The sequence below is a fragment of the Thermoactinomyces sp. DSM 45891 genome (assembly GCF_900119485.1).
GTDB lineage: Bacteria > Bacillota > Bacilli > Thermoactinomycetales > Thermoactinomycetaceae > Baia.
This window is the reverse complement of record NZ_FPJZ01000001.1, coordinates 188,267-287,098: the sequence shown is the minus strand read 5'-3', so window position 1 is coordinate 287,098 and position 98,832 is coordinate 188,267. Positions and strand designations below refer to the sequence as shown.

Sequence of the window (98,832 nt, the reverse complement as noted above, 5' to 3'; positions counted from 1 at the left end):
TCAGCCGCAAATACCGGAGCCACCGGAGTAACGGGCCCACAAGGAGCAACGGGTCCACAAGGAGCAACCGGCCCACAAGGAGCAACCGGCCCACAAGGAGATACGGGCCCGACTGGTCCTAATCTTGCAATCGAAGGATTCTCTGTTTTCCGTCCTACGGGTACGAGTACCGCCGCGAGCACAATATTGGCTGGTTGGACAGCGCCAGCAAATACTCCTTACTATACAGGAAGTAATTTCAATCCAGTCACCGGAGTGTATACAGTTCCAACAGATGGAAGGTATTCAATGAAGGCAGTGATTAGTTATACGACAACAGCCACTATCACTGCCCAAATTGGTGCAAATGTTAATCCTGCTTTTGCTATTCAAAGAACGACACCTACAGCGACAACTTTGGTTTCGGGTTTGTTCCCTGTATTGGATGTTAACATTTTATTGATTCTCACGGTAAGGGTGATTCTAGGGAATGCCTCCATTACATTAGTAGGTGACTTTGATCTGGACGCAGGAGATCAGGTTTCCATTTTTTATAACGCAGATGGATTAGTTATTAGTTTAGATATAGGTGGAGATCCTTCCTTGCCTTCAGGCACAGTTTGGTCGGTGCATCGATTGACATAGTATCGCTTCATTCTCATACAGAACTAGCTTGTAAAATCGACTCTCGATTTACAGGCTAGTTTCAATTTTTTTATGACAAATGGGTTATACTCTCTTACTAAGACGATGAAATCATGAATCAAAGAGAGGTGTTATATACAAATGAAAACAACCAAATCTAGAGGAGCATGGAAAAAAAGAATGATCATCACTTTCATCACCCTTATAGGACTAGCCATTGCCGGAATTAGTTATTGGAACCTTTCCCCCGTTCCAAAATCACTTTTGATTAAAAGAGCATTTGAAGGTGGGGTATTCGCTCCATCTGCTGTGCATGGAGAAGCTGAAAATAAAACAACAATCGTGAAAGATATCGATTATCAGTCCAAATTTCCAGATGGGAAATTAGATATCATCTATCCGAAAAGTCGTACAGAGGAAACTCCTACTATTTTTTGGGTACACGGTGGTGGGTTTGTGGGAGGGGATAAATCAAATATCACTGGATATGCGATAGAGTTGGCTTCCCATGGTTATACTGTGGTAAATATTAACTATGCTCTTGCTCCGAAAAGAAGATATCCTACACCTGTCCTTCAACTAGGCGAAGCATATGAGTACATGAAGAAAAATGATAAAAAATATGGCATAAACCTAAATAGAGTCTATTTTGCCGGAGACTCTGCGGGAGCACAGATATCAAGTCAATTCGCTAACATTCAGACATCGAAAGAGTATGCCAAATTAAACAAAATGGATGCGATTGTAGATCCGACTACAATGAAAGGCATGTTGCTATTTTGTGGCCCGTATAATATGCCAAATCTGGCTAAGATGGAAACAAATAAAAACATACAAGACTTTTTACGTACTACTGGATGGGCGTACTTGGGTAGAAAAGATTGGGAAGGGTTACCGGAAGTAAAAATAGCGGCTGTGTTAAACCATGTCACCGAAAAATTCCCACCCTCCTTTATTACCGATGGGAACACGAAATCATTTGAAGATCAAGGAAGAGAACTAGCCACCGCATTACAAAGCAAAGGGGTGTATGTAGATGCTCTTTTCTTTGATAAAAAAGAGTTTGGTGAGTTAGCACATGAATTTCAATTTAAAATGAATACGCCAGCAGGACAAAAAACCTTTAACCAGGTTCTAGAATTTTTAAGCAAAAAGAGATGAACCCTTCTGTATTAATGCGAAAACGGTGTTACAATATACGCATACCCTTGACGAGGAGAGGAAGTCCATTATGATTAACCAACAAAGAATACTTGATGAATTTATTGAACTTGTACAAGTGGACAGCGAAACAGGGGACGAGCGTGCGATTTGTGACCTGTTGAAACAAAAGCTAACCGACCTAGGCTTGGATGTAGTCGAAGATGGATCAGCAGTTGTGACAAAGTATGGTGCGGGGAATCTGATTGCGACCCTAAACGGGACTGTGGGAGATACTCCTACGATTTATTTTACTTGCCACATGGATACCGTTACTCCAGGCAAAGGGATTAAGCCGATTATCAAGGATGACCACATCTATTCCGATGGAACGACCATTCTGGGTAGTGATGATAAAGCCGGATTGGCAGCCATCTTAGAAGGGATTCGTGTACTTCAAGAACAGAAAGTGCCACACGGTACGATTCAATTGGTGCTTACGATCGGAGAAGAGTCTGGATTAGTAGGTGCTCGCCACTTAGAAAGACAATACATAAAAGCCGATTTCGGATTTGCCTTAGATTCCAATGGACCTGTAGGGGAGATCATCGTGAGTGCACCATCGCAAGTGAAGATCCTTGCTCGCATCCATGGTCGTGCGGCTCATGCGGGGGTGAATCCAGAAGCGGGAATTAGTGCCATTCAAGTGGCCAGCCGTGCCATTTCTCGTATGCCACTTGGGCGAATTGATGAAGAAACGACAGCTAACATCGGTAGCTTTCACGGAGGTACTGCAACCAACATCGTGACAGAATACGTGGAAATCCTAGCAGAGGCTCGGAGCCGTAATGCAGAAAAACTCCAGCAACAAGTAGAGAAAATGGTACAAGGGTTCCAGTCTGCGGCCGCTGACTTCGGTGCAATAGCTGATGTGGAAGCCAATGTCCTTTATCCAGGGTTCTCTTTTACAGAAAAAGACCTAGTGGTTCAAAAAGCAGTTGCTGCCGTGAAACGGATTGGTCGTACCCCAGCAATTGGTGGAAGCGGCGGTGGTAGTGACGCCAATGTGATAGCTGGATACGGTATCCCAACTGTTAACTTTGGAATAGGATATAAGAAAATACATACTACCGAGGAGCATATGCCGATAGAAGAGCTTAACAAAGCCGCTGAGTTGTTTGTAGCAGTTGCACAGGAATGTGCTAAGTAAGAAAAGATGTTCCGCTTTATTCAAAAGCCCTGATGATGCAGGGTTTTTTCTTTTTGTCCCAAAAACGGAAGAATTAGCGTATGAACCAACCCTTTCTTTGGAAAAATAACGCTAATTACAACGAAACAGGAGACAGAAAATATGAATGTGGTCTTTTTCCTTACAGGTCTACTTTTGGTGTTTGTATTAGGCTATATAGCCAGTCATAATCGGAAAGATATTAAGCTGAAGCCTATTATCGTGATGCTAGTCGTAGAAGCAATTCTCACCTTTTTTATGCTAAGTACAGAAGTGGGGATTACCATAGTGTCCGGTGTTTCAAAAGCATTTCACAAGTTAGTCGTGCTTGGAATCAGTGGGGTCGATTTTGTTTTTGGCGGGTTAGAGAACAATGGGGCATCTACTTTTTTTCTTGATGTGCTATTGCCGATTGTCTTTATCTCGGTATTAATCGGGATTTTAAGTCACTACCACATACTGCCGTTTATCATTCGGGTGATCGGACTGGGATTAAGTAAGTTAAATGGTATGGGGAAGCTTGAGAACTATGTAGCTGTCTCTGCAGCGATCTTGGGACAATCCGAAGTGTTTCTTACCACTAAGAAGCAACTCGGGTTAGTATCTAAGCGGCGTCTTTATACGTTATGTACATCGGCGATGAGTGCGGTTAGCATTGCAATCGTAGGGGCATATATGACGATGTTGGAGCCCAAATATGTGGTTGTGGCTATTATCATCAATATCTTTTCGGCTCTTATCATCGCCAATCTCATTAATCCTTACGATCTTGGAGATGAGGACGATTTAGCGATTGAGCAATCAGCAGAGAAGGTTAATCTCTTTCAAGCCATTAGCGAGAGCATTATGGATGGTTTTAAGGTGGCGATTATCGTGGCCGCGATGTTGCTTGGGTACATTGCTTTAATCAACTTCATTAACTACTTGTTTACATTTATCTTCCATATTTCGTTCCAAACCCTACTTGGTTATATCTTCGCACCGATTGCCTTCTTGATGGGAGTTCCTTTCGATGAGGCCGTGAGAGCAGGTAGTGTAATGGCAACGAAACTGGTGACAAATGAGTTTGTAGCTATGCTTGACTTCCAAAATGTATCGAAGCAGCTTTCCGCTAAAACCGTCGGGATCGTTTCTGTTTTCCTAGTCAGTTTCGCTAACTTTAGCTCGATCGGAATTATTACCGGTGCGATTAAGGCATTGAATGAGAAAAAGGGAGATGAGGTTGCGAAGTTTGGTTTGAAATTGTTGTATGGCTCTACCTTAGCGTCGATCTTATCGGGTACGATTGTTGGATTGTTTTTGTAAGGGAAACGAAGAGCATTCTGTCTAGATAGGATGCTCTTTTAAGTAGAGAATAGATGATTCATAAAGAAAAACCTTATTGTAAGCGTTAATATGAGCAATAGGGGATATAATGTGCCTATTTTTCGTCTTAAATGAATCTTTACATAGATTTGCTGTGGGAGTAAGATTAGTTCAATTTCATATAAACATCTTTTCCCTATAATCGCTGAATTCCAATGGGAACGGGGGAACCAACTGTGGTTGATTGCGAACCACATGGGGTGAATCTTATTCAAATGATATGGATTTGAATAAGTAGGGTGACTCTCAGCACCCGAATCCGTCAGCTAACCTCGTAAGCGTAGTGAGAGGGGGGTTATTTGTTGTGGGTATATTAGAGCCAACAGGATAACCACCTGTTGGTTTTTTGCGTGCAAAAAAACTATTTCAATGGTGCTAAAGATTCTGGTGTTGGTACGAAAGCTATCGACATATGAAATGACTGAGAGAATACACGGATTAGAAGGCTGGGGAAATTTAGGAAGATAGATAGTTTAGCTTATGTATACAAGGAGGAGTATCCGTGTTAGATATTGCGATGATCGGGTTGCTTGCGATTTCGTTTGCCTTATTTTACGGATTTATCAACTGGTGTCACCTGATAGAGAGTGGAGGAGAAAAATAGTGATCTGGCTGATGGGTGCTGTTACGCTCGCGATTTTTGTGTATCTGGTCTATGCATTCCTTTATCCAGAGAAATTTTAAACATAACCAATGAGAGGATTTTTGCACAATGGGAAATGCTATTTTGCAGTTTCTGCTTATCTTAATGTTACTATTTGTGGTTGCAGTGCCATTAGCTAAATATTTACATCTCGCTTTTTCGAGGGAAAACACCAAGCTAGATCGATTCTTCTTCCCTTTTGAAAAATTCATCTATCGAGTGGCAGGGATTAAGAATCTGGAAGAAACGGGTTGGAAAAAGTATTCACTTGCCTTACTCTTTGCGAATGCTGCTCTATTAGTGATTTCCTATCTGATATTACGAGTACAAACTTTCTTACCGCTGAATCCGGGTAAGATTGCCAATATGGAGCCGATGCTCTCCTTTAATACAGCAGTTAGTTTCATGACGAATACCAACTTGCAACATTATAGCGGAGAGACAGGTCTTACGATCTTAACGCAAATGATTTTCGTAACGATGATGATGTTTACCTCTGCTTCAACGGGCTTAGCTGTAGCGATTGCCGTGATTAGGGCCTTATCAAGTAAAGGGAAAACCATCGGTAATTTTTATCAAGACTACATTAGGGCCAATGTTCGTGTGCTACTTCCGCTTGCCGTGATCGTGACGTTGTTTCTCGTCGCATTCGGTGTACCACAAACATTGGATGCAAGTACATCGGTTACGACACTTGAAGGAAAAGTGCAGATCATTGCCATGGGGCCCGTAGCTTCTCTGGAATCGATCAAGCATATTGGGACCAATGGTGGAGGATTTTTTGGAGTTAATGCGGCTCATCCGTTTGAGAATCCAAATGCCGTTACCAACATTCTTCACATCTTGGCCATGTGGTGTATTCCTGCCGCTCTACCTATTACCTATGGCTTGATGGTGAAGAACCGGAAGCAGGGTTGGGTATTATTTGGAACCATGTTAGCCATCTTTCTCGTTATGCTTACTGTGATTTATTGTGCTGAACAAGCAGGGAACCCTGCACTGAATAATGAAGGATTTTCCTCGACTCAAGGGAGTATGGAAGGAAAAGAAGTACGGTTTGGGATACCGCTTTCCAGCTTCTTTACTGCATTAACCACTGCGGCCACCACAGGTACGGTTAATAATATGCATGATACGCTTACGCCTATAGGTAGCCTCGTTCCATTTGGATTGATGATGCTAAACAATGTGTTTGGCGGAGAAGGTGTTGGCTTTGTTAATCTGTTGATGTACGCGATTCTGGCGGTTTTCCTAGCGGGACTCATGGTAGGTCGTACACCCGAATTTTTAGGACGAAAAATCGAACCACGTGAAATGAAGTTGATTGTGATTGCACTACTCATTCATCCACTGATTATCTTAGGTCCATCTGCCATTGCCTTTATGACTCATTTAGGCACAGATGCGATCAGTAACGCAGGCTTCCATGGGATTTCGCAAGTGATATATGAGTTTACATCAGCGGGAGCGAATAACGGTTCAGGGTTTGAAGGATTGGGAGATAATACACCTTTTTGGAATATCTCTACCGGGGTTGTGATGCTACTCGGACGTTATATTTCGATCATTGCCCTGTTAGCTGTAGCTGGTTCATTAACACAAAAACAACCAGTACCTGAGACGATCGGTACATTCCGTACCGACAATGCAACATTCGGGATTATTTTGATCGGTACGGTACTTATCATAGGGGCTCTTACCTTTTTCCCCGTCCTCGTTCTAGGTCCGATTGCAGAGTTTTTGTCTATTCGTTAAAAGGGAGAGAAATTACAAAATGAATTCGCAAACGAAAAATCAATCGATGTTTCAAGGACCGATTGTTCGTCAAGCGTTACGAGATAGCTTTAAAAAATTGAATCCATTTATCATGATGCGAAATCCCGTTATGTTTGTGGTAGAAGTAGGGACATTCATTACTCTGTTGATGCTACTGATGCCCGATTATTTTGGAGTACAAAATCAGATGGGCTACACCATTGCGGTGTTTGTCATTCTATTCTTCACGATTTTATTTGCCAACTTTGCAGAAGCACTTGCTGAAGGTAGAGGGAAAGCACAAGCAGATTCCCTGAAAAAAACCAAGGCAGATACTGTAGCGAAACGGCTGAATGAGAAAGGTGAAGTCGAGAAGGTTTCATCTACTGTATTACGAAAAGGCGATGTGGTAGTAGTTGAAACAGGGGATTTGGTTCCCGGAGATGGGGAGATCATGGAGGGGTTAGCTTCGATTGATGAATCCGCGATTACAGGCGAATCAGCCCCTGTAATTAAAGAAGCAGGTGGTGACTTTAGCTCTGTCACAGGCGGAACCAAGGTAGTGAGTGACTCCATCACGGTACGAATTACAGCTGATCCAGGCGAATCATTCCTTGATAAGATGATTTCCTTAGTCGAAGGGGCGTCTCGTCAAAAAACACCAAATGAACTCGCCTTGAACACGTTGTTGATTACCTTGACGTTAATCTTTCTCATAGTCGTCGTTACCTTATTACCGATTGCTGGTTATGTAGGTGTTACCTTACAGGTTGCCACATTGATTGCCTTGCTCGTCTGTTTGATCCCCACCACGATTGGTGGGCTTCTCTCAGCGATTGGGATTGCGGGAATGGATCGTGTAACTCGATTTAACGTTCTCGCTATGTCAGGAAAAGCGGTCGAGGCGGCGGGTGATATTAACACCATGATTCTCGATAAAACAGGAACCATCACCTTCGGAAACCGGATGGCCGCGCAGTTTACTCCAGTTGGCTCTGCTACAGAGTCAGAAGCAAGAGGAGCGGCGGTACTCTCCTCCTTAAAGGATGAGACTCCAGAGGGACGTTCTGTCCTTGAATTAGCTAAAAATCAAGGTTTCGCAGTAGATCCTGCTCCTTACGAGCAAGCAGAATTTATTCCATTCACGGCGGAAACCCGAATGAGTGGGATGGATGTAAATGGTGCTATATACCGCAAAGGTGCCGTTGATTCAATCCAGAAATATGTTCAGGAATTAGGCGGAGAAGTTCCAGCTGATCTAAAAGAAAAAAGCGATCAGATTGCTGGACTGGGTGGTACCCCCCTTGCCGTTTCGGTCGGGAGCAATATTGTTGGGCTTATCTACTTGAAAGATACCGTGAAACCGGGGATGAAAGAGCGATTTGACGAGTTACGCAAGATGGGGATTAAAACCATCATGTGTACAGGGGACAACCCATTAACTGCGGCAACGATTGCCAAAGAAGCAGGGGTAGACGACTTTATTGCAGAAAGTACACCGGAAGATAAAATTCGAGTGATTCGTGATGAACAAGCACAAGGGAAATTGGTAGCCATGACAGGTGACGGTACGAACGATGCACCTGCTCTAGCACAGGCAGATGTAGGATTAGCGATGAATAGTGGAACCATTGCGGCGAAAGAAGCGGCCAATATGGTAGATTTGGACTCTGATCCTACGAAAATTATCGAAGTCGTTTCTATTGGTAAACAGCTATTGATGACCCGTGGAGCGTTAACAACGTTCAGTATTGCCAACGATATTGCCAAATACTTTGCGATATTACCTGCTATGTTTACCGTGGCGATTCCACAGATGGAAGCATTAAACTTCATGAATCTGAATTCGCCTACGAGTGCCATTTTATCTGCCTTGATTTTTAATGCGATTATCATTCCCTTGCTTATCCCTCTAGCGATGAAGGGAATTGCGTATAAACCGATGCCTGCTGCTGCGCTGTTACGTCGTAATTTACTCATATACGGCTTAGGTGGCGTGATCGCCCCATTTATCGGGATTAAGCTGATCGACCTTGCTGTCGGATTGATTGTATAACACACAGGAGGAATCTGAGATGAAAGTGTTTCGTTTAGCCGTGGTCATGATAGTCATTCTAGGTCTGGGTTATCCTCTTGCTATGACGGGGATTTCTCAGCTTATTTTCCCTAGTCGAGCCAATGGGAGTATCGTTTATAACGATCAAAAACAAGCAATAGGCTCCGAGCTAATCGGGCAATCGTTCGAAAGTCCACAGTATTTCCATGGACGTATTTCTTCTATCAAATATGACGGGGCTGCATCAGGCACCCCGAACTACGCCCCCTCGAATGAGGAAATGATCAAAAGAACAAAGAAAGAAGCAGAGAAGTGGTTAGCACAAAACCCCGGGAAGTCCGTAGGCGATGTTCCGCTAGATTTAATTACGAACTCTGGATCTGGATTAGATCCACATATTAGCCCAGATGCTGCTCGTTTTCAAATCCCGGCTGTGGCTAAAGCAACGGGGTTGTCCAATCAACAATTAGAGGACCTAGTGGAGAAGCACGTGGAAGGCAGAACTCTCGGTGTGTTTGGTGAGTCGCGAGTCAATGTATTCAAGTTAAATCTGGATCTTCATAAATTGATCCAAGCTAAGGCGTGATTGAATGCAGAATGATAGAGAATATAAGCGTTTAAGCCCAGAAGAAATTCTACAAAAGATCGAGAAAATGAAGAAGGGTCGCCTCAAGATTTATATTGGGGCGGCACCCGGTGTTGGAAAGACGTTTCACATGCTACGAGACGCGCATGACCATAGGGCTAAAGGTGTAGATATCATAGTTGGGCTAATCGAAGCCCATGGACGTAAGACCACCACCGCTGAAGTAAAGGACCTCGAAATCATCGCGAAACAAACCATTCTTTACAAAGGAAAAGAGCTTAAAGAATTAGATGTGGCAGCGATTATCAAGCGTAATCCAGATGTGGTTATTGTTGATGAACTAGCGCATACGAATGTGCCCGGATCGAAAAACAAGAAGCGGTATGAAGATATACACGAGATATTAGAAGCAGGCATTCACGTATGGACTGCTATGAATATCCAGCATTTAGAAAGTGTTCGAGATATTGTTGGGCAAATTACAGGGGTGCGAGTGAACGAACGAGTCCCTGACTCTATGTTGCGTGAAGCAGATGAAGTAGAAGTTGTGGATGTGAGTCCAGAAACCTTGCGAGCTCGGATTCAGGAAGGAAACGTATACAACAAAGATAAAATCGAACAATCTCTTAACAACTTCTTCCGTAGGGGGAATCTAGTCGCACTACGGGAGTTATCTTTACGAGAAGTAGCAGATGACATTGATTTACGATTAGAAAAAGAGAGAACGGAGCTTGGAATTGAAGAACCATCTGGTGTACACGAGAAAATTTTAGTTTGTATCCAATATGGCCCTAAGGCGGAAAAATTGATTCGCAGGGGGGCTCGTATTGCCAATCGTTTAAATGCAGAACTCTACATTCTACATATCAGCTCGCATGAATCAGACCCAAAATCGATTGAAGAATGGAAGCAACTCGCTGAGCAGTTTGGTGCTACGTTTATCCTCCAAAAAGCAAGATCAAGAAAAGTAGCTCAACAAATGGTAGAGGTTTGCCGTCAGTATAAAATTACCCAGATTATTATGGGGATGTCCGCACGCACTCGGTGGGAAGAGATCTGGAAAGGCTCGATTATTAATGTGATTATGCAACAACTGCAATATGTGGATGTGTTGATTGTGTCGGATCGCTAGTTGTTCGTTATTGATCCGAGGAGTCCCGACGATATCTTCCCTCAGCTAGCTTCATATCGATAAAATTAACGACTTGTTGCAATGAGGATATCTGGCTAATGATCGTTTCTCTATGCCTCTTTAAGCTTTCCACCAACTCAGGAAATTCTGCTGGGTCCATATCGGTTGGGACTGCTAAGAACGGTCGCATCTCCTCTAGTGACATCCCTGTTTTTTTCATGCAGGTAATCAAATGGATTGTATCAATGTCCTTTTGCCGATAGATACGATGTCCGTTATCTTTTCGATCTGCACGAGGTAGCAATGAGATCTTTTCGTAATAACGGATTGTATCCTTAGAAATGCCAGTTTGATCAGCAGTTTGTTTAATTGTAAAAATAGACTCTGTCACGTGAACGAATTCCTCCCAAGACAATACTTTTTGTGAATTATACATCTTGGAGTTAGCTCCAAGTCAATCTCTTTACTCATTGGAAAAAATGTATGTTTTCGCATCTTGACTTGAAGTCGACTCCAAGTTATACACTGTGCACAGTCTATTACGAGGGGGAGCTATGATGAAAACAAGTCAACGTGAAAATATCGCACTCATTACGGGCGCAAATGCCGGAATTGGATTGGAATTGACTCGGAAATTACTGTCGGAGGGCTGGCAGGTGGTAGCATTAAACCGTTCTGAGTTCCCGGAAGAGGATATGGAAATCCAAAAAGCGACTAAGAATGGATCACTTCGCCTTTATAAAACGACAGATCTCACAGATTATGACAGCTTAAGAAGGACCCTAGAAGCGATTAAAGGGAAGGAACAGAGAATCGATATTTTGTTCAACAACGCGGGTAGGACTTTCCACGAACTCAGCTACACCAAACAAGGGCGCGAGAGCCATTATGAACTGATGACCGTGGTTCCGTACATCATCTTGATGGAATTAAAGGAACTTTTACAAAACGGTCATCTCAAAACCGTGATTAATACCTCCTCTGCCATCATACAATTTGCGAAAGAGTTTACGATCGAAACCCTAGAACGTCCTAAAACTTTTCGAAAACTGCTAGGCCCTTACGCCACATCCAAACTGGCTCTCTCTCTGTGGACTGAAGCGATCGCCCTGCAACTTGCCAAAGAGGGTATTCAGATTCGTAGTGTGGATCCGGGCGGTAACAATACACTACGAAAAGGAAGAAAATCAGGACTGCCCATATGGATCGAACCATTTATGAAATTCTTTTACGCACCGCCTACTCACGGTGCGAATCAACTATATGAAGGAGCTTTCGGAAAGCATCGAGATGATACAGGTGTGTTTCTACTTAAAGGTCGGATTACGGGATTAAAATATAGTGTCCAAGCAAAGAGTGTTCTGGAAAGAGTTCATGCAATTTATGTAGAAGATTTTCTTGAAACTAAGTCTTGATTTCAATCTTAAATCAGGCTTTTATCTTTGTGTAAATGAAGGGAGCATTTCAGAAAAAGGCACATACGATGAATTTAACAGAAAGATTTTATTACATGATGGGCTTTCGATCCGTAGGTAATAGTTGGTTTGTAATTTGGGCTAACTGAAATCACCGCACAGTTACTGTTTCTTCCTATAAGTACAAGATTTTCACCGAATAGATGGGTATTTTCGTAACAAAATCTCTGTGCACTAAATAAGCTGGACTAAAATATATTGAAAAGGGAGCAGATTTCGTCAGGAGGTGAGTAATATGTCTTATCCCAATATACCAAATGTAAGTCCTAATATTTCTGTGACTCGAGACGATGCGATTAATTTACTTTTATCTTCGATTGCTCTAGAAGAACTAGGATTGAGTCATATTATTAATGCAGAAGGAGAGAAATTGCAGTACGTGCTCGGAACACTCCCAGGGATTTCGTCAGCGCTTAATCCTACTCTTACTGATCTTTTGGCGATCAACCAAAGTGTTCAAGATACCATTAACGTGATAGCTAAGAAAGAATGGATCTTAAATGAGAAGCTAGAGAATGTCTTGGATTCGGCAGGTGGTTCGCTGAATGCAGGCCCACAAGGCCCTGCTGGTCCACCGGGTGCTCCAGGTCCACAAGGTTTCCAAGGCCCTATTGGCCCATCAGGTCCACAAGGTGATACGGGCCCACAAGGTGTTACAGGTCCACAAGGTCCCACTGGTCCTACTGGCTCTGTGTCTTCAGGATTTGCGAACGGGCTTAGTAGTATATCTGATTATCCAGCTAATTCGAATACTGGAGTTACGTGGGATGTAGTATCTTTTGGTGGATCTGGTATTACTATTACACCTGGTGTTGCAGGAATTACCCTAGAAGGGGGTCATAATTATTTAATTAATTCTTCGTTTTCTGGACGTTCTCTGGCTGGAACCGATGATAGTGGAAGGTTTGAGTTGTACTTGGATGGAGTCTTAATCCCGACTGCACAGTCAATTGTATATGGTCCTAGCCAAAATGCAGATGGCTCTGTTCATGTAGTGACTCCTATTTCCCTGCCGAGTCAAGTTCTTACTGCACAAATAAATCTTATTGGTGTAACAGGTCAAACTCTTACTATAGAGGATGGTTTAGTAAATATAGCGGTATTGAAAGTAACATAAGGGTCCCCCTTCAAAAGAAGGGGGTTTTTTTTCGCTGTTTTCCTCTATTTAAGAAGGATTACATAGTACATAGATAGAATAAATGAAAATGTAAAAATATTTAAAATATATTTATTTGAGGAGGAATTATATTGAAGATGGCGGTCCCCAAGACAGCGATGGGGCTCATGCTCTCGATCCCGTTGGTCTTTACAACTGCGTTTGCTTCAGGAGTTCCTGTGCAAGAAAAAAGGCATGCTAAACCTCGTGTTTCTGAGGAGCGAATTTATCGTGATATTGCTTGGATGGCAAGTAAGGATGATGCTCGTATGGCAGGGACTCCAGGTGAGCATCAAGCAGCGAAGGTGATCGCACAACGCTTTAAAAAATTAGGCTTTGATGTAAAGATGCAGAGATTTCCGTTTACCCGCTTTGAGAGTCGTGGAGCAGCATTAACGGTTAGTCAACCTGAGAATAAATCGTTTGAGACAACTCCCCTAACCTATTCTCCGAGTACACCAGCTAAAGGGCTTACTGCAGATTTAGTATATGCTGGGTTGGGAGCAGAGAGTGACTTTGCTTCTGTAGATGTCAAAGGAAAGATCGCTCTGATCAAGCGTGGAAACCTTACTTTCTACGATAAAACACAAAATGCGGCGAAAGCAGGAGCGATTGGGGTTGTGATCTTTAATAACACCACGGGTAAGTTAGGTGGAACACTCGGACAGCAAACAAGCATCCCTGCAATTGGTCTTACGGATACAGATGGTGCTCTTTTGACCAATTTGCTAAGTAGTGGCCAAAAGGTAACGACGACAATGAAGGCGGACACCAAAGTGATCAATACGTACTCACAAAATGTGATCGGTACTTACAAGGCGAAAAATACCAGAAAGGCGAAGACCCTTGTAGTGGGCGCACATTATGATGGAGTTGACTCAGCAGCGGCTAATGATAATGCTTCTGGAACAGCTACGATGTTAGAAGTAGCACGTCTAGCTTCTCAGAAGAAGTTAGACATGAATGTAAGATTTATCGCGTTTGGTGCGGAAGAAGCTGGATTGATTGGATCTGAGTTTTATGCACAGTCGCTAAAACCAGAAGAAACTGCGAATATTTCGGGAATGATCAACATGGATATGGTTGGTGTTGGCGATAAGGTGAATGTGTTGACTGCTTCTGCGAATGCGCAATCCTTTGTAGCAGACTTGGCAGTCGAGAAAGCAGAAGAATTACAGATTACCCCAATTAGAGGATTTTCTACTAGAAGCGACCATGCTTCTTTTGAACCACTGGGCATCCCTGTAGCCTTCTTGCATGTAAGTGAAGATCCATACTACCACAGTGACCAAGACACGTTAGATAAAATCCAGAAGCCCAACCTGAAAAATGTGGGAACACTTGTCACGAACTTAGTTCTCGATATCGCGAATAACAATTCGGGAGCACCAGCGAAGGGACAAATGCAGTCTCTAAATGAAATCCAGGTGAAACAAACTCATCACGATCACGGTGTGAACTTGGTAACAAAATAAGGTAAGTTGGGAAAGCATCAGACTCTGGATGGATCTGGTGCTTTTTCTTTTATGTAAATATAAATTTTTATATATAAAACTAAGATAATTAATTGTTCCGTGAAGCATCTTTTGATAAAATGAGGTTGAAGAAAGGTAATACCTTTAGATGATTTACTATTTATGCTTGTGGGGTTGAGAAGAAGATGCAATTTGATACAGATATTGGCGATCGGCATCCATTTTTTTCGGAAGTTCGTCCAGGGCGTGGCTTTGAAGATATCGCGATGCAGATTAAGGAAGCGATTTTGCAAGGGCATTTAAAGGATGGGGATCGTTTGCCAAATGAGAGGGAATTGGGTAGTCTCTTTGGAGTGAGCCGTCCTACTGTACGAGAAGCCATTCGTTCATTAGAAGCGATTGGAGTAGTAGAGGTGCGTCGAGGGGTTTATGGCGGTATTTTTGTGGCGGAGCCTAAGCCGGATCATGTAGGGAAGGCACTCGCTGCATTGCTACGCTTTCGTGGTGCTACGATTAGCGAGTTAGTAGAGTTTCGGCAAACATTTGAAGCAGAAATGGCGTATTGGGCTGCACAACGAGCCACGACGAAACAAGTAGAGCAATTAGTGTCAATTGCAAACAAAATAAAGGAAGTGGCGCATTCAAGTGAGGTGCCATGGGAGAAGTTTATAGAACTAGATTTGGCCTTTCATGAAGAAGTAGCTCAGGCTTCTCGTAATCAGATTCGGGTGGCGATCATGTTGGCGATTCATGGCGTGCTCCGTAAAACTTCTTTAATGCTAGAGAAAATTGATGATGTTGCTTGGCGTGAACAGCAGGCATCAGATTTGATGGGGATTGCCGAAGCGATTGGTGAGGGGAACGCCGAATTAGCACAAAAGCGGATGGCGAATCATATTGAACGGAATATTAGCAAATTTAATTAATGGGCAAACGGGTAACAGTGGGGTGAGCATGTGAAGGAAGAGTTCATTGTTTGCAGATGTGAGGAAGTAACAGTAGAACAATTAGAGGATGCCTATGTCTCAGGTGCGATCACGTCTCGTCAGTTGAAGATGAAAACGAGAGCTACGATGGGAGCTTGTCAGGGAAGAGTGTGTCGTCAGTTGGTAAATCTGTGGCTTAGTAAGAAAGATCCTTGTGCTGATAAAGGAGTCGAACCATTATCTTATCGAGCCCCGATAAGGCTTGTTACTTTTGGAGAATTGGCAGGTGGAGAATAAGTGGGAAAACCTCTTCGCATTAGTCATCACCCTCTTTTGGGAGAGATGAATAAGAAAGTGATCTCATTTACTTATAATGGTGAGATGTTACAAGGGCTAGAAGGGGAGCCGATTGCCGTAGCATTGCTTGCAAATCACATTCGGGTTTTACGTAGACATGAGGAATCAGGATCGGCTCGTGGACTTTATTGTGGGATTGGTCACTGTATGGAGTGTCGTGTTCAGTTGATTGGAAAAGGGCAAGTACGGGCATGTCTTACCCCTTTGCAAGAAGGAATGGAGATTCGAGAAGGAAGCAGGCTTCCCAATGAGATTACCGGGAGGGTGGATTCATGAATGGAATACAGCAAATCGATCTACTGATTGTGGGTGCGGGTCCGGCAGGATTGTCAGCCGCGGCTACGATCTCGGCGGATCGTGATTTTCGGGTTATGATCATCGATGAATTCCCTGAGCCTGGTGGACGCTTGTTAGGGCAGTTTCATGAAGAAAGAGACCGTTCGTGGTGGGTTGGCAAAACAGTCGCCGCTGATCTCATTGCACAAAATGTCTTAGCAGGGGTTACAATTCAGAGCGGTGTTTCGGTGTATGGACTAGAGTTACTTCCTGGAGGTTGGAAGGTACTTACTTCTAAGGGAGACATCCATACGAAATACTTACTACTGGCAACGGGTGCGGCTGAGATTCCCGTTCCTGTCTCGGGCTGGACACTTCCAGGAGTAATGTCGATCGGGGCAGCCCAAGTGATGGCAAATGTCCATCAAGTCAAGCCGGGCGAGAAGGGGTATATCGTGGGTGTAAATGTGTTGTCCCTTGCAATTGCTAGAGAATTAGCGGTAGCAGGCATTGAGATAGAGGGGATCGCGTTACCACCTAGTGATTTATTTGTGACGGAGGAGACGACTCCCGTTGCCGCGATTGAACTTTTAACAAGGATATCGGATGCGGCGCCAGCTCTGTGGATGCGGTTAGGTGGAAAGCTGGCACAGAAAATGAAGTTGAGTCGATTGCTAGCCTCTTGTTTTCCTAAAAAGGGGATCAAAGTGTGGGATCTGCCTCTACAGTTGCGAACGGCACTTGTTTCCATTCAAGGAGTAGACCAAGTAGAGTCGGTTGTCGTAGCCGATGTGACGAGTAGTGGAGAAATCATAGAAGATAGCCAGAGGGAGATCAAGGTTGATTTCGTTGCGATAGCAGGAGGTCTGTATCCGTTAGCTGAGCTGGCGGCGTTGGCAGGTTGTCCTTTTCTCTATGTACCGGAATTAGGCGGTAATATCCCTATTCATAATGAAAGAATGAAAACAACCTTGCCCAATCTCTATGTAGCAGGAAATATAACAGGGGTAGAGGGAGCGCAAGTAGCCATGGCTCAGGGGCGTTTGGCAGCACACTCTATCTCGTATGATGATGGATGGTTTGCTTGTGAAGAGGAACCGAAATTGCTAGATGCGATTGACGAGGTAAAAGAGGTACGGAATTCTGCGATGATCCAATTCCATCCGGAGATAGATGGCGCTAGGAAGCGGATCTACGAGCTATTTGATCATTGGATGTAAGTGGAGGTGAGACTTGGATGAAAACGGAGAATGCGGATGTCGTAATTATTGGTGGTGGCATTATAGGGATGGCTACTGCTTACTATCTAGCGAAACTTGGGTCTGATGTCGTGGTCTTAGAAAAAGGAGAGATCGCAGGAGGAACTTCTTCGAAATGCGATGGTAATATTTTAGCGATCGACAAGGAACCCGGTTTTGATAGCCAAATGTCGCTGGAGTCACAAAAATTAGTATCTCAATTGGTGTTTGAGTTAGATGAGGAGTTTGAATATCGGGCACCTGGTAGTATTTTGGTTTGTGAGTCGGAAGAAGAGATGGAAGCGGCGGAAATGTGGGTAAATCGGCAAAAGGAGGCAGGACTACCCTTTCGGATGCTCGATCGAGGTGAGATTCGAAGCGAATGGAAGCACATGGCGGACGATATCCACGGTGGATTAGAGTGTGCTACTGATTCTACGGTAAACCCGGTGTTATTTACGTATTCATTAGCTGTTACTGCTCAGCGGCTAGGCGCTAGATTGAAAACGCATACATGGGTGACAGGGATTCGTTTAGATTCATATGGAGCTGTGGCAGGGGTGGAAACATCAAATGGATTGATTAGAACCAAGCATGTTGTGAATGCCGCGGGTGTGTGGTCCAAGCCCATTGCTCAGATGGTAGGGATTGAGATCCCGGTGGAGCCGCGAAAAGGGCATATTTTAGTCTCTTCTCGAACAGAGAGTATTGGGACGAGAAAAGTGATGGAATTTAGTTATCTGATGAGCAAGTTTGGCAAAGAGAGAAAAGTAGATAAACGAACGGAGCAATATGGTGTTGCCCTGGTATTTGAACCGACAGCCTCTCAGAATTTTCTGATCGGAAGTAGTCGCGAATTTGTGGGATTTGATATGAAAATTAACGTAGATGTAATTCGTTGTATCGCAAGAAGGGCGATTCGATTCTTTCCTGCGATGAAGGATATCCCTGTCCTGCGGAGCTACTGTGGGCTTCGTCCGTGGACTCCTGATCATTTGCCGATTGTGTCGCCAGTGGAAGAGGTTCCTGGATTTTATATCGCCGCTGGCCATGAAGGGGATGGGATTAGTCTCGCTGCGATTACTGGCAAAGTGATGAGTGAATGTATTACAGGTCAAGAGACAACGATTTCAATAGAGCCGCTACACTATAATCGATTTAAAAAGGAAGCTGGAAAAAGATGAGGATTTCAAAATTAATTTCGACGATTGATACACATACGGGCGGAAATCCAACTCGTACTGTTACGAGCGGCGCACCTAAGTTAATAGGCAATACGATGACAGAAAAAATGGTTTATATGAAAGAGAATTACGATGATTTCAGGCGTCTTCTCATGTATGAACCACGTGGACATAGTGTGATGTCAGGGTGTATCTTGACAGAACCTTGTGATCCTACAGCGGATATTGGCGTTGTATTTATTGAGACGGGTGGATATCTTCCGATGTGTGGTCATGACACGATTGGTGTATGTACGGCGTTAGTGGAAGCGGGAATCTTTCCAGCGGATCAAACTACCTTGCGTTTGGACACACCTGCTGGGTTAGTAGAAGCAAAGCTTTTAATAGAAGACGGAAAAGTAAAGCGGGTTACATTTACGAATATCCCTTCTTTCCTATACAAACGAGAGGTCTGTGTTTCGGTGGATGGTTTAGGAGAAGTAACGTGTGACATTGCATACGGTGGCAATTTTTATGCTTTGGTAGATGCACAGCAAGTCGGATTAGAGCTTGTGACCGAATATGCGGCTGATATTGTCCAGAAAGCGATTCGAATTCGGGATGCGATAAATGAACAGATTGAGGTCGTTCATCCTGAGATTCCCGTGATTCGTGGGCTTACACACGTGGAGTTCTATGCTGATCCTGTATCTCCAGAGGCTGATTGCCGAAATACGGTGGTGATTCCGCCGGGTGGAATTGATCGTTCGCCATGTGGAACAGGGACTTCTGCGAAGGTTGCAACGTTATTTGCCAAAGGAGAACTGGCACTGGATCAAGAGTTCGTACATGAGAGCATCGTGGGTTCTCTCTTTTATGCCGAAGTGCTTGCTGAAACGACAGTAGGTGATCTTCCAGCGGTGATCCCGCAGATTTCTGGATCTGCATGGGTTACGGGTTTTCATCAGTTTGTGATTGATCCGAGTGATCCGCTTTTGGATGGTTTTTTGATCCTTTGATTATGAGAGGTAGGAAAGGGGGTGAGGCATTTCTAGGCTATAGGAAGCTGTCGGATTTGCCATCATGTTCACATACTAAATACAGGGGGAAAGTGTAATGAAACGATTTTACGGCATCTATGTGGCGATTGTGACCCCTTTTACAGATTCGATGAAGGTGGACTACGATCGATTGAGAGAGCATGCTGACTGGTTAATTCAAAATGGTGTTCATGGATTGGTACCAGTTGGATCAGTAGGAGAGTATGCTGCTTTGGATGATGAAGAGCGAGCCAAGGTAGTGGAGACGGTTGTTGAGATGGCCGCGGGTCGTGTTCCTGTAGTGGTGGGCACAGGTGCTCCGTCTACGCAAAAAGCAGTTGGCTGGGCAGAACATGCGAAGAGGATAGGCGCAAGCGGAATCATGGCTTTGCCGCCGATCAACTATAATCCAACTCGGTCGGAAGTGATTTCCTTTTATCGCTCTCTGTCGGACGTAGGTCTACCGATTATTGCCTACAATAACCCATTTGATACAAAAGTCGATTTAACCCCTGATTTATTGGCAGAGCTTTGTAAGCTTGAACATGTTGTCGCTGTGAAAGAATTCTCCGGGGATATACGCCGGATTCATGAGATATATGAGAAGACCGATTTGGAGGTTTTGGCAGGCGCTGATGATTTGGCTTTAGAAGGCTTGTTGGCAGGCGCCACCGGTTGGATTGCTGGCTTTACTAATTCACATCCGAAAGAAAGCGTTGAATTGTTTGATTTTGCAATTAACGGAAAAGTTGCGGAAGCCACACAATTATATCGTCGTTTGCTACCTCTTTTTCGGTATGACTCCACTCCGCGCTTAGTTCAATCGATCAAATATGCGCTGGAATTGGTAGGAAGACCAGTGGGTAAGGCTCGTGCTCCGCGCCTAGATCTAACGAGTGAAGAGAAGGAAAGTATCGAAAAGGCGAGTCAATGTATTTGAGTGAATGTTAGCTGATGTGTATTAGGTGCTGATTATCCAGATATAGGATGTGCCGGGGCATGTGTATGACTACAGATCGCTAACATCGCAGTGGTCATACACACTACCCCTAGTCTATCTTGAATGCAAGCTATACCTTAAGTAGAAGTGCTTCTTTATTCTTGTGAAAATGCCGCTACGGTTTACAGGAGGAGATAAGGTGGAGAGTCGAAATTGGATTGGTGGGGAATGGATTGAGCCGGTGGGGGAGAAGGTGGTTGTGAAAAATCCTTCGCATACGGAGATAGAAGTGGGGACGATAACCTTCTCTGATGGATCACATGTGTTACAAGCAGGGGAAGCGGCGAGGAGAGCTTCGAAAGGATGGGCAAAGTTAACGGGTTCTGCTAGGGGAGAGTTCCTGTATAAAATGGCAGGCCTGTTGCAGAGTCATTCGGAAGAAGTTGCTCAATTAGCCAGTCAGGAGATGGGGAAGCCGATCACGGAGATGAAGATGGAAGTGATGCGGGGTGTGCATTTACTTAGGTACTACGCCGGGGAGGGAGTAAGGACCCATGGGCAGTTAATTCCGTCAATACAAACAGATGTGGTGCAGTATTCGAAACGGGTTCCACTTGGAATAGTTGGAATTATTACACCGTGGAATTTCCCTGTAGCGATTCCGATTTGGAAGATTGCTCCTGCATTAATCTGTGGGAATACGGTGGTCTGGAAACCCGCGGAATATGCTTCTTTAACGGCAGTTCGCTTAACCGAAATTTTTGCTCAAGCCGGACTACCCGAAGGTGTTTTTAATCTAGTGATTGGAAAAGGTAGTGTAATCGGGAATCAGATGATTGAGAAGATGGATGTAGATGCTATCAGCTTTACGGGATCTTCTATGGTGGGAAGTCATATTGCGGCTACTTGCGCTAAGCGCCATATTAAGTATCAGACGGAGATGGGAGGTAAAAATGCTGCTATTATTTTACATGATGCAGATATCGAAAAAACAATCCCAATGATTTTAAGCGGAGCTTTTCGTTCAGCAGGCCAGAAATGTACGGCAACAAGTCGAGTCATTGTTGAAAAGGGGATTATGAATTCATTTATCGATGCACTCCGGCAAGGAGTATCGAATGTAAAGTTGAGCGATGCCCTCGATCCAAATGCGTATTTAGGACCAGTCGCATCAAGAGAACAGTATCAAACGGTTAACTCGTATGTTGAATTGGCTCGTCGGGAAGCAGAAGTTGTGGTAGAAGGAGCCAATACGATACAAAAATCTGGCTATTATATTCCCCCATTAGTCGTAAAAGGTGTAGGGAATGATCATAAACTCGTGCAAGAGGAAATCTTTGGCCCCGTGGTAACGCTGCTTCCTGCTCTCGACTTTGAGGAAGCAATTCAATTATGTAATCAAACGGTTTATGGATTAAGTGCGTCCATCTTTACAAAAGATGTAAATCACGCGTTCCGCTTCCTAGAGGAAGCAGAAGCGGGAATGGTCCGTGTGAACCAAGAAACCGCCGGAGTCGAATACCAATCACCATTTGGTGGAATGAAACTCTCTAGCTCTCACACACGCGAACAAGGAGTAGCTGCTCTCGATTTCTATACACAATGGAAAACATGCGCGATAAGCTATTCCATTTAAGTTGTATGTAGGTCCAGCTTAGAAAGATGAAGCTGGATTTTTTCATACTTACTAAAGTAGGTTATAAAAAAACATTAATAAGAAGGATATATTATATGTCTAATCGAAATAATTAAAGGAATAAACATGATTGATGTGAAAAATTTCCTATTGCACGATTGCTCCTAATACTGTATAGTTACTTTATCACATAAAAGCAAACAAGTGATAAAGCGAATATGCGGCATCGACAAGAATCAGTAGCAACTTACATGAGCAGTGTTAGAGACTAGGTGGGAGGTGCAAACCTAGGCGATGTTAGATGTGAATTACCCTTGTCAAGTGGATGCCATAAAGAGTGGGTTGTAGCTTATCTGCTATAACCAATTAGGGTGGTACCGCGGAGCTTTTCGTCCCTATAGGATGGAAGCTTTTTTATTTTGTAAAAAAAAGGAGAGAGATTTATGTCGAGGAAAACAATCCCGTCTCATCTACAAGCTTATGTTTCAAAGCAGGATTATGATTTATATACGCCTATTAATCAGGCGGTCTGGCGTTATGTGATGAGACAAAACTACCATTTTTTTCGTGATCTTGCTCATGAATCCTATCAGGATGGCTTGGAGAAGTCGGGTATTTCCCTCGATCGAATCCCTCGTGTAGATGAGATGAGTAAATGCTTGGAGCCATTTGGACTAGCAGCAGTGACAATCGATGGATTGATCCCTGGAGTGGCATTTTTTGATTTCCAAGGTTATGGATTCCTACCCATTGCGACTGAAATTCGGACTCTGAAGCATATTGGTTATACACCTGCTCCTGATATGCTTCATGAGGCCGGAGGACATGCTCCCATCTTAAGTGAACCGAAATTTGCGGAGTATGTGAGGTTGTTTGGACAGATTGGAGCCAAGGCGATCTCTTCACGAGAAGAACATGAGTTGTTTTTAGCAACACGTAAGCTAACTCAGATCATGGAAGACCCAGCTTCTACTCCAGAGATGATCGCTGAAGTCGAGAGAGTTCATGCTGAGAAGATGAAAGCCGCGACCGTTCGGTCCGAGGCGACTGAGATTTCCAGGTTGTATTGGTGGACAGTTGAATATGGTTTGGTTGGCACACGAAACCATCCGAAAATCTACGGGGCTGGATTGCTTTCTTCGATCAGTGAAGGGCAACATTGTTTATCGTCTGATGTGGAGAAAGTCCCGTTTGATTTAGATGTATGTATCGACACTGATTTTGATGTGACCAAGCCGCAACCACAATTGTTTGTTTGTCGGGATTTCGATCAATTAATTGAAGGAATCAAGCTCTATAGTGAACGAATGGCGTATCGGGTTGGTGGGACACCAAGTTTAGAAAAGGCACAACGCTCTGGACAAGTTACCACTTCTGTATACAGTTCTGGTTTACAAGTAAGTGGAGTCGTGACGGAACTTCTCTATGATGAGCAAGGGGAAGCGATTTACCTCCGGACAGAGGGAGGAACACAGCTATCGTTTGAGGATGAAGAGTTACCAGGCCAAGGATGTGCAGTCCATCATCATGGATTTTCGGCTCCAATAGGTAGAGTCGAGGGATTAGAGAAGCAGTTAGAAGAGTTGAGTTTAGTGGAGTGTGAAGAGTTAGGAATGCAGGTAGGTAGTCAGTTGAGCTTGAGATTTGTGAGCGGAGTCGAGGTAGAGGGAACGTTAGTGAATATGACGTTTCAGAGAGATCGTTTGATCCTACTTTCTTTTAAAGATTGTAAGGTTACATGGGGCGATCGAGTGTTGTTTGAACCTGAATGGGGAACTTTTGACATGCCAGTGGGAGAGCGGATTGTGTCTGTTTATGCAGGACCTGCTGATCATGATCGTTTTGTTTTTGAAGAGCAGGATGTATGGACCGTTCATAAACCTGAGGTGGTTTGGACTGATCTGGATGACCTCTATCAGGATGTTCGTGATCTACGAGAAGAGCAGAGAAGAGCGTGGGAGGCTACAAGTATTTTGTCCCGCCTGCGCCAAGTTGATCCAGATGACTGGTTGCTACGAGTAGAGATATTAGAATTAGCCATTGCCTTTGAGGACAAGAGTTTAGAGAGCCAAGTGAGAGCAGAGTTGAGTGAGATATCTGAAAGACAGGTAGAGAACAAATCCTTAATTGAAAATGGGATCAGATTAGCCGAGCAAGAGCCTCATACGATCCTCGTCAAACAGACGACATAATAAAATAGAGAAAAGAAAACCCAGGACCCACTTAATCGTGAGTTAGCTGGGTTTTCTCGTTCCTTTTCTTGAACGAATCGGGATCAGATGGGGTCTCCCGGCATGATGAGCTTCAATCCATTCTTGCAGAGTAATCGGAAGGTGGCCCCATTCTTGAAGCGTATCCCGAATTTCTTGTACGGTTCCGGATAGACGGATGCCGTTCGCAAGTATTTTTTTCTCCATATTTTCGCACCCTTAATGAAAGTCTTTTCTATCGGGATACGCTAAAAGCGAAGGAAATATACCCTTTTTGAAATATATTTTTGTGTATAATAGAGGAATATAAGAAAGCCGAAAGGTTGGATGGCATGAGAAATTTAGAGGAGAAAACCATTTCAACTAGATCTATTTTTAAAGGTAGAGTCATTTCTCTCCAAGTAGATCAAGTTGAATTGCCAAATGGAAACACTTCAAACAGAGAAATTGTAAAGCATCCTGGAGCGGTAGCTGTTTTGGCCATTACGCCAGAAGATCGCATCATTTTAGTACGTCAATTTCGAAAGCCACTAGAGAAAACGATTTATGAAATCCCTGCAGGTAAGAGAGAGTCTGGAGAAGATCCACTAGTTTGTGCAGAGCGTGAGCTAGAGGAAGAGACAGGCTATCGCGCAGGGAAATGGAAGCATCTTGTCTCATTCTATACATCCCCGGGATTTGCCGATGAGTATCTTCATCTCTATCAGGCGGATGAGTTAAGTCCAGGAGAAGTAAATCTGGATGAGGATGAGTTTGTGGAACTGGTGGAGTGGACGCTTCCACAGTGTGTTCAGGCTATTTCTCACGGCGATATTTGTGATGCGAAGACAGTAGCAGCCATTTTGTTTTGGCAGAATCAACAACACCAATCATGACTTTTAACCTGTGAAAATAGAATCCATTTAACTTTTCTATAGTCATGATGATATAATAAAATTATTCTGTTAAATGACGATTTTGCGACTAGGGATAGAAGAGGTGATGTGGATGAATCACACAGAAGGACACAATCCTCTCACAGCAACTCGGTATACGCTTTATTCTTGGATTTTGTTTTTACTGCCGCTAACCTTTGGTGTATTACTAGCGTCGATCTATAATTGGTCGGACTTTTGGGCAGCCGTGGTAATCGGGTTAGGTTGCTGTGTACTTGTAAATAATATCATTGTGGTTAAGTATCAACTTTATACGAGACGAGTCAGTATTTTGATGATTTTGATTCAAGTATACGTTGCTTGTTTTTTTGGAATTATGTTTTTAGGAAAAGCATATGCAGATGTTCGATTAGAGTTTGTACTTATGGCGATCTTTGCCATTAATGCGCTTTTGGGTGTGATGTATCGGAGAAACCTATTTCTATGTGGCCGGTTTGCCAAAGTAGTCCTGCTTTTTACAGTTGGTTTTCCCTTTATTTTTGCGCAGATTGCCCATACATATGGATGGGCCCCGACTATGGATGCACCGGGGCTGATGAGTTCGATTGCGGCCGCATTTACATATTATACAGGGTCTTTGTTACATAACTATTATTTCTCGTCATAACAAACAGAATATTAGTCCGGTTTTCATAAGAAGAACAAATGCAATAATTCGCATTTGTTCTTCTTAATTCGGCTAATCATGTCCAGATTGAATCTAGTAAATTGATCATATCTCTCTTATCTCTCTCATAGAATTGTTTTGAGAGAATGAGGAGGACGGATGAATGAGAAGAAAACATTACTGGAGTCAAGCGATTCAAGCCCATGTACAAAGTCAGAAATCGCTCTATATTTTTGTAGTAGTCTTATTTTTAACAGGTGTTGTGTTTGGAGCGGTGATTGTGAACATGTTGACTGCCACGCAGCGTACGGGGCTATCTAGTTATTTGGGACACTTTTTTAAAGAGTTAGGGAGAGGGAGTATTGCTGATTCCGAAATTGCCCTTCAGCATTCGATCGGAGAGCATTTGAAAACGATTGGTCTGATGTGGTTATTAGGTTTATCTGTTATCGGGATTCCGATTTTATGCCTCTTTTTGTTCTTCAAAGGAATGGTGATCGGCTTTACAGTTGGCTTTCTTGTTCAACAGTTTTCATGGACCGGATTATGGTTTGCCTTTGTTTCCATTGTTCCTACAAATCTGTTTGTCATTCCTGCTATGATGATCGTCTCTGTGGCAGGAGTTTATTTCTCCGTAGACTTAGTAAAAAACCATATTATTGCGCATCGTGGCTCGCTATACCCCAAATTTGTTTCCTATTGCGGAGTGGTTGTGATGATGGCTTGCCTCATGATGATTTCTTCTCTCGTTGAGGCGTACCTTTCTCCGATGATCATGAGAGGGTCTCTACCTGAAATCGCTTCTATGTTGCCACATCTTCCTTCAGTTTAAAGTAATTATTACCTGATAATCTCTTTTAGTTGGTTTGACTTTTCCTGTATATCTCTCATATAATGTTGAGTAGATTGAGGGGGGTGTGGATGTGGAAAAACGAGTAAATCAAATTAAACAGCAATTATCCGCCCACAATTATAAACTAACCCCCCAACGGGAAGCCACTGTGCGTGTTTTACTTGAAAATGAAGACGACCATTTGAGCGCAGAGGATGTTTACCTGTTGGTGAAGGACAAAGCACCTGAGATTGGGCTTGCGACAGTTTATCGTACGTTGGAACTACTTAGCGATCTTCACATCATTCATAAGCTGAATTTTGGTGATGGTGTAACCCGATATGAGTTTCGTGCTGAGGGGGCTGAACATCACCATCATCACTTAATGTGTTTAAATTGTGGCTCTGTCGATGAAATTATGGAGGATTTACTAGGACCTATTGAACAGCAGGTGGAGCGAGAGTTCCATTTTCACATTATGGACCATCGTTTGACATTCCACGGAATTTGTTATCGTTGTAAGGGGCAGGTAATTGATCCAAAAAAATTAATAGGCTCGAAAGTAACGTGAGATGCTATATAATGGCTCTCACTTCTTTTTGGTGATTTTTAGGTTTTAAGTACAATTAGAAAGTGTTAAGATAGGTTTGATGCTGAAGGAGGTTCATTGATGAGAATAGGGATTCCTAGAGAAATTAAGAATAACGAGAACCGGGTTGCAATTACCCCTGGTGGAGTAGATGCGTTTATCACAGCAGGTCACTCGGTTATGGTAGAGAAAAATGCAGGAATTGGAAGCGGTTTCACTGACGAGGCTTATGCTTCCCATGGTGCTCAAATTGTGGACAGTGCGGAAGTAGTTTGGGAAAACTCTGATATGATTTTGAAAGTAAAAGAACCTCAGCCAACGGAATATGGCTATTTCCGTGAAGGGTTAGTTTTATTTACATATCTACACCTTGCTCCTGAGCCAGAGTTAACAGCGGCACTCATGGAGAAGAAAGTAACGGCAATTGCTTATGAAACTATTCAATTAGATAATAGATCTCTTCCTTTATTAACTCCAATGAGTGAAGTAGCAGGTCGTATGTCTGTACAAATAGGTGCTTCTTTCTTAGAAAAGCCACATGGTGGAAAGGGAGTGCTATTAGGTGGTGTACCAGGAGTTCTCCCTGGTGAAGTAGTAATTGTAGGCGGAGGAATCGTGGGTACTAATGCAGCTAAGATGGCCGTGGGTCTCGGTGCAAATGTAACGATTCTCGATGTGAATCCAGACCGTCTCCGTCAACTAGATGACCAATTTGATGGGAAATTACGAACTGTGATGTCAAACTCGTATAACCTAGCAGAAGCAGTTAAGAAAGCAGATCTACTTATCGGTGCAGTACTCATCCCAGGTCGTCGTGCTCCTCGTTTGGTGACCGAAGAGATGGTAAAACAAATGCAGCCAGGTTCTGTTATCGTAGATGTTGCTATTGACCAAGGTGGTTCCATTGAAACGATTGACCGTGTAACTACACATAGTGAACCAACTTATGTAAAACATGGAGTGGTTCATTACTCAGTGGCTAACATGCCGGGTGCGGTTCCCCGTACGTCAACTCTCGCGTTAACCAATGTAACAATCCCTTATGGGCTTCAGATCGCCAATAAAGGAGTAGGACGAGCTTTAGCGGAGAGTAAACCACTCGCACTGGGCGTAAACACAATTCGAGGGAAGTGTACATATCAAGCAGTTGCAGAGAGCTTGAACTTGACTTACACACCTCTTGAAGAAGTTTTATAGAATAAATCAGTTCCCCTACCCATACATTGATAAAAAATGGGTGGGGGACGAGTTATTTATGATTATATCCACCAGACGGATCAGGCAGTGGTTTACGTTTTTACTATTATTTGTCTTATTCACCCTTCTTCTCTATCAAGTGATGAGCTTTTTTACCGAGATATTTGAGCCAAATTCGATCTATAAAGAACCAATCGGTGATGCGGTAAAGGTATTTTCAGACTATGGTAGACAAACATCACAAGCGACCTTCTCTGAGCTAGTCAAAGAGCGCCTGTTATGGTTTTATGAGATTGGGGAATAAGAATAGTAAGATTGTCCATGCAAACATCCTAACAAAATAGGATGATTCTTTTTTATCAACAACATATGAGAGGGGGATTAGACATGAGAAAATACAATCGTGTCTTCCTCGTTGTCTTGGATAGTGTAGGAATTGGCGAATTACCAGATGCCAATTTATATAATGATGTCGGCGCTCATACATTAGGTCATATAGCACAACATGTAAATGGATTAGCTATGCCCAATATGTCGAAGTTAGGGCTTGGAAATATTGAAGCAGTAGAAGGTATCTTACCTGCTGATGTCCCACAAGCTGCCTATGCTCGGATGAAAGAAGTTTCACGTGGTAAGGATACCACCACCGGGCATTGGGAGTTTATGGGTATTATCACAGAGTCCCCATTTAAAACATATCCAGATGGCTTTCCGAGTGAGCTGATTCAGGAATTTGAACAAAGGATTGGTCGTAAAGTTTTGTGTAACAAACCTGCCTCGGGTACAGAAGTGTTAGATGAGTTTGGTGAAGAGCACATGAAGACAGGTGCTGTTATTGTTTACACTTCTGCGGATAGTGTATTCCAGATTGCAGCGCACGAAGAAGTCGTGCCATTAGAAGAGCTATATAAAATTTGTGAAGTAGCGAGAGAGTTAACATTAGATGAGAGGTATTCTGTAGTACGAGTGATTGCTCGTCCATTTGTCGGAAGCCCAGGAAGTTTTTCACGTACTTCTAATCGCCGCGATTATTCTGTGAAACCACCTATTAAGACTGTTTTGAATCATTTGCAAGAGGCTGGTAAAGAAGTGATTTCGATTGGTAAAATCTCCGATATCTATGCTGGAGAAGGGATTGTTCGCTCGATCCATACGAAAGACAATATGGATGGGATCGATCAAGTGCTAGCAGTGGCGAAACAGGAGTTCCACGGCCTCGCGTTTGCCAATCTCGTCGATTTTGATGCTAAATTTGGACATCGTCGTGATCCGGATGGATATGGCCAGGCGCTAGAAGAGTTTGATACTCGTTTGCCTGAGATTCTCGCAAATCTGCGCGAAGATGATCTTCTGATTATCACAGCTGACCATGGAAACGATCCAACCTTCCACGGAACCGATCATACTCGTGAATATACGCCACTTATCGTATACAGTCCATCCATGACAGAAGGTACAAATTTAGGGGTTCGGGAAACGTTTGCAGATATTGGTGCTTCCATCGCTGAGAACTTTGGAGTAACCTCACCTTATGGAACTAGTTTTTTAAAAGAATTACCTTAAATGAATGATATTCTGAGATAGGCGGTGCTGACGTGAGTCAAAATCAATTAAATATCCGAGAAGCAACGGAGTGGATTCAAGCCAAAATCCAAGTTCAACCGAAAATTGGACTTATTTTAGGATCAGGTTTGGGAGTGCTTGCTGGAGAAGTAGAAAATCCTGTAAAACTTTCTTACAATGATATCCCTCACTTTCCACAATCTACTGTTGAGGGGCATGCTGGAGAACTAGTAGTAGGTACGCTAGAAGATCAGCCAGTATTAGTCATGGCAGGTCGTTTTCATCTATATGAAGGGCATCCGTTAACGTCCGTAACCTTCCCGATTCGTGTGATGAAAGAGCTTGGGATTGAAAAGATCATCGTAACCAATGCGGCTGGTGGAGTAAATACTTCTTACGAGCCAGGTGACCTTATGCTAATTAAAGATCATATTAATATGACGTTCCAAAATCCCTTGATCGGCCCTAATGATCCAGAACAAGGAGTGCGTTTCCCGGATATGTCGACTGCATATGATCCAGAGTTACGCGAGGTGGCTCGCAAGGTGGCAACAGAGCAGGGTGTGAAGTTCCAAGAAGGTGTATATATCGGACTTCTTGGCCCGACTTATGAAACACCAGCAGAGATTCGTATGTGTCGTTATCTAGGTGGGGATGCGATTGGAATGTCAACCGTGCCTGAGGTAATTGTCGCTCGTCACGCTGGGATTCGTTGCTTAGGCATCTCGTGCATTAGCAACATGGCAGCAGGAATCTTAGAGCAACCGCTCTCCCATGATGAGGTTATGGAGACAACAGAGCTAGTAAGATCTCAGTTTATTAATCTGGTAAAAGGGATCTTGCGCAACATCTAAAAATCTTACATTTTGAGGTGCAATGATGAATATGATCCAACGTATCCAAGAGGCGAAAGAATATATTTCAAGTAAAACAAATCAAACCTATCCATTTGGATTGATCCTCGGTTCAGGCTTAGGTGATCTTGCAGATAAGGTAGAAAATAAAGTTATAATCAAATATGACGAAGTGCCTCATTTTCCTGTATCCACAGTGGAAGGTCATGCGGGACAGTTGGTGTTAGGGACATTAGCAGGGAAGCAAGTCATTGCGATGCAAGGTCGTTTTCATTTCTATGAAGGTTATAGCCAACAAGATGTAACGTTTCCTGTGCGTGTGATGAAAGCACTCGGAGTTGAAACAGTGCTTGTAACCAACGCAGCAGGTGGGATGAACGCAGATTTCCATGCAGGGGATCTCATGATTATCACCGATCACATTAATATGACTGGTTCCAATCCGTTAATTGGCCCTAATTTCGCGGAGCTAGGTCCTCGCTTTCCAGATATGTCGACTGCTTATACACCGGAATTGGTGCAGGTAGCGAAGCGTGTAGCGGCTGATCTAGGAGTTACTGTTCAACAAGGTGTGTATGCCGGTATTAGCGGTCCAACTTATATGACACCAGCTGAGCTAATCATGTTGCGTAATATGGGTGGAGATGCGATCGGTATGTCCACTGTGCCAGAGGTAATAGTCGCTCGTCATGCAGGGATGAAGGTTCTAGGGATTACTTGTATAACGGACATGGCGATAGGGGAATCACTTGAACCGCTTACTCATGAACAAGTAGTAGAAGTAGCAAATCGTACCAAGCCAATCTTCATGAATTTGGTTCAGGGTATTCTAAAAGAGGTGTAAGTGGATGGACACAGTTTCAATCATTCGTAAGAAGCGGGACGGACATGAACTATCAACGGAAGAAATTCGTTTTCTTGTAGAAGGTTATTCTACAGGGGATGTTCCAGATTATCAGATGTCTTCGTTTACCATGGCAGTTTTTTTCAAAGGAATGACAGACCGGGAAACGGCAGATCTTACTATGGCTATGGTCGAGTCTGGCGAACAGGTTGATCTTTCTAAGATTAATGGAATAAAAGTAGATAAACATAGTACAGGTGGAGTAGGAGATACCACTACTTTAACTCTCGTTCCACTTGTGGCAGCTACAGGTGTTCCAGTAGCAAAGCTCTCAGGACGGGGGCTTGGACATACAGGTGGAACGATCGATAAGCTAGATGCGATTGAAGGCTTTTCTACAGAGCTAGACATTGAAGAGTTTATTCAATTAGTGAATAGTAGTGGTGTAGCTGTAGTTGGCCAAACAGCAAATTTAACACCTGCGGATAAGAAGCTTTATGCTCTTCGCGATGTAACAGGAACGGTTGACTCCATTCCCTTGATTGCCAGCTCTATTATGAGTAAAAAGATAGCATCTGGTGCAGACGCTATCGTTCTTGATGTAAAAACAGGTGATGGAGCTTTTATGAAAGAAGAAGCGGATGCGATTAGATTGGCAAAAGCGATGGTGGCAATCGGGAAGCAAGTAGGCCGAAAAACAATCGCTGTCATTAGTGATATGAGCCAACCACTCGGTTATGCGATCGGAAATGCCGTTGAGGTAGAAGAAGCCATCGCTACTCTTAAAGGAGAGGGCCCAGAAGATCTTCACGAGTTAGGACTTGTCCTCGGTTCTCAAATGCTAATCCTTGCCGGTCGTGCGAAGACAACCGAAGAAGCACGCGGCTTGCTAGAAGGCGTTGTGAAGGACGGAAGTGCCCTTGCGAAATTCCGTGAGTTTATTAAAGGACAACATGGAAATGCAGAGATCGTGGATCATCCAGAATTTCTTCCACAGCCAGCAGAGAAAATCGAATTCCTAGCGGATCAATCTGGATTTGTACAACGTATTCTCGCTGAAGAGGTGGGACTGTGTGCGATGAGATTAGGTGCTGGTCGTGAAACCAAAGATGATGTGATCGATTATGCAGTAGGGATAGTGCTTCATAAGAAAGTGGGCGACCCGGTTTCTGATAAGGAAGCCGTAGCCACCCTTTATGTGAACGCAAAAGATAACCTTGATGAGGTGAAATCTCGTCTGCGCCAAGCGATCCAGATCGGTTCTGGGCAAGTGCAATCACCACCATTGGTACATTGTATTGTGACAGAAGATGGTGTACAAAAAGTATAGATATAAGAAAAGCCAGTCCCAATCGCTAACTAGCGAGAGGGACTGGCTTTTTTCTCATAAGGAAATAGAACTCTCAGTTCTTATTTTACTTCAAAAAATTTTGCAACGTCGTCAAGCATGAGATTTGCAGCTAGAACGCCACCAGCGGTGTTCCAGATTGTGTCACGTACTTTGAATGCTTTTTTGTTTTTTACTGCATTTAGTCCTTGGAAGAGTGGGTCTTTTAGCCATTCATTTTCGAGATCGGTTGCTTTGTTATCGCCTGTTTCATAAGTGAAATAGAAGAGATAGTCGCCATCCATAGCTGGGATGCGCTCTTTTCCTACTCCGCGTTCAGCTAAGTCATTTTTATTTTGGGATTCAGGACGTGCAAACCCGAGATCTTTTAGAATAACTCCAGAGAAAGAATCTAGGTGATAGATCCGAACGTCACCTGTTACGAAACGAACCATGGAAACTTTATTTTTTAACTTGTCCCCCAGCTTCCCTTTTAATTGGGAGATTTTTTCATCATATTGAGTCAGAGTTTTTTGGCCCTCTGATTCTTTGTTTAATACCTTTGCATAAAATTTGAAGTTCTCCTTCCAGTCACCTCGAAGTGATTCGGAGAAAACGGTTGGTGCAATTGCTTTTAGTTGTTCGTATATTTTTTCTTGGCGCATTTTGTTTCCGATAATTAAATCTGGTTTTAAAGAAGCGATCGTTTCAAGACTTGGTTCACTTTCTAAACCAACAACTTTTACGCCTTCCATCTGATCCTTAATATGATCGTACCAAGGCTTACCGGTAAAGGATTGTACAGCTCCAACTGGCTTTACTCCCAAAGCGAGTAGGGCTTCTGTTCCTTCGTTAGTAAGAATCACAACTCTTTTAGGTGTGCCTTTGATTTCTGTTTTGCCCATTGCATGTTCAATGGTAGTAGCGGGACTGTCTGATTTTCCAGATTCAGTCGTGGATTTACTGCCGCAAGCGGTAAGAGCAGATGCGATGAAAAGTAAGCTCGCTAAGATGAAAAGAGAGCGACTCTTTATAAATCGTGAAAACATATTGTATGATTACCTCCGTTGATTTGAAAATGATTTTCAATTACAATGAGAATCATAATCAATATTTAGTGCAGCTGTCAACAAAAGAAAATGAAAATAATTCTTATTAAAAAACAACTTTGTAATTACTTGAGGGGAGTATGTAGTAAGAAATGAAGATTCATACACACCAGGGGAAATGGCTTGCACTAATCACTTCTACTTTTTTATTAATTCTTTGCATGTTAGGTAGTGTATTACTGGGCTATACAGATACGTCTATTCAAACGGCGGTTCAGGCTTTTTCACATCCTACTGGCGTTTTTGATCAATTAGTGGTGACTGAGGTTCGCTTGCCGCGGGCTTTGATCGGTGCCGCGATTGGAGGAGCGTTAGCTGTTGCAGGTGCATTGATGCAAGCGCTTACCCGTAATCCGATGGCTTCCCCTGATTTTATTGGGGTAAATGCAGGAGCTAGCTTTTTTATCGTGGCTGCGATGATGCTGTTCTCCGTTACTTCACTGGAAGCGTTTTTATGGATTGGATTAATTGGCTCTGCGGTGACCTCACTTGCTGTTTATTTGTTGGGCTCTATGGGGAGTGGTGGATTGTCTCCCTTAAAAATCACATTAGCGGGAGCAGCAACGGCGATGCTATTCGCCTCTATGACGCAAGGGTTGCTAGTGTTAGATGAGTCGGCACTCGATCAGGTAATGTTTTGGTTAGCTGGTTCGATCGAAGGGCGAAAATTAGAGTTATTACAGCTGGTAATTCCCTATTTGACTGTCGGGTTTCTCATTGCTCTTTTCTTAGGAAAATCGATTAATGTGTTGCAAATGGGGGAAGATGTGGCAACGGGTTTAGGGCAGAAAACGTGGCTAGTAAAATTGCTTGGACTCGTTTCGATCGTTCTTCTAGCAGGAAGTGCTGTATCGGTAGCGGGCCCTATTAGCTTTATTGGAGTGATGGTTCCACATATTGCCAAAGGCTTAGTGGGTCATGATTATCGTTGGTTAGTTCCTTTTAGTATAACGATCGGAGGGATTGTCCTCGTGCTGGCTGATATATCGGCTCGATTTGTCATGATGCCAGAAGAGGTGCCTGTGGGTGTGATGACAGCATTGATCGGGATCCCATTTTTCTTAGCAGTAGCACGTAGGGGAGTAGGAAAGGCATGAAAACGAAACGATGGTTGATAATACGTAGAGGGAAAGCAGAACGAGTCTCACTTCTATTTGAAAAGCGTTCATTTTGGATGATTACGATTTTTTCAGCACTTCTTACAGTAACGTTTTTCCTAACTGCGGGAGCAGGAGAGGTATACGTGAATCCGATTGAAGTAGGTAAAGTCATATTCGGTATGGATGCGAATGCATTTTCGAAGCTAGTTGTGGAATCGTTTCGGCTACCTCGAATGATTGTAGCTATTTTAGTCGGAATGTTACTCGCTATTTCAGGCTCTATTTTACAGGGAATTGTTCGAAATCCACTTGCTTCTCCCGATTTATTAGGTATCACGGGTGGGGCGAGTGTGGCGGTTGTCATGTTTTTAGGGATGTTTAGCGATCCTAAGACAAATGCTTTGTTGGTGAGTATTCATTGGCTTCCATTGATTGCAATATGTGGGGCTATCGTTGCTGCCCTCCTTTTATATGGTCTTGCTTGGAAAAATGGCTTATCACCTGTTCGTCTTGTACTAATGGGGATTGGTGTATGGGCATTGATGAAAGCTCTCACGACTTTGTTCATGGTGAAAAGTGTCATTTACCGCGCAAGCCAAGCAAATGTGTGGATTACCGGTTCGGTATACGGCACAAATTGGGATCAGGTATCGACATTAGTCCCGATCGCACTTTTACTCATTTTATGTACTTTCTTTTCCGTTCGTCAGTTAAACGTTCAAGCCTTTGGGGAGGAGATCGCAGTTGGTTTAGGTAGTCAGGTCTCGAAACAAAGATTATGGCTACTTATTTTAAGTACATTAACAGCTGGAGTAGCGGTTGCTTATGGTGGAGGAATTAGTTTTATCGGTCTTATGGCACCACATATCGCTCGTAGATTAGTTGGCTCGAACTATGGTGCCCTTTTGCCTATTTCGGCCTTAATCGGTGGTTTCCTCGTGTTGCTTGCCGATACGATCGGACGGACTTTCTTTCTACCATTGGAAGTGCCAGCAGGTGTGTTTATCTCGATTCTAGGTGCCCCTTATTTTATTTATTTATTAATTCGAGAACGAGCCTAACGGTGATGATCCATGCATGAAAGGAAAGGAGATGATTGACGAAATGATTGCAGTAGAGACAAGTCAATTAAAATTGGCATATGGAGAGCGGGTCGTTATCGATGGATTAGATGTTGAGATTCCAAAGGGGAAGATTACGGTATTAATCGGCTGTAATGGATGCGGAAAATCAACTTTGCTACGCTCTATGGCTCGGCTACTAAAACCGAAAGCCGGGACCATTTTACTGGAAGGACAGACGATTTCAAAGATGTCCACGAAGGACATCGCCAAACAGTTAGCGATCCTGCCCCAAGGCCCCGTTGCTCCGGAGGGATTAACGGTCGTACAGCTAGTGAAACAAGGACGATTTCCTTATCAAAGCATGCTTCGTCAGTGGTCTACGGAAGATGAAGAGCTTGTAAATCAGGCGCTTCAAGCGACAGGGCTAGATGAATTACGGGATCAGGATGTGGATTCGTTATCAGGTGGACAGAGGCAACGTGCTTGGATTGCTATGACCCTCGCGCAGAATCCAGATATCCTCTTGCTAGATGAGCCGACGACTTATTTAGATTTAACACATCAAGTAGAGATTCTGGACTTATTATTTACGTTAAATCGTCAAGAAAACCGCACTATTTTGATGGTACTACACGATCTCAATTTAGCCTGTCGATATGCGGACCATCTGATTGCAGTTAAATGTGGAGAAATTTATGCACAAGGCTCACCTGAGGATATTATGTCGCCTAGCTTGGTGCAGGATGTATTTCAAATGGACTGTGAGATTATTTCGGACCCCATCTTTGGAACTCCTTTATTAATCCCGCATGGGAAAGGGAGAAACGTTGTTAGAAAGGAGGGGTGGACATGTCCATGATGATGGAAGAGCTCAACTTGTTACAAACCCGATTTCGCCTTGATCCCCGATCTTGGAGTGAATTAAAAAATGAAGTTCAGGGATGGAGCTTTCCGTTGAGTGATTTACTTGAAGAGAAGCCAAGAGAACAAGTATTACGCCAAATCAAAGACCTTCTCGGAACAGCTAACTTATCAGTAGCTAGCTCCATGTTGGTGAAGAGGATTAGTTTCGCTTTCTTGATTCCGTTAGCGTTATTTTCGCTGTATCAAAAGAGAGTAACAGGCTCAACTTGGAATGTGTCATTGTTAACCCCTCTTGAATCAGATTCGTTATGGGTCCCCAGTATTGTCATGGACCTATCTGAAGTACAGGAAGTAAATGCAGAGAATCGGTCTTCTGAGCGAACAGAGTTATTTCGCTGGATGTTTCAACAGCATTTTGCACCCTGGGTGAACGGAATCCGATGTTCTGTCAACATTTCAGAAATCACACTATGGGAAAATGTATTTGTCTATATCAAATGGATGTATCAGACTATGCGAGGCGAGGCTTCCTCTGTAGAATGTAAAAGACAGATTGAAGAAGATTATCAAGCACTCATTTCTGATCCTACCTTATCTCTTGATCAAAAAGGAACGAACCCATTTATCGCTTTTTCGCAAGAATCATTTACTCATAACCGTAAAACGTGTTGCTTGGCCTATTTAACTTCCCTACGACCTCAGCATTGCAAGACTTGTCCTGTAAATTGTAGTGCTCGTGAATCATCCTCTAACTGATTTCGCATACTTCCTGTTTGTCTGAGAGACACTATGCTCATTAGGACAATAGGAGGAATGCTAGATGCTGAAACGGATCAGTATCTCGGTTTTACTTTCAATCTTTGTACTCTCTTTATTTGTACCACGAGCTATCATACATGCGGCAGAATTAGATCTAGCACCTAATGCGAAATCAGCTGTATTGATGGACGCTGATACAGGAACGATCATTTATGAGAAGAATAGTCATGAAAAACTACCGCCTGCGAGTATTACGAAGGTGATGACGATGCTTCTGGTGATGGAATCAATCGAACAGAAGAAGTTGAAGCTGACGGATTCAGTCACGGTTTCAGAAAATGCCTCGTCAAAAGGTGGTTCTCAGATTTTCTTAGAACCAGGTGAATCCATGACTGTTCATGATTTATTAAAAGGAGTTGCTATCGGTTCGGCAAATGATGCTTCAGTTGCTTTAGCTGAGCATATCGGAGGGACAGAGGATAACTTTGTTGCGATGATGAACAAACGTGCTGTTCAGCTAGGATTAAAGGATACCAAGTTTCAAAATCCAAATGGTTTACCTGTAGCAGATCACTATTCTTCTGCCTATGACATTGCTTTGCTCTCTCGGGAACTATTAAAACATCCTGAGATTACCAAGTATACGAGTATGTATCAGGACTACTTGCGACAAGATTCGAAGAAGCCATTTTGGCTCGTAAATACGAATAAACTGGTTCGTTTTTACCAAGGGTTAGATGGTCTGAAAACAGGTTTTACCACTGAGGCACGTTTTTGTTTAACTGCAACTGCAAAACGGGATAACTTCCGTGTGATTTCTGTTGTACTGGGTGAACCTGACTCGAAAATGCGAAACCAGGAAATCTCCAAGATGTTGGACTATGCGTTTAGTCAGTATACCAACTACACTTTCTATAAAAAAGGGGACCTCATAGCCAAAGTTGAAGTGGATAAAGGCGACCCTGAAGAGATGTTAATTCGTGCGCATCACTCGATGTCGATTCTGATGAAGAAGGGCGAAGATCCAAAGCAGTATACAAAGGTGGTTCATTTTAAAGAGTTAAAAGCCCCGATTAAGCAAGGAGAGACAATCGGGACAATCGATTTTACAAATAAAGAAGGAAAAGTCGTAACTCATCTGGAGATAACAAGTTCTAGAGATATCCAAGAAGCTAGTCTTTGGAATGCGATTCAAAAAGTGTTTACGGACATCTTTAAGTAACTTCTTTAAGGAAGCTGGCTAGAAAGCTAGTTTCCTTTTTTGGTTTCATAGCAGGATATGGGAATTATTTGAAGAAAACATCATACAGAAGAGAAGCACCTGAATGAGAAGGAGGGGTTCAGTTGGCTTTACATTTAGACGTAAAACGGTCAAAGAATGTGTTAGTCGCTCGTCTCGATGGAGAATTAGATCATCATACGGCTGCTCATGTTCGTAAAGTGATTGAAGAAGAGCTAAATCACGAATGGGTCACTCATCTTGTATTAAATCTGGAGAAACTCGAATTTATGGATAGCTCTGGTTTAGGAGTAATCCTCGGTCGCTATAAACGAGTGACGCAAATGGGAGGCAAGATGACCATCTGCTCAGTACAACCTCCGATTCAGCGAATCATGGAGATGTCAGGATTGTTTAAGATTCTTCAAATGTTTCAAGACGAGAGCAGTGCAGTTTCCGCATGTGGGGTGGCGTCATGATCAAACCAGTACATACAAACTTTATGGAACTATGTTTTAATGCTCGATCGGAGAATGAATCATTTGCCCGTGTGGCTGTTGCCGCTTTTTTATCGCAGTTAGATCCTACTGTTGAGGATTTGACAGATATCAAAACAGTCGTGAGTGAAGCCGTTACAAACTCGGTCATTCATGGATATGAGGAAAATCCAGAAGGTGTAATCTTAATTCGCACCGAGATTGAAGGTACGAAGATTTGTGTGCAAATTACAGATTATGGTTTAGGAATCGAAGATGTAGCGGAAGCACGGCAACCTCTCTATACATCAAAACCCGAATTGGAGCGATCGGGTATGGGTTTTACGATCATGGAGAATTTCATGGATGAGGTGATGATTCACTCCAAACTAGGAGAAGGTACGACCATTCAACTAGTCAAGCAGCTTACTCCGCAATCTCAGCAATCGTTAGTGAATTGAGGGAAGCAATATGGATGCGGAAGTGCGTAAAGAACGTCATAATCATTTGTCGGATGCCGAAGTCAAAGAGCTCATTTTACTCAGCCAGCAAGGAGATCTGTTGGCTCGAGATCGCTTAGTGAGTCATAATATTCGCTTAGTTTGGTCCGTTGTGCAACGTTTCTTAAATCGAGGTTATGAAGCAGAGGACTTGTTTCAAATAGGAAGCATTGGTTTACTAAAAGCAGTAGATAAATTTGATCTCAGTTATGATGTGAAGTTTTCTACCTATGCCGTCCCGATGATTATCGGAGAGATTCAACGATTCCTTCGAGATGACGGGATGGTAAAAGTAAGTCGTAGTTTGAAGGAATTGGCCAATAAAGTACGAAAAACGAAGGATGAGCTATCGAAACGTCTAAATCGACTCCCCACACTACATGAGATTGCGAAAGAGATTGGAATTGAGCCGGAGGAGATCGTTTTCGCACAAGAAGCAAACCGTGCCCCTACTTCCATTCATGAGACGGTATATGAAAACGATGGTGATCCGATTACGCTAATGGATCAAATTGCGGATGATAGCGAAAAATCTTGGTTTGATAAGCTAGTGTTGCATGATGCGATTGATCGTCTATCAGAACGAGAGCAGTTAATCGTTTATCTGCGGTATTTTAAGGATCAAACACAGTCGGAAGTGGCTGAGAGGCTTGGTATATCTCAGGTTCAAGTTTCCAGGCTGGAGAAAAAAATCATCGCCCGGATGAAAGAAGATTTATCTCAAATTAATTAGTCTGTTTTAAGGAGCATCCTACATTTAGGATGCTCCTATCTTAATTTAGGCTTTTAACTAGAGCAAATCCGCATTTTGCTCATAAAGGTAATATACCTTTACTTTTGAAAGGATGTGTTCTGATTGCATCGGTTGGGATTTGTTAAGGATGTCATTTATCCTTGGAGGAGAATCGACTCTCCCTCACATATATCACAAAAAGAACAGCCGTTTTCCTGGGTGGAAAAATATTCTTACGTGTATAGTGGTCCCTATAATAGAAATGAGATTGCGCTTACATTTGATGATGGTCCAGACGAGGTTTATACTCCAAAGGTATTGGATATTCTAAAAAAACATCAAGCTAAAGCAACCTTCTTTTTGGTAGGGAATAATGTAGAAAAATATCCGCAAGTAGTTAGACGGATTGCACAAGAAGGCCATCAAATCGGGAATCATAGCTATGATCATGCGAATTTGAAAAAACTACCCGATAAAGAATATCATGAACAAATTGAAAAAACGGGGAGACTCATACGCAATCTAGTCGGATATGCACCAAAGGCGTTTCGACCACCTTATGGGTCACTTAGTGAGAAACAAGTAAAATGGGCGAGCGACAAAAAATACCTAGTCACTCAATGGAATGTGGATACATTAGATTGGAAAGGATTAAGCAAAGAAGAAGTGTTGTCGAGAGCTTTGGATTCTACTACACCGGGAGCCATTATCTTACAACACTCTATGTATCCAATGAAACTACAAGGTTCAGTTGAAGCTCTAGAGCAACTTATTCCTATATTAAAGTCAAATGGAACTCGATTGGTTACTATCTCCCAAATGTTTCGTACTCCTAAAGGGATTTAAGTTTTGTATATAAAAGGCTCTTACTTTGGAAGTGATACACAAAGTAAGAGCTTTATTTATTGTGATTTTCACTGAAATTTATTTTTTTGCACATACTACTTCTAACCACAATGTGAAAGGAGTCGCACACTTGTGGCATCAATCGTTTATATCAAGTTGAAGAAAAAAATAAAAGCACAGATGGAGCAACGGATTTTGTTGCAGGATATAGCAGAGATCGTAGCGGATCAGGATCAAATGGAACTACAGCATATGCCGATTATCCAGCTTACTCCCAAATACGGCACTTATGCCGTGATTGAAGCGATTCATGTGCTACGCGCTGTGAAACATGCATTTCCGCATCTCCAGATTCAGATGCTAGGGCCCGTTCATTCCATCATCGAGCGTTCTCCAGAGCCGCGCCTACGTAAGAAATTGTTCGTTTTTTTAACGTGGATTTTTCTATTTACAGGCTCTGGATTAGCCATTATGAACTTCCATACAGATGTCAGTATGAAGAAGGTACATGATCGGATTTATTTTCTAGTCACGGGTGATCAGGTAGATGGCTCTTTATGGTTGCAGATTCCTTACTCACTTGGAATTGGAGTAGGAATGATTCTCTTCTTCAATCATGTATTTAAACGCCGCTTTAATGAAGAGCCAAGCCCGATGGAATTAGAGATGTATCTATACCAAGAGACGATCGATCAGTATGTCATTGAACATGAGAAAGTTACTACAGAAGGAGACTCGAATGATTCAACATTTCCTCGATAGTCTGATTCTTGTCTTTTTCGGTTTGGCGGGTGGCTTTGCAGTAGGAAGTGGATTTGTTGCTTTTATTGCTGTGTTAGATATCGTGCCTCGTCTTACCCATCTTACTCGTTCGAAGTCTTCGATCCACTGGTATGAAGGGGCTATCATAACCGGCACATTAGTCTTTACATGGCTTGATTTACGAAACATGACGCTCGGCATTCCGATGTGGATCATCCTGCCACTAGGGGTCTTCATGGGGATTTTTGTTGGGATGTTAGCAGCGGCACTGACTGAAGCATTAAATGTATTCCCGATCCTAGTGAAGCGTATGGGAATGAAGGAATCTCTGTTGATGTTCTTGATGGCCATGTCGCTAGGCAAGGTAATCGGTTCTCTGTTACAGTGGACCTATTTTAAAATCTGGTAATAGAAAGGATGAAATCAAGTGGGGACGTTTCTGACTGCTTTTGTGGTAGGTGGCTTGATTTGCGTAATTGGACAACTATTAATCGATTTAACCCCACTTACTCAAGCACATGTAATGACATTGTTAGTGGTGATGGGAGCTGTATTAGACGGAATTGGCCTGTACGAACCACTTATAAAATTTGCAGGAGCAGGCGCAACGGTACCTATTACCAGCTTTGGAAATGCACTTGTTCATGGTACGGTCAAACATATGCAAGAAAATGGAGTTGCAGGCTTATTATCAGGCATGTTTTCGATCACGAGTGCAGGTATTACGGCGGCCATCGTATTCGCTTGCTTAACTGCCCTTATTTTTAAACCGAAAGGGTAATGGAAGATGGATTGTCGTCAAAGAAGAAAAGTGATTGTCGTGACGGATGGAGATCAGGTTGCTCAAGAAGCATTGGAACAAGTAGCCAAACGAATTCACGGTCGTGTGATCTCCCTCTCTGCGGGTAATCCGACCCATCTGTCAGGCCCTGAGCTTGTGAAACTTATCCATCGTGCGAAATATGACCCAGTAATCGTTATGTTTGATGACTGTGGAAATGCAAAGGAGGGATTTGGAGAGAGGGCATTACGATATGTAGCAAATCATGAAAGCATCAAGGTAATCGGTGCAATTGCCGTTGCTTCAAACTGTATAAAGAGCAGAGGGACTCTTGTTCATATGGCTCTAGATTGTCATGGGAACGTCATTAGTCACCCGGTTGATAAATATGGAAAACCTCAATATAACGAAGAACTTCGAATCTACGGTGACACAGTGGAAATTTTAAATGATATTCAGATTCCGATCATCATAGGGATCGGTGATGTCGGGAAGATGCGCAGATATGATTATTATAAAATAGGAGCTCCTGTTACTACAAAGGCAATTAAGTTATTATTAGATATCTATCAAAAGAATACTGGAACAGATTCCATTCAAAGAGAGTCCAACAAAGGAGAAGGAAGTCTCCAATGAATGGGGTTGATTTTGTGTCTACTTTGTGTCTATAAAGCCTAATCCTGACTCTTGTGTTACAATTAGTGATGAATTTCACATATATGCCTTGAAGAGGGGATTCACATGAAAAAGCATGCTACATTGCGCTTTTTATCTATCATCACAGCACTTGTTTCGTATTTCATGTTACTGATGGGTGCTATTGTAACCAAGACGGGTTCAGGTAAAGGATGCGGAAACTCATGGCCGATCTGTAAGGGAGAGTTGATCCCAGAATCGATGCCTCTGGAGTCCATTATCGAGTATAGTCATCGAATTATTTCGTCAGGGGCGGGGATGTTAATTCTTGCGCTTACGATTTGGTCATGGATGGTTTACCGTGATAACTTTCGCGTGAAGCTATTTGGAGCGATGAGTGTATTTTTTGTTTTGTTACAAGGTGGTTTAGGAGCTTTAACTGTTATGTTTGAAGGTCCTTTTATCAAAAAATTTATGTTGGCACTTCATTTTGGTTTTTCTCTTATTTCGTTTGCAAGCGTGATGTTGCTAGTTATTCAACTTTATAGACTCCGTGACGGAAAGCCAGATAAATGTTCCGGTACACCTTTAAGTCGTGGGTTTGGTTGGAGTGTATGGGGATTGGCGACGTACACATACATAGCCGTATACAGTGGAGCGCTCGTTCGTCATATGGAGGCAACGATGGGATGTGGCTATGATTTTCCTAGTTGTGGAGTGACGAAATTCCCTGGATTTGGCTCCACTGCGGAGATTCATATGCTCCATCGCTATGCAGGGATTCTGCTGTTTTTGCTAACTTTGTGGCTGTTAGTCGTTGTTCTTCGGAAGTATCGCGATAATCGGGATTTTGTGCGTGGCAGTTGGATTGCGATGATACTCATTACCTTGCAAGCTATCGCTGGGATTATCACGGTTAAAACAGGCGGAGTACTGATGGCGGCATTACTTCATACTACGATTATTACGATTTATTTTACTGCGATCAGTTATTTGTGTATGTTGGCTGGTGCGCCGTGGAAGAAGAGACGTTAGCGTAAGTGCCAGTCTAGGCTGGATGAGCTTGCAGTGGACGGGATATTTGAATAAGAAACGGTATATTAAGAAGTTCCTTCAGCTTTTGAAAAGGAACTTCTTTTTTTGCTTACTATGTAATCAACCTTACAAATAAGTAATGTTCATGTAATCAACCTCTATAGTTGAAAATGATCTACTTCAATAGTATTAGGGGTACAGGAGAGTAGTAATCATACACCGTGACAACCTGATCTCGAAGATGAGATGCTCCATTATCTAGGGACATCCTGAAAAGTCCACCTCTTTTGGAAACTGAGGTATTTGTTGTCAAAGAGCATTTTTAACTGGAAATGGAGTTTTTATGAGGACTGAAAACTGACTATACGAGGAGGAAAAATAGTGAACAAACATAAATTAGGAAAAATTGTTGCTGAGAAGGCTCGATTGCTACTCGATTCCACTGAAACATCCAGTGTACAGTATGCGCTGATTGACAATGGAAACATCACGTTGTCTGGGCAGATTGGTAAGTACGATCAGTCAGTGACCAATGATACATTGTATGGTATCGCCTCAGTCAGTAAAGTATTTGGCGCCGCTGCCGTCATGAAATTGGTAGATGAAGGAAAAATCGATCTCGATACTCCCCTCGTCCAGTATTTAACCGATTTCAAGATGAAGGACGGACGGCATAAGTACATTACTCCGCGCATGCTGTTGAATCACTCCTCCGGTCTACGAGGTACTGGATCTACGAATGAAACTTTGTTCGAAGACAATGATACGTATGCCCATGATACATTTCTGCAGACATTATCTGGGCAGACCCTGAAGGCGAACCCCGGAGCATTTTCGGTGTACAGTAATAGCAGTTTTACACTTGCTGAGATTCTTGTTGAAAGAGTCAGCTGCACGAGCTTTACTACGTTTATACATCAGTTTTTTACAGAACATTTGCAGATGAGTGATACGAAAACGCCACAGGACGATTTGAGAGGAAACAAGTTTCCCGATTTACATATACCAGATTATCCAAGACAGCTTCCCAATAGTTTTGTGAATGCGATCGCCTCAGGAGGGATTTTTTCCACGGCAGAAGATATGGTGCGATTCTCGCAAATATTTATGGGACAAGCCAACAATATTCTTTCTAAAAAATCGATTCAGGCGATGGAGCAGGAGGAATACAAGAAAGGCATTTGGCCGGAAGACGTTGATGATAGTAGCAATTACGGTCTGGGTTGGGACAGTGTGAAGCTGTACCCATTCGATGTTTATGGAATAAAGGGCTTGAGCAAGGGTGGGGACTTGCCCCTATATGCTGCTTCTTTTATCGTGCTGCCTGAAAAAAAGATAGCAGCTGCTGTGTTATCATCTGGCGGTAACAGTGTAGCGAATCAATTTCTGGCAAGTGAATTGCTGCTACAAACACTTAAGGAGAAGGGAGAAATCGAGAGTATCAAGTCAAACAAATCATTCGGCAAGCCCATAAAGACCAAGATACCTCGAGACGTATTGAAGCAAGCAGGATATTACGCCAGAAATGACCAGCAATTCCGGATAGAGATCAATCAGGATGGAGGGCTGTCTATTCCAGCGGATGTGGAGACGAAGTATTGGTATACCTCGGATGGAAGCTTTATCAATGAGAGAGGAACCTCCAAGATTAGCTTCGTTACCGAGAGGAACGGACGCACGTATTTGTGGATAAGAAGTTATGAATCAATGCCAGGGTTTGGACAGTTAGCTTTTTCAGGATACGAAGCGGAGAAATTGGAAGAGAACGTGCTACCAAAGGAGACGATCAAATATTGGGCAAAACGAGAACACGATAAGTACTATATCGTGAATGAAAAATACACGTCCGAGTCTTATTTTTTTGGGGAACTGTCCATCCAGATTAGCCTAACAGATGGTTTTCCAGGCTATTGGCAGGATAAAAAGATTACGGGTCCGAATACGGCAGTGAGTCAGATCCAGATCCCAGGATTATCAGGTAGGGATACGATCGAAGCCCAGTTCTATACGGAAAACGGTATCGAATATTTGAGGTTAAACGAACAGATACTTGTGAGTGAAATGTATGTAAAACGGATCGATGTGGGGACTCAGTTCAGGGTGACAATTCCGGCGAATGGACATGCCCAATGGTTTACCATCCCGGCAGAGGCTGAAGGCAAATTAATCTTAATGACAGTCAATCTTCCACAGCAAGGCTCTTTTGCAGTATATGATGAAAAGGGGGAGTATCCCCTACATTATTCCATCGTCAGCGGCAATAACCAGGTGACTCTGCCTAAGAGTGGGACGATCGTATTTGCCGGCGTGCCAGGATCGAAATTTATAATAACAATGAAATAAACATTAGGTAAATCAGAGGAAACGGATAATCCCTAGACAATTTTTTCCCCACAAGATATACTTGACTTGTTGCACAAATCATAATTTAATACCAATGTTACATCCTTCGGGGCAGGGTGAAATTCCCTACCGGCGGTGATGGCGTGTATAGATTGCGCCTTAGCCCGTGACCCGCTTTTAGCGGTGGATTCGGTGAAACTCCGGAGCCGACAGTATAGTCTGGATGGGAGAAGGATGATATGGAACGACTCCTTGAGCGTTGATTTTTTCAAAAACTCAACCTTTCAAGGTTTATTTTGCTGTACATAAAATAGCAAAATAAGTAATAGTCGTAACGTTTCTTTCCCATGCCTAAAACAGCCCCAGCGAAAAAATCGTTGGGGTTTTTTACGTACTACATACAGAAGGAAGGTGAACAGATCCATGTTTACAGGAATTATCGAAGAGGTGGGGTATGTATCACGTATTCATACAGTTGGCCGAACACAAGTGTTAGCGATTGGATGTCAAAAAGTATTGGAAGGGACAAAACTAGGCGACAGTATTGCGGTAAATGGTGTTTGTCTTACGGTTACCAAAATAGACCATGGTATTTTCTATGCCGATGTGATGCCTGAAACATATCAACGGACCTGCTTACGGTTTCTTCGTTCAGGGGATCCAGTTAATTTAGAGCGTGCCATGTCTCTGGGTGATCGGATAGGAGGACACTTCGTTCAGGGACATGTCGATGGAGTGGCAATTCTTATAAAGCAACAACCTGCCGAGAATGCAGTCTTATTTCAATTTGAAATCGAATCAAACTGGACCCAGTTTATGATTCCCAAAGGCTCCATTGCAATCAATGGCACAAGTCTAACTTTAATTGAGGTGAAGGATACGACTTTTTCTGTATCCTTGATTCCCCACACTATGAGAGAAACGCAGTTTGGTTCTCTTGTAGCGGGCGATCGGGTCAATATTGAGTGCGATATGATGGCCAAATATATAGCAAAATGGACTGGGATTCACTCAGAGACAGCGATCTCATCTGATGGAGTACAATATACGACTTTACAAAGGGCCGGTTTTCTATAAAAGGGGGAGACGATAAGATGTTCCATACGATTGAAGAAGCAATTACTGATCTAAAGCAAGGAAAAATGATTATCGTGGTGGATGACGAAGACCGAGAAAATGAAGGGGACCTCGTGGCGCTCGCTGAATATGCAACACCGGAGTTAATTAATTTTATGGTATCCCAGGGTCGTGGACTTGTGTGTGTGCCGATCACAGCAAAGAGGGCGAAGCAATTGAAGCTTCCTTACATGATTGAGGAAAACGATAATACCGACAAACATGGAACTGCATTTACCGTTTCCGTTGACTCTCAAACCTTACATACAGGGATCTCTGCCTTGGAACGTTCGCAGACGGTGGTCGATTTAATCGATGAGACCAAACAAGCACAAGATTTTCGGCGACCAGGTCACATTTTTCCTCTAATCGCAAGAGAAGGTGGAGTGATAGAGAGACCGGGACATACAGAAGCAGCAGTTGATCTCGCGAAGCTTTGTGGTTCCTCACCCGCTGGGGTACTCTGTGAAATTTTAAATGAAGATGGAACGATGGCCCGCGTTCCAGATCTAATCCCCTTTGCAACAAAATGGGATCTCAAAATGATTACGATTCAAGATTTAATCCAATATCGTTTAGCACAAGAACCAAGCGTTGAGAGGCGTGAGGAGATTCACCTTCCAACAGAATACGGAGATTTTCGGATGATTGCTTATACAGCACCTGATGGAAAAGAGCAAATTGCTTTGGTCAAGGGAACTTTATCTCCAGAAAAGCCTGTCTTAGTTAGGGTGCATTCGGAATGTATGACTGGTGATCTATTTACCTCCCGTCGTTGTGATTGTGGTTCGCAACTGCATGAATCCCTATTGATGATTGAAGAAAATGGCAGTGGCATCTTTATCTATCTTCCTCAAGAGGGGCGCGGAATCGGACTGTTAAATAAGATGCGTGCTTACCAATTACAAGACCAAGGCCTGGACACGGTGGAAGCAAATCTCCATCTTGGTTTTCCAGATGACAGGCGCGACTACCAAAGCGCAGCGCAAATATTACGTGATCTAGGTGTCAAGGAGGTTCATTTGATTACGAATAATCCCCGGAAAGTATCGGGTTTACAGCAGTCTGGAATCGAAGTACTAGAGAGAGTGCCTATTGAGATTCAGCCATATACAGAAAATAAACGTTATTTAGTCACAAAGAAAGAAAAATTAGGACATCAATTACAGTGGATCTAAAGGAGAGTGATTTTGATGGTAGAAAAAGTATATGAAGGTAAATTAACTGCGCAAGGATATCGTTTTGGGATTGTGGTAGCTCGATTTAATGAGTTTATTACGAGCAAATTATTGGGTGGTGCAAAAGATGCCCTCTTGCGTCATGGTGCAGAACAAGAGAATATAGAGATAGCTTGGGTGCCAGGTGCATTTGAGATTCCGCTAATTGTAGAAGAGATGGCGGCTTCTAAGAAGTATGATGCGATTATTACGTTAGGGTGTGTGATCCGCGGTTCCACGACCCATTATGATTATGTGTGTAATGAGGTAGCTAAGGGAGTAGCTAGTGCAAGTGTTCGCCACCGCCTACCTGTGCTGTTTGGTGTTATTACGACAGAGAATATTGAACAAGCAATTGAGCGGGCGGGAACGAAAGCAGGGAATAAAGGGTATGAAGTAGCTGTAGGGGCTATTGAAATGGCAAGCCTACAACGCGAATTACTCGGATAAAGAAAGTCGTGATGAATACCTGTGGAAGTAAAATTTAAACTGAATTCGTTTGAAGGCCCTCTAGATTTATTACTTCATCTGATTGATCAATCTGAGGTGGATATCTATGAAGTGCCTATTTCTCAGATTACAGATCAATATATGAACATGATTCAAGAAGCAAACCACTACGAGATAGAGGTAGCAAGTGAGTTTATCGTGATGGCTGCTACATTATTAGCCATTAAGAGCCGGATGCTACTTCCAAAACAAGAGATTTTCGAAGAAGCACTTGGCTTTATGGATGATGAGTGGATGGACCCTAGGGAAGAGTTAGTTGAGAAGTTGTTGGAGTATAAACGCTACAAACGATTAGGGGAAATGTTGCGGGAGCAGGAAGAAGAACGCAGTCGTGTTTATACACGACTGCCAACAGATTTAAGCTCTTTTGCTCCTGTTGAAAGTCCAGTAGCAGGCTTGACAACGGATGACCTCTTACAAGCATTTGTCCTCGCGTTTCAGAGCCATTCGCCCAAAAAAGAACCAATGACCAAGCTCGCACGCGAGGAAATCTCAGTAAGCGATCGCATGGAAGAGATTGTTCAGGAATTAGCCATTCAGGGGCGGATTTTATTTACGTCTTTGTTAGATTGGTCGAAGATGAGTAAGGAACGAGTCATTACGACTTTTTTGGCTCTTCTTGAATTAATGAAGACGAAACGGATCAGATGTAGCCAGTATGACCTTTTTGCTGATATCTTGATTGAACCGTTTGTGCAGGAGGTGACCTCATGATAGAAAACAGAGAATGTAAAGCCATTATCGAAGGGTTGCTATTTGCGGCTGGAGATGAGGGGCTGAGTGTAAAAGAGTTATCCGAGATCACGGAGCTTTCTAAGCAAGAGGTTCAAATGTTTGTGAATGAGATGATGATGGAGTGGAAGTTAGACCAGCGAGGAATTCAGATTGTTCAAGTGGCAAAAGTGTACCAGATTACGACTCTGGCAGAGCATAATAGGTACTTAGAAAAGCTGGCCAGTGCACCCACAAGGTCCCAATTATCGCGTGCGGCTTTGGAAACATTGGCGATTATTGCGTATCGTCAACCGATTACACGTTTGGAGATCGAAGAGGTTCGTGGAGTGAAGACAGATCGTACGGTTCAGTTGTTGCAACGAAAAGGGCTAGTTCGAGAAACTGGGCGCGCGGAAGGACCGGGTCGTCCGATTTTACTAGGTACAACCAAGGAATTTCTTGAGTATTTCGGTTTAAATAAATTGGAAGATTTACCTGCGCCGGATAGCCTTTTTAACTGGCAAGAGATGGAGCAGGAACGTCATGAATTATTTGAACGCTTAGGTGTAGAGAAGGTTTAAACCCTTTTATTCAAGCTCATACTACCTAATACGGGTAGGTGAGGTACGTGCAAATTTTTGTTTGGATTTTTCTTATTTTACTTGTTGTACTTATCTTAATTGTATGTTCGAACGTTCAAATTGCATTGGAATATCAACGTGAAGGTAAGATGGATGATGGACACATTCGTGTAAAGGCATTTTATGGGCTTATCCGTTATACGATGCGAATTTCGGAAATCCATATGGATAGTGACTCACAAAAGGGAACGGGAATCTTGTATCAATTCGACTGGAGCGCCGATGCAGGAAACTCTACTGTTCATTCTGGGAAAAGCAAGGAAAGCATTGATTGGTCTGGATTTAAGAATGCAAGAGAGCGATTTTCAGAGACATTGGAACGAGTACAGGATCTCTTTCCATTAATCCGCAATTTTTGCTCCAAGATATGTTGTAAGGACTTAGAATGGAAGACCCAAGTAGGTACTGGTGATGCCGCTGAAGCTGGAGTGCTGACAGGCCTTGTTTGGGGAATCAAATCATTTTTGATCAGTGTAGTTGGAAATTATATTAAGTGGAAAAAAGCGCCTGAGATCGATGTGATTCCTCATTTCAATCAACTTGCTTTCAATATGTATTTCCATAGTATAGTTTGCTTTCGGGTGTGGCATGCTATCGTTGTAGTGACCCGTCTCTGGATCCAAATGCGAAAAGGGAGGGAACGGACATGGCAGGCGAGCACCCAATTCAAGGCTTAATGATGACGGCAATGGAAAATTTGAAGGAAATGATTGATGTAAATACCATCATTGGTGAGCCGGTAGAAACGGTTGATGGTCAAATCATCATTCCTGTGTCAAAAGTAGGATTTGGTTTTGCCGCAGGTGGTTCTGAATTTGCAGGACTTGGAAAAATACAAACTCAAGAAACCCGTTCATCTCGTTCAGAGTCTTCTACAGACCGCCGAAGTGAACGACGTGATGAATCTAACTCTGGATCTAATAAACAACATTACCCATTTGGTGGGGGTAGTGGGGGTGGGGTATCGATTACTCCGGTTGCTTTCATTGTAGTAGGTCCCCATGGTATTCGTCTTCTTAACTTAGAGGGCGCTAACCATTTGTATGATCGTTTAATCGACTCTGTACCCCAATTGTTTGAACGATTCTCGAGGAAAAAACATCACCACTCTCATGATGGAGGATGTCATCCTGAATGTGAATAGGTAGAAGAAAGGATATGGAGATAAACGCCATATTCTTTTTTTGTTCCATCATAACGAAGACCTGTCCGCATATAAATGGTACAAACCCCTATGATGGACGAGGTGGATGTAGTGAAGAAGTGGCGGGTTATCACCGGACTTTGCATCATTTGTATGGTTTGCTCTATGTTTCCCACACGAATTTATAGCCAAGAAAATCAAGATCAAGCACAGCAAATCTCTTTCAAAATTGGAGATAGTGCTGCTGCATCGATTTTATTAGATCAAACTTCGGGACGAGTCTTATATGCAAAAAAAGAAAATGATGAGATGAAAATTGCAAGTCTGACCAAGATTATGACGGCTCTCCTTGCGGTCGAAAAAGGAGATCTACAAGATCTTGTTACGATTCAGCCCAGTGCAGTGGGAGTAGAAGGATCATCTATTTATTTAAAAGCGGGTGAGAAAGTACCTCTGGAGGCCCTTCTATATGGACTGATGTTACGTTCAGGAAATGATGCTGCTACCGCGATCGCACAGCATATTGGCGGTTCGTTGCAAGGCTTTGTTTATTTAATGAATGAGAAAGCACAAGAATTAGGGCTTCAACATACTCATTTTACAAATCCGCATGGTTTAGATGAAGAGAAACATTATTCATCTGCGAAGGATCTTGCATTATTAACCCAGTATGCTCTCCGAAATCCTATTTTTCAGCAAATTGTTAAAACGGAGTTAAAGACGGTAGAGTGGCCGGGTGAAGAGTGGAAACGTACGCTATTAAACAAAAATAAACTTCTGAAAATGTATCCCTTTGCAGATGGGGTTAAGACAGGGTATACGAAGCAGGCTAAGCGAACACTCGTTACCTCCGCGACAAAAGATGGGCAACAGTTAATTGCAGTCACCTTAAATGATGGAGATGACTGGAAAGACCATATGAATTTGTTTGATTATGGATTCCAAAACTTTCAGCTTAAGGAAGTAGTAAAGAAAGATCAGATGATCACCTCGACAGAGATTGTAAATAACGATAAAAAGCGTTTAGTCCTCGTGGCTGGAAAGCCTTTATCTTTTCCATTACAAAGTTCAGAGACAAACCAAGTAAAAATGGAACCCACTGTTAGTTATCCCCTAGAGAAGGTAGAGAAAAATGGAGTATTGGTGGGAACAGCGAAAGTCTATTTTGAACAAGAGTTAGTAGGGACAGTTCCGCTGTACAGTAAGTTCACACAAGATCCAAGTATCTTAAATAGTTGGAGAGAAGTATTGGCATTTATGTGTGGGAGGATGGGGCAAGGTGATTAATTATATCTGGGTATTTATGATCGTAAGTGGGATTATCGCTGCTGTCCTTCAAGGGAAGATCGATCTGGTTACGTCTGCCGCCTTAACGGGTGCAAAAGATGCTGTTGCAGTATGTATTGGACTTATCAGTATTCTTGTTTTTTGGTTAGGGATGATGAAAATTGCAGAGGATTCAGGCCTTCTGAAGAAGCTCACCAAAATTCTTAGGCCCATTGCTAAATTGTTATTTCCAAGTGTGCCCGAAAATCATCCGGCGATGGGTTACATTTTATCCAATATGAGTGCCAATTTATTTGGATTGGGGAATGCAGCAACTCCTATGGGGATTAAAGCGATGGAGGAGTTGCAAAAGCTAAATCCAGAGCCTCATAAAGCAACCCCAGCGATGTGCACCTTGTTGGCTTTAAATACGTCTGGATTGACGCTGATCCCCGCTACGATGATTGGGATTCGAATGAAATATGACTCTGCTAATCCGACTGAAATTATCGGTCCTACTCTACTGGCTACGATTGTCGCTACAGGTGGTGCTGTTTTATTGGACCGCTATTATCGGCACCGTCATTTTAGAGGGCTAAATACATATAAGAAATAATAGTAATGCAAAGGAGAGGGATCCATTGTATGAAATAATCTCAGCTATATCTAACTATATGCTACCTGCCATTATCGTGCTGATCCCCCTTTATGCATTGTTTCGGAAAGTTCCTGTATATGAAAGCTTTGTTGAGGGAGCAAAGGAAGGATTTCCCACAGCCATTCAAATTATACCTCACTTAGTAGGTATGATGTTTGCTGTATCTGTGTTTCGAGATACAGGGGCACTCGATTTCTATTTACAATCATTAGTACCACTTGCCAACTGGTTACATATTCCTCCCGATATCCTGCCTATCGGGATTCTAAGGCCTATATCAGGAACAGGTTCGCTCGCATTTGTAGAAAGCATCTTTCACACATTTGGACCCGATTCGTTTATGGGGAAGCTAGCTTCTACGATACAAGCGAGTACGGATACGACTTTATATGTCATCACAGTCTACTTCGGTGCTGTTGGGGTTAAGAAATCCTTATATGCTTTAAAGGTCGGACTTCTAGCTGATTTGATCGGATTTGTTGCTTCACTTGTCATCTGTACGATTATGTTTGGATCATTGTAAATTTAAATAAACGAGTGCTTTTTACCTAGCGAGTAAAATAGCACTCGTTTTGCTTTTTAGAATAAAATTAGATTCGCCACTCAAGTTCTGCTATCATCAATATGAGTGTAAGCTCCGGTCGAAACGGTTATGATGACAGAGAGGTGTAATAATGGAGCGTTTACAAAAAGTACTGGCCCAAGCGGGGATCGCTTCACGTAGACAAAGTGAAGAGTTGATACTACAGGGGAAGGTAAAAGTAAATGGACAAGTTGTACAGACATTAGGAACCAAGGTCGATCCAGACCAAGATTGGATCGAAGTAAATGGAAAGCATATCAAACAAGAGAAGAAGCGCACATTTGTATTTTATAAACCCAAGCTTGTGATAACGAGCATGAGTGATCCGGAAGGTCGTAAAACGGTCGTGGATTACTTTGATGATGTTCCTGAGCGGATTTATCCTGTGGGTCGTTTAGATTACGAGACAGAGGGATTATTACTCATGACAAACGATGGAGAACTTGCTAACCGCTTAGCGCATCCTCGTTACGAAGTAAACAAGGTCTATGTAACGACGATCAAAGGGAAGCCGACAGATGAAGAATTAGAACAGCTTCGTAAGGGAGTCCGTTTGGATGATGGGATGACCGCACCTGCTGAAGTGCGTATGATGCAAGCCAATCCTGAGAAGAGCAAACTTCGGATTCAAATTCATGAGGGTCGAAATCGTCAGATTCGCCGTATGTGTGAAGTAATTGGCTATCCCGTTCTTCACTTAATTCGGACCAAGTATGCCTTTCTTCACTTACAAGGCTTAAACCCTGGGGATAAAAGGGAATTGACTAAAGCAGAGATCGAGAAATTAAATCGTATGTTACGGTAGTATGTTCAAATAATATTCAAATTTGTAATCAAAGTTTGTGAAGGATGTAACGATATAATGAAATTGGATTTATGAGTGCAGAACGGGGGAGGAGAATGGTCGAAAACACCAAATGCGAATGTGGTCATAATAACCCCGTCGGTACGATTCTTTGTGAGTACTGCGGAAAGCCACTTCAGCAGGAAGTGATAGAGAAATCCTCGATTGAAAATGAGATGAGGTATGAGGGAGCAGCAAGGCGTTCTCAGCAATCGGTCATGTCGCTATTTGACCGTGTCTGGTCCTTTTTCTCATCTGTGAAAGTAGCCATTAGCCTGATTGTGATTACCTTAGTCCTTTCTGCTGTTGGAACGATCTTCCCACAAGAAGAGTTTGTTGGAGCGGCTTCTAAGGAGCTGTTTTACCAACAGGAGTACGGTTGGTGGGGAACGATATTTTATCAATTAGGGCTTTCAAAGATGTATTCACAGTGGTGGTTTGCTAGCCTAATCGCTATGATTGGGATTTCGTTAGTCATATGTAGTTTGGATCGCGTTGTTCCGTTATATAAGGCATTAAAGGGACAAAAAGTGATTAAAAATATTGAGTTTATGAAACGTCAGCGGATTCACGTGGCGGCAGAAATGGCAGCGGATGAAGAAGAAGCGAAATTAGCTGAGTTAGAGCAACAGCTCAAGAAGCACCATTACCACATTCAGCGTGATGGGAAGGCAATTCTCGCGGAAAAAGGGCGTTTTAGTCGATGGGGCCCTTATATTAATCATATCGGACTCATTATATTCTTATTTGGGATTCTCCTGCGGTTTATACCAGGTTGGAATATCGATTCATTTGTTAACTTGGTTGAAGGTGAAACCAAACGTGTACCCCAAACGGAGTACTATGTTAAAAATGAGAAAACCGTCGCTGAGTATTATCGTCCTGAAGAGTTACCTCCAGCCATGAGAAGTGGTGGAGGAGCGGTGATTAAGAAGTATCAAACAGATGCGATTTTGCTTAAAAAAGTGCCAGGTAGTAGTGAAATGAAAGAAGTTACTAGACATGATATTCAGGTAAATGATCCCTTAACATACGAAGGGTTAAGTTTATTACAGAGCGATTTTCAACCTCAGCAACTTCGTGGCATTAAGCTTGACATCAAAGATAAAAATACGAACCAGAGTAAGGGCCAGTTTACAGTAGTTTTTCATGATATTTCGTTGCATCAGGTTTATCAAGTTGGGGATCTGAAAGTGCGAATGGAAGAGTACTATCCTGATTTTTCCATTGAAAACCAACGCCCCATTACGAAATCACAAGAACCAAATAAGCCAGCTTTCATCTTTACGATTCAAAAGCCAGACGGTAAAGAAGAGAAATCGTGGGTGATTTCGGGAGAGCGCTTTCCAGATCCGGAAGGAAATCAATACGGTATTGATTTAGCAGGCTTTGATCTCGCTAATCAGACTGGACTAATGGTTCGAGCAGAGAAAAGTTTATGGGTATATTTGGTGGGTGGTATCATCTTTATGATTGGTGTCACAATGGGATCCTATTGGCAGCACCGCCGGGTATGGGCGCGTGTTGAGGGTGGTGTCTTATATATAGGAGCTCATACGAATAAGAACTGGTTTGCTCTACGTCGTGAGTTGGAAATGGTGGGCAAGCCAATTGGTCAGGTGTTTGGACTAGTAGAAAATGAAAAAGAGTAGTGAAAGAGAGGTGCGATCATGAAAACGATCATGGAGTACTTCCTGTTTGCCACATTCTTTCTATATTTGTTCTCAGCAGTTGCTTTTTTAGTGGGTGTATCAGGTGCCAAAAAGAAAGGCAATGTAGAACGAGTGAAGAAGTGGGGGAGAACAGGTCTTATCCTCGCCATCATAGGGGTTAGCTTACATGTTGCGTTTATTGTCATACGAATTATGATCAGCGGGCATTTTCCGACAAGTAACATGTTTGAGTTTATCGCATTCCTATGTTTTGCTGTCGTGTTAGGTTTTATTATTGTGTTTTTTATCTATCGCTCTTTTGTACTCGGCGCCTTTGTTATGCCGATCTCCGTGATTTTGTTGTCCTATGCCACTGTCTTTCCACGTGATGTACAACCTCTAATACCTGCTTTGCAGAGTAGTTGGTTATATATTCATGTGACAACGGCGGCGATTGGTCAGGGATTATTCGGTGTTTCCTTTGTTGCCGGATTGGTTTATCTCATTCATAAGGTGGGGAATCGTGATAAAAGCAAGGCAGCGGTCTCTCTAGAATTGATTTTCGTAGTCTTGATCATGTTTGGTAGCTTTTCGATTGTATCTACGATTTTCCAAATGACAGGATATCAAGCGACTTTTAAACATGTTTATAAGGGCACTGAAGTCGTGCAAGAGTATAAACTGCCGGCAATCGTATCACCTTATGAAAGTAAGACGGTAAAAATGGATTCATTTGCTGGGGTGTCAAAGCCACTCTTTGAATCACCCAAGATTTTTCAAGGAGAAAAAGCGGCAAGTAAGTTGAATTCGGTTCTCTGGTCTATTGGTTCGGGGCTCATCATCTATGGAATTTACTTTACAATTGCCCGGAAGCGATTAGGGAAGCTACTCCATCCACTGGTGCAAAAGTTAAATTTAGAACTAATGGATGAAATCGTGTACCGATCTATTGTGATTGGGTATCCTATTTTTACATTAGGTGCCTTGATTTTTGCTATGATCTGGGCGAATCAAGCATGGGGTAGACCGTGGGGCTGGGACCCGAAAGAGACCTGGGCCTTTATTACATGGATGTTTTATAGTGCTTATCTACATCTTCGTTTGTCAAGAGGGTGGCATGGTGAGAAATCAGCATGGTTGGCAGTAGTCGGCTTTGCTATCATCTTAATTAACTTGATTGTAATCAATCTCGTTATCTCGGGCTTACATTCCTACACATAAGAGGTGAAATGATGGACAATCAAAATCAACAAACCATATTAGTGGTAGACGATGAGGATCGTATTCGTCGTCTACTCCGGATGTACTTGGAAAGAGAAGGATATATCATCGATGAAGCAGAAGATGGCGAGCAGGCCTTGGAGAAGGCATTCCAGAAGGATTATGATCTAATCCTTTTAGATCTGATGTTGCCAGGTATGGATGGACTTGAAGTATGTGCTGAGATCCGTAAAAAGAAAGCAACTCCGATTATCATGCTGACCGCTCGTGGAGAAGAGACGAATCGGGTAGATGGATTTGAAGTTGGAACCGATGACTATGTGGTGAAGCCTTTTAGCCCCCGTGAATTGGTACATCGAGTGAAAGCAGTGGTCCGACGTGCATCGGCAACTGCATACTTAACAACGAAAACGAATACCCATAATGTGATTGTTTTCCCTGAACTGACTATTGATCATGATGCGCATGAGGTAAAAGCAGGGGGGAAAAGTATCTCCTTAACACCAAAAGAGTATGAACTCTTGCATTATCTTGCGAAATCCCCCGATAAAGTTTTCACACGCGAAACTTTGTTGCGGGATGTTTGGAATTATGAGTTCTTTGGTGATTTACGAACAGTAGATACACATGTAAAACGTCTTCGCGAGAAGTTAAATCGTGCCTCCTCCCGTGCGGCTAGTATGATTACGACGGTTTGGGGAGTTGGATATAAACTTGAGGTGCCAAAAGAGTGATTCTACGTAGTGTAGTAGGGAAGCTTTGGCTTACCATTATCGTCTTGGTATCTCTGGTCCTGATTTTACTAAGCTTGTTTTTAAGTGAACAAGTAGAGCAATTTTATGAGCAGGATCAACTCAAAAGCTTGAGAGAAGTGGGAGAAGAGATTCAGAACGGTTTGACAAGTGTTAAAAATCATGCCAACTCGCGAATCCCTTCTTCCACTAGACAAAAGCCAGGCATTAATGCAGCCGAGTGGAGTCGTAATATTGAAAAGGAATATGTGGATACCGTGACCGAGATTGCGGGTCATTTTCATACGCATGTCATTATCACCGATTTCCAAGGAAAGCCACTTTTTGATCAATCGGCTCAAACACAGAGATATTTGGATGGCATTAAAAGTGTTCTGAAGCTGGATCAGTTGCAAGATGAGTTAGTATCGGAGGACTCGACTGCTAAACGAACTGGAAAGCTCCAACTTCCGAAGGCTGAGTTAGTGGAGAAGGGGTTTGAAGACGGACAAATTCTGGTCTATGTAACCCCTTACTTAGAAGATGCTAAGATCAAAGGGGCCATTGTCCTGTTTCAAAAGCAAGGTGCTTTTAGTGAGCAAGATATCAAGAAATGGATTTTTTATTCTGCTCTGATCGGAATCGCGCTTACGACCGTATTTGCTTTCTTCCTATCCACACGGATAACACAACCTCTTATTCAGATGCAAAGAGCAGCCGAGAAGATGGCGCGCGGGAAGTTTTCGACGCGGGTTATGGTTCGGTCTCATGAGCGAGATGAAATTGCGGAATTAGCGATGACATTTAATCAGATGGCTGGTCAATTAGAAGAGTCCATTAATCTTCTTTCTCACGAAAAGGAGCAGCTGACTAGCATTCTACGTAGTATGTCGGACGGAGTAATTAGCATTAATGCACACGGGAAGATTATCTTGTCTAACCCACCAGCAGAGAGGTTTTTAAACCTTTATCGTGATCCACAAGATTTCAAACAGAACAATAGCCTACCTCCGACCCTATTAGAAGTGTTCCGATATGTATTGGAAGATGAAGCGGAACAAATGGGGGATATTGAGGAGCAAGGTCGAACCTGGCAATTGGTTATGGCACCGTTGTATGCACGTGAACAAGTACGTGGAGCTGTTGCGGTGATGCGTGATGTGACGGAAGAGCGCCATTTAGAGAAATTGCGCAAAGATTTTGTAGCAAATGTATCGCATGAATTACGTACACCGCTCTCTATGTTACAAGGATACAGTGAAGCATTACTCGATGATATCGCAGACTCTCCGGAGATGCGTCAAGAGTTAGCGCAGATTATCAATGATGAATCCCAGAGAATGAGTCGACTGGTAAATGAGTTACTAGACCTAGCAAGAATGGAAGCAGGACATATTGATCTCGTTTTATCAGAGCTACCTGTGAAGTCATTTGTCGATCGTGTAACTCGTAAATTTAGTGGACTTGCCGGTGAGAAAAAGATTGAATTGGTTGGAGAAGTAGAGGGAGATGTCCCAATGGTGTATTGGGATGAAGATCGTGTCGAACAAATTCTAACCAACCTAATTGGAAATGCAATTCAGCATACTCCAGAAAATGGAAGGGTAACAGTGCGTGCCAAATGGCTAGAACATCATGTATACTTAGAAGTCGAAGATACTGGGACGGGGATTCCAACCGAAGACTTGCCATATGTTTTTCAGCGCTTTTACAAGGCAGATAAAGCGCGGACAAGAAAAACGGTTTCAGGTGGTACAGGACTTGGGCTTGCGATTGCTAAGCATTTGGTGCATGCTCATAACGGTAAGATATCCGTTCGCAGTGACTTGGGCGTTGGTACTACATTCTGCGTTCAACTTCCACAAATAGTTGAAGATAATTAGCTAAAAAAGCCGAACAAGGTGGACCTCTTTATGGAATTTTTCCTATCAAGAGGTCTACCTCGTTTTGTGATAAGGAGGGGTTAACGTTGAGTCGTATTAAAGCATCCATACTAGTGTTAATTGCCGGAATTTCATATGGATTTATTAGTCTCTTTGTTAAATTAGCCTATGCTGAAGGATATAGTCCTGCACAAGTGTCAGGAAGCCAAGTGTTTGTAGGGGCACTAGGTATGTGGTACCTTGCATATAGAGGACGGGTAGAGTGGAGGAAAAAACGGATCAGTCGAAAAGATCTCATATCACTATTATTAGGTGGTTCGTTTTCTGCCATTACAGGAGTTACCTATTATCTCTGTTTACAGACAACACCAGCATCCTTTGCTATTATTTTGATGTTCCAGTTTGCTTGGATGGGGATGTTGATCGAGTGTATCAAATTACGCCGCAAGCCAACGAAGCATGAACTTATTTCGATTGGTGTGATTTTACTGGGGACTTGTATGGCGGCGGGTATCTCAGCAGAAGAGCTGTCTGAGCTTTCAGGGATTGGCGTGTTTTATGGCCTTCTCTCTGCTATCGGTTATACGGGATTTATCTATTTTAATGGAACGCTGGCGCCAACTGTCCATCCTACCCTTCGAGGAGCGTGGATGATTACAGGTACGGTAATTGCTATGTGTGGGATTTATCCACCAACCTTTTTAGTAGACGGTTCTGTACTGGATGGTTTATGGGCTTGGGGACTCTTACTAGGATTGTTTGGTTCTCTCATTCCATCCTATTTATTTGCGATTGGTATACCGCATATCGGGTCGGGGATGGCTTCGATCTTAGGATCAGTTGAACTACCCGTTGTCATCTTAACATCAGCCCTTTTATTAGGTGAATCTGTCTCGATGGTCCAGTGGATGGGAACGATCCTCATTCTCGTAGGAATTGGTTTCTCCGAGTTGCGTCGTGCCAGTAGTGAAAAGAAGATGAAATTAGTGGAAAAAATATAGACATGACTAAAAAAACAAGAGGGGTCATCCCCTCTGAAATATAAGTCTGAAATTTTAATAAAGTCATAGTTATCGATGAAACTTGGTGCGTAAGTAAGATTATTTTTTATTTATATATGGGATAGCCACTTATACAAATATCTTCACCAAAACGATGGATCGAAAGCCGATCCAGCTGAACAGCTAGTCCCATCTGTGCAAATCCCTCACCCGAAATGGGGGAAATACTATCCTTTCCTCCAAGTAATTTTGGAGCAATGAAAATCATTGCTTTCTGAACAAGAGAAGCCTCCAGCATCGACCAATTCAACTGACCTCCGCCTTCCAGCAAAATAGACTGAATCCCACTTTCTCCGAGCTTCTCCATTGCTCTATGTAGCCCCACTTGCGATCCATTACCTGTACGAAGAACTTTCACTCCATACTGGGTTAATCGTTTTTCTTTCTCTATATCTGCTACGTCTGTACAAAGCATCCACGTTTGCGCCTCGCTCGTATCTACTAACGGTGAATCAAGTGGCAAGCGTAGTTGACTGTCTGTGATGATTCGAACTGGATTTCTCCCATTTCCACCTGGTAAGCGAGTGGTCAGTTGTGGCCGATCTTTTATAGCCGTATCCACGCCGATCATAATGCCATCGTAGATGTTCCGTAATTCATGAACATGATTCCTCGATGCCTCCCCCGTTACCCATTTGCTATCTCCTGTTGAGGTAGCGATTTTTCCATCTAGTGTCATCGCTGACTTCATTACGACAAAGGGTAGTCCTGTCTGTTTATAGTAGGAATCGGCTTCTTCTTTGAGCTTTTTTAGGTGTTTCACGATCACGATCCATCCCCCTGTTTCTGTGCGATACTATTGGTTGTATTACCCAAATGTGAGTGAAAGTCAACTTTATACAGGTATTCAAATTGCTTGCGGTTCACGGATTTAGGTATTCGTTTTACTAGCGTATTTCGTAATAAAGAAAGAAATGGATTATTCACCTGGGCTATTTTTCCTACTAATCGTGAATATCGTGAGATTGTTTCCGTTCTTAATAATCGCTTGGCTTCAAACTCAGCAAATGCTTCATGAACAGATGGATTATTTTTCAAACAATGGGCAAGGACAACCGAATCTTCGATAGCTTGACATGCACCTTGTCCTAAATTTGGGGTTATGGCATGTGCAGCATCTCCCATCAAAAGGACGCGATGAAAGGCAAATCGTTGAAGGGGTGGAATATCGATAATATCATTATGAATCATCTTGTTGTTCGCATTACCGTTTAAAATACTAGGAATCGGTTCATGATAATCTTTAAAATGTTCGAATAGATCTTTTACTTGATAGGCAGAGTGTCGCACGCTTTGATAAGGTGCATTGATTAATGCATACCAGTAGATTTGTTGATTAGGTAATGGAACTATACCAAATCTCCCTTTGAGTCCCCAGGTTTCAGTAGTATCTTCTGGAATACAATTGCCATTACTTTGAGTAATAATACCTCTCCAGCAAGTGTAACCTGCATAACGAAGTTGCGTAGAAGGTAGTAAATTTTTTCGGATAACCGAGTGTATGCCATCAGTAGCAAGTAAAAAATCTCCGGTAGCTTTACTATGATCTTGAAAAAATACAGTTACCCCAGTTTCATTCTGTTCAAAGTGAACACATTTCTTTCCCATATATATTGTATTCGGTTGTATAGCCGAACTTAGTAGGAGATGTAAATCTGCCCTGTGGATGGATACTTGTTCAAACGGAGATGGAATGGTTTGCTTAGATAATTGTTTTCCTTTCTCTGTTAAAATTGTAAGTCCATGAATGGATCTACCATGATTCTTAACTTGTTGATAAATGCCTAGATGATCTAATCCTTTTAAAGCATTGGATGCGAGCACTATCCCAGCACCAGCAGGCTTGCGCTCGGGATATTCCTCATAAATATTCACTTCTAATCCCAGCTTCTGCAAAGCAATGGCAGCGCTGAGACCTGCTATTCCACCGCCTATTATAATGACTTTTTTTTTCATGAATGAACCCCCTTCCAAATAATTTCTAGTTGATTGCGAATCATACTCTTTAGCGCCTTTTTATCAGAATTAGCGATACTCCAATTCACTAAAGAATAAAAATATATAGCCATTAACACAGAGGTAACATGCTCAGAGGATGGATTTCCTACTATTTGATTAGATTGTTTAGCTTCATCAATCAGCTTCATTAACACAGATCTAAAGTGATCAATCGTTTTCTGCTCTTCTTTCATTAGTCCAGACGACCGGATCATCTCTGAGAGGAAAACTCTTATCAGTTCTGGATGTTCTAGGTAACGACTAGTGAGGTCATCAAAGAGCTTGAAGATCCTTTCTTTTATTTCTAGATGATCATATTTGGAAATATTTTGTTGTATGAATTCCATCTGGGATGAGCCTAAATAAAGCAAAATCGACTCTTTTTGAGGAAAATAATTATAGAAAGTTCCTTTGGCAATCCCGCACGATCGGGTAATCTCCTCTATGGTTACATAATCAAATCCCTTTTCAACAAATAAGCGCATAGACTGCAAGAAAATTTTTTCTTTTAGAGCTTTTTTCTTGGCTTCTCTTAACATAGATGAATCACCACCCATAATAATGACTGTGGTCATATATGACCACAGTCATTATTCTACTCTATTTCGGAATAAACATCAAGTTACCAAATTATCTTTACTTGTCTAAGGGAGATACAATATAATAACAATATAAATAAATACGACTAAATTCGGAGGAGCCTGTCATGCAGGGACCTTTCTGCCTATTTTTGGGTGGAAAGTTCCTTGCATGACAGGCTCTTTTTGTATATTGAGAAGAGGAGGGATGATTTGCTATGTTTATTGCCATTTTAAAAGATGATGATGTTGGATATGATGCTGTTCTTCATCGGTACTACTAAGGAGATTGTGAGAAAGGAGGTATTACATGTTATTTGTAGAGATTTTAATTATATTGCTTGCGACGAAAATAGCGGGTGAAATTAGTATAAGGCTTGGGCAACCAGCAGTTCTTGGGAAGTTGCTGATTGGCATTATCATTGGCCCAGCGGTGTTTGGCTGGATTCAAGGTTCAGACATGATTCGTCAACTCAGTGAAATTGGAGTGATCCTGTTAATGTTTATCGCAGGATTGGAGACGGATGTTAAATCGTTACGTCAGAATCGAAATTCTTCGATTGCAGTGGCGGTAGGGGGCATTATATTTCCCTTTTTGGGAGGATATCTAGTTGGCTTAGGGATGGAATTAAGTCAGTCCCATGCTCTTTTTCTAGGATTGTTGCTATCTGCTACTTCGGTTAGTATTTCTGCACAGACGCTAAAAGAGTTGGGACATTTAAAAAGTCGAGAGAGTGCTACTATCTTGGGTGCTGCGGTATTGGACGATATCATAGTAGTGATCGGCTTGGCTGTAATGATGAGTTTACTTACTACGGAAGATGTTAGCTTAGGGATGGTACTCCTTAAGAAATTGGCCTTTTTTGTCACGATCGGACTGATTGGATGGAAAGTTGTTCCGTGGGTGATGAAGAAATTTAGTACCTGGCGGGTATCGGAGTCCGTGGTGAGTACAGCACTTGTTCTTTGCTTCTTTTTTTCTTATTTGGCAGAGTCTCTAGGGGTTGCTGCTATTATTGGTGCATTTGCCGCAGGAGTTGCTATATCTCAAACTCCTTATAGACATTCGGTTGAGCAGAAGATCGAACCGATTGCATACGCTTTTTTTGTACCTATCTTTTTTGTAAGTATTGGTTTATCCGTTTCGTTTGCTGGCATAGGGAGCCAACTTTGGCTTATCGTAGGACTTACTATTATTGCGGTCTTAACAAAGCTTCTAGGTTCAGGTCTTGGAGCTAGGCTAACCGGGTTTCGTCGTCGCTCTGCGCTAGGAATTGGTGCAGGAATGGTATCAAGAGGAGAAGTGGCTCTTATTATTGCGGCGATTGGGTTGAAGGCGCATTTACTCAAGCAAGAGTATTTCACATCCATTATCACGGTTGTGATTTTGACTACTCTCATTACACCACCTTTGTTGAAGAAAGTATTTGAGAAGTTAGAAACAGATCACGAAAAAGTTATGTAAAAACGGAGCTACCACATCTGGTTAAAAAGATGTGGTAGCTCCGTTTTGTTTTCTAAGATCAATTCCTACACTCGTACAATGGCCTTACGCTTTAATCGCTCTTTTATCTCTTCTTTACTAACCTGATGACGTATAGGGAATGGGGAGTAGGAACTATGTGTACGAAGATACAAGTCTTCCACATCTCGAATGGAAATGGCTTTTAGGTTACATAATTGTTCGGCCATTCGCTTGGCATCGATCCGATTCATCCCAAATGTCGTAAAGTTGTAGAAGGTATCCGATTTGGGTTTATAATCAATTCGAACTCGCGTACTCGTTTCTGAGTCTGCTTTTAGCTGTATGTGTTCGCTGATCGAGTAGCGTTCGTATTGAAATTGAGAGGTGATGGATTGATTTTTCACCTTTTCTTGAAAATGAAGGACTTCTCGAACGATAGCAAGACTTAGATCGATTTGATAGGAGAGGATGAGATGTCCTCCAGCTTCTGCCGTATCGTAGGCTGCATCAATGATTTTTCCTTGATTATTTGCGATTTCGCGCTCTACATCACAGAGATAATCATAAATATATTCCACAGGAGCTTGAAGGGTTGTTTCCATTACAAAAGATTTCAACGAAAAATCCTCATTTCTTATTTTGAAAGTCTATGGGTACGACTGGGCGCATGATGACGCGCCCAATAATCATATTGGCAGGTGCTGTGATAATCTGATAAACAGATTCAGCAACGTCAGATGCCTGAAGCGAATAACTTTTTGGATTCGAACTGAACTCGGTTTGGATAGAACCGGGACAAAGTGTACTTACTTTTACATAGTGTGGTTTTAATTCTTGGGTTAGGGCATCTGATAATGCCATCATCCCAAATTTGGATGCGCAGTAACCCCCGCCTCGGGCAAATGCTTCGGTTCCTGCCACGCTCGAAATGTTGACGATGTGGCCTTGCGTTTTTTTTAGATGGGGGATAGCGTATTTACAAGTGAGAAAAGCTGCTTTGAGATTGATGTTCATCATTTCGTCCCATTGACTTTCTGTTAGGTCTTCAACGGGAGAAAAATGGGCCAAACCTGCATTATTAATGACGAAATCAAGTCGTCCAAAGGAATCAATCACTTGCTCAACCATGCTTTTTACATGATTGCTATCTGAGATATCACCAGGAAAATGGATAACATGATTCGGGAATTCTTCTTCGAGCTGTTTCAGTTTATCAACACTTCGAGCGGTTGCTAGAACATTAATCCCGGCAGAAGCAAAGCGTCGCACGATCTCCTTACCAAGACCTTTACTAGCTCCTGTCACAAGAGCGGTTTTTATGGGCGAATGGGTAGTCATAAGATGGGTTCACCCTTTCTTTTTAATTCTTCTCCATTTTAGACTACAATTCTAAGATCGTCACCTTCTGGATGGAATCAATTTTTTGTAATTCTTCTTGCAGAGTTATATTGATTGCTTTATCAATATGGAGAAGCATAATCGCTTGCCCACCGATGGTTTCCCGTCCTACTTGCATCGTAGCGATATTGACTCCGTAGGTACCGAGCAAGGTTCCCACTCTGCCGATTACCCCCGGTTGGTCTTGATGCTCGATAAAGAGAAGATGTCCGGTAGGGGAGAGATCAACCGAATAACCGTTTACTTTCGTGATACGAGCTCCGAATCCATTTAAGATCGTTCCCCCTACATGATAGGAGTCTTGTTCAGTCTCTACATGTACACTGATTAATTGAGTAAATCCATGGTTGTGAGAAGATTTCTGTTCCACGATCTGAATCCCACGTTGTTTGGCGATCTCAGGAGCATTTATATAATTGACACCTGATAGATGATGTGAAAGAACCCCCTTTAGCATAGTACGTGTGAGCGGTGCTACTTCCATATTTGCCACATCACCTGCATAGGTAACCGTAATCTTTTGTAGTGCACCTTTTGAAATTTGGGCCACAAACTCACCCAATTTTTCGACCAATGTTTGATAAGGGGCAATTTTTTGTTGTAGATCTGCTGGGATGGAAGGTAGATTGACAGCATTTTTAAATGCTTCTTCGCGTAATACCTTCAACACTTCTTCAGATACATCGATTGCCACATTTTCTTGAGCTTCTACTGTAGAGGCTCCCAGATGGGGAGTTACGATTACTTGTTCTAGATCAAATAGAGCAGGTTGGATGGGAGGTTCAATCTCAAATACATCTAGAGCGGCTCCTGCTACCTTTCCTGACAATAAAGCTGTATATAGAGCATCTTCGTCAATAATGCCGCCGCGAGCACAGTTTAAGATGCGAGCGCCGTCTTTCATCATGGAGAATTCATTATCACTTATGAGATGACGGGTTTGCTTCGTTAAAGGAGTATGGACGGAAATAAAGTCCCCTTGTGCAATCGCTTCATGCAGAGTTGCTTTGTGGACACCTAGTTTCTCTGCACGCTCTTCGGTCAGATATGGATCAAAGGCGACTACCTGCATTCGAAAGGCTTTGGCTTTCTTAGCCAGTTCAGCCCCGATTCGTCCTAAGCCGATGATGGAGAGGGTCTTTTTATTTAGCTCTATCCCGACAAACTTTTTCCGTTTCCATTCCCCTTGGATCGTAGAACGGTAAGCTTGCGGAATGTTACGGGCGAGGGAGATCATCATTGCAAAAGTATGTTCAGCAGTTGAGATGGTATTTCCATCTGGTGCATTCAGAACAATAACACCATGCTTTGTAGCTGCCATGACATCAATGTTATCTACACCGACTCCTGCCCGGCCAATAACCTTTAGTTGCTTCCCCTTAGCGATGACATCTGCTGTTACCTTCGTTTGGCTACGTACGAGTAGGGCATCGGCATCTTCGATCTCGATAAGGAGTTGTTCAGGGGTTAGACTGGTTTGACGAATGACATGCACATCGGTTGCTTGTAATAATTTTTCGATTCCAAGATCGCTTAGTGGATCCGTAATAAGTACTTTATACATGGTGAAGATACACCTCCTGAGCTGCTTTTACTCCAGAGCCAAGTGAAATAGGTACTCCTGCTTGGGTAAGGGCGATTTCGAGTGCGCTTAACGCGGTTAGTATGTCTAGTGAATCACAGTAGCCCATATGGCCGATTCGAAAAATCTGTCCTTTTAGATGTTGTTGCCCACCCGCTACTAAAACACGTAATTGTTTTAAGTGCTTTCTTACATCTTCCGAACTCCATGCCTCAGCACCACCACCGTAGATTGAGGTAACTGTAGGAGATGCATCTTGTTTACTTGCCATGAGAGTAAGACCCATGCTTTGTACTCCTGTTCGGCACATGCTCATCAGTAGTTCATGCCGCTGGAAGACTTGTTCTAGCCCTTCCTCTTCTAACATGCATAGAGCCTCCTTTAAACCCAAGAGAAGGGAGATAGCTGGGGTATACGGAGTAGTGCTTTGTGATAAGCTATTTCGATATTGAAGTAAATTCAAATAGAAGCTAGGCATTTGATTTTGTTCGATTTGTCTCCATGCTCGTCTACTAACCGCAATAAATGATAATCCTGGTGGGAGCATAAGAGCCTTTTGTGAACCTGTTACGACTACATCAAGTCCCCAATCATCCATTTGACAAGGTACGGCGCCGATGCAACTAACACCATCTACAACGAAGAGAGCTTCTGAGTGAGTGTGAACCACTTTTGATAGTTCTTCAATCGGATTTAAAACACCTGTAGACGTTTCACAATATGTGACAAAGACCGCTTTCGTCTTAGGGTGTTGCTGGAGTGCTATTCGTAACTGTTCAGGACTACACGATTTTCCCCATTCGATATCGAGACGATGTAGTGTGAATTCATAGCGCTCTACGATTTTAGCAAAGCGGTCTCCAAATGATCCTGTAACGATTACCAGAGCTTCATCCCCAGGAGATAATGTGTTGATAACAGCCGCTTCTAAGGCAGATGTACCGCTACTGGTGAGAATGAGTGGGTCTTGCCCGGTGCCGAAAATAGGCTTTAGTTTTTGACTACATTCTTGAATAAGCTGGGTTGCTTCTTGACTGCGATGTCCAAATATCGGTTGATTCATCGCTTGTTGAACTCGTGACGGGATAGGCGTAGGTCCAGGGATGCGCAGGTGAAACTTTTCCGAAAATGTCATGGTTATATATCCTCCTTAAGGTAAATAAAAAAGACCTTCCATCCCATACTCACCCTATTACGGATGAGGGACGAAAGGTCGTGGTGCCACCCTCAGTTTGTCATATGCTCACACATATGACCTTGCTGGTCGAAATAAAAGAAATCGACACATGAGATAACGGTTTCCACCGTACTAACCTACTATCTATCGAGTTCAGCTAGTCTACTCCGGAGTGCTCGATGAATGACTTCCTACCGGTTTGCACCTACCACCGGCTCTCTGGGAGTGAACACATTCATTTGGCTCCATCAAAGTAATGTCAATTTGAAGTTTCATCTACATTAGCACGAATAATATAACGAGTCAACGGGTTTTAATTCGTGTTTTTAGGCGAATTACATCGAAAAAGAGCCGGATTTGGCTCTTTTAGACGGTTGTATCTTTATTTTTTTATTTATTGCTTTGATAACGATCTAAGCATTCTTGGTATAGATTAGCAGCGAAATCTGCGTCTTTCCAACCTTCGATAACAGTCGTTTTGTTTTCAAGATCTTTGTAGACACGGAAGAAGTGCTCGATTTCTTTCTTTACATGATCGTTTACGTCATCCAAGGATTGGATATGGTTAAAACGTGGATCTTCTGTTGGTACTGCAAGTACTTTTTCATCTTGGCCTTTGTCATCTGACATGACCAATACGCCAACTACACGGCTAGAGATGACGCAACCCGGAAAGGTTGGGAAGCTGGTAAGGACTAAGATATCAAGGGGATCACCATCTTCAGCAAGAGTTGCATCTAAGTAGCCGTATTCGGTTGGATAATGCATAGGGGAAAATAAAACACGATCCAGACGGAATACACCATTTTCTTTGTCAAATTCATATTTGTTTTGACTTCCTGTAGGAATTTCAATAAAAGCATCTACTACTAGTTCTTTCGACATAAGGGTTCCTCCTATGTAATGCGGTATGTAATAGACGATCGTATGGAGCAAGTTCTTGCTACCAGTTTCGTCTCTTCCCATTGTATTCAGTTTCTAGAGAGGAAGCAAATAAAAAACAATACCTAGTAAACTCCAATAGAAGTTCGCTAGGTATTGCTTATGCAATCATACATTATGAATGAGTGCAGTCTAAAAAACTAGTCTTCAACTTTAATAGAATCAGTTGGACAACCTTCTTGAGCGTCGCGAACATCATCATGTAAATTATCAGGTACATCAGCAGTACCAGTATTGTCGTCGAGGATTACGAATGCGATACCATCTTCATCGTAATCATACACGTCTGGTGCGGTTGCTCCACATGCGCCACAAGCAATACATGTGTCTTTATCAACCCAAGTACGCATAGGTTTCAAACCCCTCTCGTTTATCAAGCAAATTATGAACAAAGTCCACTTCCAAACCTCATTTTAGAACGATTTCCTATAGATTGCAAGGGAAAACAGAAGGCACATTGTGAAAAGATCAAGATTTTTTTGTTATTTCGTAAATGGAAGAGGATGTTTGCTTGTCTTAGCTCATAGACTAGTTTCAAACATTAAAGGAGAAACATACTATGATAGTGCGAAAGATTTCATTGTTTCTGTTTACTGCTTTGCTTGTATTTGTGACCTTGAGTTTAGATTACACTGAAACACATACTTGGTGGCAGTATCTAAACCATCGCTTCCTAATTGTTATATTATTTTATATAGGTAGTGTTTTTTTATGCATTAATAACTTTTTATATGTCTTTGGTATGTTGTTGGAGTTGCCTTGGGCATGGCCGCGGAAAGGGATAAATATTGAGATTTTTATCTGTTTAGGATACATAGTACTAATCTTGTTATTAATTTGGTCTTCTCCGTGGATTACTCTTCCTTTTTGTTTGTTAATAGGTTTACAAGAGGGAAAAAGATGGGTAAAGAAACAGAAAACCACCACGTGGCTTTGAGTGACTAATGCAAAAGCTCATTAAATCGTGTAAAATAAAAGAAGAAAGAAATGGAGACCCGAGGACGGAACGGTTCACTCTTTCTCCACATATTATATATTGTGTGGAGGTCTCCAGTGAGGGAGGGTTAATCATGCGTGTCGAGCGTCTAGGGGGAGACAAGGTCCGTTTCTTCTTGACCTTAGACGATCTCATGGATCGCGGGATCAAGAAAGAAGACATGTGGCGTGATATCCCTAAGGTACATGAATTGTTCAACGATATGATGGAGCATGCATACCAAGAGTTGGGCTTTGAGATTGCTGGACCTGTTGCAGTAGAGGTGTTTGCAATGCCTGCACAAGGTATGGTTGTGGTGGTAACTCGTGGTCGCACACCACAGGCAAGCGATGATGACTTTGATACGGATGATATGTATGAGTTAGAAGTCACTATGGAAGAGACGGATCGAGTAATCTTCCGGTTTTCTGACCTCGAATATCTGATTCAGGCAGCGATACGCATGAAGTCAATTATTCCTCAAGGTGGAAGAGTATACACCTACCAAGATGTTTACTATCTAGTGCTAGATGAAGGACTGGAAGCGCCTAATCTGGATACACTGGTCGCAATGTTATCTGAGTATGGAGAAGCCTCTACAGTCACAGATGCTGTTCTTACCGAGTATGGCAAAGTAATTTGGGGAAATAATGCGATTCGTGAGATTAATAAATGTTTTGGTACAAGTGATCAAGGCACGTCCGGTTAGGACGTGCTTTTTGTCATCAATGTAAATTCATTTTGCATCCTGTATAATTGATTCTGGAATCATAATGTAGTAGAGTGTGATAGTGATAGGGGTTCTCTTACCTAATATAATTGGTGTATACTTGGTTTGCTATTACATTTCTACAGTGTTTGGACCTTTTTCTTTTATTTGTAATTACTCTTCGAGGTGGTAATGATGGGACAACATACGATGGCCACAGGTCAGGAGTCTCGCGAACAGGAAAATCTAGATGTACTTTTATCAACACAAACTGTTATTAAAGAAGCACTTGATAAGCTTGGATATTCAGAAGCGATGTATGAATTGTTAAAGGAACCGCAACGCGTATTAACTGTACGTATTCCAATTAAAATGGATGATGGTTCTGTACAGGTATTTACTGGATATCGTGCGCAACACAATGATGCAGTGGGCCCAACTAAGGGTGGAGTTCGTTTCCATCCAGATGTGACCGAATCAGAAGTGAAAGCGCTTTCAATTTGGATGAGTTTAAAATCGGGAATTGTCGATTTGCCATACGGCGGTGGTAAAGGTGGTATTATCTGCGATCCGCGTAAGATGTCATTTGGTGAGTTAGAGCGTATTTCTCGTGGATATGTACGAGCGATTAGTCAGCTAGTTGGTCCTACAAAGGATATCCCCGCACCAGACGTCTTTACAAACTCGCAAGTAATGGCGTGGATGATGGATGAGTATAGCCGCATTCGTGAATTTGATTCCCCAGGTTTTATTACAGGTAAGCCTTTAGTACTTGGAGGATCACGGGGACGTGAAACCGCTACTGCTAAAGGTGTTACGATCATGATCGGGGAAGCTGCTAAAAAACGTGGCTTGGAATTAAAGGGAGCAAGAGTGGTCGTTCAAGGTTTTGGTAATGCAGGTAGTTTCCTAGCGAAGTTTATGCATGAAGCAGGCGCTAAAGTAATCGGGATTTCCGATGCACATGCGGCTTTGCATGATCCAAGCGGCTTAGATATAGAATATTTGATCGAGCGTCGTGATTCTTTTGGAACCGTAACGAACTTGTTTAAAGAGACGATTACAAATCAAGAACTACTAGAGCTAGATTGTGACATTTTGGTTCCGGCTGCTGTCGAAAACCAGATTACGGCGAAAAATGCTCATAAGATTAAAGCGGGTATCGTAGTAGAAGCGGCGAACGGCCCAACAACATTAGAAGCAACGCAAATCCTTCATGAGCGTGGTGTTTTGATTGTTCCAGACGTACTGGCAAGTGCAGGTGGAGTAACGGTTTCCTATTTCGAGTGGGTTCAGAATAATCAAGGGTATTACTGGACTGAGGAAGAAGTGGAAGAGAAGCTCGAAAAAGTGATGGTTAAGGGTTTTGAAAATGTTTATAACGCCGCTGAATCTCGAGGTGTGGACATGCGCTTGGCTGCCTACATGGTAGGGGTAAGAAAAATGGCCGAGGCATCACGCTTCAGGGGTTGGGTATAATAAAAATAACGATTTTGAATATGAAAACGCCCTATCCAATGGGTGTTTTTCTTTTGGAAAAGGAATGAAATTTCGATGCATGAAGCCATTATTATTGGTGCAGGCCCCTGTGGATTATCCACAGCTATTGAATTAAAAAAGGTAGGAATTGAGCCGCTCATTCTAGAAAAGGGATGTGCTGTTAATTCTGTCTACCACTATCCATCATCTATGACTTTTTTTAGTACTCCTGATAAGATCGAAATAGGTGGAGTTCCTTTTATCTCATCTAAAGAGAGACCAAGTAGGGAAGAGGCACTCAAATATTTTAGGACATTGGCTCATCTATTTCAAATTCCGATCCACACGCATGAAGAAGTAATCGATGTACAGCGAATACCAGATGGGTTTTGTATAACAAGTGAAAATCGTCAAGGGAAACAGGTTTATGAGGCTGGGAATGTCATTCTTGCTACTGGTTATTATGATAATCCTAATTTACTAAAGGTACCTGGGGAGAAAATGCCCCATGTCCATCACTACTTTAAAGATGCACACCCTTACGCGTATCAAAAAGCAGTCGTTATAGGGGGGCGGAACTCTGCGATTGATACAGCTTTAGAGTTATCATTAGCGGGAACGGATGTCACGATGGTATACCGTAAGGATGCTTTTCCATCTAGCGTGAAGGCATGGGTGCTACCCCAAATGGAAGCGGCTATTGAACATGGGCGAGTGAAGATGATTTGGGAAGCGCAAATCCAAGAAATCACACCACATGAGGTGATTGTGGATGTAAAGGGGCAAACATTATCGATTCCTGCTGATGTCGTATTCGCTATGACTGGCTATCATCCTAACCTATCTCTTTTAGAGAAACTAGGTGTGAAAATGGATTCAGAGCGATATGTTCCCATTTTACGTGACTCGATGGAAACAAGTATCTCAGGTGTCTATTTAGCAGGTGTAGTGGCTACAGGGTTTGATTCAACTAAGATTTTTATAGAAAATGGTCGTCATCATGGGAAGAAGATAGCAGAAGATGTAATGCGTAAGCGATCGGTCTAATAATACAACCCCCTTACCCATTTTGATGGGAAGGGGGTTGTATGTCTTGATTTACTTCAAAAACAATGATATGAGAAATAGTCCTGCAATTACGAATAACACAATATTGTCCTTACGGAAATCTTTTTTGACGATCCGGACGATGGCGTAGCTTATAAAGCCGAATGCCATTCCATCCGGGATGCTCTGTGTGAAGCCGATGAAGATGATAAGCAAAAAGGCAGGGATGGCTTCGCTGAGATTATGGAACGGAATCTCTTTTACTGATTGAAACATGAGTGCCCCTACGATGACTAGAATAGGAGAGGTAGCACTGTTTGGAATCATGTTAATAAATGGTAAAAATAATAGGGTTAACGCAAATGCAAGCCCAGTTGTAATCGCTGTTAGTCCAGTTCGTCCACCTACAGCGGTTCCGGCTGCGCTTTCGGCCGCGCTAATGGTCGGGCTGGTGCCAAATAATCCGGATACCATGGCTGTAACGGAACCCGCTTTTAGGGAACGTGCAAAGCGGTCTTTGTTAGGAAGTAGTCCTTGAAGTAAGCCAACATGTTCAAATACAGAAAGAAGAGTTAACGAGAAAACAGCTAACCAAAAATCTACTTTTCCAATGTCTTTGAGCGAAAAGGAGCCAAAGAACGATGTGTATTCACTAATTTGTAGGGACTCGGAAGCTGATACGTTTGTAATTCCGATATAAGCGGCCAATCCAGTGATGGAAAGAATGGTTAGTAAAAACGCTGCTTTTAGATCTAGTATAAATAATGTGAGTGCAATTAGAAGGCCTATTAAGGTTAAGATTACTTGTGGGTCGCTTAGATTCCCTAACTGAAGCCCTGTTTGCGGGTGCACTAAGACGACTCCGCCCTTTTGCAAACCGATAAAGGTGATGAGGACACCGATACCAACCGAGATAGCATGTTTAAGAGAGGAAGGGATTGCCTGGGTAATTTTTACGCCTAGGCTGGTAAAAGCGATAATCATGAAGATAAGGCCAGAGATTACCACGATTCCAAGAGCTGACTGCCATGATAAACCTTGGTTTTGTACAATGGTATAGGTGAAATATGTGTTAATGCCCATGCCGGGTACGAGGACGATAGGGGCATTTGCATATAGACCGATTAATAGACATCCGAAGATGGAGACAAAAACAGTCGCCAAAACGGCCATCTGAAGATTGATCCCACTATCATGGAGGATGGAACTATTTACCACGATGATATAGGCTACTGTAAAAAATGCGGTTAAACCTGCGGTAATTTCTCGTTGAAAAGTAGTATTATTTTTTTCAAACTCAAAGAGTGTGCGAAGTGGTTTCACGATTTATTCCCTCTGTTTCTAGCTAAAGTAGGTTTTGATTTTGGTTGCGTTAGTGGTTTGTTCTAGAATCATGCTTAGGAAGATTCTTATTTTTTGACCATTCCCTTGGGCAAGGATACAGCCGAGTTCTTCTAAATGTTTCCCTCCTCCTTCATATGCATACGTGGTACCTGTCGCACTATAGGCGCATCGTGAAGTGATGACGACAGGAATACCAGATTGAATGGCTTCTACAATAGCTGGGATCACTGCAGGTGGTAGGTGTCCGAAGCCTAATGCTTGAATGACGATACCATCCTTTTTATTAGCAATTGCCCAATCGATATAAGAACGATCCATGCCTGCATAGGCAGTGAAGAGTACGACCTCTTTCGTTAAGTGTTGGATGGGGAATTGTGGGTGGTTGAGTGCCGGGACAATCCACTCAAATTCATCCGCTTTTAATCGCTTTGCCATTGGACCGACTACTAAGGATTCGAAGAAAGGGAGGCGATCTGGGTATGTTTTCGTCATATAGATCGGACTATGTACCTCATTTTGGAACACAACTAAGACTCCGTGCGGTGCAGATTCGGGTAACGTTGCAATATGTACAGAGTGAACAAGATTTTGTAGCCCATCAAAACTAGCTTCGCTTTGATTGGACATCGACCCCGTTATGATAACTGGCTTTTCTTTTGGTAAGACATGTTGTAGATAATAGGCAGTTTCCTCCATGGTATCAGTCCCGTGGGTAATGACGACTCCATCAATTTCGGGTTGTTTTAGATAATGTGTCACTTTTTGAGCAAGATTTACCATATGATCCAGTGTTATATGAGGGCTTGGAATATTAAGATAGGAATCCACTTGTATGCGGGCATACGGTGAAAATAGAGAAATGTTATCCGTGATAAATGAGAAGCTATTGGGCTTAGCTCCTTGTGATTCGGGATCTACAGCCATCCCAATTGTGCCACCAGTTGTAATGATTTGAATTGTTCTCATCAATGTGCCTGCCTTTCTGTGATGACTAACCTTAGTATTATACGATAAAGGTGTGTGAAATCAAAGAGATCGGTATTCAAAGGTCATTCCTACAGGAATAGGATCTTTGAATACCGATCATTTATGCTAATAAATAGGCGCCTCATCATTTCCAACAAAACGTAGAGCGCGACTCAACGTTGCAGCTACAACAGATAAGTGATTTTCAAATTCTGCATTGTGAAAGCTCATTTGAAAGGTGTCGTGAGTCAGAGATTGGAGCCGTTCAGATAACAAAGTAGCATCTTTTACCATATGATCCAGTTCTAAGGATCCTACTGTAAGAAATAGACGAATTTTGGAAGAGATAAGAGAAGGGAACTGGGCTTCTCTAGTCAAAACATCACATTGATTCCACCAGATCGAAGGACTGCTTGCTATATATCCTTGGAAAGATTGAGGTTTGGTAAAGAGTACTTCGAGGACAAACAAACCTCCTAGAGAGTGGCCAAAAAGAGTTTGTTTATGTTCATCCACTTTATAGTTCTCTAAAACAAATGGTTTTAGTTCGGTTTCGATAAAGTGAAGAAATTGATGAGCTCCACCTGATTCGGGCCACTTTTCACCATTTGGCTTTGGAGGAACTTCTGATTCGGATGGTGCTGTAAAATCATAGAACCTTCGTGGAAGATTAAAATCGGTGTCGCCTGGATAACCGATACTGACGACAATGGAAGGGTGAACCCCTGTTTTATCAGATCGTTTTGATTGTAAGCGGACTTGTTCTTGTATAGTCTGGAAAAAGGCGTTTCCGTCCAATACATAGATTACTGGATACCCCGTAGGTGGCGCAGGCTTTGTCGGTACAGAAATATCTAAATGGTAGGGTAAATTTAACTCTTTGCTACGTACAATCCAGCGGTCTATTTGAGGAGAAGATGATTCAATTTTCATAACACTGCTGCTCATGTGGCAATATTCTCCTTTTCCTTAAGCAATTCTAACTCTTCCTTCGCTAATGCACTTTCATACCCAAAACAAACAGGCGAACCATTGAACGGATCGATCATAATTCGGGCATCGATATGAAAGATTTGCTTTAAGATATCCACAGTAATCAGTTCATGAGGACTCCCTGTTGCCATGATTTTTCCGTCCCGCATCCCCACAATTTCATGCGAAAATCGAGCAGCATGGTTAATATCGTGCAGTACCATGACAACAGTACATTGATGATTTTGGTTTAGATTTTCGACGATTTGTAATACATCTAATTGATGGGCTAGGTCTAAATAAGTAGTCGGTTCGTCCAATAATAAGGCTGTTGTATCTTGGGCGAGAGCCATGGCTAACCATACTTTTTGCCTTTGTCCCCCGGACAAGCTCCCGATTGGGCGATTGCGGTAGGGGAGAGTGTGTGTGATTTCCATCGCCCATTCCATTTTTTCTTGGTCTTCTGTAGTTAGTTTACTGATGTTTTTCCGATGCGGATATCTACCATATGAAATCAGTTCCTCTACTGCTAGTTCTCCGGGGGCTAGCGGATTTTGAGGGAGCAAGGTGAGACGTTTAGCGATTTCTTGCGTAGGCAGGGTGTTGATATCTTGTTCCTGCAAATACACTTTTCCGATTTTCGGTTTGAGAATTCGCCCCATGGTTTTCAGTAGCGTAGATTTCCCGCAGCCATTTGGACCAATAATCGTTGTAATTTTCCCTTCTAATACATCTAGGCACAGATTTTCAAAGATTACATGCCCATCATATCTTGCTTCTACATTTTCTACACGAAGGATACTCATAAAGATCTCTCCTAAAATCTAACTTCTAGTCTTTAATAGTAAATAAAGAAAATAAGGTACGCCGATGATGGAAATGACGATCCCTACCGATATTTCTGCTGGGAATAGATTCTTAGCGACAAAGTCAGATCCGACGACAAGGGTCATGCCGATTAAACCACAGATAGGTAAGATGTTGCGATGTCTGAGCCCAACGAGTTGTTTGGCGATATGAGGAGCCATTAGACCAATAAAACCAATTCCACCCGATACAGATACACAAGCACTTACGAGCCCGATGCTGCTTAATAAAAGGATTACTTTTTCTTTTTCGAACGGGACACCTAAACTTTTCAAGCTCGATTCCTCTAGTTGAAACAAGTCCAGCAAGTAGGATTTTCGATAGATCGGGATGATAAGGAGGAACCAGGGTAGCATGGCGAGAATCGATTGCCAGTTCGCATTGTATACACTCCCCATAGTCCAGACGGTTGCCATTTCAAAGTCGGTTGATTTCATTTTTAGCGATAGATACATAGCGAGCGCACCAAAGCCGGAGCTGATGGCAATCCCGGTTAGAATGAGCCGTTGCGTATCGATTCGACCATTTTTCCAAGCTAACAGATAAATGATCATTGAGGCTCCTAGCCCACCAATCAATCCGAACAAAGGTTGCATGAGAACAGAAGATGAGGCAAGATACTCATGAAAAAAGAACAGAAATAGGACGATGGCTGCACCTGCGCCTGCATTAATCCCCAAAATGCCCGGATCAGCTAAACCATTTTTTGTGATTCCTTGGATGATCGCTCCAGCAACCCCGAGTCCCAGACCTACTAAACTGGCAACAATGATTCTTGGAAGCCGAAGGTCGAATAGGACAAAATCATGATCTGAGTCTGGATTGATCCGTAAAAGAGTGCTTAAGACATCGTTTACGGTCAGGTCAAAAGTTCCATTGGTGAGGCTGATATAAAATAGTGTGATGAATAGCGTGATAAGGATCAATAAGCTTTTTATATATCGAGAGCCTGTTGGTTTAGACAACATTCTTCCCCCCTTTGGTGCGAATGAGGTAGAGGAAGAAAGGAACGCCGATAATGGCAGTCAAAACACCAATCGGGGTTTCAAATGGATAATTAATAAATCGGCTTAGAATATCACATACAGCGAGGAATAACCCGCCTATGATTCCTGCGCAGGGAATAACCCATCTGTAGTCGATCCCTACTAGAAATCGAGTCATATGTGGGATGATGAGTCCAACAAATCCAATTTTTCCAACTAAAGCAACCGCTGTTCCAGTTAGGAATATAACGGCTAACATTGACATCACTTTTATGTACTGGGTACGTTGCCCGAGAGTAATAGAGATCTCTTCTCCCAGTGAAAGAATAGTGATGGATTTTGATACGTATAAGGCAAGGATTATACCGACAATACCGCAAGGGATAGCTAGTTTTAGCATACTTGGATCGATTTGATGTAGCCTAGCATTGTACCAGAAGCTAACATTTTGTGATACTTGAAAGTAGGAAGCAATCGCAGCGGAAAGACTACTTAAAAAGGTACCAATTACGGTGCCAATAATAGCTAGACGAATTGGAGAAAGTCCATTTCGAACAAGTGATCCAAAACCAAATACGATGATTGCACCTAGCGCGGACCCGATCATAGAGGCGAGTATCATCTGATAAGAAGAGAGGCTTGGAATGAAGACCATGCATAGCGTAATCACAAAAACGGACCCATCCGTAACACCCATAATAGAAGGGGATGCAAGATAGTTTCTTGTCATCCCCTGCATGAGTGCACCCGATATGGCTAGATATGCACCTATGAGTAATGCGCCTAGTGCTCTAGGGATTCGCGAACTCTGAATAATGGCATGATCCTTATTGTCTGCATGATAGTGAAAGATTGAATTCCAAACAGTCATTGGATCAAATGATTTTGCTCCATAGAGAATAGATAGGAAAATGACTAGAATCATTAACAGTGGAGCAGTAAAAATGATTATTTTAGGTACTCGATGTTTATTTACCATATCAGTGACACACCTAACTTTGCGCTAAGCTTACTTGCTATTTAATTGCTCTGCTGCTTTTAAGAAAGCAATTTTACTCCAAGCAGTTCCGCCTTGGGCCATCGGATCTACAGCGTTAACAAATACTTTTTTGTCCTTAACAGCTTGGATGGTATTCCAGATAGGATTCTTTTTCAAGTCTTCCAATACTTGTTTCTTGTCAGCATTTTCACTTTCGGCAAACTGAACAAAAAGATAGTCTGGATTGATTTCAGCAAATTTTTCTAATGTAACCACTTCTTGAGTCTTAGCTGATTGTATTTCTTTCGGAATGGTTAGGCCTAGATCGTTATATAAAACGGGATTGAAATAAACATTGCTTGGATAGAGATTAATGTTTCCACCACGAATTCGGATGACGACGATTTTTTTATCTTTAAGAGGCTGAAGGGATTGCTTTAATTTAGCGGCATCCTCTTTATATTTGCTGATAATCTGATCTGCTTTCTCCTTGTTTTTCGTTAGTTCTGCCATCACTTTGAGATTTGCTTCCCAGTTCGTAGAGATATGAGAGACAGGGATCATCGGAGCAATTTTATTTAATTTTTGTACTACATCTGCTTGAAACTTCGATGTACCCATAATAATGTCAGGCTTTAAAGTGAGAAGAGCTTCGTAATTTGGTTGTTGCTTTTCTCCGATTGATTTGGCACCTTCTAAGTCTTTAGCAAGGTAGCTAGGAAGTTTGCCTCCTACGGTAATGGAACCAACTGGTTTTACACCAAGCAAAGCAGCATCTTCCATCGCTTCAAGGCTAGCGGTTGCTATTTTTTTCACTTGAGAAGGGACTTTATATTCTTTATCAAGATAAGAAAGGGCTTGTGTTTTGTTTCCGCTTTCACTGGAAACGGTTTCGGTTTTGTTGCTACAAGCTGCGAGTACGAATAACAACATAAAAACGGCTATTAGATTAAGTTTGACCATATTCTTTTTCACTATATTTTCTCCTTTTATGTAAACAAATAGGTTACAATAATATTGATAATCATTATCATCATCAATATAGCCTTGATTCCAATTTGAGTCAATACTAAATACACAAAAACATAGGTATATAACAATTCCGCTATAAAATTCATCCTTTTATATATAAAAAAATAATTTTACAATTAGCTTAAAATTTATTGACTATTGGATTGATAATGGTTATCATTTACTTGCACGAATGACATTGAGAATCATTTTCGCTTGATATAGATATGTTTTTACACCGAAAGGGATGAAGTTAGATGGAGGAGCTAGGGCTAAATCGTCGGGTAGCGATCGTAACAGGAGCTGCTGGAGGAATTGGCAGGACGGTTGCTCGGGAGCTAGCGAAGAGTGGGATGTTTGTAGCGGCTTTTGATTGCGATGTACAGGGACTCTATCAGTTGGAGTCGGAGTTGAAAGAGGATGGGTCGGATGTAGCTGTATTTCAAGTGGATATTCGAAACCGGACAGAAATTGAAAGTGTGGTTGATCAAATTGAAGCAGAATTAGGTCCTGTTGAGGTTTTGGTGAATGTAGCAGGAGTACTACGGATGGGGAATGTCAACAATCTGACGGATGAAGATTGGGAGCAAACCTTTGCTGTAAACTCGACGGGTGTTTTTTATCTATCACGTAGTGTCAGTCGGCGTATGATTCCGCGAAGAAGGGGTTCGATTGTAACGGTTGGATCGAACGCGGCAAGCACACCGAGAATGGCGTTTTCTGCCTATGCATCTTCGAAAGCAGCAGCGGTGATGTTTACAAAGTGCCTAGGTCTTGAACTGGCGCAATATAACATTCGTTGCAATATTGTATCTCCGGGATCTACAGAGACGGACATGCTTAAATTGCTGTGGAAAGAGGATGAGCGTAGCGAGGATCGATGCATTAACGGAGTGAGCGAAGACTACCGACTCGGAATTCCGCTTGGGAAGATAGCCAGACCGATTGATATAGCGGAAACGGTACTATTCTTAGTTTCGGATCGATCATCCCACATTACGATGCAAAATATTTGTATCGATGGTGGAGCCACTTTAGGAGTTTAGTTAAGGGGGAGATGGAATGGTGAATCGAGTGGTTCAGGAGGAAGTACAAGAGAGACCTTTACTCGATGACTACGTTGTTGGGGATTTTTATTTTGCTTCTCCCTGTAATGTTGTACACGGAACAGGTGTTTTTAAGAGAGTAGTAAATAGCGGCGGTGAAGTGGCTTATCTGGTTAAGAAGGCGTTGCTAGATGCGCGAATGCAAGGACATAAACATCCGGTGGTAGTAGGAGCGATTCCGTTTGATCGTCAAAATGAGTTGCAATTAGTCATTCCGAAGAAATGTGTGTTTTCAGATCCGTACCAATATGAGAAGGGATTAGACGAAGAATCCTCCCCATTGGTCCAATATGAAATCGAGCCGGTTCCAGCGCCAGAAATGTATCGAGCTGGTGTAGATAAGGGACTGTCTGGGATTGCGAAAGGGAATTTCGATAAAGTTGTTCTATCTCGATCGGTACGAGTCCATACGACGGAACCTATTGATCCAAAAGGGATTCTGCAAAAGTTAGCGCAGTATAATCCACAAGGATTTACCTTTGCCGTCGATGTAAAGAGCGAAGAGACAGCGGAAGGGAAGCAGAGAACGTTTCTAGGGGCAAGCCCTGAGCTTCTTGTCTCTAAGTTAGATCATACCGTGATCGCGAATCCGCTTGCAGGATCAAGGCCGCGAAGTGAAGATCCTGTAGAAGATGAGAGACGGGCACAGGAGCTACTTCGATCGGAAAAAGATCTTCATGAGCATCGAATTGTGGTGGAAGCTGTGAAGGGGGCACTGCAACCTTTGTGCCGTAATCTAGAGGTTCCGAGTAGGCCGACACTGATTCAGACAGAAACGATGTGGCACCTTTCAACGGTTGTTAAAGGAGTGGTGTTAGATGATTCAATCTCTTCTTTGGATTTAGCTCTTGCACTTCATCCAACGCCAGCTGTTTGTGGTTATCCGACAGAGCGAGCTTTTCAAGCGATTCAAGAAATCGAGCCATTTGACAGAGGGTATTTTACCGGTATGGTTGGCTGGTGTGATGAGAGTGGTGACGGAGAGTGGGCTGTTGCGATTCGGTGTGCTGAATTAGAAGGATCTTCGATGTCCTTATATGCAGGAGCTGGAGTGGTAGCGGGTTCGAAACCGGAGGATGAATTAGCAGAGACATCAGCTAAGATGCGGACGATGCTTTATGCGATGGGGATCGGAACAAAAGCCTTATAATTCAGAATGGTATGAGCGGAGGGGCATGATGTTATCAGGTTGTTCAAATTGGCCAAGTGATTTTGTAGAAAAGTACATGGTTTCCCGGTGTTGGCGGGGAGAAACGTTTGGGGAGGTATTGCGGGAACGTGCTAGTTTGTACGGGGAACGTATAGCAATTACGGAAGGGGATCTCCAGATTAGCTACCTGGAGCTAGATCATAGAGCGGATCAACTGGCGTCAGGATTTCAAAAGATGGGGATTCGAAAAGAAGATCGGGTGGTGGTTCAGCTTCCCAATACGATCGAATTCTTTGAGGTTTGTTTCGCATTGTTTCGATTGGGAGCGGTTCCAGTATTAGCCCTTCCGACTCATCGATATAGTGAAATTTCCTACTTTTGCGGATTTACAAAAGCAGTTGCTTACATCATCCCAGAGAGCCATGCTGGCTTTGACTATGTTTCTTTGGCTACAAAAATTCAGGAAGAAACAGCTTCATTGAAGCATGTATTTGTTAAAGGAGAAGGGAAAGGGAGTGGATTTGCCTCTTTAACTGATTTGTATGATCCATCCCCAATGGTAGAAATACAGGTAAGGGGTGAAGATGTCGCTCTTTTCCAATTATCGGGAGGAAGCACAGGCTTACCTAAGTTTATCCCGCGCACTCATAATGATTATATTTATAGCCTTCGTATGAGTAATGAAGTATGTCAGATGGATATGGATAGTGTCTATCTAGCGGTGTTGCCAGTTGCCCATAACTTTCCGCTTAGTTCACCTGGCGTTCTCGGTACTTTATATGCGGGGGGGAGAGTTGTCTTATCTTCTGGATCAAGTCCAGATGAGGCTTTTCCACTCATTGAGAAAGAACAAGTTACGATTACCGCGATGGTTCCTCCTATTGCGCTTATCTGGCTTGAAGGAGTTAAAACACGTACCTTTAATTTCTCTAGTTTAAAAGTGATGCAAGTTGGAGGAGCAAAGTTTAGTGCGGAGATGGCGAAGCGAGTAAAGCCTGCATTCGGATGTACACTGCAACAGGTATTTGGAATGGCAGAAGGACTGGTTAATTATACGAGACTTGATGATCCAGATGATTTGATACATGAAACACAAGGGAAGCCGATGTCGCCGTATGATGAGATTCGAGTTGTTGATGAAGATGATCAGGAAGTGCCACAAGGGGAAGCGGGAGAACTGCTAACCCGTGGTCCGTATACGATACGAGGTTATTTCAAAGCGGAGGAACATAACGCTCGTTCGTTTACTGCTGACGGCTTTTATCGGACAGGGGACATTGTTCGACTAAGTAAGGAAGATTATATCATCGTAGAAGGAAGAAACAAGGATCAAATTAATCGCGGTGGAGAGAAGATCGCCGCTGAGGAAGTAGAGAATCATTTGTTGGCTCACCCATACATTTTAGATGTATCCATCGTGTCGATGCCAGATTCATTCCTTGGAGAGAGATCGTGTGCGTTTATGATTCCCAGAGGGAATCGTCCTACTCCATCTGAGATTAGGCACTTCCTGCAAGACAGGGGACTGGCGGCATATAAAATTCCTGATCGGATTGAGTTTGTAGATCAATTTCCGAAGACTCCACTCGGAAAAGTGAGTAAAAAAATGTTGCGTCAGATGATTGTGGAGCAGATGACACTTAAAAAAGTTTAAAAAGGAAGTGAAAAGATGGGAATTCCATTAATTACGCCCTATGCGATGCCAATAGAAACCGATTTACCCGAAAATAAAGTTGTTTGGGAGGCGGATCCAAAGCGTGCTGTATTGTTGATTCACGATATGCAAAAGTATTTTATGCGACCCTATCAAGTGGGTCAGTCGCCTATTGTGGAACTGATGAAGCACATCGGATCTCTCAAAGAAACATGTAAAGAATTCGCCATTCCCGTTGTATATTCAGCTCAACCAGGAGATCAAAGTCCAGAAGATCGCGCGTTACTAATTGATTTTTGGGGGCCAGGGATGACAGAGGACCCTTTGCAGACGCAGATCGTGGACGAACTCTCGCCTGAAAAGAATGACCGGGTCCTGACAAAATGGCGTTATAGTGCTTTTCAGAGAACAGATCTACTAGAGTATATGCAAGAGCAGGGGCGTGACCAGCTCATTATTTGCGGAGTGTATGCTCATATCGGGTGCCTACTTACGGCTTGTGATGCATTTATGAAAGATGTTCAATCTTTTTTCGTAGCAGATGCAGTAGCTGATTTCTCGCTTCAGGATCATCAGATGGCCATACATTATGCAGCTTCCCGTTGTGCTTATACCATTACTACAGATCAGATAGTGGAGCAATTAAAAAAGGAGCAATATTCCTATGACGTTTGAGAAACTTAGTAAGCAAGTTGCCCATTTATTAGATGAGCCAGAAGGCACGATTTCGGAAACAGAGAATCTACTTGATAAAGGTCTTGATTCTATTCGGATGATGAGTTTGGTGGAGAGCTGGAGACAGGATGGCGTGGAGATTGACTTTATTACTCTAGCAGAGAATCCAACCCTATCTCATTGGTGGGAATTACTATCTTCTGTTAAACGACACGCTTAATTCTTCACACCAACTTGTTTAGAGGTGGCAAAATATATGTTACATACAAATACCAATCGTAGACCCCTCACTCGAGCCCAATCTGGGATCTGGTATGCTCAGAAGTTAGATCCAGAGAATCCGATTTATAACACGGGTGAATATGTTGAAATAGAAGGAAATATTGAGTTAGATAAATTGATCCAAGCCATTAAACAGACGATGGTAGAAGCGGAATCGCTACATGTTCGGTTTCATGAAGACGAGGGCGAGCCGTGGCAGGAGATTGGTAGTGAACGGGAGTGCGGCGTTCTTGTCATCGATACGAGTAAAGAAAGCGACCCGTACGATTCAGCGATGAAGTGGATGAAAGAGGATTTGGCTAAACCCATCGACTTGCTTCATGATGCACTTTATAAGCAAGTCTTGTTAAAACTAGGAGATGATCGGACATTTTGGTATCAGAAGATACACCACATCGCGATTGACGGCTTTGGATTTTCCCTCTTGTCGAACCAGATTGCACAAGTGTATACCGCTTTGGTAGAAGGAACTCCTTGTGAAGGGGGCTTTTTCGGCTCATTTGAACGAGTAATCGAGGAAGATATCACATACAAGAACTCACAAACATACCAGAGTGACCGTCAATTCTGGATGGAGCAGTACCAGAATCAGACCGATATTGTAAGTTTAGCGGAACGTGCCGTTTTGTTATCAGGAATTACGGATTTATCTACTTGTTTTTTACATCCTGATGACTTTGAAAATCTGAAAAAATGGGCTCGAAAATGTGAGACGAGTTGGCAAGAGTGCATGATTGCGGCCATGGCTATTTATGTACATCGTTTGGCGGGATCGAAGGAGATTGTGCTAAGTTTGCCGATGATGGGGCGCATGGGCTCCGCTTCGTTGAAGGTGCCAGCCATGGTAATGAATATCGTGCCACTTTGGTTAGAAATGCACCCATCGCTTTCTTTACAAGAGCTTATGAAACAAATTCGCCAGTCTATGAGTCATACAAGGAATCACCAGCGTTACCGGCATGAGGAGATACGCCGTGATTGTAAATTATTGGGTGAAAACAATCGACTATTTGGCCCGCAAATCAACATTATGCCATTTGAATATGTGCTTCGTTTTGCTGGGGCTTGTGGCATCGTTCACAAACTAGCTACAGGACCTGTTGAAGATCTCTCTCTCCATCTCTATGAGCAAAAAGATGGACAAGGATTACGAATGGATCTTGTGGCAAACTCGGATCTCTACGAAGCGGAGGATGTGAGTCTCCATCTTCGCCGGATCCAGTCTATCATCAAACAGATGATCCAAATAGAGAGTTCCCATTCTCTTGGATACTTCGACCTTTTGCTTTCTGAGGAGCGAAGGAGTGTTGTAGAGGTTTGGAATCAATCGGAGCATTTGCTTGCTTCGGGAAGTATGTTGGAGCTGTTCGAACAACAAGTATCAGCAGGTAAAGAAGAACCTGCTGTGATCTGTTCAGATACGACTCTTTCCTATCAGGATTTGAGTGAGAGAAGTAATCGTCTAGCGAATTTGCTTGCTACGCGTGGTGTGGGTCCAGAGCAGTTTGTTGCGATTTTGTTACCTCGTGGTGTGGATATGGTCGTTGCGATGTTAGCGGTTCTAAAGACTGGAGCTGGTTATCTTCCGATTGATCCAGAATATCCGCCAGGTCGGATTTCGTACATGTTAGAGGACGCCACTCCTGCCTACATCATTACGACAAGGGTGTTAGAGGGCCAACTATCGGAAGAGGCTCAGGTTGCCAAGTTGCTTTTAGATGATGCACAGTTAATTAGAGAGTTAGATACATTTAGTCCTGATGAGTTTGTACCAAATAGCTCGATCTCTTCCCTTCATCCAGCGTATATGATTTATACCTCTGGTTCTACGGGGGAACCCAAAGGGGTAGTCATCCTTCGGCAGAGTCTCTTAAACTTTCTATTAGCAATGCAAGATCAATTTTCGATGGGTAAGGAGAATCGCCTATTAGCTGTTACCACTATCGCATTTGATATCTCCGTTCTGGAGATCTTTCTTCCTTTGATTAGCGGAGCGGTTTGTGTGATTGCTCAGAAAGAAGCGATTCAAACACCATCTACTTTGGTCAAGATGATTCAGGAGAATGACATTACACATATGCAGGCAACACCGACACTTTGGCAAACGATTGCTTCTTATGATCAGGTTTCGATTGAAGGGTTACACGTGCTAATAGGGGGAGAGGCGCTTCCGAGTCATCTGGCATCTGCGCTGGTTGAGCTGGGTTGTGAGGTAACGAATCTCTACGGACCAACGGAAACCACAATTTGGTCAACGTCATGTACCCTTTCTAAGGAGCAATTGCTATCCCCGCCGATTGGTCAGCCGCTATGGAATACACAAGTATACATTCTTGATGCTAGCTTACGATTACTGCCCTCAGGCGTTCCAGGAGATTTATACATAGCGGGCGCAGGATTAGCACGGGGATACTTTGGCCGTCCGGATCTTACAGCGGAACGATTTATTGCCAATCCATATGGACCTGCGGGTTCGCGCATGTATCGAACAGGCGATATCGCCCGTTGGCGTCCAGATGGAACGTTAGAGTATGTAAGTCGAGCGGATCATCAGTTCAAAATCAGAGGATATCGGATTGAACTAGGTGAAGTGGAAGCGGTGATTGCGAGTCATTCGCTAGTTCACCAAGTAGCTGTCATCGTGAGAGAGGATCGGCCGGGAGACAAACGATTGGTCGCTTATATCGTTCCGCCAGTGGGTGACACCATAGACTGGGCAGAGCTTCGTCAGTTTATAGGTAAAAGTCTACCTGATTATATGATACCATCTGCTTCTGTTTTATTAGAAGAACTTCCCCTTACTCCGAATGGAAAGCTAGATCGGAAAAGACTCCCAGCCCCTGATCTTGAGTCCATTACTTCTAAACGGGAACCAAGAACGCCACAAGAGGAGATCTTATGTGATCTGTTTGCTGAGGTATTGGGTTTATCCAGAGTGGGTATTGATGATAACTTCTTTCATTTAGGAGGACACTCGCTACTGGCAGGGAGTTTGATGAATCGGATTCGGGTTGTTTTTAATGTTGAACTCGGTATTGGGAAAATATTCGAAACGCCTACTGTAGCTGGTTTAGTTGGAGAACTGGCTCAAGGAAAGCCCGTTCGCCCACCGATCGTGAGGGTGGAGAGAACGGCAGAGGCTCCGTTGTCATTCTCTCAGAAGCGTTTATGGTTTCTTAATCAGTTAGAGGGGCCAAGTCCTACTTATAACATTCCTCTTATCATCCAGTTACAGGGGAAGATGAATAAAGTAGCGCTAGAGGAAGCGCTTGCGGATGTAGTGAAGCGTCATGAAGTTCTACGCACGATTTTCCCGGACCAACAAGGTAGTACATGTCAACTGATTTTAGAAGCGAGTCAGGCTCTGCCAAAGTTGCATATTACCCAGTGCACGGTAGAAGAGCTTTCAGAGCTTCAACATCAGGCAGTACGATATAGTTTTGATTTATCAAAAGAACCTGCCATTCGTGCCGAGCTATTTGAGCTGTCAGCCGATTCCAGTGTGCTGGTATTATTGTTACATCATATCGTGGGAGATGGCTGGTCACTTTTGCCTCTTATCAAAGATCTGGAGTTTGCGTACCGAGAAAGAGCAAGAGGAGAAGCACCCTCTTTTGCTGAGTTACCTGTTCAATATGCGGATTATGCGATTTGGCAAGAGAGTTTGCTAAACCACGATAACAATCAAGATGGCTTCATTGCTCAGCAAATTGAATACTGGAAAGGGGCTTTGTCCCACCTTCCGGATCAGTTAGAGTTGCAAACCGACCACCAGCGTCCATTCGAATCAAGCTATCAAGGAGAAAGCCTCATTTTCGAGATACCTTCTCGGCTCCATAGCCGATTAACGGAGATCGCTCGTAAAAATGGTGCCAGCCTCTTTATGATTCTACAAGCTGGGTTCGCCGCTTTATTAACAAGGTTGGGAGCAGGGACCGATATTCCACTTGGAAGTCCGATTGCGGGCCGGAATGATGATCGGATTGTCGATCTCGTGGGGCTGTTTGTTAACACATTAGTGCTACGAGTGGATACATCGGGTGAGCCAAGTTTTCGAGAACTACTTGAGCGAGTGAAGAAAGTGAATATCGGTGCATATGAACATCAGGATGTTCCTTTTGAAAAACTGGTAGAAGTGCTAAATCCAACTCGCTCCCGTTCCAAACACCCATTATTCCAGATCATGATTGCCATGCAAAACACACCTGATCTGAAGTGGAATGCGCCTGAGCTAGAAGCTCATTTTCATCTCAGTAATACGGGTACTGCTAAATTTGACCTTACTCTAGAGTTTCGAGAGTCTTTTGATGCAGAAGGAAATGGAAGTGGGTTACACGGTTTCTTAGAATATAGTACCGATTTATTTGAACGGAATACGATTGAGCTTATGATTGAGAGATTGCTCAGGCTACTAGAGGGTGTATCGCACGATCCAAATCAATCCATTGGCCGTTTTGAGATCTTGAGCGGAGAGGAACGGACGAAACTTGTCCGAGATGTGGAAGGAAACCTCGAAGTGGAGGATACGATTGTCTCCCTTTTTGAACGACAAGCTACTCTTTATCCGAATAAGACAGCGCTCGTTTATGAGAATACGAGAGTAAGCTACGAGGAGCTAAATGCAAAAGCGAACCAGATTGCATACTCATTAATAGAACAAGGAGTTGGCCCTGAGCAGTTTGTTGCCCTTGCCTTACCTCGGTCTGCTCATATGATGGTGGCATTACTGGGGATTCTGAAGACAGGTGCAGGATACGTGCCTCTTGATCCGACTTATCCGGAAGAGCGCATTTCGTTTATGTTAGGTGATGTGAAACCTTCGTGCATGATTACAAATGCAGAGACTGCCCCATTGTTGCCTCAAAATCAGTCGATTCCATTTATGATGCTTGAGGATATGAACCAAGGTGACATTTCTCTACCAAATCCGGTAGATGCAGATCGGATACAACCATTACTACCAAAGCATCCGGCCTATATCATTTATACTTCTGGATCGAGTGGGCTTCCAAAAGGGGTTGTCATCCCGCATCAAAATGTGATTCGCCTCTTTCGATCAACGGATCGGTGGTTCCAGTTTCAGTCAGATGATACGTGGACCTTATTTCACTCCTATGCATTCGACTTTTCGGTATGGGAGATGTGGGGAGCACTGCTGTATGGAGGTTGTCTAGTTATTGTTCCATACGATATGAGCCGCTCTCCGGTTAATTTCTTAAAACTATTGGTAGAAGAAAAGGTAACGGTATTAAATCAAACTCCTTCTGCTTTCTATCAATTAATCCAGTCAGATCAGGAGTATTCTGAAATAGGGAGTAAGCTCTCCCTACGTTATATCGTATTTGGTGGAGAGGCTTTGGAGTTTAGTAGATTAAGAGATTGGTATACGAGACATTCGGATCAAAAGCCAAAATTAATTAATATGTACGGGATTACTGAGACAACTGTACATGTAAGCTACTGCCCGTTAGATCAAGCGAGTGTCGAAATCTCGGCTAGTAGTTTGATCGGACAAGGGATACCTGATTTAGGCGTTTATGTGTTAGACCAATGGTTGCAACCAGTCCCACCGGGAGTTAGAGGAGAGCTTTATATTTCTGGTGATGGATTGGCTAGGGGATACTTAAATCGCCCAGGGCTAACGGCGGAACGATTTATAGCAAATCCATTTGGTAAGCCGGGTTCAAGAATGTACCGAACAGGTGATTTGGCTTGCTTCAGACAAGATGGGACGTTAGATTACCTAGGACGAGCAGATCAGCAGATTAAGATTCGAGGTTTCCGAATTGAATTAGGCGAGATTGAGGCAATTCTAAATGAGCACCCTGATGTGAAGCAAGTAGCGGTCGTCGTCCGTGAGGATCAGCCTGGTAATCAGAGACTTGTTGCCTATGTCGTTACGGTCTCTCAGTCTCAGGATGAGCTTTCATCACTACGTTCGCATGCGGCAAGTCGATTACCTGAGTATATGGTTCCATCTGCCATGGTTCCAATGGACCAGTTACCTCTAACACCGAATGGCAAATTAGATCAGAAATCGTTGCCTGCACCAGACTTCTCTACTCGGGCATCAGGGCGATTACCTCGAACGCCGCAAGAAGAGATTTTACGCGATCTCTTTATGGAAGTCTTAGATTTACCCCGTGTGGGAATTGATGATAGCTTTTTTGAGCTTGGAGGACATTCATTACTTGCGGTTCGCTTGATGACTCGGATTCGTGAAGCTCTAGGTAGGGAAATTAATATCGGCCATCTGTTTACAGCACCGACGGTAGCTGGGCTTGCTGAAAGCCTAATGATGGGAAGCAGTCATAACCCACTCGAAGTGCTTCTTCCCCTTAGAGAAAGTGGGACTCGCCATCCAATATTCTGTGTTCATCCAGCTGGGGGACTTAGCTGGTGCTACGCAGGTCTCATGACGACACTGGGTATGGATTACCCAATCTATGGCCTACAGGCTCGAGGGATTGCTCGGAAAGATGTCATGCCGAGATCCACTGAGGAGATGGCGGCGAATTATATAGAGCATATGAAAGAGATCCAACCAGAAGGTCCGTATTATTTGCTAGGTTGGTCTCTAGGAGGAAATGTGATCCATGCCATGGCTACACAACTCCAACGACAAGGAGACGAAGTTGCCCTTGTGGTGATGCTAGATGCGTACCCAAGCCATTTTTCGATCAAACGTACACCAAGTGATGACGAGGCACTCCTTGCCCTAATAGCACTAGGTGGATATGACCCTGATGACTTGGGCGACAAGCAGCTAGACTTAGAGGGAGCGATCGAGATTTTGAGTAGAGATGGTAGTGCTCTAGCAAGCCTAGATAAAGAGATTATCTTGAATTTGCGAAGTGCCTATGTAAATTCGATAGACATTTTACGAAAATATGACCCTGCTCCTTTTAAAGGGAATCTTCTTTTCTTCCGCTCGACGGTGATTCCAGATTGGTTTACGCCTTTGTTCGCAGATACATGGGAAGCGTATGTGGATGGAGAGATCGAGGTTCATGAGATTGCATGCCGACACAAAGATATGTGCCAACCAGAACCATTGAAGGAAATTGGTCTGATTCTAGAAGAGAAATTAAAAAAACTGGCAGATATAGTTCATTCGTAAGGGGAGGTAGAACATGATCAATCCATTTGATGATCAAACAGGTACCTATTTCGTTCTATTAAATGAAGAAGGACAATATTCATTGTGGCCCAGTTGGATCGACGTTCCTGCGGGATGGCAGGTAGTTTACGGCAAGGATCAAAAAGAAAGCTGTCTAGCTTATATCAATGCAGAGTGGAAGAACTTAATCCCAACACAGCTTACAAATGCAGCAAAAATCAATCCTGTTACGTGATGAGGCGATCGAGTGAGTAAAAGAAAAGTCGTTGTATTCGTATATGTGTTAGCCATGTTTATGGCGGCGATGGATGCGACGATTACCAATGTAGCTTTACCTGCGATGGGGGCAGCGTTTCAAATCCCTCTTTCGGCAACCAGTGCAATCAATGTAGGGTATCTGGTAGGAGTGGCGATGCTCCTACCGATTGCCGGCTGGTTAGGAGATCGCTTTGGAACGAAACGAGTGTTTTTGATATCACTTAGCATTTTTACAGTGTCATCGCTTTTTTGTGGCTTGGCAGAGAGTTTGGTCACACTGAACATGGCTCGAATCATTCAAGGTGCAGCAGGCGGTCTGTTGACACCAGTAGGGATGGCGATCCTCTTTCGAACATTTTCACCCGAAGAGCGGCCTAGATTGTCACGTATGATTGTGTTTCCGATTGCTGTCGCACCTGCGCTAGGTCCGATTATCGGTGGATTTCTAGTGGATCAGCTTTCATGGCGATGGATCTTCTATATTAATATTCCATTTGGAATTTTGGCTGTTATCGTAGGGATATTGTTTCTCGAAGAATATCGAAAAGAAGTTCGTGAACATTTTGATGGGAAAGGCTTTTTGCTCTCCATTTTTGGATTTTCGATGTTTATGTATGCGTTGACTCAAGGACCTTCTCAAGGGTGGACTTCACCTGAGATATGGATCACAGGCGTTTTAGGACTTTCCTTTATGATTGCTCTTATTTTCGTAGAATGGCGAGCAACAGATCCCTTGCTAGATCTAAAGTTATTGAACGAACCATTATTTCGAATTATGAGCATCATCTCAGCTTGTTCGGCCGCGGCCTTGTTCGGAATGCTGTATATTTTTCCACTTATGTATCAAAATGCGCTCCATGCATCTGCCCTCCATACGGGACTTACTGTATTCCCTGAGGCGATCGGATTGATGATTTCATCTCAACTTTTACCGACATCTCTTAAAAAACTAGGCGTAAAGCGATTAATGATTCTGTCATTGACAGGTTCAGTCGTGGTCTTTGCGTTAATCGCATTCTTGTCGGCATCAGTAAACCCATGGATTGTAAGAGTGCTTATGTTTAGTGTAGGGATTTTCCTTGGTCATTCAGTAGGAGCCTTACGAGCCACTGCTTTTAATCATATCTCGCATGGATCTATGGCGCGGGCAACGACTTTATTTCAAGTTCAGTACCGCCTGGGCTCCGTCTTAGGCGTTGCGATCTTAGCTAGTGTGATTGGATTTGCAGACGTAATCGGTGGGAGCCAGGCAAACCCAATTACGTACCAGTGGGCACTATTTGGTTCCGCTATCTTTTTAATCTTATCCCTCATTTTTGCCATTCAGCTAAAAAACACTGGAAAAATAAGCGAGGCACCACCGCAAAAGGCCCGTGCCTCGTAATTTCGATATAAAGTACCTATCATCCAAGGAGATGATTTCATTGTCAACCGTAACCCATTTGCGCGGGACGATTCAGGATCTCGATGCGGAGATTTTGAATCTGATGAGTCGAAGACAGGAACTTGTACAGGATGCAAAAGAAAATCATGGATTTATGATGAATTTTCCTTTCCAACAAGCGATTCGATATATGGATCAACAGGAAGTAGAAATGGTAGCAACTCTGCTTCAAGAACGTATCCAAATCCAAGCAAAAACTACAGCTAAAAAAGTGATGTATTACTCAAGGGAATACCAGCAAGAGGATACCATTATCACGATCAACGGCGAAAGAATCGGAGATGGAAATCCGCATTTTATCATGGGACCGTGTGCTGTCGAAAGCTATGATCAAACCAGTATCGTAGCAGAGAAAATGTCACAAAAAGGAGTTCGTTTGTTACGAGGAGGCGCTTTTAAACCGCGCACCTCCCCCTATGACTTTCAAGGTCTCGGTGTAGAAGGATTACAGATTTTATCACGAGTGGCACGAGAACAAGGGATGGCAGTCATCACCGAAATCTTGTCCGTGGATCAACTAGATGAAGCACTTCCTTTCGTAGATGTTGTGCAAATAGGCTCACGTAATATGCACCATTTCCCCCTTTTGAAAGCATTAGGGAAAACCAACAAGCCTATTTTGCTAAAAAGAGGTTTGTCAGCCACGATTGAAGAGTTCAAACTGGCGGCGGAATACATCTTGGCAGAAGGAAATAAAAACGTGATTCTCTGCGAAAGAGGAATTCGAACCTATGAGACAGCGACTCGAAACACGCTTGATATCTCAGCGGTTCCGATACTCAAGCAAGAGACTCATCTGCCTGTCATCGTGGACGTTACCCACTCAGCGGGAAGAAAAGATATCCTAACAGCTATGGCTAAGGCGGCCCTAGCCGTTGGAGCCGACGGGGTTATGGCAGAAGTTCATCCGAATCCAGCAAAGGCACTTTCTGATTCAAAACAACAGATGGATTTATATGAATTTGATTGCTTTATGGATGCGATTCGTACGGTAGTTAGATAGCAAAACCCTCTCTTGTCACATGGGATAAGAGGGGGTTTTGCTTATAAAGCTAGGTATTATTAAATAAAACGGTTTTTGCTCCTACCAAAGTGGAACCACTGGTAATGAAATAGTAATTGGATGAAGTATCCAGTGTGAGTGGACCGGTCCACGTTATGTTGGTAAATTGACTACTAAATATACCTGTAGGTGGTACATCACTTGACGCTGCTCCAACTGTTACGTTTCCACTAATCGTTGAATTAGTGATATGTGAGTATACTGCCATAGTAAGAGCTCCATTTGATATACTGTCCACCATACGTTGTAGTCGGAAGCCAGTATGATTAATGATATTGACTCGACTGTTGTAAATATAGCTATTTAATTGTCCCTGATGAGGATCCCCAGCGTCGGGCATGATGGTACCGACTACACGTGCATTATGCAGTTGAAATTCGATGGTAGTAAATGGATCTAGAGGGTCCGTATTTTGAAAGATAATGTTCCCGCTAATAATAGCACCATCAGTGTAATTTGTATGAGTACTTACAGATGTTCCGTTATCAAATGTCCCAACGACAGTTACCGGACGAGCAACAAAGGCAGGACCCTGTGAGGTATATGTGTCTTCCTCTGATGAATTCGTTTGAATGGTAATATTTCGAGGAGTAGAGGATGCAAAGTTAGCGAGATCTGCATTCCCTAGAACCCAAGGACCTACACCTAATAACTGAACATGCCTAGCTGGTGGGATGACGACATCTTCATCAAAAATAGAGTTTGCGGCGATATAAATAATTAATCGTGCTCTCATGCCGAGTTCTACAGCCAATGGACTGTTGGTTGCTGCTGTCACGGCAGTTTGTAGGGAGTTAAAAGGATTTCCAGGAGTGCCATCTCCAGTGCTGCCAGTAAAGGCTGAATCTGCCCAGAAAATAGTTTCGGCTCCCCAAAAAAACGGACCATAAACCCCTGTAGGTCCTGTCACCCCGTCAATGCCTGAAGCGCCCGTAGGTCCTGTCACCCCGTCAAAGCCCGAAGCGCC

General features: G+C 42.8%; 90 protein-coding genes, 4 pseudogenes, 2 riboswitches and 1 other annotated feature. Of the genes and pseudogenes, 74 read left to right on the top strand and 20 right to left on the bottom strand.

All coding sequences use genetic code 11. The features are described from left to right. The 9 genes and pseudogenes from BT147_RS15360 to kdpDN form a co-directional block, all read left to right on the top strand. A pseudogene (locus tag BT147_RS15360) lies at nucleotides 1-624 on the top strand (collagen-like protein); the annotation flags it as partial. A gap of 141 nt (nucleotides 625-765) precedes the next feature. Further along, a complete protein-coding gene (locus BT147_RS01420) occupies nucleotides 766-1,785 on the top strand; it encodes an alpha/beta hydrolase (protein WP_072330162.1) in 1,020 nt (339 codons plus the stop codon). 70 nt (nucleotides 1,786-1,855) lie between these two features. Then, entirely contained in the window at nucleotides 1,856-2,974 is a 1,119-nt protein-coding gene (locus BT147_RS01415) for a M20/M25/M40 family metallo-hydrolase (protein WP_072330160.1), read from the top strand. A gap of 141 nt (nucleotides 2,975-3,115) precedes the next feature. Further along, entirely contained in the window at nucleotides 3,116-4,297 is a 1,182-nt protein-coding gene (locus tag BT147_RS01410; RefSeq protein ID WP_072330158.1) for a NupC/NupG family nucleoside CNT transporter, read from the top strand. 193 nt (nucleotides 4,298-4,490) lie between these two features. After that, nucleotides 4,491-4,652, top strand: a riboswitch (cyclic di-AMP (ydaO/yuaA leader). 320 nt (nucleotides 4,653-4,972) lie between these two features. Continuing rightward, on the top strand, nucleotides 4,973-5,041 hold the full coding sequence (gene kdpF / locus BT147_RS15940; RefSeq protein WP_353640695.1) for a K(+)-transporting ATPase subunit F: 69 nt from the start codon (nucleotides 4,973-4,975) through the stop codon (nucleotides 5,039-5,041). Between the two features lie 28 nt (nucleotides 5,042-5,069). Continuing rightward, nucleotides 5,070-6,755: a potassium-transporting ATPase subunit KdpA gene (kdpA, locus tag BT147_RS01400; RefSeq protein WP_072330154.1), complete on the top strand. Its 1,686-nt coding sequence runs from the start codon at nucleotides 5,070-5,072 to the stop codon at nucleotides 6,753-6,755. Nucleotides 6,756-6,774: 19 nt separating this feature from the next. Further along, nucleotides 6,775-8,811 carry a potassium-transporting ATPase subunit KdpB gene (kdpB, locus tag BT147_RS01395; protein ID WP_072330152.1) on the top strand — a complete coding sequence of 679 codons (2,037 nt, stop codon included), beginning with the start codon at nucleotides 6,775-6,777 and terminating at the stop codon, nucleotides 8,809-8,811. Between the two features lie 19 nt (nucleotides 8,812-8,830). After that, nucleotides 8,831-9,397 (top strand): potassium-transporting ATPase subunit KdpC, encoded by a 567-nt coding sequence (gene kdpC / locus BT147_RS01390; RefSeq protein ID WP_072330150.1) that lies wholly within the window; start codon nucleotides 8,831-8,833, stop codon nucleotides 9,395-9,397. Between the two features lie 4 nt (nucleotides 9,398-9,401). Further along, nucleotides 9,402-10,529 (top strand): KdpD-like non-kinase potassium sensor, encoded by a 1,128-nt coding sequence (kdpDN, locus tag BT147_RS01385; protein WP_072330148.1) that lies wholly within the window; start codon nucleotides 9,402-9,404, stop codon nucleotides 10,527-10,529. A gap of 7 nt (nucleotides 10,530-10,536) precedes the next feature. Here the strand turns inward: kdpDN and BT147_RS01380 are convergent, their stop codons facing one another. Then, nucleotides 10,537-10,965, bottom strand: a complete 429-nt coding sequence (locus BT147_RS01380) for a MerR family transcriptional regulator (RefSeq protein WP_072330146.1) — start codon at nucleotides 10,963-10,965, stop codon at nucleotides 10,537-10,539. Nucleotides 10,966-11,086: 121 nt separating this feature from the next. On the opposite strand from BT147_RS01380, the gene BT147_RS01375 reads away from it, so the two are divergent. From BT147_RS01375 to BT147_RS01320, 12 genes are all read left to right on the top strand, one after another. Further along, nucleotides 11,087-11,944, top strand: a complete 858-nt coding sequence (locus tag BT147_RS01375) for an SDR family NAD(P)-dependent oxidoreductase (protein WP_072330144.1) — start codon at nucleotides 11,087-11,089, stop codon at nucleotides 11,942-11,944. Nucleotides 11,945-12,239: 295 nt separating this feature from the next. Next, nucleotides 12,240-13,121: an alpha-helical endospore appendage domain-containing protein gene (locus BT147_RS01370; RefSeq protein ID WP_072330142.1), complete on the top strand. Its 882-nt coding sequence runs from the start codon at nucleotides 12,240-12,242 to the stop codon at nucleotides 13,119-13,121. Between the two features lie 137 nt (nucleotides 13,122-13,258). Continuing rightward, nucleotides 13,259-14,635 (top strand): M28 family peptidase, encoded by a 1,377-nt coding sequence (locus BT147_RS01365; RefSeq protein WP_286118972.1) that lies wholly within the window; start codon nucleotides 13,259-13,261, stop codon nucleotides 14,633-14,635. Nucleotides 14,636-14,820: 185 nt separating this feature from the next. Continuing rightward, nucleotides 14,821-15,561, top strand: a complete 741-nt coding sequence (locus BT147_RS01360; RefSeq protein WP_072330138.1) for a FadR/GntR family transcriptional regulator — start codon at nucleotides 14,821-14,823, stop codon at nucleotides 15,559-15,561. Nucleotides 15,562-15,591: 30 nt separating this feature from the next. After that, nucleotides 15,592-15,858: a (2Fe-2S)-binding protein gene (locus BT147_RS01355; protein ID WP_072330136.1), complete on the top strand. Its 267-nt coding sequence runs from the start codon at nucleotides 15,592-15,594 to the stop codon at nucleotides 15,856-15,858. Further along, nucleotides 15,859-16,194 carry a (2Fe-2S)-binding protein gene (locus tag BT147_RS01350; RefSeq protein ID WP_502688548.1) on the top strand — a complete coding sequence of 112 codons (336 nt, stop codon included), beginning with the start codon at nucleotides 15,859-15,861 and terminating at the stop codon, nucleotides 16,192-16,194. It begins immediately after the preceding gene. Then, a complete protein-coding gene (locus BT147_RS01345; RefSeq protein WP_072330134.1) occupies nucleotides 16,191-17,414 on the top strand; it encodes an NAD(P)/FAD-dependent oxidoreductase in 1,224 nt (407 codons plus the stop codon). The genes BT147_RS01350 and BT147_RS01345 overlap by 4 nt, the downstream gene beginning before the upstream one ends. A gap of 17 nt (nucleotides 17,415-17,431) precedes the next feature. Further along, nucleotides 17,432-18,616 carry an NAD(P)/FAD-dependent oxidoreductase gene (locus BT147_RS01340; protein ID WP_072330132.1) on the top strand — a complete coding sequence of 395 codons (1,185 nt, stop codon included), beginning with the start codon at nucleotides 17,432-17,434 and terminating at the stop codon, nucleotides 18,614-18,616. Beyond that, complete coding sequence (locus tag BT147_RS01335; protein WP_072330130.1) at nucleotides 18,613-19,614, top strand: proline racemase family protein; 1,002 nt, start codon at nucleotides 18,613-18,615, stop codon at nucleotides 19,612-19,614. Before BT147_RS01340 ends, BT147_RS01335 begins: the two co-directional genes overlap by 4 nt. A gap of 97 nt (nucleotides 19,615-19,711) precedes the next feature. Next, a complete protein-coding gene (locus tag BT147_RS01330; protein WP_072330128.1) occupies nucleotides 19,712-20,575 on the top strand; it encodes a dihydrodipicolinate synthase family protein in 864 nt (287 codons plus the stop codon). Between the two features lie 199 nt (nucleotides 20,576-20,774). Continuing rightward, nucleotides 20,775-22,211 carry an aldehyde dehydrogenase family protein gene (locus BT147_RS01325; RefSeq protein WP_072330126.1) on the top strand — a complete coding sequence of 479 codons (1,437 nt, stop codon included), beginning with the start codon at nucleotides 20,775-20,777 and terminating at the stop codon, nucleotides 22,209-22,211. Between the two features lie 443 nt (nucleotides 22,212-22,654). After that, on the top strand, nucleotides 22,655-24,403 hold the full coding sequence (locus BT147_RS01320) for an aromatic amino acid hydroxylase (protein ID WP_072330124.1): 1,749 nt from the start codon (nucleotides 22,655-22,657) through the stop codon (nucleotides 24,401-24,403). Nucleotides 24,404-24,445: 42 nt separating this feature from the next. Here the strand turns inward: BT147_RS01320 and BT147_RS01315 are convergent, their stop codons facing one another. Beyond that, nucleotides 24,446-24,628, bottom strand: coding sequence for a hypothetical protein (locus tag BT147_RS01315; protein ID WP_072330122.1), 183 nt, complete (start codon nucleotides 24,626-24,628; stop codon nucleotides 24,446-24,448). Between the two features lie 125 nt (nucleotides 24,629-24,753). On the opposite strand from BT147_RS01315, the gene BT147_RS01310 reads away from it, so the two are divergent. From BT147_RS01310 to BT147_RS01265, 10 genes are all read left to right on the top strand, one after another. Then, a complete protein-coding gene (locus tag BT147_RS01310; protein ID WP_072330120.1) occupies nucleotides 24,754-25,296 on the top strand; it encodes an NUDIX domain-containing protein in 543 nt (180 codons plus the stop codon). 112 nt (nucleotides 25,297-25,408) lie between these two features. Next, nucleotides 25,409-25,963: a hypothetical protein gene (locus BT147_RS01305; RefSeq protein WP_072330118.1), complete on the top strand. Its 555-nt coding sequence runs from the start codon at nucleotides 25,409-25,411 to the stop codon at nucleotides 25,961-25,963. A 163-nt stretch (nucleotides 25,964-26,126) separates the two neighbouring features. Continuing rightward, nucleotides 26,127-26,795 carry a stage II sporulation protein M gene (gene spoIIM, locus BT147_RS01300; protein WP_072330116.1) on the top strand — a complete coding sequence of 223 codons (669 nt, stop codon included), beginning with the start codon at nucleotides 26,127-26,129 and terminating at the stop codon, nucleotides 26,793-26,795. Between the two features lie 91 nt (nucleotides 26,796-26,886). Further along, the gene (fur, locus tag BT147_RS01295) at nucleotides 26,887-27,366 is read left to right on the top strand and encodes a ferric iron uptake transcriptional regulator (protein WP_072330114.1); all 480 of its coding nucleotides are present in this window, start codon (nucleotides 26,887-26,889) and stop codon (nucleotides 27,364-27,366) included. 99 nt (nucleotides 27,367-27,465) lie between these two features. Further along, nucleotides 27,466-28,581 carry an alanine dehydrogenase gene (ald, locus tag BT147_RS01290; RefSeq protein WP_072330112.1) on the top strand — a complete coding sequence of 372 codons (1,116 nt, stop codon included), beginning with the start codon at nucleotides 27,466-27,468 and terminating at the stop codon, nucleotides 28,579-28,581. A gap of 58 nt (nucleotides 28,582-28,639) precedes the next feature. Next, nucleotides 28,640-28,885: a DUF4227 family protein gene (locus BT147_RS01285; protein ID WP_072330110.1), complete on the top strand. Its 246-nt coding sequence runs from the start codon at nucleotides 28,640-28,642 to the stop codon at nucleotides 28,883-28,885. An 83-nt stretch (nucleotides 28,886-28,968) separates the two neighbouring features. Next, nucleotides 28,969-30,144, top strand: coding sequence for a phosphopentomutase (gene deoB, locus BT147_RS01280; protein WP_072330107.1), 1,176 nt, complete (start codon nucleotides 28,969-28,971; stop codon nucleotides 30,142-30,144). Nucleotides 30,145-30,176: 32 nt separating this feature from the next. After that, a complete protein-coding gene (locus BT147_RS01275) occupies nucleotides 30,177-30,998 on the top strand; it encodes a purine-nucleoside phosphorylase (RefSeq protein WP_072330105.1) in 822 nt (273 codons plus the stop codon). Between the two features lie 22 nt (nucleotides 30,999-31,020). After that, nucleotides 31,021-31,842, top strand: coding sequence for a purine-nucleoside phosphorylase (locus BT147_RS01270; protein ID WP_072330103.1), 822 nt, complete (start codon nucleotides 31,021-31,023; stop codon nucleotides 31,840-31,842). A gap of 4 nt (nucleotides 31,843-31,846) precedes the next feature. Beyond that, the gene (locus BT147_RS01265) at nucleotides 31,847-33,172 is read left to right on the top strand and encodes a pyrimidine-nucleoside phosphorylase (RefSeq protein WP_072330101.1); all 1,326 of its coding nucleotides are present in this window, start codon (nucleotides 31,847-31,849) and stop codon (nucleotides 33,170-33,172) included. Between the two features lie 80 nt (nucleotides 33,173-33,252). Here BT147_RS01265 and BT147_RS01260 read toward each other — a convergent pair whose 3' ends face one another. Next, entirely contained in the window at nucleotides 33,253-34,218 is a 966-nt protein-coding gene (locus BT147_RS01260; RefSeq protein ID WP_072330099.1) for an ABC transporter substrate-binding protein, read from the bottom strand. Nucleotides 34,219-34,370: 152 nt separating this feature from the next. Between BT147_RS01260 and BT147_RS01255 the strand changes: the two genes are divergently transcribed. The 31 genes and pseudogenes from BT147_RS01255 (at nucleotide 34,371) to BT147_RS01105 (ending at nucleotide 62,577) form a co-directional block, all read left to right on the top strand. Then, on the top strand, nucleotides 34,371-35,375 hold the full coding sequence (locus BT147_RS01255) for a FecCD family ABC transporter permease (protein ID WP_072330097.1): 1,005 nt from the start codon (nucleotides 34,371-34,373) through the stop codon (nucleotides 35,373-35,375). After that, the gene (locus tag BT147_RS01250) at nucleotides 35,372-36,439 is read left to right on the top strand and encodes a FecCD family ABC transporter permease (protein WP_072330095.1); all 1,068 of its coding nucleotides are present in this window, start codon (nucleotides 35,372-35,374) and stop codon (nucleotides 36,437-36,439) included. The genes BT147_RS01255 and BT147_RS01250 overlap by 4 nt, the downstream gene beginning before the upstream one ends. Nucleotides 36,440-36,482: 43 nt before the next feature. Then, nucleotides 36,483-37,301 (top strand): ABC transporter ATP-binding protein, encoded by an 819-nt coding sequence (locus tag BT147_RS01245; protein WP_072330837.1) that lies wholly within the window; start codon nucleotides 36,483-36,485, stop codon nucleotides 37,299-37,301. Further along, nucleotides 37,292-38,062 (top strand): IucA/IucC family C-terminal-domain containing protein, encoded by a 771-nt coding sequence (locus BT147_RS01240; protein WP_072330093.1) that lies wholly within the window; start codon nucleotides 37,292-37,294, stop codon nucleotides 38,060-38,062. The genes BT147_RS01245 and BT147_RS01240 overlap by 10 nt, the downstream gene beginning before the upstream one ends. A 64-nt stretch (nucleotides 38,063-38,126) precedes the next feature. Then, nucleotides 38,127-39,287 carry a D-alanyl-D-alanine carboxypeptidase family protein gene (locus tag BT147_RS01235; protein ID WP_072330091.1) on the top strand — a complete coding sequence of 387 codons (1,161 nt, stop codon included), beginning with the start codon at nucleotides 38,127-38,129 and terminating at the stop codon, nucleotides 39,285-39,287. A gap of 122 nt (nucleotides 39,288-39,409) precedes the next feature. Next, nucleotides 39,410-39,763, top strand: coding sequence for an anti-sigma F factor antagonist (gene spoIIAA, locus BT147_RS01230; RefSeq protein ID WP_072330088.1), 354 nt, complete (start codon nucleotides 39,410-39,412; stop codon nucleotides 39,761-39,763). Further along, nucleotides 39,760-40,221 (top strand): anti-sigma F factor, encoded by a 462-nt coding sequence (spoIIAB, locus tag BT147_RS01225; RefSeq protein ID WP_072330086.1) that lies wholly within the window; start codon nucleotides 39,760-39,762, stop codon nucleotides 40,219-40,221. The genes spoIIAA and spoIIAB overlap by 4 nt, the downstream gene beginning before the upstream one ends. Nucleotides 40,222-40,231: 10 nt before the next feature. Continuing rightward, complete coding sequence (sigF, locus tag BT147_RS01220; protein ID WP_072330084.1) at nucleotides 40,232-40,993, top strand: RNA polymerase sporulation sigma factor SigF; 762 nt, start codon at nucleotides 40,232-40,234, stop codon at nucleotides 40,991-40,993. 237 nt (nucleotides 40,994-41,230) lie between these two features. Further along, nucleotides 41,231-41,839: a polysaccharide deacetylase family protein gene (locus BT147_RS01215; RefSeq protein ID WP_286118876.1), complete on the top strand. Its 609-nt coding sequence runs from the start codon at nucleotides 41,231-41,233 to the stop codon at nucleotides 41,837-41,839. A gap of 132 nt (nucleotides 41,840-41,971) precedes the next feature. Then, nucleotides 41,972-42,601, top strand: a complete 630-nt coding sequence (locus tag BT147_RS01210) for a stage V sporulation protein AA (protein WP_083426275.1) — start codon at nucleotides 41,972-41,974, stop codon at nucleotides 42,599-42,601. Then, nucleotides 42,579-43,010 carry a stage V sporulation protein AB gene (locus BT147_RS01205; protein WP_072330082.1) on the top strand — a complete coding sequence of 144 codons (432 nt, stop codon included), beginning with the start codon at nucleotides 42,579-42,581 and terminating at the stop codon, nucleotides 43,008-43,010. The genes BT147_RS01210 and BT147_RS01205 overlap by 23 nt, the downstream gene beginning before the upstream one ends. An 18-nt stretch (nucleotides 43,011-43,028) precedes the next feature. Then, nucleotides 43,029-43,382 (top strand): stage V sporulation protein AE, encoded by a 354-nt coding sequence (gene spoVAE / locus BT147_RS01200; RefSeq protein WP_072330080.1) that lies wholly within the window; start codon nucleotides 43,029-43,031, stop codon nucleotides 43,380-43,382. A gap of 6 nt (nucleotides 43,383-43,388) precedes the next feature. After that, nucleotides 43,389-44,018 carry a stage V sporulation protein SpoVABEA gene (gene spoVAEA, locus BT147_RS01195; protein WP_072330078.1) on the top strand — a complete coding sequence of 210 codons (630 nt, stop codon included), beginning with the start codon at nucleotides 43,389-43,391 and terminating at the stop codon, nucleotides 44,016-44,018. Nucleotides 44,019-44,123: 105 nt separating this feature from the next. Next, the gene (locus BT147_RS01190) at nucleotides 44,124-45,053 is read left to right on the top strand and encodes a COX15/CtaA family protein (RefSeq protein ID WP_072330076.1); all 930 of its coding nucleotides are present in this window, start codon (nucleotides 44,124-44,126) and stop codon (nucleotides 45,051-45,053) included. 354 nt (nucleotides 45,054-45,407) lie between these two features. Next, nucleotides 45,408-47,396, top strand: a pseudogene (locus BT147_RS01185) (serine hydrolase domain-containing protein); the annotation flags it as partial. Between the two features lie 98 nt (nucleotides 47,397-47,494). Next, nucleotides 47,495-47,635: riboswitch (FMN riboswitch) on the top strand. Nucleotides 47,636-47,819: 184 nt separating this feature from the next. Further along, nucleotides 47,820-48,473, top strand: a complete 654-nt coding sequence (gene ribE, locus BT147_RS01180; RefSeq protein WP_072330072.1) for a riboflavin synthase — start codon at nucleotides 47,820-47,822, stop codon at nucleotides 48,471-48,473. A gap of 17 nt (nucleotides 48,474-48,490) precedes the next feature. Further along, nucleotides 48,491-49,690: a bifunctional 3,4-dihydroxy-2-butanone-4-phosphate synthase/GTP cyclohydrolase II gene (locus BT147_RS01175; protein ID WP_072330070.1), complete on the top strand. Its 1,200-nt coding sequence runs from the start codon at nucleotides 48,491-48,493 to the stop codon at nucleotides 49,688-49,690. Between the two features lie 15 nt (nucleotides 49,691-49,705). Beyond that, complete coding sequence (gene ribH, locus BT147_RS01170) at nucleotides 49,706-50,179, top strand: 6,7-dimethyl-8-ribityllumazine synthase (RefSeq protein ID WP_072330068.1); 474 nt, start codon at nucleotides 49,706-49,708, stop codon at nucleotides 50,177-50,179. 21 nt (nucleotides 50,180-50,200) lie between these two features. Then, entirely contained in the window at nucleotides 50,201-50,953 is a 753-nt protein-coding gene (locus BT147_RS01165) for a segregation and condensation protein A (RefSeq protein WP_072330066.1), read from the top strand. Further along, nucleotides 50,953-51,534, top strand: a complete 582-nt coding sequence (gene scpB, locus BT147_RS01160; RefSeq protein WP_072330833.1) for an SMC-Scp complex subunit ScpB — start codon at nucleotides 50,953-50,955, stop codon at nucleotides 51,532-51,534. The genes BT147_RS01165 and scpB overlap by 1 nt, the downstream gene beginning before the upstream one ends. A 47-nt stretch (nucleotides 51,535-51,581) precedes the next feature. Further along, complete coding sequence (locus BT147_RS01155; protein WP_072330064.1) at nucleotides 51,582-52,271, top strand: DUF2953 domain-containing protein; 690 nt, start codon at nucleotides 51,582-51,584, stop codon at nucleotides 52,269-52,271. Continuing rightward, nucleotides 52,241-52,738 (top strand): GerW family sporulation protein, encoded by a 498-nt coding sequence (gene ytfJ, locus BT147_RS01150; RefSeq protein ID WP_072330061.1) that lies wholly within the window; start codon nucleotides 52,241-52,243, stop codon nucleotides 52,736-52,738. Before BT147_RS01155 ends, ytfJ begins: the two co-directional genes overlap by 31 nt. Before the next feature lie 111 nt (nucleotides 52,739-52,849). Continuing rightward, entirely contained in the window at nucleotides 52,850-54,025 is a 1,176-nt protein-coding gene (locus BT147_RS01145) for a D-alanyl-D-alanine carboxypeptidase family protein (protein ID WP_286118875.1), read from the top strand. After that, nucleotides 54,018-54,620: a nucleoside recognition domain-containing protein gene (locus tag BT147_RS01140; RefSeq protein WP_072330057.1), complete on the top strand. Its 603-nt coding sequence runs from the start codon at nucleotides 54,018-54,020 to the stop codon at nucleotides 54,618-54,620. The genes BT147_RS01145 and BT147_RS01140 overlap by 8 nt, the downstream gene beginning before the upstream one ends. A gap of 25 nt (nucleotides 54,621-54,645) precedes the next feature. Beyond that, nucleotides 54,646-55,185, top strand: coding sequence for a spore maturation protein (locus tag BT147_RS01135; RefSeq protein WP_072330055.1), 540 nt, complete (start codon nucleotides 54,646-54,648; stop codon nucleotides 55,183-55,185). A 151-nt stretch (nucleotides 55,186-55,336) separates the two neighbouring features. Continuing rightward, complete coding sequence (locus BT147_RS01130) at nucleotides 55,337-56,050, top strand: pseudouridine synthase (RefSeq protein WP_072330053.1); 714 nt, start codon at nucleotides 55,337-55,339, stop codon at nucleotides 56,048-56,050. A 95-nt stretch (nucleotides 56,051-56,145) separates the two neighbouring features. Further along, the gene (locus tag BT147_RS01125; protein ID WP_072330051.1) at nucleotides 56,146-57,741 is read left to right on the top strand and encodes a cytochrome c biogenesis protein ResB; all 1,596 of its coding nucleotides are present in this window, start codon (nucleotides 56,146-56,148) and stop codon (nucleotides 57,739-57,741) included. 18 nt (nucleotides 57,742-57,759) lie between these two features. Beyond that, entirely contained in the window at nucleotides 57,760-58,962 is a 1,203-nt protein-coding gene (gene ccsB, locus BT147_RS01120) for a c-type cytochrome biogenesis protein CcsB (protein WP_072330049.1), read from the top strand. An 11-nt stretch (nucleotides 58,963-58,973) separates the two neighbouring features. Then, nucleotides 58,974-59,696, top strand: a complete 723-nt coding sequence (locus BT147_RS01115; protein WP_177239621.1) for a response regulator transcription factor — start codon at nucleotides 58,974-58,976, stop codon at nucleotides 59,694-59,696. Further along, nucleotides 59,693-61,576: an ATP-binding protein gene (locus BT147_RS01110; protein ID WP_072330045.1), complete on the top strand. Its 1,884-nt coding sequence runs from the start codon at nucleotides 59,693-59,695 to the stop codon at nucleotides 61,574-61,576. Before BT147_RS01115 ends, BT147_RS01110 begins: the two co-directional genes overlap by 4 nt. Before the next feature lie 86 nt (nucleotides 61,577-61,662). Then, nucleotides 61,663-62,577 (top strand): EamA family transporter, encoded by a 915-nt coding sequence (locus tag BT147_RS01105; protein WP_072330043.1) that lies wholly within the window; start codon nucleotides 61,663-61,665, stop codon nucleotides 62,575-62,577. A 106-nt stretch (nucleotides 62,578-62,683) separates the two neighbouring features. Here the strand turns inward: BT147_RS01105 and ribD are convergent, their stop codons facing one another. Genes ribD through BT147_RS01090 form a run of 3 tightly spaced genes read right to left on the bottom strand, consistent with a single transcriptional unit; the run spans nucleotide 62,684 to nucleotide 65,210 of the window. Beyond that, the gene (gene ribD, locus BT147_RS01100) at nucleotides 62,684-63,406 is read right to left on the bottom strand and encodes a bifunctional diaminohydroxyphosphoribosylaminopyrimidine deaminase/5-amino-6-(5-phosphoribosylamino)uracil reductase RibD (RefSeq protein WP_072330041.1); all 723 of its coding nucleotides are present in this window, start codon (nucleotides 63,404-63,406) and stop codon (nucleotides 62,684-62,686) included. Beyond that, nucleotides 63,403-64,593, bottom strand: a complete 1,191-nt coding sequence (locus BT147_RS01095) for an FAD-dependent monooxygenase (RefSeq protein ID WP_072330039.1) — start codon at nucleotides 64,591-64,593, stop codon at nucleotides 63,403-63,405. Before BT147_RS01095 ends, ribD begins: the two co-directional genes overlap by 4 nt. Then, on the bottom strand, nucleotides 64,590-65,210 hold the full coding sequence (locus tag BT147_RS01090; protein WP_083426271.1) for a TetR/AcrR family transcriptional regulator: 621 nt from the start codon (nucleotides 65,208-65,210) through the stop codon (nucleotides 64,590-64,592). Before BT147_RS01090 ends, BT147_RS01095 begins: the two co-directional genes overlap by 4 nt. 313 nt (nucleotides 65,211-65,523) lie before the next feature. On the opposite strand from BT147_RS01090, the gene BT147_RS01085 reads away from it, so the two are divergent. Further along, entirely contained in the window at nucleotides 65,524-66,678 is a 1,155-nt protein-coding gene (locus tag BT147_RS01085; RefSeq protein WP_072330035.1) for a cation:proton antiporter, read from the top strand. 65 nt (nucleotides 66,679-66,743) lie between these two features. Here the strand turns inward: BT147_RS01085 and BT147_RS01080 are convergent, their stop codons facing one another. The 6 genes from BT147_RS01080 to BT147_RS01055 form a co-directional block, all read right to left on the bottom strand. Further along, on the bottom strand, nucleotides 66,744-67,295 hold the full coding sequence (locus BT147_RS01080) for a hypothetical protein (protein WP_072330033.1): 552 nt from the start codon (nucleotides 67,293-67,295) through the stop codon (nucleotides 66,744-66,746). A 10-nt stretch (nucleotides 67,296-67,305) separates the two neighbouring features. Next, complete coding sequence (locus BT147_RS01075) at nucleotides 67,306-68,016, bottom strand: SDR family oxidoreductase (RefSeq protein ID WP_072330031.1); 711 nt, start codon at nucleotides 68,014-68,016, stop codon at nucleotides 67,306-67,308. 43 nt (nucleotides 68,017-68,059) lie between these two features. After that, a complete protein-coding gene (gene serA, locus BT147_RS01070) occupies nucleotides 68,060-69,640 on the bottom strand; it encodes a phosphoglycerate dehydrogenase (RefSeq protein WP_072330029.1) in 1,581 nt (526 codons plus the stop codon). Then, nucleotides 69,633-70,793 (bottom strand): pyridoxal-phosphate-dependent aminotransferase family protein, encoded by a 1,161-nt coding sequence (locus tag BT147_RS01065; protein ID WP_072330027.1) that lies wholly within the window; start codon nucleotides 70,791-70,793, stop codon nucleotides 69,633-69,635. The genes serA and BT147_RS01065 overlap by 8 nt, the downstream gene beginning before the upstream one ends. Before the next feature lie 63 nt (nucleotides 70,794-70,856). Next, nucleotides 70,857-71,096 (bottom strand) — a binding site (T-box leader). A gap of 129 nt (nucleotides 71,097-71,225) precedes the next feature. Beyond that, nucleotides 71,226-71,720, bottom strand: a complete 495-nt coding sequence (locus BT147_RS01060) for an inorganic diphosphatase (RefSeq protein ID WP_072330025.1) — start codon at nucleotides 71,718-71,720, stop codon at nucleotides 71,226-71,228. Between the two features lie 197 nt (nucleotides 71,721-71,917). Further along, complete coding sequence (locus tag BT147_RS01055) at nucleotides 71,918-72,127, bottom strand: ferredoxin (RefSeq protein ID WP_072330023.1); 210 nt, start codon at nucleotides 72,125-72,127, stop codon at nucleotides 71,918-71,920. A 720-nt stretch (nucleotides 72,128-72,847) separates the two neighbouring features. Here BT147_RS01055 and BT147_RS01045 point away from each other — a divergent pair. The 3 genes from BT147_RS01045 (at nucleotide 72,848) to BT147_RS01035 (ending at nucleotide 75,988) form a co-directional block, all read left to right on the top strand. Then, nucleotides 72,848-73,462 carry a genetic competence negative regulator gene (locus BT147_RS01045; protein WP_072330019.1) on the top strand — a complete coding sequence of 205 codons (615 nt, stop codon included), beginning with the start codon at nucleotides 72,848-72,850 and terminating at the stop codon, nucleotides 73,460-73,462. Between the two features lie 195 nt (nucleotides 73,463-73,657). Next, nucleotides 73,658-74,941, top strand: a complete 1,284-nt coding sequence (locus BT147_RS01040; RefSeq protein ID WP_072330017.1) for a Glu/Leu/Phe/Val family dehydrogenase — start codon at nucleotides 73,658-73,660, stop codon at nucleotides 74,939-74,941. A 75-nt stretch (nucleotides 74,942-75,016) separates the two neighbouring features. After that, complete coding sequence (locus tag BT147_RS01035; RefSeq protein ID WP_072330015.1) at nucleotides 75,017-75,988, top strand: YpdA family putative bacillithiol disulfide reductase; 972 nt, start codon at nucleotides 75,017-75,019, stop codon at nucleotides 75,986-75,988. 51 nt (nucleotides 75,989-76,039) lie between these two features. Here BT147_RS01035 and BT147_RS01030 read toward each other — a convergent pair whose 3' ends face one another. From BT147_RS01030 to BT147_RS01000, 7 genes are all read right to left on the bottom strand, one after another. Continuing rightward, nucleotides 76,040-77,311, bottom strand: a complete 1,272-nt coding sequence (locus BT147_RS01030; protein WP_072330013.1) for an NCS2 family permease — start codon at nucleotides 77,309-77,311, stop codon at nucleotides 76,040-76,042. Between the two features lie 18 nt (nucleotides 77,312-77,329). Next, nucleotides 77,330-78,298, bottom strand: a complete 969-nt coding sequence (locus BT147_RS01025; protein ID WP_072330011.1) for an asparaginase — start codon at nucleotides 78,296-78,298, stop codon at nucleotides 77,330-77,332. Between the two features lie 126 nt (nucleotides 78,299-78,424). Further along, nucleotides 78,425-79,246, bottom strand: a complete 822-nt coding sequence (locus tag BT147_RS01020) for an alpha/beta hydrolase (RefSeq protein ID WP_072330009.1) — start codon at nucleotides 79,244-79,246, stop codon at nucleotides 78,425-78,427. Continuing rightward, entirely contained in the window at nucleotides 79,243-80,076 is an 834-nt protein-coding gene (locus BT147_RS01015) for an ABC transporter ATP-binding protein (protein WP_072330007.1), read from the bottom strand. The genes BT147_RS01020 and BT147_RS01015 overlap by 4 nt, the downstream gene beginning before the upstream one ends. An 18-nt stretch (nucleotides 80,077-80,094) precedes the next feature. Continuing rightward, nucleotides 80,095-81,105, bottom strand: a complete 1,011-nt coding sequence (locus BT147_RS01010) for a FecCD family ABC transporter permease (protein WP_143187872.1) — start codon at nucleotides 81,103-81,105, stop codon at nucleotides 80,095-80,097. Then, nucleotides 81,095-82,102: a FecCD family ABC transporter permease gene (locus tag BT147_RS01005; RefSeq protein ID WP_072330003.1), complete on the bottom strand. Its 1,008-nt coding sequence runs from the start codon at nucleotides 82,100-82,102 to the stop codon at nucleotides 81,095-81,097. Before BT147_RS01005 ends, BT147_RS01010 begins: the two co-directional genes overlap by 11 nt. 30 nt (nucleotides 82,103-82,132) lie before the next feature. Next, nucleotides 82,133-83,077, bottom strand: coding sequence for an ABC transporter substrate-binding protein (locus tag BT147_RS01000; protein ID WP_072330001.1), 945 nt, complete (start codon nucleotides 83,075-83,077; stop codon nucleotides 82,133-82,135). A 293-nt stretch (nucleotides 83,078-83,370) separates the two neighbouring features. On the opposite strand from BT147_RS01000, the gene BT147_RS00995 reads away from it, so the two are divergent. The 8 genes and pseudogenes from BT147_RS00995 (at nucleotide 83,371) to BT147_RS00960 (ending at nucleotide 97,805) form a co-directional block, all read left to right on the top strand. Further along, complete coding sequence (locus BT147_RS00995; RefSeq protein ID WP_072329999.1) at nucleotides 83,371-84,159, top strand: 2,3-dihydro-2,3-dihydroxybenzoate dehydrogenase; 789 nt, start codon at nucleotides 83,371-83,373, stop codon at nucleotides 84,157-84,159. A 16-nt stretch (nucleotides 84,160-84,175) separates the two neighbouring features. Next, on the top strand, nucleotides 84,176-85,369 hold the full coding sequence (gene dhbC, locus BT147_RS00990; protein WP_072329997.1) for an isochorismate synthase DhbC: 1,194 nt from the start codon (nucleotides 84,176-84,178) through the stop codon (nucleotides 85,367-85,369). Nucleotides 85,370-85,397: 28 nt separating this feature from the next. After that, a complete protein-coding gene (locus BT147_RS00985) occupies nucleotides 85,398-87,023 on the top strand; it encodes a (2,3-dihydroxybenzoyl)adenylate synthase (protein ID WP_072329995.1) in 1,626 nt (541 codons plus the stop codon). A 15-nt stretch (nucleotides 87,024-87,038) separates the two neighbouring features. Then, a pseudogene (locus BT147_RS00980) lies at nucleotides 87,039-87,918 on the top strand (isochorismatase family protein). A gap of 36 nt (nucleotides 87,919-87,954) precedes the next feature. Then, nucleotides 87,955-95,100: a non-ribosomal peptide synthetase gene (locus BT147_RS00975; protein ID WP_072329993.1), complete on the top strand. Its 7,146-nt coding sequence runs from the start codon at nucleotides 87,955-87,957 to the stop codon at nucleotides 95,098-95,100. Between the two features lie 13 nt (nucleotides 95,101-95,113). Then, nucleotides 95,114-95,335: an MbtH family protein gene (locus BT147_RS00970; protein WP_072329991.1), complete on the top strand. Its 222-nt coding sequence runs from the start codon at nucleotides 95,114-95,116 to the stop codon at nucleotides 95,333-95,335. 12 nt (nucleotides 95,336-95,347) lie between these two features. Next, the gene (locus tag BT147_RS00965) at nucleotides 95,348-96,742 is read left to right on the top strand and encodes an MDR family MFS transporter (protein ID WP_502688547.1); all 1,395 of its coding nucleotides are present in this window, start codon (nucleotides 95,348-95,350) and stop codon (nucleotides 96,740-96,742) included. Between the two features lie 34 nt (nucleotides 96,743-96,776). Then, the gene (locus BT147_RS00960; protein WP_502688550.1) at nucleotides 96,777-97,805 is read left to right on the top strand and encodes a bifunctional 3-deoxy-7-phosphoheptulonate synthase/chorismate mutase; all 1,029 of its coding nucleotides are present in this window, start codon (nucleotides 96,777-96,779) and stop codon (nucleotides 97,803-97,805) included. Nucleotides 97,806-97,854: 49 nt separating this feature from the next. Here BT147_RS00960 and BT147_RS00955 read toward each other — a convergent pair. Continuing rightward, a pseudogene (locus BT147_RS00955) lies at nucleotides 97,855-98,832 on the bottom strand (hypothetical protein); the annotation flags it as partial.

Excerpts from the sequence above, each read along its gene's own strand:
- BT147_RS01330 (WP_072330128.1), top strand. The coding sequence starts at position 19,712 with ATGAAACGATTTTACGGCATCTATGTGGCGATTGTGACCCCTTTTACA.
- BT147_RS01075 (WP_072330031.1), bottom strand. The coding sequence starts at position 68,016 with ATGACTACCCATTCGCCCATAAAAACCGCTCTTGTGACAGGAGCTAGT.
- BT147_RS01255 (WP_072330097.1), top strand. The coding sequence starts at position 34,371 with ATGAAGATTCATACACACCAGGGGAAATGGCTTGCACTAATCACTTCT.
- BT147_RS01245 (WP_072330837.1), top strand. The coding sequence starts at position 36,483 with ATGATTGCAGTAGAGACAAGTCAATTAAAATTGGCATATGGAGAGCGG.
- BT147_RS01360 (WP_072330138.1), top strand. The coding sequence starts at position 14,821 with ATGCAATTTGATACAGATATTGGCGATCGGCATCCATTTTTTTCGGAA.
- BT147_RS01115 (WP_177239621.1), top strand. The coding sequence starts at position 58,974 with ATGGACAATCAAAATCAACAAACCATATTAGTGGTAGACGATGAGGAT.
- dhbC (WP_072329997.1), top strand. The coding sequence starts at position 84,176 with ATGGTGAATCGAGTGGTTCAGGAGGAAGTACAAGAGAGACCTTTACTC.
- BT147_RS01320 (WP_072330124.1), top strand. The coding sequence starts at position 22,655 with ATGTCGAGGAAAACAATCCCGTCTCATCTACAAGCTTATGTTTCAAAG.
- sigF (WP_072330084.1), top strand. The coding sequence starts at position 40,232 with ATGGATGCGGAAGTGCGTAAAGAACGTCATAATCATTTGTCGGATGCC.
- BT147_RS01235 (WP_072330091.1), top strand. The coding sequence starts at position 38,127 with ATGCTGAAACGGATCAGTATCTCGGTTTTACTTTCAATCTTTGTACTC.
- BT147_RS01410 (WP_072330158.1), top strand. The coding sequence starts at position 3,116 with ATGAATGTGGTCTTTTTCCTTACAGGTCTACTTTTGGTGTTTGTATTA.
- spoIIM (WP_072330116.1), top strand. The coding sequence starts at position 26,127 with ATGAGAAGAAAACATTACTGGAGTCAAGCGATTCAAGCCCATGTACAA.
- kdpA (WP_072330154.1), top strand. The coding sequence starts at position 5,070 with ATGGGAAATGCTATTTTGCAGTTTCTGCTTATCTTAATGTTACTATTT.
- BT147_RS01420 (WP_072330162.1), top strand. The coding sequence starts at position 766 with ATGAAAACAACCAAATCTAGAGGAGCATGGAAAAAAAGAATGATCATC.
- BT147_RS01270 (WP_072330103.1), top strand. The coding sequence starts at position 31,021 with ATGATGAATATGATCCAACGTATCCAAGAGGCGAAAGAATATATTTCA.
- BT147_RS00985 (WP_072329995.1), top strand. The coding sequence starts at position 85,398 with ATGTTATCAGGTTGTTCAAATTGGCCAAGTGATTTTGTAGAAAAGTAC.
- ccsB (WP_072330049.1), top strand. The coding sequence starts at position 57,760 with ATGAAAACGATCATGGAGTACTTCCTGTTTGCCACATTCTTTCTATAT.
- BT147_RS01250 (WP_072330095.1), top strand. The coding sequence starts at position 35,372 with ATGAAAACGAAACGATGGTTGATAATACGTAGAGGGAAAGCAGAACGA.
- BT147_RS01335 (WP_072330130.1), top strand. The coding sequence starts at position 18,613 with ATGAGGATTTCAAAATTAATTTCGACGATTGATACACATACGGGCGGA.
- BT147_RS01060 (WP_072330025.1), bottom strand. The coding sequence starts at position 71,720 with ATGTCGAAAGAACTAGTAGTAGATGCTTTTATTGAAATTCCTACAGGA.
- BT147_RS00975 (WP_072329993.1), top strand. The coding sequence starts at position 87,955 with ATGTTACATACAAATACCAATCGTAGACCCCTCACTCGAGCCCAATCT.
- BT147_RS01005 (WP_072330003.1), bottom strand. The coding sequence starts at position 82,102 with ATGGTAAATAAACATCGAGTACCTAAAATAATCATTTTTACTGCTCCA.
- BT147_RS01045 (WP_072330019.1), top strand. The coding sequence starts at position 72,848 with ATGCGTGTCGAGCGTCTAGGGGGAGACAAGGTCCGTTTCTTCTTGACC.
- BT147_RS01130 (WP_072330053.1), top strand. The coding sequence starts at position 55,337 with ATGGAGCGTTTACAAAAAGTACTGGCCCAAGCGGGGATCGCTTCACGT.
- BT147_RS01415 (WP_072330160.1), top strand. The coding sequence starts at position 1,856 with ATGATTAACCAACAAAGAATACTTGATGAATTTATTGAACTTGTACAA.
- BT147_RS01055 (WP_072330023.1), bottom strand. The coding sequence starts at position 72,127 with ATGCGTACTTGGGTTGATAAAGACACATGTATTGCTTGTGGCGCATGT.
- BT147_RS01190 (WP_072330076.1), top strand. The coding sequence starts at position 44,124 with ATGAAAAAGCATGCTACATTGCGCTTTTTATCTATCATCACAGCACTT.
- BT147_RS00995 (WP_072329999.1), top strand. The coding sequence starts at position 83,371 with ATGGAGGAGCTAGGGCTAAATCGTCGGGTAGCGATCGTAACAGGAGCT.
- ribH (WP_072330068.1), top strand. The coding sequence starts at position 49,706 with ATGGTAGAAAAAGTATATGAAGGTAAATTAACTGCGCAAGGATATCGT.
- ribE (WP_072330072.1), top strand. The coding sequence starts at position 47,820 with ATGTTTACAGGAATTATCGAAGAGGTGGGGTATGTATCACGTATTCAT.
- serA (WP_072330029.1), bottom strand. The coding sequence starts at position 69,640 with ATGTATAAAGTACTTATTACGGATCCACTAAGCGATCTTGGAATCGAA.
- BT147_RS01040 (WP_072330017.1), top strand. The coding sequence starts at position 73,658 with ATGGGACAACATACGATGGCCACAGGTCAGGAGTCTCGCGAACAGGAA.
- BT147_RS01085 (WP_072330035.1), top strand. The coding sequence starts at position 65,524 with ATGTTATTTGTAGAGATTTTAATTATATTGCTTGCGACGAAAATAGCG.
- BT147_RS01240 (WP_072330093.1), top strand. The coding sequence starts at position 37,292 with ATGTCCATGATGATGGAAGAGCTCAACTTGTTACAAACCCGATTTCGC.
- BT147_RS01310 (WP_072330120.1), top strand. The coding sequence starts at position 24,754 with ATGAGAAATTTAGAGGAGAAAACCATTTCAACTAGATCTATTTTTAAA.
- ytfJ (WP_072330061.1), top strand. The coding sequence starts at position 52,241 with ATGGCAGGCGAGCACCCAATTCAAGGCTTAATGATGACGGCAATGGAA.
- spoIIAB (WP_072330086.1), top strand. The coding sequence starts at position 39,760 with ATGATCAAACCAGTACATACAAACTTTATGGAACTATGTTTTAATGCT.
- BT147_RS01025 (WP_072330011.1), bottom strand. The coding sequence starts at position 78,298 with ATGAGAACAATTCAAATCATTACAACTGGTGGCACAATTGGGATGGCT.
- BT147_RS01020 (WP_072330009.1), bottom strand. The coding sequence starts at position 79,246 with ATGAGCAGCAGTGTTATGAAAATTGAATCATCTTCTCCTCAAATAGAC.
- deoB (WP_072330107.1), top strand. The coding sequence starts at position 28,969 with ATGAGAAAATACAATCGTGTCTTCCTCGTTGTCTTGGATAGTGTAGGA.
- BT147_RS01260 (WP_072330099.1), bottom strand. The coding sequence starts at position 34,218 with ATGTTTTCACGATTTATAAAGAGTCGCTCTCTTTTCATCTTAGCGAGC.
- BT147_RS01315 (WP_072330122.1), bottom strand. The coding sequence starts at position 24,628 with ATGGAGAAAAAAATACTTGCGAACGGCATCCGTCTATCCGGAACCGTA.
- kdpDN (WP_072330148.1), top strand. The coding sequence starts at position 9,402 with ATGCAGAATGATAGAGAATATAAGCGTTTAAGCCCAGAAGAAATTCTA.
- BT147_RS01065 (WP_072330027.1), bottom strand. The coding sequence starts at position 70,793 with ATGACATTTTCGGAAAAGTTTCACCTGCGCATCCCTGGACCTACGCCT.
- kdpC (WP_072330150.1), top strand. The coding sequence starts at position 8,831 with ATGAAAGTGTTTCGTTTAGCCGTGGTCATGATAGTCATTCTAGGTCTG.
- BT147_RS01090 (WP_083426271.1), bottom strand. The coding sequence starts at position 65,210 with ATGACCACAGTCATTATTATGGGTGGTGATTCATCTATGTTAAGAGAA.
- BT147_RS01265 (WP_072330101.1), top strand. The coding sequence starts at position 31,847 with ATGGACACAGTTTCAATCATTCGTAAGAAGCGGGACGGACATGAACTA.
- BT147_RS01365 (WP_286118972.1), top strand. The coding sequence starts at position 13,259 with ATGGCGGTCCCCAAGACAGCGATGGGGCTCATGCTCTCGATCCCGTTG.
- BT147_RS01015 (WP_072330007.1), bottom strand. The coding sequence starts at position 80,076 with ATGAGTATCCTTCGTGTAGAAAATGTAGAAGCAAGATATGATGGGCAT.
- BT147_RS01305 (WP_072330118.1), top strand. The coding sequence starts at position 25,409 with ATGAATCACACAGAAGGACACAATCCTCTCACAGCAACTCGGTATACG.
- BT147_RS01095 (WP_072330039.1), bottom strand. The coding sequence starts at position 64,593 with ATGAAAAAAAAAGTCATTATAATAGGCGGTGGAATAGCAGGTCTCAGC.
- BT147_RS01035 (WP_072330015.1), top strand. The coding sequence starts at position 75,017 with ATGCATGAAGCCATTATTATTGGTGCAGGCCCCTGTGGATTATCCACA.
- BT147_RS01375 (WP_072330144.1), top strand. The coding sequence starts at position 11,087 with ATGAAAACAAGTCAACGTGAAAATATCGCACTCATTACGGGCGCAAAT.
- ald (WP_072330112.1), top strand. The coding sequence starts at position 27,466 with ATGAGAATAGGGATTCCTAGAGAAATTAAGAATAACGAGAACCGGGTT.
- kdpB (WP_072330152.1), top strand. The coding sequence starts at position 6,775 with ATGAATTCGCAAACGAAAAATCAATCGATGTTTCAAGGACCGATTGTT.
- BT147_RS01010 (WP_143187872.1), bottom strand. The coding sequence starts at position 81,105 with ATGTTGTCTAAACCAACAGGCTCTCGATATATAAAAAGCTTATTGATC.
- BT147_RS01340 (WP_072330132.1), top strand. The coding sequence starts at position 17,432 with ATGAAAACGGAGAATGCGGATGTCGTAATTATTGGTGGTGGCATTATA.
- BT147_RS01205 (WP_072330082.1), top strand. The coding sequence starts at position 42,579 with ATGATTCAACATTTCCTCGATAGTCTGATTCTTGTCTTTTTCGGTTTG.
- BT147_RS01285 (WP_072330110.1), top strand. The coding sequence starts at position 28,640 with ATGATTATATCCACCAGACGGATCAGGCAGTGGTTTACGTTTTTACTA.
- BT147_RS01380 (WP_072330146.1), bottom strand. The coding sequence starts at position 10,965 with ATGTATAATTCACAAAAAGTATTGTCTTGGGAGGAATTCGTTCACGTG.
- BT147_RS01345 (WP_072330134.1), top strand. The coding sequence starts at position 16,191 with ATGAATGGAATACAGCAAATCGATCTACTGATTGTGGGTGCGGGTCCG.
- BT147_RS01125 (WP_072330051.1), top strand. The coding sequence starts at position 56,146 with ATGGTCGAAAACACCAAATGCGAATGTGGTCATAATAACCCCGTCGGT.
- BT147_RS01370 (WP_072330142.1), top strand. The coding sequence starts at position 12,240 with ATGTCTTATCCCAATATACCAAATGTAAGTCCTAATATTTCTGTGACT.
- spoVAEA (WP_072330078.1), top strand. The coding sequence starts at position 43,389 with ATGGATTGTCGTCAAAGAAGAAAAGTGATTGTCGTGACGGATGGAGAT.
- BT147_RS00970 (WP_072329991.1), top strand. The coding sequence starts at position 95,114 with ATGATCAATCCATTTGATGATCAAACAGGTACCTATTTCGTTCTATTA.
- BT147_RS01175 (WP_072330070.1), top strand. The coding sequence starts at position 48,491 with ATGTTCCATACGATTGAAGAAGCAATTACTGATCTAAAGCAAGGAAAA.